Raw genomic sequence first — 112,987 nt, forward strand, 5'->3', positions numbered from 1 at the left:
CGTGCCCCACGGCGTCCACGACGTTCTGCACGCCGTCGAAGCCGATCTCGACGTAGTGGTCGATGGTCAGCCCGGTGAACTCCTCCACCGTCTCCACCAGCAGAGGCGCCCCGCCGAAGGCATAGGAGGCGTTGAGCTTGTACCTGCCGTGACCGGGGATCTCCACCAGCGTGTCGCGAGGCAGCGAGACCAGGTAGTCGGTGCCGTTGGGCGCCTTGTGCAGCAGCATGATGGTGTCGGTGCGCACCCCCTGGGTGCCGTCGTCCGCGACGGCGTCGCCTTCCCGGCGGTCCGAGCCGGCGATCAGGTAGGTGGTGCCCGGTGTGTCCGCGCGCCCGGACAGCGCATCCACGTGATCGATCCGGCTGTCGGCCCACAGCAGCAGGCCCGCGCCCCACCCCAGCACCGCCACCAGCAGCAGCGCCGTCAGCACTGCGCCGAGCCGCACGGGACGGGGGATGCGGGAGCGGCGTCGTCGCGGTCGGGGGCCGGAACGGTGCGGACCGGGCGGGACCGCCCCGGTGCGGCCGGGCGGGAACCCTCGCGGCGGGAGCCCGGGCTCGGGGCGGCCCGGGGTGGCCGTGGCAGTGCCAAAACCCGTGCTCGCGGCCCCGGGGTCGTGACCCTGGCGCGGGAGGGGCCGGGTGGCCTGCTCCTCGGGATGTCGCCGCGTCGCGGGGCCGGGCCGGCGGCTCGGGCTGCGCGGTCCGCGCGGAACACGGGGCACGGGGCGGGCGCTCCCCGCCCCTGGCCCGGTGCCGGGCGGCGCGGTGCGCCGTCCTCGGGAGTGCGCGCGGGCTGGTCCTCGGACATGGCCGTCGCCCCCCTTTTCGTGGTCCGGTTCCTCGTGCCGGGTATCGACCCGTCGCCGGGCCGGTGATGACGTCGCGGCGGCGGCCGCGGTGGACAGGGTAGCCCCTCCACCCGCCCGCACCGAGGAGCGAGCGAGGTGCCGACGAACCTTTCGCGAACCTTCACAGCTCGTCCTCGTGCGGGCCCCGGCGCACCAGCAGCGATCCGTAGACTGGTCCCGCGCCGCCCGGGCGGCCGCAACGATCGCAGGAGGCGCCGTGACCCATCCCCCCGCCGCAGGCAGCGAGACCGCGCATGCCGAGGCATCCGCCCAGCGCGTGGTGGCGGTGGTCGTCACCTACAACCGCGAGCAGCTGCTGGAGGCATGCCTGGACGCCCTGGCGGCGCAGGAGCGCCGCCCCGATGCCGTGGTGGTGATCGACAATGCCTCCACGGACGCCTCGGGGCGTGTCGCCGAGGAGCACCAGGTAGGGGCCGATGTCGTCCACCTGCGCCGCAACGTGGGCGGGGCCGGGGGCTTCGCCGCCGGAATAGCCCGGGCCCTGGTACGGCACGAGGCGGACTGGGTATGGGTCATGGACGACGACACGATCCCGCGACCCGGGGCGCTGGCCGCCCTGCTTCGCGCCCTCGAGCTCTCCCCGGTGCGGCTCAGCGTGCTCAGCTCGCGCGCCGTGTGGACGGATGGCCGGGACCACCCCATGAACAGGGCCCGCAACCGTCTGGGCGCGAGCGCTCAGGACAAGCGCGACGCCGCCCGCGCGGGAGGCCGACCCATCCGTACCGCCAGCTACGTCTCGGCCCTGCTGAACGCCGAGGACGTGCGCCGTCTGGGGCTTCCGTACGCCGACTACTTCATCTGGTCGGACGACTTCGAGCACACCGGCCGACTGCTTCGCCACGGCCGCGGGATCCACGTCCCCGACTCGGTTGTCGAGCACCGCACTGCCCGCTTCGGCGACGCGCAGGCCAATCCCGGATCCCGCTTCTACTTCGATGTGCGCAACCGGATCTGGGCGCTGCTGCGCACCTCTTCGTTCTCCCCGGTGGAGAAGGTGCTGTACGGCGGGCGCACCGCCCTGGGCTGGGTCATCCGCCTGCTGCGGCACCGCGGGGACCTGCTCGGGGTGGGATTGCGCGGGGCGCTCGCCGCCGCACGTCGCGGCCCCCGACCCTCGGCCGTGGTGCTCGAACTCGACGGCGAGGCCGCTGCCGATGTGCGCCGCATCGAGCGCGCCGCCGGCCGGTGAGCATGCCGCCATGACCATCGCCAGATCCCACGGCGCGCCGTTCAGCGTGCTGATGCCCCTGTGGGGCGGTGACGATCCCGCCTGGGCCGAACGGGCCATCACCTCGGCCACGCTCTCCCAGCAGCTGCGGCCCGATGTGCTGATTCTCAGCATCGACGGCCCCCTTCCCTCGCCACTGGAGGCACTCGTGGAGCGCGTGGAGGCGAAGGAGTTCGGCCCGGCCCGCGTGCTGCGCCATCAGACGCACCGCGGGATAGCGCCCACCCTGCAGGACGGGCTCGGCGCCCCCCCCACTGAGATCGTGGCGCGGGCGGACGCGGACGACATCTGCCGGCCCGAGCGTTTCGCCCTGCAGATCCCCCGCATGGTGCGGGACGAGCTGGACCTGCTGGGCGGTGCCATGCGGGAGTTCTCCGATCGTGTGCGCCCGGGCAGCGGGCCCCTCCGCGCTCGACCCTTGAGCCAGCACGAGATCGAGGCCTATCTCCCGCATCACTCGCCGTTCCACCACCCCACGGTGGTCCTTCGCCGATCCACGGCTCTTGCCGTGGGCGGGTACCGCGACCTGCCGCTGCTGGAGGACTACTGGCTGTGGGAGCGGATGATGCTGGGCGGGGCACGGATGGCGAACCTGCCGCAGGTGCTGGTGGACTATCGGGTCGACGACGCGCTGTTCGCGCGTCGCGGGGGGCTGAGGCTGCTGGCCAGCGATCTGCGGCTGCAGAGGATGATGCTGAAGGACGGCGTCACCGGCCCGGCCCTGTGCCTGCGCAATGTGGTGCTGCGCGCCGGGTACCGCCTCGCTCCGGGGTGGGCGCGCCGTCTGGGCTACCGTCGGTTCGTCGAGACAGGATCGGACGCGTCGAGCCGTTCGGGTGAGAGCACAGACGGATGACGGTGCGCACACCTCGCGGCGCGCCGAGCCCACCTGCGGTGCCCGCCCAGCCGCTCCGCTACTGTGAACGTAGCCTCCGTCGAGGCGCTGGACCATGCGAAAGGACCCTCTGTGGCGACCCCTGACCTGCTGATCGTCGGATCCGGACTGTTCGGACTGACCATCGCCGAGCGCGCAGCCAACGAGCACGGACTGAGCGTCACGATCATCGATCGTCGTGACCACCTCGGCGGCAACGCCTACTCCGAGCGGGACCCGGAGACGGGCATCGAGGTGCACAAGTACGGTGCCCACCTTTTCCACACCTCGAACCAGCGGGTGTGGGAGTACGTGAACAGGTTCACGAGCTTCACCGGCTACCAGCACAAGGTCTACACCACCCACCGGGGCGTGGTGTACCCGATGCCCATCAACCTGGGCACCATCAACCAGTTCTTCCAGGCCGCCCATACGCCGGACGAGGCCCGGGCGCTGATCGCCGAGCAGGCCGGGGAGTTGGCGGGCGCCGATCCGGAGAACCTCAACGACAAGGGCATCTCCCTGATCGGTCGGCCCCTGTACGAGGCATTCATCAAGCACTACACCGGCAAGCAGTGGCAGACGGACCCCAAGGACCTGCCGGCCTCGATCATCAGCCGCCTGCCCGTGCGCTACACCTATGACAACCGGTACTTCAACGACACCTACGAGGGGCTTCCCACCGACGGGTACACGGCCTGGCTGGAGCGGATGGCGGACCACCCGAGGATCGAGGTGCGGCTCTCGACCGACTTCTTCGACACCACCCAGGAGCTGAACCGCGACGCCGTGCGCGGTCAGATCCCTGTGGTGTACACCGGCCCGGTCGACCGCTACTTCGACTACTCCGAGGGAACCCTTGGCTGGCGCACCATCGACCTGGAGACCGAGCACCTCTCGACCGGTGACTTCCAGGGCACCTCGGTGATGAACTACGCGGATGCGGATGTCCCCTACACCCGCATCATCGAACCCCGCCACTTCCATCCCGAGCGCGACTACCCGACGGATCGCACCGTCATCCAGCGCGAGTACTCCCGCTTCGCCGAGTCCGGCGATGAGCCGTACTACCCGATCAACTCCGGCAAGGACCGCGAGACCCTGCTGAAGTACCGAGCGAAGGCCGAGAACGAGCCGCGCACCCTCTTCGGCGGTCGCCTGGGCACCTATCAGTACTTGGACATGCACATGGCGATCGGCTCGGCCCTCTCGATGGCTGACAACAAGCTCGCCGATCTGCTGCGCGGCTGAACCGCCGGAAGGACTCCACGATGACCTCCACCTCCGCTGCGAAGAGCGCTCCCGTCGAGCACCGTGTCATCCAGCGCCTGCTGATGCCGCTCGAGCCGACTCCGGACGTGCTTCCTCTCTACATCGAAGGCACGCCCTCGCGGGCCGCGACCTCGGCCAGCGCCGTCTACACCGACTCCTCCGGCGCCACCCGCTCGCATGAGGCCCAGAGTCAGACCTCCGTCTTCGACGACTCCACGCTCGGGGCGGAGGAGAGCTTCCCCCGCCACGGCGCCCGCATCCCGGCGGGCGAGATGCGATCCTTCGGCACCTACTTCAACGCGTTCCCGGCCGGGTACTGGAGGCGTTGGACGCCGGTGCGGAAGCTGCGCCTGACGATCGTGACCCGCGGCGCCGGACGCCTGATCGTGTTCCGCTCCAACGCGCGCGGTTCCTTCCAGCGGCAGGACTTCGCCCAGGTGCAGGAGGGCGACGAGACCACCAGCATCTTCGACCTCCCGCTGACCGCCTTCGGCGACGGCGGATGGTACTGGTTCGATGCCTACTCGGGAGCCGGTGGTCTGGAGATCATCAGCGCCGAGTGGAGCGCGGATGCCTCCCTGGCCCGCCAGGATGGCACCTTCTCCCTGGCCATGACCACGATGAACAAGGTCGAGTACGTCCTGGAGAATCTCAAGACGATCTGCGAGGCCACTGACCTGCGTGCCAAGCTGGACGCGCTCTACATCGTCGATCAGGGCAGCGACCGGCTGCGCGAGCACGCCGAGCAGATCGCCCCGTACGTCGAGGCGATGGGTGATCAGCTGCGGATCATCGAGCAGGGCAACATCGGCGGCTCCGGCGGATTCTCTCGCGGGCTGTACGAGGGCGCGACCAACGGCCGTTCTGCCTACGCCATCACCTGCGATGACGACGTGGCCATCGAACCCGAGTCGATCCTTCGCATGGCGACCTTCGCGGACTTCGCGACCAAGCCGACCCTGGTCGGCGCCCACATGTTCGACATCAACAATCGCTCGGTGCTGCACGCCTTCGGCGAGAAGGTCGACCGCTGGACCATCCAGCAGGGCACCCCTTCGGCTGAGGCGGTGATGGGACATGATCTGGCTGCGCATCCCCTGCGCGAGACCGCCTGGATGCACCGTCGCGCCGACGTCGACTACAACGGCTGGTGGATGTGTCTCATCCCCACCGAGGTGCTGCGCGAGATCGGCCTGGCACTGCCGGTGTTCATCAAGTGGGACGACACCGAGTACGGGCTGCGCGCCAAGAAGGCCGGCTATCCAACAGTGTCGCTGCCGGGCGCCGGTACCTGGCACGTCAGCTGGACCGACAAGAACGACGCCATCGACTGGCAGGCGTACTTCCATCAGCGCAATCGCCTGATCACGGCGTTGCTCCACTCGCCCTACACGCGCGGCGGCGGCGTGGTCCTGGACTCACAGGGCATCGACCTCAAGCACACCCTGTCGATGCAGTACTCGACCGAGCTGGTGCGCCTGCTCGCCCAGGAGGACCTCCTGCGCGGCCCAGAGGTCCTGCACGAGGAGATCGGCACGAAGCTCCCACAGGTGCGCGCCATCCTGGCCGAGCACACCGATGCCGCGGGCAAGGCCGATCCGGAGGACTTCCCAGAGGTCAATGAGGGCAGGCCGCCGAACAAGGGCCGTCCGATCACGGCCCCGCGCCGTGTGCTGCTGCCGCTGTGGATGGTCAAGTCCCTGGCGAAGCAGACGCTCAAGCCCGTGCGTGAGGAGTCCCGAAAGGGGCCGCAGGGCCTGATCCCGGCCCAGGACGCGCAGTGGTGGACACTGTCCGCATACGACAGCGCCCTGGTGTCCAACGCCGAGGGCTCGAAGATGTTCTGGTACAAGCGTGACCCCAAGCTGGTGCGCAGCCTCCTCGCCCGTGGTGCCGCGGCGCACATGGAGCTGACGCGTCGCTGGCCCGAGCTGCAGCGCCGGTACCGAGAGGCCGCTGCTGAGCTCGCCTCCTTCGAGGCCTGGGAGCGCACTTTCGCCGCGAACGCCGTCGAGCCGGCTGTGGACCCGGAGCAGGCCCCTGAGGAGGGGCGCACCGCGTGAACGACAGCGTCGACGTCGGCGGGGTCAGCCCGGCGCTGCGCGCGCCCTCCCGTGCCGAGCAAGCCGAGGGCTGGCGCGCGCCCGGGCAGGACGCCGGTTGGTTGAATCCCATCAAGGAGCGCTTCCTGCTGCGCCTGCTGGTCAAGAAGGAGCTGCGGGTCCGCTACCGAGGCAGTGTGCTGGGCATGGTGTGGAGCTACGTCAAGCCCGCCGTGCAGTTCATCGTGTTCTACATCGCGCTGGGCGTCTTCCTGCAGCTGCAGCGGGACACCCCCGCCTACGCGGTCTACCTGTTCAGCGGCATCGTGGTGGTCAACCTGTTCGGCGAGGTGTTCGGCAACGCCACGCGTTCGATCACCGGCAACGGGGCACTGGTGGCGAAGATCTATCTGCCCAGCCAGCTGTTCCCCTGGGCCAGCATGATCGTGGCTCTGGTGCACTTCCTGCCGCAGCTGCTGGTGCTGGTGGTGGGCGCCCTGCTGTTCGGCTGGCTGCCCTCCCCGACAGCTGCTGTCGCCTTCGTGCTGGGACTGGTGATCCTGGTGGTGTTCACCATGGGGCTCGGCATGCTCACCGCCGCACTGAACGCCGCCTTCCGCGACGTGGAGAACTTCGTGGACCTCATCGTCATGGTGGCGACCTGGCTGTCCCCCGTCCTGTACCGCATCTCCATGGTGGAGGAGGCGATCGGCGGGACGATCTGGTGGTGGCTCTACCAGCTGAACCCGCTCACCATCGTGGTGGAGCTGTTCCACGTCGCGTTCTGGCGCTACGGGCCGAGCGTCGTGGAGGCGACGGCCTCGGACCCCTCGCTGACCATGCCCGGCGAACCGTTCGGCCTGTGGTGGGCGGGGCTCCTCATCGCCGCGGTGACCTTCGCCCTGGGCACCATCGTCTTCGAGCGCTCCAAGCGGCGCTTCGCCCAGGAACTGTGAGACAGGAGCCGCGATGATGGACACCGACGCCCCGGGCACCCCTCCCGCATCCACCGTGGTCGAGCGCGAGATGGTGCGCATCGAGCACGTCACCAAGAACTTCTCCCTGCGCCACGACCACTCCCTCAAGGAGCTGGTGTTCTCCGCGCTGCAGAAGAAGAAGCTCGCCGACACCTTCCTGGCGCTGGACGACGTGGACCTCACCATCCGGGCGGGGGAGACGGTGGGCCTGATCGGCTTCAACGGCTCCGGCAAGTCCACGCTGCTGAAGACCATCTCCGGGGGTTGTTCCCGGATCAGGGCGGGTGCTGCTGCGGGGGCGTGGCCGGCCTGATCGAGGTGGGGGCGGGCTTCCACCCCGATCTCTCCGGCCGGGAGAACGTGTACCTCAACGGGGCGATCCTGGGGATGAGCCGCGAGCAGATCGAGGCGAAGTTCGACGAGATCGTCGCGTTCAGCGAGATCGAGGAGTTCATCGACACCGATGTGAAGTACTACAGCTCGGGCATGTTCCTGCGCCTGGCGTTCGCGGTCGCCGTGCACACCGATCCTGACATCTTCCTGGTGGACGAGATCCTCTCGGTGGGCGATGAGCCCTTCCAGCGCAAGTGCCTGGCCCGGATCCGGGAGCTGCAGGAGGCCGGCCGCACCATGGTGGTGGTCTCCCACGAGCTGGACATGCTCACCGAGCTGTGCAGCAGGATCGTCGTGCTCAGCAAGGGGGTCGTGGTGTTCGACGGCGACCCGGTCGAGGCCGTGCGGGTGCTGCGCGAGAGCTGATGGGACGGCAATGGACCCTCCCGGTGCGCGACTCTCTCAGCGCTGGGGACGAACTCAGCGCTGGGAGCTGCACGCGCGGCCGGTGACCTGCTCGTCCGCTGCCCGGCGCTCATCGACGCGAGAGGCGGGGCCGACGATGCCGCCGCCTGCCAGCAGTGCCCCGAGCACCTGCGGCACGGCGTCCAGACCGTCGTCCTCGACCAGCAGGCGCGCCGGTGGGCCAGGCGTCCCCCCGGCGAGGTCGCTCCCGTCCACCGGTTCAGCTGAGGGGCCCGACCAGGCCGGCAGCGCGATGGCCAGACGGTCCGAGCTCGCACGCACCTCCTGCGCCCAGTCGTGCACCAGCGGTGGCAGCTCTGCGCTGAACCGGGCGGCGAGGGAGATCGGATCCACCGCCAGCACCTCATCGGCGTCCTCGACCGGGCCGGAGCCGGGGCGGTCGCTGATCAGCACCTCGGGTACCGGTGAGGGGGCATGGGGGAGAAAGGCGGTCGCTCGGACGCCGTCGGCCGCGCGCGGCGTCCCTCCCAGCGACCACACGGCCAGTGCCAGCACCAGGCGCTTCCAGTGCGCCGGGAGGTCCAGGACGACCTCGGTGCCGGGTGCGAGGGCGATCTCGTCATGCAGGTGGCCGATGGACTTGATCACCCAGTTCGCCAGCACGTGGCCGGACAGCTCCACCCGGCCCTCTTCCTCGTACCAGGCCAGAGCGGGGCGGGGGCCGGTGCGTTCGAGGGCTGCCAGCAGTCCGGAGGCGGCATCGGAGGTGGAGGGGGTCGAGGGTGTCAAGGGTGTCGACGGTGTCGAGGAGGTCATGGTGCGGTCTCCGGGGTGATGTGGATCTGGACGTAGGGCAGGGGGGCGGCAATGGCCTCGGCCCCCAGGGCCGTGCGGATCCGCTCCGCGAGGGCGCCGGCGGCCAGCCAGTGCTGCGGCCCGTCCCCGGCCGGATGCACCTCGATGCGTCGTGGCCCCACCAGACGCGCACGGGCAGTGGGCGAGCCGGGCCCCTGCCCCTGGGGGGCCGGGGCGTCCTCGTCGGTAGGGGGTGCCTCGGTGCGGTCGATCAGCGCCACCGCGAGGGCCCTGGCGATGCGCTCGTCCGCGGGTTCGGGACTCATCCGGGCGATCGGCTCACGATCGGCGGGGACGCCCATGGCCTGCCACACGGACTCCAGGCTGGGGCGTCGGAACCAGTCCTCGCCCCCGGTGCGGGAGAGGGCAGCGGCCGGCACCTGCACGTCGCCGTCGACCACGTGCTCGGCCAGTCCCCGTACCAGCGCGAGCGGCACCCGCTCGGACTTGCCCTTGACCAGGTCGGCGGCCGCGGCGATCTCATCGGCGAGGGTGCGCACGGTCACCGACAGCGATCTCCCCGAGCCGTCGACGCTTCCGCGCAGGTCCTGCAGCGAGCGCAGGCCCGCCGCGCCCAGTGCGATGTCACCCACACCGACCCGCCACACGCGCGAGGAGGTATCGGTCAGCACCACGGCCAGTCGCAGCCCGAGGGCGTCCTGCAGTGCGGTCCGCAGCTCTGCAGCGCATGCGTCCGGGTCCGGGGGCAGCAGCAGGGGGCCGCCAGGTGCGTTCGAGGAGTCCACCCCGGCGGCGGCCATCACCGGACCGGAGGGGATCTGGGCGATGGTGGTGACCCGATGGGTGTGGAGCCGCCGTGCGACGATCCGGACGGAGGACTCCTCCACGGCACGCTCGCGCAGCTCCGGGGAGGTCACCAGCCCCAGGGACTTGGAGACGATCTTGGTGGAGATGCACAGCACGTCCCCGGTCTCGACCCCGGCGGCGCGCAGCGCGGGGAGCAGGGCCTGATCCAGCCGGTCACCGGGCTGGATCTCGCCGATCCCGGTCACGGGGACGGCATGGATCCGGGTGGGGGTCTCGATCACGGCTCCTCCCGCTTGACGCACACGAACCACACGGGTGTAGTTTAGGTGGGCAACAGGCCGGGCATGCATGATGACCCACCGCCAGTCACGAGCCACGGCATCCAGTCACGAGCCACGGCATAGGGAGGAGACGCACCGATGGACAAGGACGCCGTCACCGAGTCGCAGCGCACCGAGCTGTCTCTGCTGGACTTCGCCGTGGAGCAGGACGAGGCCGAGCTGTCGTGGCAGGAGCGCGCCCTGTGCGCGCAGACCGATCCCGAGGCCTTCTTCCCCGAGAAGGGCGGCTCCACCCGGGAGGCCAAGAAGGTGTGCGTCTCCTGCGAGGTGCGGGCCGAGTGCCTCGAGTACGCCCTCGAGAACGACGAGCGCTTCGGGATCTGGGGCGGGCTGTCCGAACGGGAACGACGCAAGCTCAAGCGCCGCGCAGTCTGACATCCTGAGCGGGTGAGCGAACGTCAGGTCACTGCCGTCGTCCTGCTGAGCAGGTCGACCACGCTCACGTCCCTGGAGACGACCGCCGCCGCGCTGGCGGCCCAGACCCGACCCCCGAACCGCACCCTGGTGATGGTGCCCGCAGGGCTGTCCGCCCAGGTGCAGGAGGCGGTGCGCCGATTCGCCGACGGATTCGGCCCCGACGCCGTCCACAGCCTCTCCGACACCGTCGGTCGGGCCGGTGCGGTGCGCGAGGCCCTCGAGGTGATCGGGAGCGCCGGCGACGCGGTCGAGACGGTGCACTCGCCGGTGACCACCGAGGGTGGGACGACGGCCCGCTCGTCCGGCTCCCAAGGCGGAAGACGCGCCCGCGACATCGACATGGAGGCCCTGGAGAGGGCCCGCACCCAGGAGGCCGAGAGGCTCGCCCGGGTGCCGGAGCGGCTGCGTCGCCGCCGGCGGGACCCGGGGCGCAGGGCGAGCGGGAGCGACTCATGGCTGTGGTTCCTGACCGAGCAGACGGCACCGGGGAACGACGCCCTGGCGGAGCTGCTGTCCACGGTGGCCGTCTCACCCACCACAGCGGCGGTGGGGCCGAAGCGGCTGCGCCTGCGCGAGGACCTTGAGGGTTCCCCGCCCCGGACCGCCGACGATGCCGACGTCCTGGTCGACGTCGGCCTCACCCTCACCCACAGCGGTCGGATCGTCACCGGCGTCGAACCCGGGGAGATCGACCAGGGACAGTCCGACTGGCGTCAGGACGTGCTCGCGGTGGGGCTGCCCGGGATGCTGGTGCGCGAGCGCACGCTGCGCGAGGTGGGCGGACTGGACCCCGATCTGCCTACCCCCTGGGCCGAGATCGACCTGTGCCACCGCATCTGGAGGGGCGGCGAGCGGGTGGCGGTGCAGTCGGCCGCGCGTGCGCTCGCACCGGTCTCGGACGCATCGCCCCAGCAGCGCCTGCTGGAGCGGCGCACCGGTCAGATGGCGCTGCTGCTCAAGCACCGGTCCTGGCTCCTGGGCCTGCTCACACTGCTGCTCACGCCCCTGGTGACCCTGCTGCGGACGGCCGGGGCGATCGCGGCCTCCGAACCGCGCCGGATCCCGGTGGAGCTGCGCGCCGCGGCACAGGTCATGCGCCGGGCCCCCCGGGTGATGGCCCGCGGTGCGCAGGAGCGCAGGCGCGCCCGGGTCCCCGGTCGTCGTCTCGCACCTCTGTACCTGCCGCCCGGGGAGGGCATCCGACAGAGCGCCGAGAGCGCACTGACCCATCTGTTCGCCGACGACGATCGCAGCCGTCGCGCCCGACTCACCTCCTGGGGCATCGCCGGCACCCGGCACGGGATCGACGATGCGGACTACGGCCGCCACATCGCCTGGACGGTCGCCGTGGCCGTGCTAGCCACCGTCCTGGGAATGATCACCCTGAGGGGACTGTTCGGCCGGGGAGAGCTGACCGGCCCCGCGCTCATCCCCCTACCGGCCTCCTGGGGCGCACTGCGGGAGGCCGCCTGGGCCAGCTGGATCCCGGGAGGACTGGGACAGCGGGGCCCGGCGGATCCCCTGGTCCGGGTGATGGGCCACCTCCCGGTGAGCGGGGCACTGCTGGTGGAGGTGATCGTCTTCTCCGCGGTCCCCGCCTCGGCGCTGCTGGCCTGGTGGGCCGCAGGCGCGATCACCCGCGCCGTCGGAGCGCGCCTCACCCTCACGGTCACCTGGGCGCTGGCCCCCCCGCTGCTGGCCGCGCTCTCCGACGGCGCCTGGCCGCTGCTACTCGTGCACGCACTGCTGCCCCTGCTCGCCCTCAGCATCGGTCGTGCCATCGGCCTGCCCCACAAGGCGGAACGGGCCAGTGTGCCCGCGGCCGCGGCGGGGGGCCTGCTGCTGCTGGTGCTCAGCGCCGTCGCCCCGCTGCTGCTGCTCCTGGCCGCTGTCGCCCTCGCACTGATCGCCCCCTCCGTCCCCGGTCGGCGGCTGCGGCTGCTGTGGGTGCTGGCCCCCTCCCTCGCCCTCCATCTGCCCTACCTCGCCGTGTACATCGGAGATCCACGCCTGCTGCTGGGAGTGGGCGGGGTGCGTCCCCGGCCGGTGACCGCCGAGGCCTGGGACCTGCTGGCGCTGTGGCCCACCGCACCTGCCCTGCGCGGGCACCTTGCGGGATCCCTCGGCCCGGTCGCGGCCCAGCTCCTGCTCATGCTCCCCGTGCTGCCCGTTGCGGTGGGAGCGCTGGTCGCGCCGTTCCTGGCGGGCAGCGCCGGCCGGGCCGGACGTTTCGCTGCCCTTCTCGCCGCACCGACCCTGCTGCTCGTGCTGCTGCTGCAGCACACCCCGATGTTCGTGACCGGTGAGGTGCTCGTGCCCGCCCCCGCGCATGCCCTTCTCAGCACGCTGCTGCTGGCGCTGTGCATCGGCGGCGCCGCCGTCTTCGATGCGCTGGCCCGCCGGGAGGGCGACATCTCCCGCACCCGTCGCGTGTTGACCGGCGGGGTCGGGGCCGTCGTCGCCGCGGTCTGCGCGGTCGCGGTGCTGGGATGGACGGTGGCGCTGCCCTCCTCACTCAGGATCGACCGTGTGGAGGGAGGCCAGGTGCCGGCGGCCGCTGCCGACCAGGGGCGCACCGATGCCCGCGCGCGCGTGCTGGTGCTGCGCCCCGGGGACGACGGTACGGTCCGCGCCGAGGTGGTGGTCCACGGCGGGGACTCCGTGATCCAGCACGCCACCATCGCCTCACTGCGCGGGGCCGATCGCGTGGAGGCCGGCGAGCCGGTGGACTCCGATCCCGGCAGCGAGGCGCTGCGCCGAGCCGTCACCGGCATCCTCGCCCCGGGCGGTGCCGCCGGGCCCACCGATCCGCTCGCCCTCGCCTACGTCATCGTGCCCGGCAGCGCCGAGGACAGCGCGGGCCTGGTGGACACCCTCGATTCCTCCTCCGCCGTGGAGAAGGTCACGCAGAACTCGAGCGGGGGCATGTGGCGCGTGATCGATGCGACGCCCCGTGCCTGGCTCGAGGGGCCGGGACAGCCCCAGCTGATCCCGAGCGGCGTGATCGGTGCTGCGGGGGAGATCACCGCGAGCGAGGAGCCCCGCACCCTCGTGCTGTCCGAGCGCCTCGACTCCCAATGGCGGGCCGACGTGGGCGGCACCGAGCTCGAGCCGGTTCCTGTGGACGACTGGGCACAGGGCTTCGTCGTTCCGGCCGGGGTCGAGGGCCACCTGGTCATCAGTCGAGAGCAGCCCTGGCTGCCGCTGTGGAAGGTGCTCCTGTACGGCGTGACGGGGATCACCGCGCTGATCGCGATCCCGTGGCGCGGGCGCAGTCGGCCAGGGGAGGATTTCCATGTCTGAGCACGATCATCACCCTGTCCCGCTCGACGATCACGTGCCCGGCCACCGGACCGGACGGCTCCGGCCGGTGCTCGCACTGGTGAGCCTGCTGCCGCTGGCAGCTGCCGTCGGGGCACTGGCCATCACCCCTCAGCCAGGGCCCACCACGGTGGAGCGATCCGTGACCAGTGCCGAGGCCGGGGGAGTCCAGCTGTGGTGCCCGGGCCCGCTGGATCCCCCGCAGGAGGCGCTCGGCGCCGGCACCGATGAGGACCTCGCGGTCATCCCGCCCTCACCCGCGGTCGACGTCCGCACCGTCGCACTCGAACCGGCCTCGTCCCTGCTGTTCGGCCGGGTCAGCGGATCCGAGACCCGACTGGAGGAGGACGGCTCCGTGCGCGCTCCCTCCATCACCGCCCTCGGCGCCGACGGGCAGGCCCTGACCGTCCCCACCGTCTCCCGGGACCTCGGGGCCGCCGTGCAGACCGTCACCGGCGCGGAGGACACGCTGCAGGTGCAGACCACGGGCTCCGAGGGCGGTCGCGCCGTCTCCGACACCGTCCAGACCACCGTCACCACCGAGGGTGACTACCGCTCGCTGGCGATGAGCCGCTGCCTGCCCACCGCCACCGATGCGGCGTTCCTGGGGGTGTCCACGCAGCGCGGCGCCAGCTCGCAGCTGGTGCTGAGCAATCCCGGCGACCGCCCCGCCACCGCAGCGGTGCAGGTGTGGACGGCGGACGGTCCTGCGACGATGGCGGGGCGCAGCCAGGTCGTGGTCGCACCTCGCACGGAGCAGCGCATCCTGCTGGAATCCATCGCCCCGGGCCACGACCACGTGGGCGTGCGCGCCGAGGTGATCGGTGCACCGCTGGTGATGCACATGCAGACCACGGAACGGGACGGCCTCACCCCCGGGGGTGCAGAGATCCTGGCGCCCACCAGCGCGCCCGCGCGCGAGCAGATCGTTCCCGGGGTGCGCGTGGAACAGGCCGCCCCCACCCTGGTGCTGGCCAACACCCAGGGCGAGGATGCCACCGCGACCGTCACCGTGATGGGCACCGGTGGGCCTCTGCCCGATGCCGAGCAGGAGGTCACCGTGCCGGCCGGCGCCGTGGTGCCGGTGGCTCTGGACGGCGTGCCCGAGGGGGATCATGCCGTGAGGGTCGACTCTTCGCAGCCGCTGCTGGCCGTGGTCCGATCCGAGACGAGCGGGGCGGACCTGCCCGGGGACACCATCGGTGCCCCCGTCGACTTCGCCCTGGCGGCGCCGGCACCGGAGCTGGGCTCCCATTCCGTCGTGGCCCTGCCCGCGGGGGGACAGGCCGGGCACCTGACCCTGACCGCCACCGAGGACACCGAGGTGACGGTGGCCCCGATCTCCGAGAACGGCGCTGCGGCCGAACCGATCGTGATGCAGATCGCGGCGGAGACCGTGGCCACCGTCCCGACTCAGGACCTCCAGGTCGACGGGGAGCCCGCTGCCGGCGTCACGGTGGTGCCGGAGAGGCCGGGAGTGCTGCACGCCAGCTGGGTGCAGCAGCACGACGACGGCGCCGGCGGCACCCTGCTGGCCACCCTCCCCGTCACGGTGCTGCAGAACACCGACGTCGAGGTCAGCGTGCGACTGTCCGAGTGAGGGCTCGCACGCTCATTGCCCCCACGCCTCCGGGTCCACGTCCTCCGGCGCGATGGCCAGCATCGACCCCACCTGCTCCGACAGCACCTGGCGCACCAGCAGATCGAGGTCCTGCTCGGTCGAGCAGCGGGTCTGGATCGGCAGCCGGTACAGGATGATGCGCGGCGGGTGCTCCCGGGTGGAGGGCAGGGCACGACCCAGCAGCACCGAGGCGTCCTCCCAGGGAGCTGGATCGGCGGGCGGCACCTCCTCGACCACGACGCGCAGATGGGCGAGTCGGCGCGGGAACCGCTCGATCAGGGAGGCGGCGGCGTCGGTGACGGTGTCGTCGAAGCGCTCGCGCCGCGTGCGATGGCCGGGCAGGTGCGGGGGGATCAGGTCCCAGCGCCTGCCGCGCCCCCGGCGATCACGCCGGCGCAGGCCGGGTCTCGGGGCGGGAGGCGGGGTGAGCCCGGACGCATCCATGCCCGCACTCTATCGGGGAGCGCACGGGGTGCTGTGCACCGGGCGCGCCGTCCACCAGGAGGCCTTCTGCCTGCGTACACTCCTTGCTGTGCCAGCCCGTGAATGCTCCCGCACCGCCTGCTCCCTGCCCGCGGTGAGCACATTGACCTTCGTGTACGAGGACGCCACGGCAGTGCTGGGGCCGCTCTCCCGCAGCAGCGAGCCGCACGCCTACGACCTGTGCCGCGAGCACGCCTCCCGGCTCACCGCCCCGCGGGGATGGGAACTGCTGCGGGTGGCCGGCGCATCGGAGGTCAGCGACGACCTGGTCGCCCTCGCCGATGCCGTGAAGCCGCCGCGCAGCACGCAGACACCCGCCGACGCCGGGACGGCGTCACGGACGCAGCCCGCCCCGGTGCGAGAACCAGCTCGCCATCTCCACGTCCTCAGGAGCCCCCATGACTGACAGCCGACCGGCGGACCTCTCACCGATCGTCAAGGCGTACGACGTGCGCGGTGAGGCCGGCACGCAGCTGACGGCCGAGGTGGCCCGCGCGCTCGGCGCCGCCTTCGCGGACTTCCTGCAGAGCTCTCCGGGCGGCGGCGACATGATCGTCGCCCACGACATGCGGGTCTCCTCCCCGGAGCTGGCGCGCGCCTTCGTGGACGGAGCCGTGCGTCGAGGAGCCACCGTGGGGGAGGCCGGGCTGTCCTCCACCGATCAGCTGTACTGCGCCTCGGGCCTGCATCGTGCCGCCGGGGCGATGATCCCCGCCAGCCACAACCCTGCCCAGGACAACGGGCTGAAGCTGTGCCTGCCCGGTGCCCGACCCATCAGCCGCGACACCGGCCTTGCGAGCATGCGGGCCGCAGCCGAGGCCTACCTCGATTCCGGAGAGATCCCGGAGATCCCGGGCGGGGTCTCACAGCCCCTGGACACCCTGGCCGACTACGTCGACACCGTGCTGGGGCTGGTCCCGATCCCCGAGGGCCGACGACTGCGCGTGGTGGTGGACGCCGCCAATGCCATGGCCGGGCTGACCGTTCCCGCAGTGGCGGAGCGGCTGGGCCGGATCGACCTGGTTCCGCTGCACTTCGAGCTCGACGGCACCTTCCCCCACCACCCGGCGGATCCGCTGGACCCCACCAACCTCGAGGACCTGCGGGAGGCCGTGCTGAGCGAGGGGGCCGATCTCGGCTTCGCCTTCGACGGCGATGCCGACCGGTGCGTGGTCCTGGACGAGACCGGTGCCCTGGTGTCCCCCTCGGCGATCACCGCCCTGATCGCCCAGCGCGAGATAGCCCGAGCGCGAGCCGCCGGGGAGGAGCACCCGGCCGTGGTCGCGAACCTGGTCTCCTCCCGGCACGTGGCCGAGACCATCCGGGCCGCCGGCGGCACGCACGTGCGCTCCCGGGTCGGCCATTCCCTGATCAAGGCGCTGATGGCCGAGCACTGCGCCGTCTTCGGCGGTGAGCACTCCGCGCACTACTACTTCCGGGACTTCTTCCACGCGGACTCCGGGATGCTCGCGGCCCTGCACGTGATCGCCGCCCTGGCGGAGAGCGAGTTCTCCCTGTCGACCCTGGTGGCGTCCCACGATCCCTATGCCAGCAGCGGGGAGATCAACTCCCGGGTGGACGATGCCGAGCAGTCGCGCGCGACCGTGCGCGCACACGCGGAGCGGATCCCGGGGGCCACGTGCGACGACCTGGACGGCCTGACAGTGGAGCACTGGGACGCCGAGGCCCCTGCGGAGGAGCGCTGGTGGTTCTCCCTGCGATCCTCCAACACCGAGCCGCTGCTGCGCCTGAACGTCGAGGCGGAGCTGGAGACCACGATGATCCGGGTGCGGGACGAGATCCTGGCGCTGGTGCGCCAGCAGCCGGTGGTGAGCCTGCAGCCCGTCGACGTTGAGCTGCCGCACCTGGCCCCGGCCGGGGCCAGCGGTGCCGATGTGCCTGCGTGGGTCCGCGAACGACTGCGCTGCCCCGACTGCACGGGCTCCCTGCGCGATGTCGATGCGGGCCTCCAGTGCGCGTCCTGTGGACGGATCCACCCGGTCGAGGGTGGGATCCCGGTGCTGATCGCCGGTCGCACCGAGGCACCGATCGCCTGAACGGCCGGTGCCGATCCGCCTCAGGCGGTGAACGGCGCCGTGCGCACCTCAGCGGACAGCTCGCGCTGCGCCGCGACAGCTCGCCGCAGCCTCTCCTCGTCGCGTCGGGACCTCTCCGACACCACCGCGGCCAGGAACGCCTCCGGATCGGTGCCCGGGGGAGGAGCCGGTGCCACGAACGGGAGCGTGCGCTGCAGCAGGTCGCGGGACAGCTGCTGACGCGACCGGGGATGGATGCGCTCGGCTCGGGGCAGGAACGAGCGGATGTCCTGCACCAGCGCCACCGGGAGCCGCCCCACATCGGCCCCCGCCGCCCAGGGACGCAGTTCCTCCGGCAGCTCGATGCGCTGCGAACGCGGAGCGGACATGCGCTCCTGGATCACCACGGTGCCCGCCAGCAGGTCCCCGATCCGACGCGACTTGCGATCGAGCACCGAGCAGGTCAGGGCCACCGCACCGGCCGTCCCCCAGATCTCGAACATGGCCGTCACGGCTCGCAGCACGCTCTGACGCACATGGACCGGCCCGCCGTCCTCCCGCACCACGCGGGTGCCCGTGACCAGTCGCCCCACGGAGCGGCCACGCAGCAGCATCTCGCACAGCACCGGGTAGCCCACGTACGCGGTCACGCTCATGACGAGCGTCCCGGCGGCGAAGAACCCCTCGTCGGCATCCAGGGCCGCCATCACCCACACCGCGCCGACGATCCCGCCCACCAGGATCGCCAGCTGGATGGCGCCGTCGATCGACGCCGACAGCATGCGCACGGCGAAGGAGGCGGTGCGCAGGTCCAGCAGCACCGCCTCACCGGTGACCAGGGACTCCCTGTCGTCCCGTGCCAGTGACGCGGAACCGGCATCGCTCGGTGCGGAGATCGTCGACATGCCTCCATCCTGGCAGGCCGTCGGCGCCTGCGAGAGTGTCCACGGTCTGCTTCCGGCAGGTCGGAGTTCGACTTTCGTCGGCGGCGCGGAAGCATGCTGCGTGCCTACCCTGGGGACGTGGACACCGATGCCTTCGTCTCCGTGCACAGCCCCCAGTGGGAGCGGCTGGCCGAGCTCACCCGCACCCGCCGGCTCGATGCCGAGGGGATCGACGAGCTGGTGTCCCTCTACCAGGCTGCGGCCACGCACCTGTCCACGGTGCGCTCCACGAACCCGGACCCGGCCCTGACCGCGCGCCTCTCGCTGCTGGTGCACCGGGCGCGCCTGCGGATCACCGGGGCCCGCACGCCGCTGTGGAAGCATGCCCGCACCTTCTTCTGGGAGGACCTGCCGGCCGCCCTGTTCCAGGCGCGGTGGGCGGTGGCACTGGCCGCTGCGATCTTCCTCGGGGCCACGGTGGTGTGCGGCCTCTACTTCGGGCTCGATCCGGTGGCCCGGGGACTGGTGCTGCCGGAGGCCGCGCAGCGCTCCCTCGCCCAGCGCGATTTCGTCGAGTACTACTTCCAGGGGGACGCCTCCGGGTTCGCCGCCAACGTGTGGACCAACAACGCGTGGATCACGGTCCAGGCCGTCGTGCTGGGGGTGACGGGCTTCTGGCCGGTGATGATGCTGCTGCAGAACGGCCTGAACGTGGGGCTGATGGCCGGGGTGATGGGGGCCTACGGGGGCCTGGGCACCTTCTTCGTGTACATCCTCCCGCACGGGCTGCTGGAGCTGACCTGCGTGGTGGTGGGTGCCGGTGCAGGACTGCGCACCTTCTGGGCGTGGATCCGCCCCGGGGAGCTGCCTCGGCTGTGGGCGCTGTCGCGGGCGGCACGCTCGCTGGTGACGGTCGCGATCGGGCTGGTGCCGGTGCTGCTGGTCTCCGGGTTCATCGAGGCGTTCGTGACCCCCAGCGGGCTGTCCCCGGTGGTGCGCATCGCGATCGGTGCCCTCGCCTGGCTGGCCTTCCTCGCCTTCATGCTGGTGCGCGGCAGGCAGGTGCACCGCTGCGGGATCACCGGGGGCCTCTCCGAGGAGATGGTGGGCGACCACGTCGCCACCGCGGGCTGAGCAGTCGACCGGATCGATGGGAGCGGATGCTCGCCGCCGATCCGGCCTTGTGGCAGGGTCACCCCGACCCGCCACGTCCCCGCTGCGGGGTGGCCGGGTCCCCATCGGGCGGGGTGCCGCCTACAGCCGCCCGGCCGCCTTCAGCGCGAGGTAGCAGTCGGCCAGAGCCCGTGGTGCCCTCTCCGGCGGCGCATCCACCACATGCGCCCCCACCCGCTCCAGGGCCCGCGCCACTCCGGAGCGGCGGATCCTGTCCTGCTCGGCGGCCGCCGCCCGGTACACGGTCTCCAGGTTCCCGCGCCCCGCGGCCAGGGCATCCAGGGCGGGATCGGCGACCGACAGCACCACCAGCGGGTGGTCGCGTCCGATGCGCGCGGCGACCGGCAGCAGTCCCGTGTCCACCACGGAGGCGTCCACCGGCGTCACCAGCACCACCAGTGCTCCCTTGCGGGCACGGTCCCGAATCGTGCTGGCTGCGAGCTCCCAGTCCGTCTCCACCAGGGCAGGGTGCACGGCGGCGGTGGAGCGCACCATGTCGTTGAGCACCGTGGTGCGGCTGGAGCCCACCACGGACACGTGGGGGATGCGGTCGATGCACAGCAGATCAACGCGGTCCCCGGCGTGCCCTGCCAGCGCGGTCAGCAGCAGAGCCGCATCGAAGGCGGCGTCCAGGCGGGGCGCGTCACCCAGGCGGCTGGCGGAGGTGCGGGAGGTGTCCACCACGATCAGCACGTGCCGGTCCCGCTCGGGGCGCCAGGTGCGCACCACCACGCTGCGGCGGCGCGCAGTGGCCCGCCAGTCGATCGAACGCACGTCGTCGCCGTCCACGAAGTCGCGCAGCGAGTCGAACTCGGTGCCCTGACCGCGCTGATGGATCGCGGCCAGCCCCTCGATCTCCCGCAGCCGTCGCACCCGGGAGGGGAGGTGGCGGCGGGAGGCGAAGGGATGCAGCGCCAGCAGTCGACCCGGCGCGTCCACGGCTGCGGTGCGGCGGGCCAGCCCGAGCGGACCGCGGGAGGCCAGCAGCAGCGTTCGCGAGGAGTGCTGGCCCCTGCGCGTGGGCCGGTACACCTGGGCGACGGCCCGCCTCTCTCGCGGCGGCACCCGCAGCGCGGAGCGCTGCTGCACCAGACCGGCCGTCGGGTTCCAGGCATCCCGGATCTCCAGGTCCGCGGGGCGGGAGGTCGGATTGGCAACCAGCACCCGCCCGCCGGCATCCCCGCCCAGCCTGACCTGCCCCGGTGCGTCCCTCTGCACGGTGAGCGCGCGGGGGGAAGGGGCCAGGAACGCATCGATCAGCACCACCAGCAGCCATGCCGCCGCCAGCAGCAGCACGGTCCACCAGGCGGGCCACAGCACCAGCACCGGCAGTCCCAACAGGGTCACCAGTGCGGCGCGCGGGGTGATGGAGATCCTCATTCCACTGCCTCTCAGCGCGGCACGGGCACCGAGGCCAGTGTCGCGGCCAGGACCGCCTCCACCTGGGAGCCCTCCAGCTCCGCCTCGGTGGTCAGGCGCACCCGGTGCGCGGGGGTGGACGGAGCCATGATCTTCACGTCGTCGGGGGTGATGAAGTCCCGGCCCGAGAGGTACGCCCAGGCACGGGATGTGCGCAGCAGGGCGATCGCACCGCGCGGCGAGACCCCCAGGGCCAGGCTCGGCGAGCGGCGGGTGGCGCGGCAGACGTCCACGATGTACTGCACCACCGGATCCTCTGCCGCCACCGTGGCCACATCCCGTTGGGCGCGTTCGAGTGCGGCCACGTCCACCACCGGGCGAAGCCCCATGGCGCCGAGGTCCGTGGTGTCGAAGCCGTCGGCGTGACGCCGCAGCACGTCCACCTCGACCTCGCGCTCCGGCAGCGGCATCACCGCCTTGAGCAGGAAGCGGTCCAGCTGGGCCTCCGGCAGCGTGTACGTGCCGTCGAACTCGATGGGGTTCTGGGTGGCGATCACCAGGAAGGGGTCCGGCAGCGGGTGCGGCATGCCGTCCACGGTGACCTGGCGCTCCTCCATGGCCTCCAGCAGTGCGGACTGGGTCTTGGGAGGGGTGCGGTTGATCTCGTCCGCCAGCAGCAGGTTGGTGAACACCGGGCCCTCCCGGAACACCAGGTCGCTGGTGGAGGCGTCGTAGACGAGGGAGCCGGTGATGTCGCCGGGCATCAGGTCCGGGGTGAACTGCACACGGCGCATGCGCACGTCCAGCGCTGCGGCCAGGGAGCGCACCAGCAGGGTCTTGGCCACACCGGGAACTCCTTCCAGCAGCACGTGGCCGCGGCACAGCAGGGCCACCACCAGGCTGGTGACCGCGGCGTCCTGGCCCACCACTCCCTTGTGGATCTCGTCAGCGAGTCCCTGGAGCTGCTCGCGGGTGCCGCGGTCGACATCGGGCCCGGTGGGCGCGGTGGGGCCCTCGGCCCCGGGCGGGACGGCGGCCTGGCTGGAACCGTTCATCGGTCGATCTCCTTCTCGAGTCGGTCGAGGTCGTGGGCGAGCTGCACCAGGGCCTGGTCACTGCTCACGGGCGTGGGTCCGAGCAGGGAGCGGATCTGCTCCGGGGACTGCTCCAGATGCGGGGTGAGGGCGGCGACCAGGGCGTCCAGCGACTCCTCGTGGCGGATGCCGAGCCGGTCGGCGAGGCGTCTCGCGGCAGCGGCGCGCAGGGAGGCCGCGGCCGCATCCCGGGACTGCGACTGCTGCAGCAGCCGTGCGCGCCCCAGCACCAGCTCCTAGGGCCGCACCGTCACCGGCAGCGGCTCCACCACCACCGGCCCGAAGCGTCGTCCCAGTGCCAGCAGGGCGACCAGCGCTGACAGCAGCAGCCACAGCGCCAGCGAGGTGGCCCAGTCGGGCAGATAGTCCAGCAGGTCCGGTCCGGTGCCGGCCATCGGATCAGCGGGGGAGGGGATGTACCAGGTCAGTTCGCCGGCGGAACCGAGAGCGTTGAGCACCAGGGCGGAGTTGTCCGCCTGCCCGATGCCGTCGTTGGTCAGCAGATCGGGGGAGCCCAGCACCACCAGCCGATCGTGCACGGCCACCAGCGACCCCGCCCCGGAGGCGAAGCAGCCGGCTGCCTGCCCGGAGGTGCGGTAGGTGGTGGCCGGTCCCACCAGCCCTTCATCGCCGGGCACGTGGACCTGGCGTGCACCGAAGGCGGCATCGCAGTCAGGGCCGGCATCGATCAGGGTGGGCGTGCGCACGGTCCCCGCCGGGGAGATCAGCGGGGTGAGGTATCCCAGGGTGACGAAGTCCGGCTGGACCAGCACCAGAGTGCCGGCCGACTCCTCCAGGGAGGTGGCCAGGGCCTCCAGCTGCGCGCCGGAGAGCAGGCCGGGGTCCGTGACCAGCACGGTGCGGCCCTCGGACAGATCCTCGACCGCATCGGCGGTGTGCCGATGGGTGTCGACCTGGACCCCCAGGTCCACGAGCACGCTGACCGCGGCCCGGGATCCCTGTCCCGTCGGCGCGTCGGGCTCGAGCGGGCCGTCCCGGTAGTAGCCGCGGGCCACGGCGGCCAGGACCGCCGCCACCACGGCGAGCACGATCAGCACCACCAGCCATCGGGGCCGACGATCGGCGGAGCTGTTCATCCGGCGGCCCTCGGGCTCTCGGTGAGGTCCGGGCTGGACTCCGCGATGTACTCGGTCAGCCGCACCAGGTCCTCGGCCTGCTTGGCGCTGACGGAGCGGTAGGAGTAGGCGGCGGTGTCGAAGGCCTGGGCACCGAGCTGGAGGCGTCCCCGCAGTTCGGGGAACGGTACGGAGGCTCCCTCGGCGGCCTCGTGCGCCGTCATCCCCGCGGTGACGTCCAGCAGGGTGCGGTCCTCGAGATCGCGCACCAGGGCGCGCATGGCCAGCACTGCTGCATCATCGAGCCGCCCCGCTGCGACGGCGTCCCGGGCCGCTGACCGCAGCTCGGAGGCGCTGAGCACCTCCGGGGTGTCCAGTGCCGTCTCCACCGTCAGCGTGGCGCTGCGCCGGATCAGTCCGGTGCGGCGCAGCACGAGCACCGTCACCCCGAGCGCCAGCGCGATCAGCAGGACGAACAGGCCGGCCTGGGCGGCGGAGGAGCCGTCGATGCCCTGCACGATCTCCGTCAGCCAGGACTCGATCGTCTCGAGCAGCCACTGTACGAAACCGGGGGAGTCGTCGTACTCGGCCTTCGACAGCTCCTCGAGCATCCGGCGGCGCGCCTCGTCGGGGTCGATCCCCGGTGGGGCCAGGGGGATCATGGGAGCGGCCCGGCGTTCCAGCTGTCACGGGCACGGCGGTTCAGTTCGATGTCCCAGGCCTCGTGCCGCATCCGGTTGTCGGCGTAGATCGCCGCGGTGCCGGCGGAGAGGTAGGGGGCCAGCAGGAAGGTCGCGACGTAGGCACCGATCATCGTCAGCACGGTCAGCACGATCACGCCCAGCACGATCGCCTCGAGGTTGGACAGCAGCAGGATCGCCACGTAGGCGACGAACCCCACCAGGCCGAAGACTCCGCTCAGCACCTGTACGGCGACGTAGTACAGCACCGTCAGCAGGACGCCCAGGCCCAGCACCCGCCACATGCGGCGCCCGGCGGTCAGCGCGAAGGAGCGACGCACAGCCCCGAGGATCCCGGTCCCTTCGCCCACCAGTGCGGGGATGGCGAGCAGGGTGCGAGCGTAGAGCCACACTGCCGCGACGAGGGCGATGACGAGGCCCAGCACCAGAGCGAGGATTGTGATCACATTGGCCTCCTGCCACACCAGCAGGGGCACCAGACCCAGGGTCGTGGGGACCACGGCCGCGACGGTGATCAGCAGCCCCACCAGGGCGGAGACCCCGACCGCGGGCAGCGCCAGTCGTCGCAGGGTGGGCCACAGCTCGGAGTCGGCCAGGGGCTCGCCCGTGGCCTCCCCGATGGCGACCCGCGTGAGGACGGCGGTGACCATGGCGGCGGCGATCATGGAGACCACGCCGGTCACCAGCGAGGCCCCCAGCGTGCTCAGCGCCTCGGACAGGGACATCACCGAGAACGCCCCGGGATCGCTCGCCTGCGGGTCCTCGAGCATGGTGCGGGTCTCGCCGATCAGCGGCATCATGCTGGCTCCGGTGAGCACCGTGATCAGCACGTACGCGATGCCGTGAACGGCCGCGGAGACCAGCAGCATGGCCTTGGCCCGACGACGGTAGATGCGCACCGCCGCTCCCAGCACCTCACCGACCGACAGCGGCCGCAGGGGGAACAGGGGCGCTTGCTGCACCAGTTCCCGGCGCAGCGGGCCAGCCGGGCCGTCTGCGGGCCCCTGAGTGCTCGTGGGGTCCGGGATCGGGGGCGCACCGAAGCCGTCCGGGTGCGTCCCCGGCTCCTGGCCCTGCGGGACGCTGCTGGTCCCGGGTGCGGTCCATCCTGTGCTCATCCCGACCTCCTTCGTCCTGGACCCCATCGGGTGCTGCCCGGGATGAAGCGGGGAGCCTGCCGTGGTGGTCCTGCTCGTGCTGATGCTGGTGGTGCTGTGTTGCTGTGGTGCTGTGATGCTGGGTGCCCACGCTACGCACTCCGCGTGCCCGGCCCGATCCGACGAACGTCGATGACCTCGTGTCGTGGGTCCATCCCGGTCCCGCTGCTGGGTGGCACAATGACCCCATGACGACGCCTTCACGGATCCTCGTGGTCGATGACGATCAGGCGATCGCCGAAATGGTCGGGATCGTTCTGCGCGGCAAGGGGTACGAGGTGATCACCTTCCCCGACGGCGCCTCCGCACTGGAGGCGTTCGCGCGCGTGCGGCCCGACGTGGTCCTGCTGGACCTGATGCTGCCGGGGATGGACGGCATCGAGGTGTGCCGCAGGCTGCGCGCCGGGAGCGGGGTGCCGATCATCATGCTCACCGCCCGCACCGACACCGCCGACGTGGTCGAGGGGCTCGAGGCCGGGGCGGACGACTACCTCACCAAGCCCTTCGAGCCGGAGGAGCTGGTGGCGAGGATCAAGGCGCGCGTGCGGCGCTCCGAGGTCCCCACCACGGAGAAGCTCACCATCGGTGACCTCGAGATCGACGTGGACGGGCACGAGGTGTTCCGCGGGGGTGAGCCCATCTCCCTCACCCCCCTCGAGTTCGACCTGCTCACCCAGCTGGCCCGCAAGCCTTGGCAGGTGTTCACCCGGGACGTGCTGCTGCGGGAGGTGTGGGGTTACCGGCACAGTGCCGACACCCGCCTGGTTAACGTCCACGTGCAGCGCCTGCGCTCCAAGATCGAGCACGATCCGGAGAACCCCCGGATCGTGGTGACCGTGCGCGGGGTGGGCTACCGGGCAGGTGGGCCGTCCTGAGCCGGCCCACGCAGCCGTGACCGCCCCGGGCCGCGGCGAGAGCGGGCCCGGCGCCGCCCTTCATCGCATCCTTCCGGGGCACTGGCCGCTCGCCCTGCGCGTGGTGGTGGTGACCACTCTGCTGGCGAGCGTGTCCATCCTGACGGTGGGCGCGTACCTGTCGTCCGTGATCGCCGACGGCCTGTACGAGCAGCGTCGGGACCGGGTGCTGGAGGAGTCCCAGGACATCCGTGATGCGCTGGTCTCGGACCTGGATCAGCTCACCGGTGCCACCGGAACTCAGCAGCAGGACGCGGCCACCGCCTTCGTGCAGGAAGTGCGGGGCCAGAACGGCGCATCCCGCCGGGAGGCGGCACTGGTCCCGGTGGAGACCACCGGCATGGTGTGGTCGGTGTACTCGGACCGTTCGCTGTCCGAGGTCGTGGATCCCGAGTTCGCGCGAGCAGTCGCCGCGCAGCCCGACTCGCTGGTGTGGACGTCCATCGCGCTGTCGGGCCCCACCGAGGAGGTCGAGCCCGCTCTGCTGGTGGGCACTCGCGTGGCGGTGGCCGGGAGCGGCTCCTACGACCTGTACCTGGTGTACTCCCTGCAGGACGAACAGCAGACCCTCGCCTTCGTGCAGCGCGTGGTGCTGGGCGGCGGCGCCGTGCTGCTCGCCCTCGTGGTGGGCATCGCCGTGGTGGTGGCACAGCTGGTCACCACCCCTTTGAAGAAAGCGGCACGGGCGGCCGAGCGCCTGGCCGCCGGAGACCTCACCAGCCGCGTCGAGGTCTCCGGGGCCGATGAGCTGGCCCGGGTGGGGGAGTCGTTCAACGACATGGCTCGGAGCCTGGAGCAGAAGGTCGAGGACCTCACCGAGCTCTCCCGGGTCCAGCAGCGCTTCGTGGCCGACGTCTCGCACGAGCTGCGCACCCCGCTGACCACGATCCGCATGGCGTCCTCCGTGCTCGACGACCAGCGGGAATCGCTGCCGGAGGGTCTGCACCGCACGGTCGAGCTGCTCTCGACGCAGGTCACCCGCTTCGAGCTGCTGCTCACCGAGCTGCTGGAGATCTCCCGGTTCGATGCCGGGGCGGCCGTGCTCGAGGCGAACCGCGAGGACCTGGACGAGCTGGTGATGCGCGCAGTGGACGACGTGCGTCCCCTCGCTGCAGCCCGCGGATGCCTGCTGGACGTGCGACCTGCCGGGCACGGGATGCGCGCCGTGGTCGATGCCCGGCGGGTGGACCGGATCCTGCGGAACCTGCTGACCAATGCGATCGAGCACGGGGCGGGGCATCCGGTGCTGGTGCAGACGGGATCGGACGAGGACTCGGTGGCCGTGGTGGTCCAGGACCACGGGCGGGGCATCTCCCCGGAGGATGCCCGCCGCGTCTTCGACAGGTTCTGGCGGGCCGACCCCTCCCGTGCCCGCACCCTGGGAGGGACCGGCCTGGGCCTGTCGATCTCGGTGGAGGACGCGCACCTGCACGACGGCTGGCTGCAGGCTTGGGGACAGCTGGGCGAGGGAGCCGTCTTCCGCCTCACGCTGCCGCGTCGACCCGGTGGCGCGATCACCCGCTCCCCACTGCGGCTTGAGCGCTCCTTCGACCGCGTGGGAGGGGACCCGCTGCCCGCCGCCACCGGTGAGATCCAGATCAGTCCGGACATGCTGCCGGACCTGGACTCGAGCTGGGAGGAGGAGGCGCGATGACCGCGAGCCGCCGGGAGCTGCTGCGCCTCGCCGGTGCCGCCGCGCTGCTCGGCACCGGGAGCGCCTGCGCGCGCATCCCCACCGAGTCCCCCATCGACAGTCGCCCCCTCTCGGGCCGTTCCCGGCCGGGCGCCCCCTACGTGAGGGCGCTGCCACCCCCCGAGGACGCCACTCCCCAGCAGGTCCTCACCGGGTTCGTGCAGGCCGGCGTGGGCACCGAGGACGACTACGCCGTGGCTAGGGAGTACCTCACCCCCGACGCCAGCGCCGCGTGGGATCCGGGAGCCGGCGTGACCGTCTACTCCAGCAGCGACGAGCTGCGGGTGGAGCAGCTGGACGAGGACACCGTCTCCCTCGCGCTGCAGGCCGTGATGCTGGTGGATGCGCAGGGCGTGCGCAGCGTCCTGGCCGGTCCCACCGCCCAGGAGATCACGGTCCACGTCGAGTCCGTTGACGGGCAGTGGCGGATCGCCGATCCGCCACCCGGCATCCACCTCTCGGGGGCCGCGTTCGAGGCGCTGTTCACCCCTGCACGGCTCTACTTCCTGGATCCCCGATCCCTGCACCTGGTCCCTGATCTGCGCTGGTACTCCTCCCACCGGGCTGTTCCGGCGGTTCTCGAAGGCCTCCGCGCCGGGCCCGTGGAGCCGCTGGAGTCGGCCGTGCGCACTCTGGTGCCGTCCGGCGCCGACATGGAGGCGGTGATGGTGACGACGGGAGCTGACGGCGTGGCCGAGGTGACCATACCCGAGGCCGTCCGGCGTCTGGCCAGCGTGCCGCGCGGGCACGCCCTCGCGCAGCTGGAGGCATCCCTGCGGTCCCTGCGGGCGCTGGCGGAGGTCCGTCTGCTCTGGGACGGCACCGATCTGACCGCGCAGGTGGACCGCTCCCTCTCCCGGCCTCTGCCGGGGCATCGCCCGATCGGGGCAGGACCCACCGGAGTGGTCTCGCTCGCCGACGCCGGGGGGAGCGATCAGATGTCCCAGCTGGTCCCGGACCTCGCCGAGACCGTCCTCTCCGCACCGGCGATCAGCCAGGACGGCGTGCTGGCCTGCGCACTGTCACAGGACCGCAGCAGCGTGCTGATGGCCTCGACCGATGGCTCGGTACCGGTGAGGCAGGCCGCTGCCGGTGCGGCCTACGCCGATCCGCGACCCGATGACGCCGGGTACGTCTGGGCCTCGGTCCAGTCCGGCACGGGAGTGCTGCTGGCGATGTCCGCCCAGGGGGCCGAGCACGACGTCAAGGTCGATGCCGCCTGGCTGCGAGGACGAGAGGTGCTGGGGCTGGACATCGCCGCCGACGCCACCCGCCTGGCCGTGCTCTCCGCCGATGAGGCAGGGACCCGACTGGATCTGTGCGCGGTGCAGCGCGACGAGGCCGGGGTTCCGGTCTCCGTGTCGGAGCCGGTGGTGGTGCGCACCGGGCTGGTCGACATGGTGCAGGTGGGCTGGTACGACGAGATCGCCCTGACCGTGCTCGGCACGGACCCCATCAGTGAGGAGCTCCGGGCTCAGGTCACCGACCTCGCGACAGGGCACGAGCTGCTCCCGCCGCCGCGACAGGGAACGGTGCGCCTGGCCGGCAGCGTGATCGCGGAGTCCGTGTGGGCCGCCACCGAGGACGGTGCGCTGATGCGCAGCACGGGGGACCGCTGGGCGAGCGTCGATCTGCCGGCCCGGGACCCCGCCTTCTACTGAGAGGTCCCTCCCCGGCGCACCACCGACGGCCGAGCTCAGGTGAGGTCCCTCCCCACGATGCCCTTGTCCCCAGCGTGGCTCGATCCCGCCCGTGAGCATCGCGATCGAGGTGGGATGGGGGCATGGGACACGCGCGGAGTCGGCACCGGGGGGCGGGGATCGCCGTGGCGCGGGCAGTGGGCGAGGTCGCCGCGCAGACGTGCTCACTGCTGGTGCCGCGCGTATGCCCCTGCGGCAGCGAGGGCAGCTGGCTGTGCCGGGACTGCCGCGCCCTGCTGCAGGGGCCACCGGTGCGGGTGGAGTCCTGCTGCGATGCGCTGCAGCACCTGAGCGCAGCCCGGGTCAGGGAGCGGTCCCGGCTGTTGCCCGCCGGGGTCGACCACCACCCCCTGCTGCCCGTGCTCGCGCTCGGCGAGTACACCGGGGATCTGCAGCGCCTGGTACTGGCTTGGAAGAACGGTGGCATGCTCCATCTGGGAGCCCCGATCGCGGCCGGTCTCGAACCAGCAGTGAGGCTGCTGGCGGGCACCGGGGAAGCAGCTGGCGGGTCGCGGGTCCCCTTCCTGGTCCCGGTCCCCTCCCGTCTGCGGGCGCGGCTGCGCCGCGGGGAGGACCACACCGCAGAACTGGTCCGCTCCCTGGCGCGCTCGGGGATCGGCAGGCCGCTGCTGCTGCGTGCCGCCCCTACCACCGGGCAGGAGGGCAAGGGGGCGCGGATGCGGCGCACTCGCCGCATCCGCCTGGCAGGCCCGCTCCCGGCGGCGGCACTTCGGGGAGGGCCCGGCTGCGTGATCGTCGATGACGTGGTCACCACCGGATCCACGCTGCGCGCCATGCACGAGACCCTCACCGCAGCGGGGATCCCCGTGATCGGCGCGGTCGTGGTGGCCTCGGCCCGCGTGCCCGGGGATCCGGTGCCGGTGGAGCTCCGGGTCACCCCGGTGGCGCGCCGGTCCACCGATCGTCCGGGCTGATCCATGCAGGACGATCGACCAGGAAAACCGAAGGGAAACATGGCATGCTTGGACCACTCGACATCGCAGCGAGTCCCCTTCGAGAGGAGGTGCGGAACCCAGCCGAGGAGCCATCGCGGCCGGGCTCAGAACGGCCGCACCACCGCTAGGAGGAGTACTTCATGGAGATCAACGTCGTAGGACGCCACATGGACGTCCCGGACCGATTCCGCCGTCATCTCACCGACAAGCTCGACAAGGTCACTCAGCTGGCGCCCACCGCGCTGCGGGTGGACGTCGAGATCTCGCAGGAGAAGAACCCCAGGCAGGCCGAGCTCAGCGATCGCGTGGAGCTCACCGTCCACGACAAGGGCGCTGTGATCAGGTCCGAGGCCCGGGCCGATGATCTCTACGGGGCCCTCGACGTGGCCTACGGGAAGCTCCTGGAGCGGCTGCGCCGCGCACGGGACCGGCGCAAGGACCGCCACCGCGGCCGCGACCGCGCCCACCAGGCCTCCGGGGAGTCCCTGCGCACGATGGTGCCGGACGCCGAGCTGCCCGCCGCTCTGCGGGAGGATGCCGCCCCCGCCGGCCAGGAGGCGCTGGCCTCCGAGGCGGCTGAGCTGGACGCGGACGGGGACAGCCCCATCGTGATCCGCGAGAAGAAGCCCCCCGCCGAGCCGATGTCCATCGACGATGCCCTGTACCGCATGGAGCTGGTGGGCCACGACTTCTTCCTGTTCATCGACGAGGAGTCCGGGAACCCGAAGGTGGTCTACCGCCGCAAGGGCTGGAGCTACGGCGTGATCGAGCTGGATCCGCAGCAGGAGGCGGTTGCCGGCTGATGGTCGGCAGCCGCTGAGGGGCGGGAGGGCGGCACCACCGCCCTCCCGCCTTCGCACGCACGCGGGCTCCTCCGCGTGGGAGGACACGACGGAACCAGGCGCAGAACCAGGGACGGGACCCGGAGACGATGACGAGCACGAGGATCACCTGGACGCAGGCGCGTCGCATCGCGCTTCGAGCCCAGGGGATCGGTCGAGCCCGTCATGAGTCCATGCCCTCGCGGCGTGCCAGCCGCGCAGCGCTGGCCCGTACCCTCGCCCACACCCACCTGCTGCAGATCGACTCGGTGAGCGTCTTCGCCCGGGCCCACCACATGCCCGTGTTCACCCGCGCCGGAGCATGGGACGAGCGCGTCCTGGACCGTGCCTCACGCCCGGGTCCCTCGCGCCTGGTCCACGAGGCGCTCGCGCACGAAGCAGCCTTCGTCACCGAGCAGGTGCACTCCCTGTTGGACTTCCGGCGCCGACGAGCGGCCGATCGCGACTGGGGTGCGGTGCGGCGCGCCGCCCAGGAGTCCCCTCACCTGCTGGAGAGCATCCTTGCGACCATCGAGGAGCACGGGCCGATCAGCGCTTCCGCCGTCTCCCGCCAGCTCGGTGACGAGCACCGCGGCGAGGGCTGGGGCTGGCGCCGCACCAGCAGCCAATGGGCCGTGGAATACCTGTTCCGCTCGGGCCGGCTGGACTGCGTGGGCCGCACGCCCCAGTTCGAGCGCCTCTACCTCCCCGCGCAGCGACCCCCGAGCACCGCCATCGACCCCGAGGGCGGGCGGGACGATGCCGACGACGTGCGCACCCTGGTCGCCCTGGCGGCCCGTTCGCTGGGCATCGCCGACACCGGTGCCCTCGCCGACTACTTCCGCCTCGGCGTGGGCGAGGTGCGCCCGGTCGTCGCCGAGCTGCTGCGCACCGGGGTGCTCACGGAGGTCGAGGTCTCCCATCCTGCGGGCGCGCTGCCGATGCTCCTGCACCGGGATGCGCCACGGCCGGTGCCGGTGCGCGCCGCAGCCCTGGTGAGCCCCTTCGATCCGGTCGTGTTCCACAGGCCGCGGCTGAAGGCGCTGTTCGACGTCGACTACCGCATCGGCATCTACACGCCCGCGGCCCGCCGCACCACCGGCTACTACTCCCTGCTGTTCCTGAAGGGCGACACGTTCCCCGCCCGCGTCGACCTCAAGGCCGATCGAGGACGGGGCGTGCTGGAGGTGCGCGGCACGTACCGGGAGCCGCTGCCGCTGCTGCCGGAGCGGAACCGGCCCGCGGACGAGGCGGTGATGAGCGCGCTGGTGCCCGAGCTGCACCGGGCCGCTCGCTGGCGGGGGCTGCGACGCATCGAGGTGCGCACCGGGGCGGGCACCGGGAAGCTGTCGGACGCGCTCTTGGCTGCGCTCGGAACGAGTTCGGTACCGGTTCCGGAGTGAGGATCCGCTCGCCCCGTCACGTGCCTTGCGGGGTGACGCTTACGATGGGGCAGGCACGACCGGTCCGCCAGGACGATTCCAGACATCTACGGGAGCACGAGTGGTCAACCTCTTCGACAAGATCCTGCGTGCGGGCGAAGGACGTGAGCTTCGACGGCTCGAGACCATCGCACGCAAGGTGGGGGAGGCGGGGGACGTCTTCGCCGACTTGACCGCCGAGGAGCTGCGGGAGGAGACGGAGCACTTCCGGGAGCGCCTCGAGGACGGCGAGACCCTCGACGACATCCTGGTGGAGGCTTTCGCGGCCGTGCGCGAGGCGGCCAGCCGCACTCTCGGCCAGCGCCCCTACGACGTTCAGATCATGGGCGGTGCGGCGCTGCACCGCGGCCGCATCGCTGAGATGAAGACCGGTGAGGGCAAGACCCTGGTTGCCACGCTGCCCGCGTACCTCAACGCGCTGGCCGGCAAGGGCGTGCACATCGTCACGGTCAACGACTACCTTGCCACCTACCAGTCCGACCTGATGGGTCGCGTGTTCCGCGCACTGGGCCTGACCACCGGGGTGATCAAGTCCGGGATGACCCCCGCCGAGCGCCGCGAGCAGTACGCCGCCGACATCACCTACGGCACCAACAACGAGTTCGGCTTCGACTACCTGCGCGACAACATGGCGCTCGCGCCCGAGGACCGGGTGCAGCGCGGCCACTCCTTCGCGATCGTGGACGAGGTCGACTCGATCCTGATCGACGAGGCCCGCACCCCGCTGATCATCTCCGGGCCCGCCTCCGGTGACGTCAACAAGTGGTACAGCGAGTTCGCGAAGGTGGCCACGGTGCTGCGCCGTGACCGCGACTACGAGGTCGATGAGAAGAAGCGCACCGTCGGTGTCCTCGAGTCTGGGATCGATGCGGTCGAGGACCATCTGGGCATCGAGAACCTCTACGAGTCGCTGAACACCCCGCTGATCGGGTTCCTCAACAACGCCATCAAGGCGAAGGAGCTGTTCAAGCGGGACAAGGACTACGTGATCCTCAACGGCGAGGTGCTGATCGTCGACGAGCACACCGGTCGCATCCTGGCCGGTCGTCGCTACAACGAGGGCATGCACCAGGCCATCGAGGCGAAGGAAGGGGTGAAGATCAAGGCCGAGAACCAGACCCTGGCCACCATCACCCTGCAGAACTACTTCAAGCTCTACGACAAGCTCTCCGGCATGACCGGCACGGCCGAGACCGAGGCCGCCGAGTTCATGAACACCTACAAGCTCGGGGTGGTGCCGATCCCCACCCACAAGCCGATGCTGCGCGAGGACCAGCCCGACCGGATCTACCGCACTGAGAAGGGCAAGTTCGACGCCGTCGTCGAGGACATCGTGGAACGGCACGACCGCGGTCAGCCGGTGCTGGTGGGCACCACCAGCGTGGAGAAGTCCGAGTACCTCTCCACCCTGCTGACCAAGCAGGGCGTCGCCCACGAGGTGCTCAACGCCAAGAACCACGCCAAGGAGGCCGCGATCATCGCGATGGCCGGCGCCAAGGGCGCGGTCACGGTGGCCACCAACATGGCAGGTCGCGGCACCGACATCATGCTGGGCGGGAACGTCGAGTTCATGGCCCACGCGGCACTGGCCGACCAGGGCCTGGACGCGGAGGAGGACCCGGAGGGCTACGAGGCCGCCTGGGATGACGCACTGGAGCGTGCCAAGGAGTCCGTGGCCGAGCAGCACGACGAGGTGGTCGAGCTCGGCGGCCTGTACGTACTGGGCACCGAGCGGCACGAGTCCCGTCGCATCGACAATCAGCTGCGCGGCCGCTCCGGCCGACAGGGCGACCCGGGCGAGTCCCGCTTCTACCTGTCGCTCCAGGACGATCTGATGCGCCTGTTCAACGCCGGTGCAGCGGAGTCGCTGCTGGCCAGGGGTGGGGTGGACGAGTCCGTGCCCATGTCGGGGCGCCTGGTCTCCGGGGCCATCGAGCGGGCACAGAACTCGATCGAGTCCCGCAACGCGGAGATCCGCAAGAACGTGCTGAAGTACGACGACGTGCTCACCAAGCAGCGCAAGAAGCTGTACGGCGAGCGGGCTCGGATCCTCGAGGGCGAGGACCTCGACGAGCACATCGAGCGGTTCATCCAGGAGGTGCTCGGCGGCATCGTGGATGCTCACACCAAGGGGCGCAACCCCGAGGACTTCGACCTGGATGAGCTGTGGGGCGCACTGCGGCCCGCCTACCCAGTGTCGATCACCGCCGAGGAGCTCATCGAGGATGTCGGCGGCAAGGAGAACCTCGGGGCCGATCTGCTCAAGGAGGAGATCCTGGCCGATGCGCGCCTGGCCTACGAGGCCCGTCGTGAGGAGCTGGGCGAGGCCGGCCTGCACCAGTTGCAGCGCCGCGTGCTGCTGTCGGTGATGGACCGTCGCTGGCGCGAGCACCTCTACGAGATGGACTACCTCAAGGAGGGCATCGGCCTGCGGGCGATGGCCCAGCGCGACCCGCTGGTGGAGTACGAGCGCGAGGGCCACCTGATGTTCAACGACATGGTCGCGGGCATCAAGGAGGACACGGTCGGCTACGTGTACAACCTGGAGGTCCAGGTCACCAAGGCCGAGCCGGTCGTGCCCAAGGCGGTCAGCGACCTGCTGAAGTCCACCTCGGCGATGAGCGGGGCTCTCGCAGCCACGTCCGGGGCTCCCACCGGGGCGAGCGCAGCAGAGCCCGGCGACGACAGCACGGACGAGGGAGCCAGGGGAGAGTCGGAGACCCCGGGCGCGGACGTGGATGCCGGGGAGCCCGGCGGGACCTCAGGAGTCCTCGACTCCCCGGAGGATGCGACCGAGGCACAGGAATCGAAGAGCTCCGCACCGAGTGGAGCCTCGTCCGAGGACGACGTCGAGGAGGCTTCCGTATCCGTGAAGGAGGAAGAGCGGGTCGTACTGCACGCCAAGGGCTTGGACGACGGCCCCAGCGCTCGCGAGCTGCGCTACACCTCGGCCGAGGGCACCGGTGTGCAGGACGAGTCCTCGCTCTCGCGCGCTCAGCGGCGCAAGCTTGCCCGCCAGCGCAAGCGAACGGTGGCCAAGGGTGAGCAGGACGGTGCTCGCAGGGACCGAGACAAGCCCGGCCGTGAGGACCGCGGTACGCGATCCTGACCAGCGCCGCTGCTGACGACCGGCTCCAGGCAGCAGCTCGCCCACGGGTGTGGGCTAAGGGTGCAGCTCGCCCACGGGTGCGGGCTAAGGGTGCAGCCTGCCCGGGGTGTGCGTCAGCCCACCTCGAGCACGGTCACCCGCCAGCCGCTGTGCCGCAGCTCCCACCGCATCGCGAGGAAGCGCGAACGGTCCGGGTCGCGCAGCACGCAGCTGGCCTCGACGGTGCGCTCGTTCACCACGCAGGTGCGCACCCCGCTGACTGCGATCCGCTGCGCGGGGACGTAGCCGGTGGTCGCGCGGAGCCGACGGGTCAGAGCGGCCCTGCGGGAGAGCATCGTTGCCACCTCAGGGGTGACGATCCGAGCCAACGCGTTCTCCGGCCGCATGTCACGGATGATCTCCACCGCACACCGTGCCACGGGAGCGACCATCCTCTCTGCCGTGCGCGGATCGCTCAGCGGGATCTGCTGCTCCGTGGCGACGGTGGCCGGACGCTGATCGGTGGTGGTCATGGCTTCTCCTGGACGGTGAGATGTGCGGGGATGAGGAGCTCCTGGCCGGGCACGAGATGGTCCGGGTCCGGGCCGATCCGGTCACGATTGGCGTCGTAGATCGCTGGCCAAGCGCCCGCGATCTCGACGGCCGGATCAGGGTCCGGTCCGAGCAGCTGATCGGTGATGCTCCACAGGGTGTCGCCCGGCTGGACGACAACGGTGATGACGGTGCCCGTGGGCGTCTTTGATGGTCGGCTCCCCTCGGCGGGGGCATCGTGCTGAGCCACGGGAGGCTGGGCACTCGGTGCATCGGCACCGGGGGAGCCGCCCCCCTGCGGGTCCTGCTGCCCCCAGCCCAGGGGCGGGAGCTCACCGGGATCCTCGGCCGCGGAATGCGGGGAGTGGTCCGGGGACTCCAGCGGAACCGGTGCTGCTGGGGCTGTGGAGCCGAGCGTCGCGAGGGCGGCTCCCCGCTCGCGTGATGAGTGCTCGGCAGCCGCGCGGTCCGTCTCGACCGATGCTGGGGCCGGGGGATCGATGCCCAGGGAGTGGGAGGTCGTACCGGAGAGCGAGGCATGGACAAACTGGTCGTCGAGGGAGACCGCTGTGGCTGGGCCCAGGATGAGCCCGGAGGTCGCGCCGGCGATCGCAGCGCCGATCGTGAGCCGCCGAGCGACACGTGGAGCGATCACACGCAGTGCGGCCACCAGTGCGCGGCCGGACCGGGAAGCAGGTCCGAGGACGAGGGCTGCTGCCACCAGGGTCCACACCACCACGAGGTAGGCGCACAGCACGACGCCCACGGAGGCGAGTGCGATCAGCACCCAGGCCAGCAGGGCGGCCTCGGCGTGGCCCTCGAGCGCCTGGGGGAGCAGACCGCGTGCGAGCACCGAGAGCACGGCGAGTCCGGCAGCCGACAGCACCACCGCAGTCACTGCCGAGGCCGGGCGGGGCATGGCCTCGGCTGTGTCCAGCGGCCGTTGTGAGGCCACCGGTACGGAACCGGTGCGCGGTGTCGGATCCGGCGGTCGGTGTCGAGGTGGTGCTGCGGTGCCCATGGTTCCCCTGTCCCCTTCCGATCCGCGGTGGAGGCGAACACCCCCGCCGCGAGTCGGAATCGATCGTGTCGTTTGATGCAGTTTGGTGTTGGTCGAGCCGATAGACAGCAAGATAAGGAGATGTGGGCCAGCGCACAATGGGCCATAGGTGCCATGTGGACAACGGATCGCATGCGCTTGTGGCACGAAGGTGCCGGTCTCACGTCGCCGGTGGTACGAAAGTGCCGTCAGGTGCGTCGCGGCGGGGACCCTACAGTGGGCAGTATGCGCTTCGAGCGAATCTTCGATGACCTGGAGGGGCAGTTCGCCCACCATGAGCGCCAGGAGATGCGCGCCGTCTCCGAGGACCTCACCCGGGCCGAGCGCGCTCAGCTGACGCTGTACGACCGCCTGCGCGGCTCCGACGGAGCTGTGCTCACCCTCCACCTGGGGACGAGCACGCTAGTGCGCGGTGCGGTGGAGCTGGTGGGGGATGGATGGGTCGTCCTGCGGGAGGCGTCAAGGGCCGGGATGCTGCTGGTGCCCGTGCGCCGGATCGCACTGGTGGAGGGACTGCCCGGCAGGGCGCGACCAGGAAGGACGGAAGCCGTCCGGGAACTGCCCCTGGGGGCGCTGCTGCGGCGCATCGCCCGCGACCGCGCCACGGTGAGAGCGGAGACGGCCGCGGGAACGCTGGTGGGAAGGATCTCCGCCGTGGGTGCAGATGCGTTCGACCTGCAGACGATCCCGACCGGAGAGTCCAGTGCGGTCCCGGGATCCGGACGTGTGACCGTGGTTATCGACGCACTCACGGTGATGCGAATCGGGTGAGGCGGGGGTCAGAGCTGGCTGTGTCGCTCCCTGGCCCGCTCCTCCTCCAGATGGTTCTCCGTGGCGGCGTAGCTGCGTTCGATGTACGACTCGAGCTCGGTCATCTCCACACGCCACTGCCCTCGGCCGCCCACCTTGATGGCGCGCAGCTCACCGGACCTCACCAGGGCGTACGCCTGGGAGGCGGAGATCGAGAGCATCTCGGCGACATCAGACAGCGGCACGAAGCGAGGCTGCATCGGTGATTCCTCCCGGTGGAGACGGCACGACAGGGGGAAGGCTGTCATATTCCTGGATCGGTTGTCTGCGCCGTTGTGGACAGTGGCGTTCAGCTGTGGATGAACAGGCCCTCCAGCCTACCCAGTGAACCTTTGTCCACAGTGGGAGCCGCCGCCTGCCGGTCGCCGTCATCGCTGACGTACTCTCCCCGCAGGTCCCGACCGTCCGCTCCACCGATGGGTCGGGCGCCGGTGAGGAGTCCGCTCCGATCGACAGGAGGATGCCATGGGGGTGACCGCCCCGGTCATGAGGCTGCGCCGACCGCGATGGAAGGACCCGCGCCTGATCATCGGGATCGTCCTGGTGGTGGCCAGCGTGCTGATGGGTGCGCTGCTGGTCTCGCGGCTCTCGGCGACCACACCGGTCCTGGTCGCACGCGGCACCATCGTCCCCGGGGAGGAGATCGACCCGGATCAGCTCACCACTGTGGAACTGAGGTTGGGCGAGCAGGAGGCGATGTACGTCGGCTCCGTCGATGCGGTCCCCGAGGGTGCGGTCGCCACCCGCACGATCCAGGCGGGGGAGCTGCTCCCCGTCTCGGCGCTCGGCCAGGGTGCCGATGTCCCGCTGCGTCCCGTGGTGATCCCCGTCGACGCCACCGTGGCCGAATCCGTGGTGCCCGGAGCTGAGGTCGAGCTCTGGCACACGCGCCCCTCGGACGTGCAGGACGCCTCCGGCCAGGGCGCCGAACTGCTGGTCTCCGATGCGGTGGTGCGCCGCGTCGACGAGGGCAGCTCCCTGGGGATGCGATCGATGGCGGTCGAGGTCCTGGTCCCCAAGGACCAGGTCGGGCCGCTGCTGGAGGTCCTCGCCCGGGGTGAGCGCCTGGACGTGATCGGTGTTCCGGGCACCCACGGGATCGCGCCGTGATCGACGTCGTCCTGTGCGCCTCGGGCAGCGATGAGGTGAGGATCGTGCACGACCTCGCTCACGACGCCGAGCACCGTGCTCGAGTGGTGCGTCGCGGCGCCGACCTGGCCGAGACCCTCGCGGTGGTCGCCGCCGGCGTCGGCGACGTGGTTCTCATCGATCTGTCCGTGCGGGGGCTGGGCAGGGACCCGCTGGCTGATCTGCTGCGCGGAGCCGCCGTGGTGGGTCTGCGCGGACCGGATGCGACTGACCGCACCGGGCTGGGCCTGCGCCATGTGATCGATGCCTCCGTGCCGGTGGAGCACATCCTGGCCATCATCGAGGAGGCGGTGAATGGCCCGGAGGACGGCGACCCGCAGCCGGACGAGCCCGCCGCGGCCGCGGACGCGGCAGCAGGTCGCCTGGTGGCGGTCTGGGGTCCCGGGGGCGCGCCAGGACGCTCAACGATGGCGGTCAACCTCGCCTCCGAGGCCGCCGCTGCAGGGCAGGAGGTGATCCTGGTGGATGCCGACACCTACGGGCCGAGCCTCTCCCAGCAGCTGGGAGTGCTCGACGAGACCCCCGGCATCGTCGCGGCGTGCCGCGCCCACGATCGCGACACCCTCGACGAGAGCACGCTCGAGTCCCTGCTGCCGTTGGTCCAGCCGCGGCTGCGGTTCCTCAGCGGCATCGGGGTGCCTGCCCGCTGGCCGGAGCTGAGCCGCGGTGGCCTGGACGGTGTGTGGGATGCGCTGCTGCGGCGCGGGAGCACGGTGGTGGTCGACGTGGCCGCTGTGCTCGAGGAGGACGAGGACCTCAGCTACGACACCGTGGCGCCCCAGCGCAACGCCGCCGCGATCTCCGCCCTGCAGCGGGCAGACGCGGTGGTCGCGGTGGTCACCGCGGATCCTGTGAGCATCACGAGACTTCTGCGCGACCACGAGAGGCTCCAGGAACTGGACGTCACCGAACTCCACGTGATCGTCAACCGGGTCGGGGCCCCCGTTCCCGGAGATCGGGTGCGGGATCTCATCGCCTCACGCATCCCCGTGGCGGCCCTCCACCTGCTGCCCGAGGAGACCACCACATGCCGCTCGGCATCCTGGGACGGGGCGCTGCTGGCCGAGGCCGCACCGCGCTCGGCGCTGCGCCGTGGCATCCGTGACATCGCCGTGCAGTCCGCACTGCTGCAGGCCCCGACGATCGAGTGATGGGAGAATCGCGCCATGCGCATCTACCTGCCTCTGGCGCCGGAGGACCGGCCCGCCCTGCTCGCCGCCCGCCGCGAGATCGACCTGCCCGCCGGGCGTGAGGCCTGGGCGGTCACCGCGGAGGCCCGCTCCGACCGCCCCGGCCAGGACATCGAGGACCTCGAGTACGACGCGATCCAGGACGCCGTCCACGTCGCGTTGCAGGCGTCGGCACCCGCCTCACGCGCACTGGTGATCGCGGCGGATGTCACCGATCAGGCCGTCGAGCCCCACACTGCGAGCGGGGGTGCCTACGGGGTGCGGCTGCGCACCGGTGCCCGCGCAATCATCGCGAGCTTCCACGTGACCGAGCAGGATGCCCGGACCGCGGAGCAGGACGACACCGATCCCGCACTGCTGTGGTTCGACTCCTCCGAGGGGCCCGGGGCGCTGGTGCACGTGGACCGCCCCGGGGCGTGACCTCTCAGACCCGCCGCTCCCGGTAGGTCGCTGCCGCCTTCTGCTCGACCTCCAGCATCGAGGAGATGTACGGCAGTGCCGCCTTCTCCAGCCGCCCGCCGATCAGCGGCACCTTGGCCGTCAGGTCCCCGTCGATGTCCAGGGTGCAGGAATCGTCCCCGGCAGGGATCAGCTTGACGGCCGCCTCGATGCCCGCAGGCATGCCGGCCACCTCGAGGCGGTTGCGGCCGGTGCGGGAGCCGTCCCCGGCCGGAGCCGACCAGCTCTGCTCTTCGTGCACGGTGAGGCGGGAGCCGACGAAACGACGCGCCACCTCCGGGACTCGATCCGTGGGCAGCACCAGCTCGGTGCGCACGGTGAACGCGCCGGCGGGATCGCCGTCCACGGAGGAGGTGGCGTCGTTGGCGCCGAGTGCGTCCCGGCGGATCTCCGCATAGGCCGGATCGGCATACATCGCGGCGGCCTCGTTAGCGGACAGGGGCAGGGTCAGCGTCTCGTGGACTCTCATCGTCTTCCTTCCGAGGGGATACCCGCTCAGCCTATGCCAGCCCGGACAGGGGCCCGGGCCTGCGCCCCTATCCTTGATCCATGGCCAGCCTCTCCAAGTACGTCGCCGACTCCGCCGGGTTCACCGAGAAGGGGGCTGAGTGGCTCCAGCACTTGGTCGGGGACTGGAACCTCGTCTCGGACCTGCTGCGGGCCGATCTGGTGCTGTGGGTCCAGCGCGAGGGGAAGCCGATGGCGGTGGCGCACTGCCGCCCGGCCACCGGTTCCACCGTCTACTACGAGGACCCCGTCGGCATCGTGCTGGAGAAGGGCGAGGCGCCGGAGATCTCGCAGCTGCTCGGGGGAGCAGAGCCAACCCGCACGGCGCACAGCATCCGCCGAGAGGGGCGCGAGGCCCGCGGTCTCGTGGTACCGGTGCGCAAGAACGGCATCACGCTGGCGGCGCTCGCCGTGGAGTCCCCGGCGCAGAACGGTGCCCCGTCGGACAGCGGGGTGAAGCAGGAGCAGCTGGGCATGCGCCTGCTGCGCATGCGCGAACAGGGCGCGTTCCCCATCGAGGGCGCACCGATCCCGCCGCGGCGCGGTGCACCGCGCGGGGGCGACGGCGTGGTGGAGCTCGACGACCAGGGAGTCGTGCAGTGGGCCTCGCCCAACGCCCTGTCGGCGTTCCACCGCTTCGGCATCGAGGGGGACATGGCCGGCACCACGCTGGCGGAGCTCTCCACCGGGGTGCTGCAGAGCCGTGTCCCGGTGGACGAGTCCTTGCCGCTGGTGCTGATGGGTCGGGCCGCCTGGCGCTCCGACATGCAGGCCAGGGGAGGCACCTTGTCGCTGCGGGCCGTGCCGTTGACCGAGAACGGCCGGCGGATCGGTGCGGTGATCCTGGTGCGGGACGTGACCGAGCTGAGGCGGCGGGAACGCGAGCTGATCACCAAGGACGCCACCATCCGTGAGGTGCACCATCGGGTGAAGAACAACCTGCAGACGGTCGCGGCCCTGCTGCGCCTGCAGTCCCGGCGGATGAAGAGCGATGAGGCCCGCGAGGCGCTCACCGAGGCGATGCGTCGCGTGTCCACCATCGCCCTGGTCCACGAGGCTCTGCTGCAGGGCTCCCAGGAGGCCGTGTACTTCGACGAGGTGATCGACCGCTGCCTGCGCCTGGCCGTGGACGCGGCCAGCGCCTCGGTGCATCGCGCGGGCACCCCGCGCCTGACCGATTCCCAGGTGGAGGTGCGCACGGAGAAGATCGGACGGGCAGGCTCCATCCGCGCGGAGGAGGCTACGCCCCTGGCCCTGGTGGTGACGGAGCTGGCGACCAACGCCGTCGAGCACGGGCTCTCGGAGACCGGCGGAACGCTCACCGTGCGCAGTGCCCGCACCGGTTCGCACCTGGTCATCGACATCGAGGACGACGGCGTCGGCATGGGATCGTCCAAGCCGAGCGGGCTGGGCACGAACATCGCCCAGACCCTGGTGCAGGGGCAGCTGGGCGGCACCCTCACCTGGCACGACCGCCCCGAGGGCGGCACCCGTGCATCGATCGAGGTGTACCTCGACCCGATCAGCACCTGATCCGGAGCGCAAAGGCTCCGCCCCCGTCAGTGCGCCAGACGAGCACGAGCGTGGCCGACGGGTACGCAGCACATCCGATGGGTGCTCCGGGCACCCATGCGCGGTCAGCCCGCGCGGTGCGGCACCCCTGCGCGATCAGCCCGCGCGACGGGCGCGAGCGTTGCGGCGCTTGAGGGAGCGGCGCTCATCCTCGGACAGACCGCCCCAGACACCCGAGTCCTGCCCCGTCTCGAGGGCGAACTTCAGGCACGCGGTCATGACGTCGCACTTCTGACACACCGCCTTGGCCTCCTGGATCTGCGTGATCGCCGGTCCGGTGTTCCCGATCGGGAAGAACAGCTCGGGATCATGGTTGAGGCACTCGGCACGGTGGCGCCAGTCCATCGTCACTCTCTCTTTCCTGAACGTCCCGCACCACCTCGGAGGGTGAGGCGCGACGGGGGTCGTCCTGGGCGGGACGGTCTCGGCCTCAGGGCCCCGCTCCCGCGGGGACGAGGCCCGGAGGGAGGCCCCGGGACCCTTCGCGGAAATGGGCCGTAACCCATTGTCTGGCGCGGCTGACCTGGCTACAAGGGTCTTCTCGCTCCAGCTGGGTGGCACTTCCCACACGGTAGGGACTTGATCCGGAACGCCCGATCGTCCAGCCCGGTGCGAGTGGGCCGCGCCTGCCCGTTGCCCGTTACAGTTCCTCCATGCCCTCCACCCCTCGCCCCGGGAGCCCGACCCCGGAGACCCAGGACGATCCGCGTCCCCAGATCCGCCCTGCAGCGGCTCTGGTGCTGGCGCTCGAGGCGCTGATGATCGCAGCGGCGGCCACCGCGTTCTTCTGGCTGTCCGGTACCGCAGGCGCGAGACCTGGGCTGATGATCGCCCTGGGGGTGTTCCTGCTGGTGTTCACCCTGGGGGCCGCGATCGCTGCTCGCTCCGTGCTGCTGCGGGGCCGGTTCGGGCTGGGCTACGGGATCACCTGGCAGCTGTTCCAGGCGCTGGTGGGTGCCAGCCTGCTGCGCGGCGGACTGTACTGGCAGGGAGCCCTCGCACTGGTGCTCGCGGTGGCGGGTTTCCTCCTGCTGCTGCAGCTGGTGCGCTCCACCCCGCTGCCGCGGCAGGACTGAGTCCCGTAGGACCGCTCCCGCTCCGCCGCTTATGACAGCCTGCGGGCCCGCCGGACGACGGTCGTCCGGCGGGCACCGCGGCGGTGGGAGCGTGCCCGCGCCGTCGACCGCCTTTGTCCTCAGCTCCTCACTCCGCGGAGGCGAGGGCGGCGGCCGGGGCGGTGCGCGCGGCGGCGCGGCCCGGCAGGACCGAGGCCAGCGCCCCGGCGGCGAGGGCCAGCACCAGCACGATCACGAGGCGGCCCCAGGGGATCGTGATCGAGACCGGATAGGTCGAGCCCAGCAGTGCGATGATCCCGAGCACGCCGTAGAGGGACCCGATCAGCAGCCCCAGCACGGCGCCGACCGCGGCAAGCAGCACTCCCTCCCAGCCGAGCATCGCCCGCATCTGCCGGCGCGTCGTGCCCAGGGCGCGCAGCAGCGCGTTCTCCCCGGTGCGCTCGACCACACCGAGGCTGAGCGTGTTGGCGACCCCGACCAGGGCGACGAGCACCGCGACCGCGAGCAGAGCCACGGTGATGCCCAGCAGGATGTCGAGGATCTGCGCGTAGGACTCGCGCTCGGCGCCGCCGGGAACGCTGCTCGCCCCTTCGAAGCCCTCGGAAGCGGAGAGCTCGTCGACCGAGGAGAGCAGCTCGAACACGTCGATCCCCTCGCGCTCGGCGGTGCCGGGATCGGCGAAGTCAGCGAGCACGACCGGGGTGGTCCCCTCCCCGAGGAGCTGCTCGAGCGTCGCCGGGGTCACCAGCGACCTCTGCAGGTTCGCATCCACCTGGACGCGCAGGTCGTGGCTCTGCCCGTCGGCCCCCTCGAGGGAGAGGACCTGGCCGTCGTGGACCCCGAAGCGCTCGGCCCGCTCCTGGCCGAGCAGCACCGTGCCGTCGGCGAGCTCGTCCGCCATCTCGGGACGGTGGGAGACCTCCCGCACCGTCTCGGGGGTCACGGAGTACAGGGTCATCGGCTCGCCGGCGCCGACCTCGACGTCCCCGCGCTCCCCGGCGTGGGCGGCATCCATGCCCTCGATCGCGGCGACCCGTTCGGCGGCATCCTCGGGCATCGCCTCCGCGGAGAGGACCAGGTCGATCGGCCGACGGGAGTCCAGCTCCGAGGTCAGGGTCGCCTCCGCAGTGCGGGCGCCGACAGTCATCATCGTCATGAGCGTGGTGCCGATCAGGAGGGCCGCGATCGTCGCCGCGCTGCGGCGCGGGTTGCGGGCCACGTTCGCCCCGGCGATCCGGGCGGGCAGCCCGCCCAGCAGCGCCCCGAGACGGGCGGCGAGGGCCGCGAGGGGCCGGGTGAGCGTGACGAGCACGAGCATCACGCCGGTGAAGCTCAGCACCCCGCCGCTGATCGCAGCGAGGATGCCGAGCGCGGCGACCCCGTTCAGGGCCAGCGCGGTGCCGCCGACGAGCGCGGCCACGCCGAGCACCACGGCCACCAGGCCCAGCACGCCGCGCACCCCGAGCCCGCGGGTGACGGCGGGCGGCTGCGGGCGCAGCGCCTGCAGCGGCGCGACCCGGGTGGCGGAGCGCATCGGGGCGAGGCTCGCGAGCACGGCGATCGCGACGCCCGCCAGCAGCGGAAGCAGCACCGACCACAGGCTCACCGGCACCGGGGCGACGCCGTTCAGCCAGCCGAGCCCGGCGGCGCCCGCGAGCGCGGCCTGGACCAGCAGGTGCCCGGCGACCACGCCGACCGCCGCGCCGAGCAGCCCGACCAGCAGCGACTCGCGCAGCACCACGGAGCGGACCTGGGCGCGGGTCGCGCCGAGGGTGCGCAGCAGCGCGAGGGAGCGGGTGCGCTGCGCGAGCGTGACGGCGAAGGTGTTCGCGATGACGACGGCGCTGGTGAACAGCGCGATCACCACGAACACGCCGAGGAACATCCCGAGCGCTCCGAAGCCCTGCATGAGGGCGCTGGCGGCTTCCTCCTCGGCCTCCTCGACGCCGCGCACGGTGATGCCCTCGGCGGCGGAGGCCGAGGCGGCCTCGGCCACCGCGGCGGGGTCCTCGCCGTCGGGGACCGTGGCGAGCCAGGTGTCGGTGGTCGTCCCGGCGGTCGGCCCGAGCAGGGCGGCGGCGTTGACGTCCTGGAGCATCAGGCGCGGGGTGCCGCCGAAGACTGCGCCGGCGGGGTCGACGGCGATGCCGGAGACGGTGAGCGTCCGCTCCGTCTCCTGCGCGGGGTCCTCGCCCCTGGCCGGGCCGGAGCCCTGCACGGTGATCGGGTCGCCGACCCCCACCTCGAGGGCGTCGGCGGCGGAGCGGGAGAGCACGATCTCGGACTCGGCACCGGCGGCGGAGCCCTCCTCGAGGGAGTCCTCCTGGCCGGGCGGGAGCATCGTGGCCTCGAAGAACCCGCTGCCGCTCGTCGAGCTCGCCTCGAGATAGCTGCGGGGCGCGGGCCACACGGCCTCGGCGCCCTCGACCTCGGGGGCCGGAAGCGGCTCCTCGGAGGCCCAGTCCTCATCGGACAGCTCGCGCTGGACCTCCAGGTCCGCGCCCTCGTACATCTGGGAGGCCTGGGAGCGCAGGGAGGCCTGCATCAGGTTCCCGGCCAGCACCATGATCGCGACGAAGGCGCAGGACAGGGCGATGGTGACGACCGCAGCGAGGTGACGGCGCACCGGGGTCAGCTTCACGGTGGAGCGAGCCATCAGCGCTGCTCCTGCCCCTGAGGCGCGGAGCGCGCGGTGCGGATCCCGCGCAGGTCCTCGTCGGAGGCGATCCGACCGTCGGCGAGGGTGAGGATCCGGTCGGCGCGCTCGGCGGCGTCCCGCTCGTGGGTGACCATCACGACGGTCTGGCCGAACTCGTCCACCGAGAGGCGCAGGAAGTCCAGCACCTCCTCGGTGGTGCGGGAGTCGAGGTTGCCGGTGGGCTCGTCGGCGAAGACCACGGCCGGGGAGGTGACCAGCGCGCGGGAGATCGCCACGCGCTGGATCTGTCCTCCGGAGAGCTGGGAGGGCAGGTGGTCGAGTCGGTCCGCGATCCCGAAGGCCGAGGTGAGCGTGTCCAGCCAGGCGCGGTCCACGCGGGTCCCGGCCAGCTCGAGGGGGAGCAGGATGTTCTGCTCCGCGCTCAGCATCGGCAGCAGGTTGAACGACTGGAACACGAAGCCGATCCGCTCGCGGCGAAGGCGGGTCAGGGCGTCGTCGTGCAGCGAGGTGATCTCTACGCCCTCGAGCTCGATCGAGCCGGAGGTGACCTCGTCGAGGCCGGCGAGGACGTGCAGCAGAGTCGACTTGCCCGAGCCGGAGGGGCCCATGATCGCGGTGAAGGCGCCGCGGGTGATGTCGAGGTCCACGGCGTCCAGCGCCGTGACGGTGCCGGCGCCGCTGCCGTAGGTGCGGGTCACGGCGCGGGCGCGCAGCGCGACGGGGTCGCCGGAGGCGTCGGTGGAGGGCGGGGGAGCGGCCTGGGCGGCAGTGGTCATCGGGCAGTCCTTCGCGAAGGGGTCATGATGTCGACCCCGATGCTTCCCGAGCGGGGGCCCCGCAGTCGTCAGCCCCCGGTCGCGGCCTTGCGGACCGGGCGAGACCGGGGGAGGGGAGACCGTCATACCCAGGGATGACGCGGCCTCGACCACCGACCGCGCGGCGCGCGAGAGCGGCAGCGCGGGCCGGAGCCCGGCGCCGCCTGCGGGTCATTGCTCGCCGGGGGTGACCAGCCCGGTCTCGAAGGCGATGATCACGGCCTGGACCCGGTCGCGAGCACCGAGCTTGGCGAGGACCCGTCCCACATGGGTCTTCACCGTCGCCTCGGCGACGAACAGCTGCGCGCCGATCTCCCGGTTCGAGCGGCCCCGTCCCATCAGGGTGAGCACCTCACGCTCGCGCTCAGTGAGCTCCGCGAGGACGGAGCTGTCCTGCTCGGCGGGCTCGGGGGTGGCGACCACCCGTTCCAGGAGCCGACGGGTCGCCGACGGGGCGATCACCGCATCGCCGCGGTGGACCGTGCGGATCGCGCCGAGGAGGTCCTCGGGCTGGGCGTCCTTGAGCAGGAAGCCGCTGGCCCCGGCGCGGATCGCGGCGAGCACGTACTCGTCGAGGTCGAAGGTGGTCAGCACGATGATCTTCGGGGCCCGCTCGACGGGCAGCCGCTCCAGGAGCGTCGAGGTCGCCTCGATCCCGTCCATCCGCGGCATCCGCACGTCCATCAGCACCACGTCGACGCTGCGGGCGGACAGCTCGCGCACGGCCTCGGCGCCGTCGGTGGCCTGCAGCACGACCTCCATGTCGTCCTGGGAGTCGATCACCATGGCGAAGCCGGTGCGCACCAGCGGCTGGTCGTCCACCAGCGCGACGCGCAGGGGATGGTCGGCGATCTCGGTCATGGGGTCTCTCCTCGAGGGTCGTCGGCCGCGGGGCCGGGGTCGGTGGTGGTGTAGGGGGAGGCGGGGCCGTCGGCCTCGGCGGCCGTGCCATGGATGGCGGGCAGCGGCACGGTCGCCCGCACACGGTAGCCGCGGGAGGGGAGCGGCCCGGCCTGCAGCGCCCCGCCGAGCACGCTCATCCGCTCCCGCATCCCGGTCAGGCCGTGGCCGAGTCCGTCGGAGGTCGGGTCGGTGCCCTGGCCGTCGTCGACGACCTCGATCACGAGGCCCTCGGCGCCTCGGACCAGGCGCACGGAGGCGCTCGCGCCGGGCCCGGCGTGCTTGAGCACGTTGGTCAGCGCCTCCTGCACCAGGCGGAACACGGACATGCCGACCGACGAGGGGAGCTGGCCGAGGGAGCCCTCGACCTCGAGGTCGACCTCGAGGCCCGCGGCGCGGACGCGCTCAAGCAGCTCGGGCAGCTGCTCGGGGCCCGGCTGCGGACCGAAGCTGGTCTCGTCCTCCTGACGCAGCACGCCCAGCAGGGAGCGCATGTCGGCGAGCGCGGCGCGGCCGGTCTCTCCGATCGTGCCGAGCACCTCCACGGCCTTCTCCGGCTTCTGGGAGGCGACGAAGCGACCGCCGTCGGCCTGCGCGATGATCACGGAGAGGGAGTGGGCCACGACGTCGTGCATCTCGCGGGCGATGCGGGCGCGCTCGTCGGCGACGGCGAGCGCGGTGCGCTGCTCCCGCTCGCGCACCGCCTGCTCGGCCCGGTCGCGGGTCAGGGCGAGCTGACGCACCCGGGCCCGCTGCAGGTTGGCGAGGGCCCAGATCGCGATGATCGTGATCGTGCCGATGATGCCCAGGCCCACGAAGGTGATCGCCGCCTGGCCGACGCCGCCGTACTCGCTAAGCAGCGCGGCGATCCCGAACCAGCTCGCCTGGACGAGCACCCCGAGCATCCCCGCGGCCACACCGATGAGGTGCACGGCGGTGGTGCCGTAGGCGACGGCGCAGAACATCGCGTAGAAGGTCATCGCGTCGCCCGCGACGACCGGGGTGCCGACCAGCACGTGGGAGACGGCGAGCACGCCGATCACGATCACTCCCAGCAGGGGGCGGGTGCGGCAGACCGCCCCCGCGAGCACCATCGGAACCGAGAACGGCACCCACCAGCCGATCACCCCGCCGCCGAGACCGAAGAGCAGCATGAGCGCAGCGGCCGTCCCGAAGCCGATCAGGTCGACGGTGCCGGGGTTCTCGATGATCCAGCGGAAGGGATCGCGGAATCCGCGACCGGTCCGGCCGGGCTGAGGGGCCGAACCGGCGCTGTGCGGCCCCGCGGGAGCGTCGGGGGAGCGGCCGGTGGTCATGTCCACGAGAGTACGGGCGCGGCGGCGCCGCGGCGTCAGACCGCAGTCGGACGGAAGGGCCGTGTGCCTGCGGGGCCCGTCACGCGTGCGGCTCTCGCCTCCGGACGGCCCGGACCGCGTGACGCTGCGGTCACAGCAGACGCTGGGGCGGCTCGAGCAGCTCGGGCCCTTCGTTTCCCACTCGTCCCACGGCCGGATCTACCTCGCGGGGAGCCAGCAGGGCGTCATCCAGCAGGTGCGCGTCATCGTTGATCCAGGCCGCGGCGGCTTCCTTGTGATCCATCGAGGTGTCCAGCCAAGTTTCGACCTGGTGGCGCGGGAGCATCACCGGGGTGCGGTCGTGGATCTGGGCGAGGTCACCGGTGGCCTCGCGCGTGATGATGGTGGCGCTCAGCAGGAAGGCGCCGTCGTCACTGGCCGCAGGGCCCTGGTGACCGCCGGGACCCTTCCACCAGGAGACCAGGGCTGCCATGTACAGGCGGGAGCCGTCGGCCGGGGCGATGAAGAACGGCTGCTTGCGCTTGCCGTCCTCGCCCCGCACCCACTCGTAGTACCCGTCCATGGGGACGATCGCCCGGTGCCGCGCCAGGCTGCCGCGGAAGCTGGGCTTCTCGGCGATGGTCTCCCGTCTCGCGTTGAACGTGCGCGAGGAGAAGGACTCGTCCTTCGCGAACGGGGGCAGCAACCCCCAGCGGGCCACCCGCAGGGCCCGCAGCACCTCACCGGTCTCCTTGTCGATCGACTCGGTGACCACGTGGATCGGTGCGGTGGGAGGGATGTTCCAGCGCTTGCGCAGGCCCGGATCGGTGAGGTCCACCGCGCCCAGGTCATCCAGCAGCGGCTCGATCTCCTGGTAGAAGGCGAAGCGGCCGCACATCTCAGACGCCCTTGGGGCCGTTCGGCTCGCTCGTGCCGTCTCCCTTGGTGCCGAGGGACCCGGTCTCGGGGTCGATCTCGCCCTCTGAGGGAACGGAGGAGCCGCCCTCGGTGCCCGCGCGGGGGGTGAGGCGGGCATCCTCGGAGACGTAGGAGTCAGAGTCGCGGTGCAGGTTCTGCAGGCGGATGTCGCGGCCGTCGTCCACGATTCCCTGGTACTTCTCCTCCTGCTTCTTGGCGCCCTCGTCGTCGCGCAGCGGGAGGGTGAGGGAATCCTCGGCGGGCTTGCCGGACTCGAGCTCCATCGCACGCTCGTACTCGGCATCCACCTCGGCACCCATGATGATCACGATGTTGATCACCCACAGAGCGAACAGCACCGCCATGATGCTGCCGATCGCACCGTAGCTGGAGTAGCTGGCCAGGGTGGCCATGTAGATCGACACCGCCACCGCCGCGATGATGATGCCCAGCACCGCGAACACACCGCCGGGGGAGACCAGGCGGAACGGCTTCTTGATGTTCGGGGCGGCCCAGTACAGCAGCGAGAGGATCACGAACAGGAACAGCAGGATCACGGGCCACTTCACCCAGGCCCAGATCGGCAGGAACGACTCGGTGAGGAAGGTGAGCAGTCCACCGGCGCCGATGGTGCTGGCGATCGGCCCCAGCAGGGCGTCCACCAGGGTCTGGTTCAGCAGGATCGAGATCGCGATGATCAGCAGGCTCAGGATCAGCCCCAGGGTGATCGCGAGCATGGTGCCGGTCTGCCTCACGAAGCCGCGGCCCTCGGGGATGTCGTAGATCTGGTTGGAGGTTCGCGAGTACGCCTTGACGTACGCGGAGGCGGACCACAGCGCGGTGGCGATACCGATGATCAGGGCGATGGTGCCGCCGGTCGCCGATCCCATCAGGGACTCGACGGTGGAGTCGACCAGGCTGCCCAGGCCCTGCTCGGAGGCCCCCGAGGAGGACGCGGCGGCCTGCTTGATCAGCTCCGCGATCTCATCTTTGAGGTCCGACAGCAGCAGGGTGGCCAGGGAGAACAGCGCCAGCAGGGTGGGAGCGATCGACAGCACCATGAAGTAGGTGAGCTTCGCGGCCTGGTCCGTCCCGCCGTCGCGCGAGAACTCGGTGAGCACCCGCTTGGCCATGTACTTGATGGACTGCCCGCTCAGGCGGGTGCCCTTCTTCTCGGTCGACTTATCGGTCGAGACGGCCATGAACACTCTCCTGGGGGATCGGGGTGCACTCGGGGACCGTGCGGCACGGGGTGCTGCACCTGGTGCGCCCTCATCCTGCCACGATCAGGGGAGGCTGGTCCGACTGCGGGTGGGAAGGACCGGGTGGTCCGTGGCCGCGCGAGGGGCGGATCGTCCGGGCCGGGGTTGTCCACACGGATCGGGCGCGCGCTCGCGGTTATCCACAATCCACGGCCGGGCAGTGCGCCGGGGAGCACAACTGCCTACCGTGGCCGGCGTGATGACCACATCACATCGGAGTCGCCGAGCTCGGAGCACAAGGGGGAGAAGACGTGGTGGATGCCGTCACGATCCTCGAGAGCGAATCGCGCGAACTGATCCGCCGCCGAGGTCTGGACGTGCGCGGGGACCAGTTGGAGCCGCTGATCCGGGAGGTCGCCGCTGACTACGACCGGCGGGCCTCCACCGGCACGGTGCCCTTGGTGCACGACATGGATCCGCTGATCGCGGAGGTGGCTGCCCGGATCGGCGGCTTCGGTCCCCTGCAGGAGATGCTGGACGATCCGTCCGTCGAGGAGATCTGGCTGAACTCGCCCAGCGAGGTCTTCGTCGCCCGCAACGGGCGCAGCGAGCTGACACCGCTCGTGCTCACCGACGCCGAGGTGCGCGGGATCGTCGAGCGGATGCTGGTCAGCTCCGGCCGGCGCCTGGACCTTTCCACCCCGTTCGTGGACGCGCTCCTGCCCGACGGCTCCCGGTTGCACTGTGTCATCCCTGCGGTCACCCGCACCCACTTCGCCGTCAACATCCGGAAGTTCGTGGCTCGAGCGCACGACCTGGAGGGCATGGTGGGGCTGGGCTCGCTCACACCCCAGGCCGCAGGTTTCCTCGATGCCGCGGTGGCCTCCGGGCTCAACGTGATCGTGTCCGGGGCAACCGGCGCCGGCAAGACGACCTTCCTGCGGTGCCTGGCCCAGTCGGTGGGTGCCCGGGAACGCGTCGTCACCATCGAGGAGGTCTTCGAGCTCGACCTGGGACTGCGCGATGTGGTTGCCATGCAGACCCGGCAGGCCAATCTGGAGGGGACCGGCGAGATCTCGATGCGCCGCCTGGTCAAGGAGGCCCTGCGCATGCGGCCCAGTCGGATCATCGTCGGGGAGGTGCGTGAGGCCGAGGCGCTGGACATGCTGATAGCGCTGAACAGCGGACTGCCGGGACTGGCCTCGATCCACGCCAACTCGGCGCGCGATGCGGTCACGAAGCTGTGCACGCTTCCCCTTCTTGCTGGTGAGAACGTGTCCAGCAGGTTCGTCGTGCCCACGGTCGCCGGGTCGATCGATCTGGTGGTCCACCTGGACATGCTGGCGGACGGCCGCCGGCGCGTGCGTGAGATCGCGGGCCTGACCGGCCGCGTCGAGAACGATGTCATCGAGGTCTCCGACATCTTCTCGCTGCGTGATGACAGGCTGGTGCGGGGGGACGGCCATCCGCCTCACCCCGAGCGCTTCGCCCGTGCCGGGCACGACCTCTCACGCCTGCTGGGCGGGCGGAGGGCGGCATGACAGACGGCGCCTTCCTGGGGCTCATGGCCGGCCTGGGCCTGCTGGCGATCTGGTGGTCGATGTGGGAGCAGGAGGAGAGCCAGAGCCGTCCCGGGCCGGTGGCCGGTCTGCTCGACCGGATGCGGGACGATCTGGTGAGGGTGGGCCTGGGAACGGTAACCCCGGCAGCGGTGCCCGCGCTGAGTGCCGGTCTCGGCCTGGTGGTGGCCGCCGCTGTATGGGCGCCATCCGGAGCTGTGGTCCCTGCCCTCGCACTCGGGCTGGTGGCGAGCCTCCTGCCCATGATGGTGCTGCGGGCCGCAGCCCGGCGCCGCACCACGGCCCTCCGAGAGGTGTGGCCCGAGGCAGTCGATCACATCGCCTCGGCGATCCGCGCGGGAATGTCGCTTCCCGAGGCTCTGGTGCAGCTCAGCAGGAAGGGGCCCGAGCAGCTGCAGCCCGCCTTCGTCGAGTTCAGCCGTGACTACCAGGCCAGTGGAGACTTCTCCAACAGCCTGGATCGGCTCAAGGTCCGGCTGGCCGATCCCGTCGGGGATCGGATCGTCGAGGCCCTGCGGATCACCCGCGATGTCGGCGGTACCGATCTCGGTATCCTGCTGCGTACCCTCTCCTCCTTCCTGCGGGAGGACGCCCGCACCCGGTCCGAGCTCGAGGCCCGGCAGTCGTGGACGATCAACGCCGCCCGATTGGCCCTGGCCGCACCGTGGATCGTCCTGGCATTGATGTCCACCCGTCCTCAGGCCGCCCAGGCCTACGATTCCACGGCCGGACTGGTGATGATCCTGATCGGCGGTGCCGTGTCGCTGGTGGCCTACCGGGTGATGCTGATGATCGCGCGGCTCCCGCAGGACGAGAGGGTGCTGCGATGAGCGCCCCGGGAACCGTGGTGGCCGGGGCTCTGCTGGGCCTGGTGCTCGGGACCGGCCTCGCTCTCATCGCCGGGCGCCTGCCGTGGCTGCGACAGCGGGATCTCGCGGCACGCATCGATCCCTACCTGCGAAGGAGCTCGGCGAGTGCGCTGCTGGACTCCGCGGGGCCGCGCGGACGATCCAGGGTGGTCCTCGAGGCCCTCCTGGGGCCGGTAGCGGTGCGTGCCATCGGTGTGCTGGAGCGCCTCACCGGCGGTGCGGATCAGTTGGAGCGGCGCCTGCGAATGGCCGGCCGACGCAGCAGCGCGGACTCCTTCCGGATCGAGCAGGTCGTGTTCGGAGCAGCGGGGCTCGTGCTCGGCCTGGCAGCGGGACTGGCAGCGGTCGGGATCCGCGGTGCCAGCCCGCTGGTGGGTCTGGTGATCGTCGTACTCGGCACGGTCTCGGGCATCCTGCTGCGCGACTACCTCCTGGGCGTCGAGATCAAGCGGCGAGCGGCGCGCATGGCCCGGGAGTTCCCCACGGTGGCCGATCTGCTGGCCCTGGCGGTGGCCGCCGGCGAGAGCCCGATCGCTGCCATGGAGCGGGTGGCACGATCATCCTCAGGTGCGCTGCCGGACGAGTTCGCCGCCACCGTCGCGGAGATCCGCGCGGGGTCGAGCGTGTCCCAGGCCCTGGCCGCAATGGGCTCCCGCACCCCGCTCGAATCGCTGGCGCGCTTCGGCGAAGGGGTCTCGATCGCCATCGAACGCGGCACCCCGCTGGCGGAGGTGCTCCGGGCCCAGGCCCAGGACGCACGGGAGGCGTCCAAGCGCCAGCTGATGGAGACCGCCGGCCAGCGGGAGGTGCTGATGCTGATCCCGGTCGTCTTCTTCGTTCTTCCCCTGGTGATCGTGTTCGCGATCTTCCCGGGTCTCGCAGTCCTGGAGATCAGCCTGTGAACGCGCCCATCACCCCCGAAAGCCCAGGATCCCCCCGTGAACGATCGACCTGACAACCCATCATTCGCCCGGGAACGGTTCCCGGGCCTCACCCCAGGAGGCTGAGATGACCATCCACCGCACCCGACTCACCCGATCCGCCGTCGCCCCACGCACCGTCCGATCCAGGCAGGAGAGCCCGTCGATCCCGTCCCAGCCCCGACGACGTGCGTCCCTGGGGGCGCGCCTTCTTGCTCGCCTCGCCGCTGACAGGGGCGATGTCCCGGGGTGGGTGATGATCACGCTCATGACCGCGGCGATCGTGGTCGCCCTGTGGGCGATCGCATCCGAGCAGTTCGTGGCGATCTTCAACAACGCCCTGCGCCCGTTCCTCGGTGAGGAGCTCTGAGACAGCCCATGGTGGGTGCGATGGCCCCGGCGCTCCCGCTCCGGCCGCGCCCTCTGGCGGGGCTGGCGCGTCGGCTGCGCGGTGAGGACGGATCGGCCGTGGCAGAGTTCCCGCTGGTGTCCGTGCTGATCATCATGATCGCGCTCGGGGTGATCCAGGCGGCGCTGATACTCCACACTCGCAACACCCTGATCGATGCGGCTGTCCAGGGCGCGCACCATGCGGCACTGGTCGGCTCGACACCCGAGGACGGTGCTGCCCGAGCCGAGTCCCTCATCAGCGGTCGCTTCGGTGACTCGCTCGATGCCGAGGCCACAGCGACCACGGACGGGAGCGGGACCATTCGCGTCCAGGTGAGCGCCACCTTGCCCCTGGTGGGGATGATCGGGCCCTCGGCCGGTCTGCAGGTGGAAGGGCGTGCGATCGACGAGAGCACCTGGTAGTCGGATACCGCTCCACGCTCGTCACGATGGAAGGAGGGATGTCGTGCGAACTCTGTACCGCCGATGGCGGGCCGAGGACGGCAATGCGCTGGTGGAGTTCGTGGTGCTGGCCGTCGCACTGCTGCTCCCTGCCCTGTACCTGGTGCTGACCCTGGGATCCGTGCAGTCCGCTGTCTTCGCCGCCGACATCATCGCCCGGGACACTGCCCGCATCCATGCCGTCGAGCAGGAACCCGTGCGTGCCCAGCAGCGCAGCAGCGATCACGCCGAGATGGTCCTGGAGGACTTCGGTCTGTCCGCTCGCGATGCGGTGGAGGTCTCCTGCACCCACGATCCCTGTGCCACCGCCGGCGGCACCGTGACTGCCACCGTCCGGATCCCGGTGCCGATTCCCGGGCTCGGGCCGGTCCTCGGCCAGAAGGGCCCGGTGGCCGTGAGCTCCGGACACGCGGTGCAGGTGGACCAGTACCGGGCAGGCAACGGATGATCCCGCGCGGGAACGGAGCAGGCGCGCTGATGACGCGGCTGCGCAGCACCGATGGATCGATGACGATCCTCACCACCGGCGTCCTGGTGGTGATCCTGATGGTGATCGCCGTGGGCACCTCGATCACCGGGGTGCACCTGGAGCGCAACCGGCTCCAGCACGCCGCCGACGGAGCCGCCCTGGCCGCCACCCAGGCGCTGGACCCTGCCGACCTGTACGGCCACGGATCCGGGGGCGTCCCCTCCGAGGCCGATGCGCGCTCCGCCGCGATCGAGCATCTGTCCACCTACCCGATCGACTCCACCCGAACCGAGGATCTCGACATCACCGGGGTACAGGTGGACACGGATGGCACGGTGCGCATCCAGCTCTCGGCCACCACCCACCCACCGCTGGCAGGATGGTTCACCCGGGGCACGGGCATCGCCGTCCCCCTCACGGTCGAAGGGCAGGCACGCTCACGATGAACACAGGCGCAGCAGTGAGCTCCCCGCACAGCCCGCTCCGGTCAGCAGCCGACACCGTGCTGCTGGCTCCCGACAAGTTCAAGGGTTCGGCCACCGCCGCCCAGGTGGCGAAGGCTCTCGCCCGCGGCATCTCGGCCACGGCCCCCGAGGTCCGCCTGATCCACTGCCCCATCGCCGACGGCGGCGACGGCACCGTTGACGCCGCCCTCACCGCCGGGTACACCGAGCACCCCGCCACCGTCACCGGGCCCACCGGGAAGAAGCGCGCCGCCCGTTGGGCCCAGGGGTCCGACGGCACCGCCGTGGTCGAACTGGCCGAGACCGTCGGCCTCCAAGCACTCCCCGGGGGCGATCTCGCCGGCCGCACCGCCTCCACCCGCGGTCTCGGGGAACTGATCCTCGCCGCCGTCACCGCGGGCGCTCGCAGTGTGATGGTGGGCCTGGGCGGCAGCGCTTCCACCGATCTCGGGGCAGGGCTGCTGCAGGGGCTGGGGGCGCGGCTGCTCGATGCGGACGGGGTCGGCATCGGGCCAGGGCTCGACGGTCTTGCGCGCCTGGTGACCGCGGACCTGGACCCTGCCCGAGAAGCCCTGGACGGGGTGCAGCTGATCATCGCCAGCGACGTCACCAGCCCCCTTCTGGGGCCCGAGGGCGCTGCTGGCGTGTTCGGCCCGCAGAAGGGGCTCGCCGCCACCGAGATCGACGAGGCCGAGGCGATCCTCGAGCGGGCCGCCGCCGTCCTCGACCCCAGCGGTGACCTCCGGGACCGGCCCGGTGCTGGGGCGGCCGGGGGAGCGGGCTTCGCCCTGCACCTGCTCGGTGCGCTCCCGCGCTCCGGGGCCGACGCCGTGCTCGAGCTCGCCGGCTTCGACCAGCACCTCGATAGCGCCCACCTGGTGATCACCGGGGAGGGAGCGCTCGATGAGCAGACCCTCCAGGGCAAGGGCCCCGCCGAAGTGGCGCGCCGCGCCGCCGCCCGGAGCCTGCCGGTGCTCGCCGTGGCCGGCGCGGTCCGGCTGGACCCGTCCCGCCTGCGTGAGGCCCGCATCGAGCGGGCCTGGGACCTGCTCTCCCGGGCCGGCGGCAGCGCCCAGGCCATGGCCCGCACCGAGGAGCTGCTCGAGGACGTCGGCCGCAAGATCGGTGCGCACCTGAGCGAGGCCCGGCTCGGCCAGGGCCGGGAACCCTCCTGACGGCTCCCCGGCAGCACTGCCGTAGACTCCCCCCTTGTGGCAGCCATCGACTTCTCCGCAGAGATCCCGCACCTCCGTTCGACCCTGAGCTCGATCGAGCAGGTGACGGACGTCAGCGCGCTCGAGGCGAAGATCGCCGAGCTCGAGAAGGAGGCATCGGACCAGAACCTCTGGGACGACGTCGACAACGCCCAGCGCGTCACCTCCGCCCTGTCCCACGCCCAGGCCGAGCTGCGCCGCGTCACCGAGCTCGGCCAGCGCATCGACGACCTCGAGATCATGGTCGAGCTCTCCGCCGAGGAGAACGACGCCGAGGCGCTCGCCGAGGCCGAGGCGGAGTTCGCCGCCATTCGCAAGTCCCTCGACGAGCTCGAGGTGCGCACCCTGCTCTCCGGCGAGTACGACGAGCGCAACGCGGTGATCACCATCCGCGCCGGCGCCGGCGGCGTGGACGCAGCGGACTTCGCCGAGATGCTGCTGCGCATGTACCTGCGGTGGGCGGAGCGCCACGGGTACTCCACCAAGGTGATGGACACCTCCTACGCCGAGGAGGCCGGACTGAAGTCCGTGACCTTCGAGGTCAGTGCCCCCTTCGCCTACGGCACCCTCTCCGTCGAAGGCGGTACCCACCGCCTGGTGCGCATCAGCCCCTTCGACAACCAGGGCCGGCGCCAGACCTCCTTCGCCGCCGTCGAGGTGATCCCGCTGATCGAGTCCACCGACTCCATCGAGATCCCCGAGAACGAGCTGAAGATCGACGTGTTCCGCTCCTCCGGCCCCGGTGGTCAGAGCGTGAACACCACCGACTCCGCCGTGCGCATGACCCACATCCCCACCGGGATCGTGGTGTCCATGCAGGACGAGAAGTCCCAGATCCAGAACCGTGCCGCCGCGCTGCGCGTGATGCAGTCCCGCCTGCTGCTGCTGAAGAAGGAGCAGGAGGCCGCCGAGCGCAAGGAGCTCGCCGGGGACGTGAAGGCCAGCTGGGGCGACCAGATGCGCTCCTACGTGCTGAACCCGTACCAGATGGTGAAGGACCTGCGCACCGAGTACCAGGAGGGCAATCCCTCCTCCGTGTTCGACGGCGAGATCGACGAGTTCATCGACGCCGGCATCCGCTGGCGCGCCGAGCAGGGCAAGGAATCCGACGCCTGATCCCGTCGAGTCCCGCTGCGCACCGAGGTTTGACCAGGACTTGACCGTCCCGGTGACGGTGGCAACGGCGCATCTGCTCCTGGGGCGCCTACCCTGGAAGCGCTCAGCTTCCCCGACCCCGACAGGCGCTCGTGATCCGTTTCGACGACGTCACCAAGACGTACATGCGTGGACAGAACCCCGCGGTGGAGAACCTCGATATCGAGTTCGCCCGCGGGGAGTTCGTGTTCCTGGTGGGGGCCTCCGGTTCCGGCAAGTCGACCCTGATGCGCATGGTGCTCAAGGAGACCGCGCCCACCAGTGGGACCGTGCACGTGGCCGGCAAGGACCTCTCCCGCATCCCCTCGTGGCGGGTGCCGGCGCTGCGGCGCGACATCGGCATGGTGTTCCAGGACTTCCGCCTGCTGCCCTCCAAGACCGCCTACCAGAACATCGAGTTCGCCCTGGCCGTGATCGGCACCCCCCGCAAGGTGGTGCGGCGCCTGGTGCCCGAGATGCTGGAGATGGTGGGACTGGAGGACAAGGGCCGCCGCCTGCCACACGAGCTCTCCGGCGGTGAGCAGCAGCGCGTGGCCATCGCCCGGGCCTACGTCAACCGCCCCTCGATCCTGCTGGCCGACGAGCCCACAGGCAACCTCGACCCCTCCACCGCGGAGGGAATCCTGGACCTGCTGGCCGAGATCAACGATCGCGGCACCACCGTGGTGATGGCCACTCACGACCGCACCGCCGTCGACCGCATGCGCCGCCGAGTGGTGGAGATGGTCGCGGGCAGGGTGGTGCGCGACGACGCCCACGGCACCTACGAGTCCGTCGCCCCGGAGAGCGTCATCTCCGGCAACCTCCCCGACGGGGCCGAGGACCTCGACGCACAGGCCCTCGCCGATCCGGAGACGGATCACCGGGACAGCACCGATGATGCCCAGCGCTCCCCCGACGACCGTCCCGGGAGACAGGCGGGCGGATCCCACCGCGTCCCCCATGACGGCGACGACCTGCTCGACGAGCGCGATGCCCACCTGCGCGAGGAGGACGAGGCCTTCGCCGAGGACCTGCACGATCCGGAGTCCGCACGATGAGGGCGCGGTACATCCTCAGCGAGATCCTCACCGGTCTGTGGCGCAACATCTCCATGGTGATCTCGGTGGTGATCGTCACCGCGGTCTCCCTGACCTTCGTGGGCACCGGCCTGCTGATGCAGAAGCAGATCCTGGAGATGAAGAACACCCTGGTGGAGCAGTCGCAGGTGACCATCTTCATGTGCTCGCCCCACTCGACGGCGGCCTCGTGCGCCGGGGGAGCGGCCACCGATGCGCAGATCGACTCCGCGCGCGAGGCCCTCGAGGGGGACGTGCTCTCCCCGTACATCGACAGGTTCTCCGAACGCAGTCAGGACGAGGCCCTGGAGATCTACCAGGAGCAGTTCGCGGGGGAGGGGTTCGTCTCGAACTTCACGGCCGCGGACATGCCCGTCTCCTTCCACATCACGCTGAAGAACGCGGAGGACTCCGACGCGGTGGTCGAGTTCTTCCAGGGACGCGACGGCGTGGACGAGGTCACCGACCTGCTCAGCGTGTTCGCCCCGTTCATCGACGTGCTCAACCAGTCCACGATGTTCGCCCTGGGACTGGCGGTGCTGATGCTGGTCGCCGCCGCTCTGCTGGTGGCCACCACGATCCGGATGGCGGTGGCCAACCGCCGCCGCGAGATCGCGATCATGCGCCTGGTGGGAGCCTCCAACGTGTTCATCCGGGCACCGTTCTTGCTCGAGGGCGCCGCGGCCGCCCTCATCGGAGGAGTGATCGCCTCAGCGATGCTGTGGGTGGGCCTGCGGTACATCGTCGAGGGCTGGCTGGTGGAGACCCTCGGCCCCCAGCTGATCACCGTGGGAACCGCCGACCTGGTGTGGGCGGCGCCGGTGATCATCGTGCTGGGCGCGGCGCTGTCCATCGTGTCCTGTGTGGTCTCCCTGAACCGCTACCTGAAGGTGTGAGCATGACCGATCGCCTCCTGCGCCGCCCGCTGTGCGTGCTCGCCTCCGCACTGATGGTGCTGTTCCCGCTGCTGGCGGTGCCGACCACGGCGCTCGCGGAGGGGTCCAAGGACGACAAGATCGCCGAGCGCGATTCGATCGAGCAGCAGCTCGAGGACCTCCGCCTGGAGCTGGACGGGGTCAACGACGACCTCGCCGACACCTACATGGAACTGGCCGAGACCGAGCTGCTGATCCCTCAGGCCCAGGACGCTCTCGACGACGCCCGGGAGGAGCTCGCGATCGCCGAGGAGGAGGACCGCGAGGTCGGCGAACGGCTGAGCAAGGCCCAGGACGAGGAGAAGGAGCTGGAGGACGAGGTCGCCGCCGGCCAGGACGAGGTCGACCGCACCGACGACGAGCTCGCCCAGGTGGCACTGTCGGCCTACAAGGGCGCGGGGATTCCCAACCCGGCCACCGTCTTCGTGGGCGGCAGCCCCCAGGACACGGTGGATCGCACCATGAACTACCGCCTCACCATGGCGTCCCAGGGGTCGCGCCTGGACACCCTGCGCACCGACCAGGCCGTGAGCGAGAACTCCGCCGACCGCCTCACCGCCGTGCGCGAGGAGATCGACGACCTCAAGGCCGAGGCCGAGGAGACCCTCGAGCGGAAGACCCAGGCCGAGCAGGACGCCGAGGACGCCAAGCAGGAGCTCGACGACCTGTATGCGCAGCAGACGCAGCAGCGCGACGACCTCGAGGACAAGAAGAAGCAGTACGAGGACGACGAGCAGAACCTGGAGTCGCGCAGCTCCTCCCTCGACGACGAGATCGCCGAGCTGGCCCGCAAGGAGCGCGAGCGGGAGGAGAGCAGCGGCAGCGGCGGGGCGCAGCCCGCAGTCACGCCCTCGGGCAGCGGATGGACCCGCCCCGTCGGTGAGCGCCTGAACTCCAACTTCGGCTGGCGCGTGCATCCGATCTACCGCACCCGCCGCCTCCACGCCGGGGTGGACTTCCCCTCCGCCTGCGGCGTCCCGGTGGGCGCCACCCAGTCCGGCCGCGTCATCCAGCGCACCTACAACCGCGGCGCCGGCAACAAGATCGTGCTCAGCCACGGCATCCACAACGGCAAGCTGATCACCAGCTCCTACCACCACCTGCAAGGCTTCGCACTTCCGGTGGGGGCGAGCGTCTCAGCCGGGCAGACCGTGGGCTACGTGGGCACCACCGGAAGCTCCACCGGCTGCCACCTCCACTTCGAGATCCACGAGGACGGCAACGCCGTCAACCCCGCGAAGTACATCTGAACCAGGACGCGCCGCCCGGGAGCGGTTTTGAGGCCGGCGCCCGGTGCCGTGCCCTCGCGCCCTGCGCATAATCGCTCGCACACGACCAGGAGCGGCGCGTAGGCTGGGACGCTGGCGCGGGGACCGCGTCGGCTCCGGTGAGGCCGAACGGTGGCGCTGGTGGATCACGAGGTGAGGAGGGACCATGGCCACGAAGGCCGAGAAGAAGGCGACCAAGGCCGCGAAGAGGCAGGGCGCTGCGGACGGACCCGTCAAGAAGCTCATCGCCTCCAACAAGAAGGCCCGTCACGACTACCACATCGATGACACCTGGGAGGCCGGCATCGTGCTGACCGGCACCGAGGTGAAGTCCCTCCGTGACCGCGGTGCCTCCCTCGTCGACGGCTACTGCTATCTCGATGGCGGCGAGGTGTGGATGGATGCCGTGCACATCGCCCCGTACGTGAAGGGCACCTGGACCAACCATGCCGCCCGCCGCAAGCGCAAGCTGCTGCTGCACAAGCACGAGATCGCCAAGCTCGCCGGGAAGACCCGTGAGAAGGGCTACACCCTGGTCCCGCTGGAGATGTACTTCCTCGGATCCCACGCGAAGGTGGTGATCGCCCTGGCCCGCGGCAAGAAGGAGTGGGACAAGCGGCACACCTTGCGCGAACAGCAGGATCTGCGTGAGGCCCAGCGCGCGATGCGCCGGCGAGAACTCGTCTGACCACACAGTTTTACTATCGCTTGAGCTGATGTTGGGTTCCCTTATACAGTTGGCGTGCGCCGGACCAGGCACACCGACGGAGCTGCGAGGAGCAGCTCGACCACGAAGGGGTACCGATGAGGGAATCGCGCACGACCAGGGCGGGCCGCACGGCTCGAGCGCTCATGACCGGAGTGGCGGCCGCCGTGCTGGCACTCGGCATGGTCGGATGCAGCAACGATGCAGAACCGGTCGATCAGCCGACAGCGGGCGAGGAGGCGACCGGGGGCGACCAGGGCCCGGCATCATCGGACGGCGGAGGCACCGCCACCGACTCCGATGAGGCCACCGACGACCAGTCGGAGGTCGGAGCGAGCGACGGGGGAGGGGCGGATGCCCCGGAGGCCCGGGGCAGTGCAGGCAGGCCGCCGGCCGTGCTCTACATCGTCGACGGGGTGGAGGAGGCCGTGGACACCTCGCAGACCCCGTGGACGCTCACCGGTGACGGCTTGGCAGGCGTGCTTGCCGGGCACGAGGTGATCAGCGACCGTACCGCCCCCTCCTGCGACGGCGAGCTCGCCTACACCGATAGGTCCTCCGTGAACTGCACGGCATCCTTCGACATGGAGGGCCTCGACGGGGAGCAGGAGCTGACCGTGATGGCGGTACGCGCGCCGGTGGGGTTCGACCCGGCCGGTTCCCCGGCACTGCTGGTGAGCATCGGTGCCCCGCCATCGGCGCAGGCACTGGAGACCTTCACCGATCAGGACAACCATCTCGTCGGAGTGGGGCAGGGCTCCATGTTCGGCACGGATGAGCTGAGTGCCGCGGAGCTCGGCGAGGCTGTCCAGGCCACTGCGAACAGCGATGCCGGGTACGCCCCCCTCGACTCCCCGATCGCGGTGACCGAGTGCGAGGGTGCGCTCCCGGCCGGCTCCCCGGATCCCGTCGGGTGCGACGTCGTCTGGGAGCACTCGACCGACGCCGGCTTCGATGCCGAGGCGATGGCTGTGTGGTTCGTGGACTCCGACCCCGGGCTGCTGGTGGCCCTGGAGATCGGCGACCAGTCCACCGAGGGCGAATCGGGCTGATCCGCCCGTCCGCAGGCCCACCGGACCCGGTATTCCCCGGATCCCGGTGGGCCTGCCCACGTAGAAAAGACCTTGGGCGAACGCGCGCCACCGGCTACACTGGTATGACCGTGGACGAGGGTCCACCAGCCGTACGGCTGAGGATTCCTCTGATTGACAAGTGAACATCGAGTGCACCGGCAGCCCATCAGCTGCCGCTCCATGCCACTGCTCCACGCTCGGGGACGATCGGTTTCGACGGTAGTTGTCCAGCGAGGGGAAGCGGGCCGAGAATCCAGAGTCAACTCGTTAATGTCCTCTGGAAACCAATAAGTGCCGAACCCAAGCGCACTGACTTCGCTCTCGCTGCCTGATCAGCGACAGCAGTCTGGAACCCCGGGCGTGCTCCTGACCCGGATCGTTCCATCATCAAAGGAGCCACTGCTTCCGTCCCTCGTCATCGGGGCCGGGTGAACACCTCAGAGTGACTGAGTCCGTCGACGACGTGTCCGTGCGAGCGTCGGGACTGAGAAAGCGCCTTTCACGGACTGCGCCCGGAGAAGCCCTGGCTTCGCACTATCGGACGCGGGTTCGATTCCCGCCGTCTCCACTCGATGAGAAGTACCAGAAGGCCCTCTCCCCTGCGCTGATGCGCGGGGGAGGGGGCCTTCTGCATGCGTCGTCATCACGCGGTGAGCATTTCTCGCACGCGCCTGGCTGCACCCGGCGCCGGCGCTCCCGCCCCATCGGTACCATCTCCGGTATGGACATGACGCGTGTGCGGGATCGGTTCTGATGGCCGGGGTCCATTCGCACGGCCACACCCACGGTCACGCCCACAGCAGCGCCCGCACCGCCCGTGGGCGCCTGGCCTTCGCCTTCGGGATCACCCTGGTGATCGTGCTCGTCCAGGCCGTGGGCAGCGTGATCACCGGCTCCCTGGCACTGCTGACGGACACCGTCCACGCCCTCGCGGACGCCTCGGGACTCGCCGTGGCGCTGATCGCCGCCACCATGATGCTGCGTCCGCCCAGCAGCGCGCGCACGTGGGGCTTCGCGCGCATCGAGGTCATCGCCGCCCTCGGGCAGGCGGTGCTGCTGCTGGTGGTGGGGCTGTACACGGCGGTCGAAGGGCTCTCGCGGCTCGCCGCGCCGCCGGAGGTGCCCTCCCGGGAGCTGCTGATCTTCGGCGTCGTCGGCCTGGCGGCCAACATCGTCTCCATCCTGATCCTCTCGGGCAGCGGATCGGCCAACCTGAACCTGCGGGCCGCCACCCTCGAGGTGGTCAACGACGCCCTGGGGTCCCTGGGCGTCATCGTGGCAGCCGTGGTCATCGCCACCACGGGGTTCCAGCGGGCCGATGCACTGGCGGGACTGTTCATCGCCGCCCTGATCGTCCCCCGGGCGTTCCGGATCCTCCACGAGACCCTGCGGATCCTCATGGAGTACACCCCGCGCGGTGTCGATCTGGACGAGGTCCGCGAGCACATCCTGGCGCTGGACCACGTGGTAGACCTGCACGACCTGCACGCCTCCGCAATCGGCAGCGACCTGCCGGTGATCTCGGCGCACGTGGTGATCGCGGACGGCTGCTTCGAATCCGGTCATGCCCCGCAGATCCTCGCCGACGTGCAGTCCTGCCTGCGCAGCCACTTCCCGATCGCGTTCGAGCACTCGACGATCCAGTTGGAGACGGAGGAGATCCGCCGCCAGGAGGCCTGGGCCGCCCTGCACGAGTGACCACAGCCAGCCCATGGCGCGCGCACATCGGGCCGCCAGGGCGCGGACAGCGCCGACTGTCGGCTCAGCCGTCGATCAGTGCCCCGTACCCCAGCTCCACCAGGTGCGCCCTGCTCATCGCCAGCGACTCGAAGATGTCGCGCCCGTAGGTGAGGTCCTGCTCCACCAGCAGGTGCTCCGCACCGGAGGCGATGCCCTGCTCGATCACCGGTGCCCAGTCCAGGGTTCCCTGTCCCACCTCGGCGAACTGCACGATGGAGCCCTGCCAGTAGGTGGGGAAGGCGGTGGTGTCCCCTGCATCCATCGCCGCCAGCACCTCGGCCGGGGGAAGGGTGATCCGGTAGTCCTTCAGATGCACCATGTCCAGCACGCCGTCGAACTGCTGCAGGGTGCGCTCCGGGTCGCGGCCGCCGCGCTGCACCCAGTGGCAGTCGATCTCGAAGCGCAGGCTCGGGGCCTTCTCGCGCAGGTGCTCCAGCAGCGTGCGCCCGTCGATCCGGGCGAACTCCACGTGGTGGTTGTGGTAGCTCAGCGAGATGCCCGCCTCCTGCATCCGGGCCGCGTACTGCTCGGTCTCATCGCAGAACGCGAAGAACGCCTCCGGGGAGCGCATGGCCTCCATCGGCATCATGCCGATCCGGATCATGGAGGTGCCGAGCGTCTGCGCCTCCTTCACCAGCAGATCGAAGTGCTCGGCCAGAGTCTGGCCCTGGGAGGAGGGCGGCGCGGTGGTCTTCGCGGAGATCGCGGCGTACTCGATGCCCAGTTCCGTGCGAGCCCGCTCCATGTCGGCCACGTTCTGCGCGGTCATCGGGATCTGGGAGACCTCCACGACGCTGTAGCCGGTCTCGCGCACCCGCTCCAGGACCGGCAGCACCCCCTGCTCGGCGATGTGGTCCCTCAGCATCATCAGCTGGATTCCGATGCGCGCCATGGCACTCTCCTCGAGGCAGTAGGGTGCGCACCAGCCTATCCAGCGCGACCCGTCCCGCTGCGGCAGGTTGCCGCCCGTTGTCGTGACGGGGGCACGGCACCGGGCAGGATCGGCGCCCAGCCGAGCGGGGCCGGCCACCACCCGCGGCTCAGCCGAAGCAGAGCCCGTGCCCGCGCTGGCAGCGGTTGCCGTCGCGCGCAGCGGTGGCTGACCGGGGCTCAGCTCGCCTGCACCCGGTCCCGAGCGCGCACGAACGCCTGCACGCAGGCCTCGATGTCCTCCTCGGTGTGCGCGGCGGAGAGCTGCACGCGGATGCGAGCCCTTCCGCGCGGCACCACCGGGTAGGAGAACGCGGTGACGTACACGCCCTCCTCGAGCATCGCATCGGCGATCCGACCGGCCAGCGCGGCGTCCCCGAACATCACCGGGACGATCGCGTGCTCGCCGTCCAGCAGCTCGAAGCCCTCCTCGCCCATGCGTCGGCGGAACCGGGCTGCATTGTCGAACAGCGTGCCGCGCAGCTCGTGCGAGGCGGCCACCAGCTCGAGGGCCTTGATCGAGGCGGCCACGATCGCCGGTGCCAGGGAGTTGGAGAACAGGTAGGGACGGCCCTTCTGCCGCAGCATGGCGATGATCTCGGCGCGACCGGAGACATAGCCGCCGCTCGCGCCGCCCAGCGCCTTGCCGAAGGTACCGGTGTAGATGTCCACCCGATCCGAGACCCCGAAGTGCTCCGGTGTGCCGGCCCCGGTGGCGCCCATGAAGCCCACCGCATGGGAGTCGTCCACCATCACCAGCGCGCCGAACTCCTCGGCGAGGTCGCAGATCTCCTCCAGCGGTGCCAGGTACCCGTCCATGGAGAACACCCCGTCGGTGACGATCACGGTGCGGCGAGCGCCCTTGCCGTCGTGCAGCTGCGCGGCTGCCTCCAGCTGGGTGCGCAGATCCGCCATGTCGGCGTTGCGGTAGCGGAAGCGCGCCGCCTTGGAAAGGCGGATGCCGTCGATCAAGGAGGCGTGGTTCAGCTCGTCGGAGATGATGGCGTCCTCCTTGCCGAACAGGGGCTCGAACACGGCCCCGTTGGCGTCGAAGCAGGAGGAGAACAGGATGGTGGCCTCGGTCCCCAGGAACTCGCTCATGGCGTCCTCGAGCCGGAGGTGCAGGTCCTGGGTGCCGCAGATGAAGCGCACCGAGGCCATGCCGAAACCTCGCTCATCGAGGGCATCGTGGGCGGCGGCGACCAGGTCGGGGTGATCGGCCAGGCCCAGGTAGTTGTTGGCGCAGAAGTTCAGCACCTCAGAGCCGTCACGGCCGATGGGGCCCGCGGTGATGCGGCCCGACTGAGCGGTGGTGATCACCCGCTCGTGCTTGAAGGTCCCGGCCTCCTCGATCTGTGCGAGCTCGGCGGTCAGCTGATCCTTGAGGTCCGTGTACACGGGGTTCCTTCCTGCGGGTGGGGGTGAGTGGTCAATCGATGCTCTCCCAGTCCAGCAGCACCTTGCCGCCGCTGCCGGAGCGGGCGATCTCGTAGCCCTCCTCGAACCGGGAGGCGGGCAGCACGTCGGTGACGGTGCGGGTGACCAGTTCTCGCAGCTTCTGCGAACTGGTGAGCATCGCGGCCATCGCGTTCCAGGTCTCGAACATCTCGCGGCCGTAGATGCCCTGCAGGGTGAGCATGCGCGTGACCACGACCGTCCAGTCGATCTCGAACTGCCTGGGCGGGAGCCCCAGCAGCGCTATCTTGCCGCCGTGGTTCATGTTCTCGATCATCTCCTGCAGGGCGGAGGCCTGCCCGGAGATCTCCAGACCCACGTCGAAGCCCTCTCGCATGCCCAGCTCCTGCTGGGCCTCGCGCACACGGGTGGTGGAGACGTCCACCGTGACGTCCGCCCCGCTCTCGACGGCCATCTGCAGCCGGTGCGGCGCCACGTCGGTGGCGGTGATGTAGCGGGCACCGGCATGGCGCGCCACGGCCACGCACATCTGGCCGATCGGGCCCGCGCCCGTGACCAGGACGTCCTCACCCACCACGGGGAACTTCACGGTGGTGTGCACGGCATTGCCCAGCGGATCGAACAGCGCGCCCAGCTCGGGGGAGATCAGCTCGGTGCCACCGCCCGACTCGTGCACCCACACGTTCAGGTGCGGGATCACCACGTACTCGGCGAAGGCGCCGTCCCTCTGCACGCCCACGGAGCGGGTGCGGATGCACATCTGCCGGCGTCCGGCCCGACAGTTGCGGCAGGTCCCGCACACCACGTGCCCCTCACCGGAGACGCGGTCGCCGATGCGCACATCGGGAACCTGGTCGCCCACCTCGACCACCTCGCCGTAGAACTCGTGGCCGGGGGTGAACGGGACGGTGTCGCACATGGCCTGGGCGGAGGCGTCCCAGGCCAGGATGTGCAGGTCGGTCCCGCAGATCCCGGCGCGCATCACCCGGATCTTCACGTCCCAAGGGCCGCACTTCGGCTCCGGCACCTCGGTGAGCATCAGGCCTGGCCCGGGCTCGGTCTTGCGCAGCGCACGCATCGCAGCGGTCGTCTCCTCGGTCACACCACGGGCCCGGCCAGGACAGCCGGCAGCCCGTGTCCGATCAGTGACCTTCATCCTAGTGCGGGCGCACCGCCTGCTCCTTCGGTACGGGCCGTAGAGTTGGCCCGTCATGACCGAGAACGCCCCCGCCGACCGCCCCAGGACTGACCTGCGGATCACCTACCCCACGGACCTGCCCGTCTCCCAGCGCCGCGAGGACATCCAGGCGGCCATCCGCGAGAACCAGGTGGTGGTGATCGCCGGCGAGACCGGATCCGGCAAGACCACCCAGATCCCCAAGATGCTGCTCGAGCTGGGGTACGGGGCCAAGGGCCGCCTGATCGGCCACACGCAGCCGCGACGCATCGCCGCCCGCTCGGTGGCGCAGCGGATCGCCGCGGAGCTGGGGGAGAAGCTGGGCGAGGGCACCGTCGGTTACCAGGTGCGGTTCACCAAGGAGACCAGCCGCGGGGCCCGCCTCAAGCTGATGACCGACGGCATCCTGCTGGCGGAGATCGGCCGGGACCGGCTGCTGAAGCGCTACGACGCGATCATCATCGACGAGGCCCACGAGCGCTCCCTCACCATCGACGTGATCCTGGGCTACCTGCGGCAGATCCTGCCCGAGCGACCCGATCTCAAGGTCATCATCACCTCCGCCACCATCGACCCCGAGCGCTTCGCGGCCCACTTCTCTTGCCGCCTCCCCTCCGGCGACCAGGAGCCGGCGCCGATCCTCGAGGTCTCCGGCCGCACCTACCCCGTGGAGATCCGCTATCGCCCCCTGGTGCTCGAGCCCGACCTCGAGGGGGACGCGGGCGAGGACGACGACCTGGACGACATCCACTCCGTCGAGCGTGACCTCACCCAGGCCATCACCGACGCTGTGGACGAACTGGCTGCTGAGGGCCCCGGCGACATGCTGGTGTTCCTGCCCGGTGAGCGGGAGATCCGGGAGATCGCCGATGCCCTCAGCTCCCACCTGGGGCGCGGCACCCGGGGCCGGGCCGCCCTGCCGGTGGAGGTGCTGCCCCTGTTCGGCCGGCTCTCCGCCGCCGACCAGCAGAAGATCTTCACCCCGCCCCCCGCCGGCACCTTCCGCCGCATCATCCTGTCCACGAACGTCGCCGAGACCTCCCTGACCGTCCCGGGCATCACGTACGTGATCGACTCGGGCCTGGCCCGGATCTCGAGGTACTCCCAGCGCACCAAGGTGCAGCGCCTGCCGATCGAGGCGATCTCCCAGGCCAGCGCGAACCAGCGCTCGGGACGCTCCGGCCGTACCGCCCCCGGCATCGCCATCCGCCTGTACTCCCAGGAGGACTACGAGGCCCGGCCCGAGTACACCGAGCCGGAGATCCTGCGCACCTCTCTGGCCTCCGTGGTGCTGTTGATGACCTCGCTGGGCCTGGGCGACGTGGAGTCCTTCCCCTTCGTCGAGCCCCCCGCCACGCGCGCCATCACCGACGGTGTGCGTCTGCTGGAGGAGCTGGGTGCCATCGAGGACGCCCCTGGTCAGCCCGGCGGGCGCCGACTGACGAAGGTGGGCCGCACCCTGGCCCGCTTCCCCCTGGATCCCCGCATGGCGCGCATGCTGATCGAGGCGCACCGCCTCGGGGCGCTGCGGGAGGTGCTGATCATCGTGGCGGCCCTGGAGATCCAGGATCCCCGCGAGCGGCCCCTGGGCCAGGAGCAGCAGGCCAAGGAGAAGCACCGCCGCTTCGAGGACGAGACCAGCGACTTCCTGGCCTATCTGAAGCTGTGGGAGCACCTGCAGCAGCGCCGCGATGCGCTGTCCGGCTCCGCCTTCCGCCGCGAGGTGCGCTCGGAGTTCCTGCACTACCTGCGGATCCGTGAATGGTGGGACCTGCACTCCCAGCTGCGGGACATGGCCAAGGACGTGGGGCTCTCCCGCAACGACACCCCCGCAAGCCCTCAGGCCATCCACCAGGCGCTGCTGGCGGGCCTGCTCAGCCATGTAGGCCTGTACGAGGAGCGCTCCCGCGAGTACACCGGGGCCCGCGGCGCCCGCTTCGCGATCTGGCCCGGCTCGGCCCTGGCCAAGAAGCGCCCCGACTACGTGATGGTCGCCGAGCTGGTGGAGACCTCCCGGCTGTGGGGCCGCACCGCCGCGCGCATCGACCCCGCCTGGGCCGAGGAGGTGGGCGCCCACGTGGTGCGGCGCTCACATTCCGCACCGCACTGGTCCTCCAAGCAGGCCGGCGCGATGGCCCACGAGAAGGTCACCCTGTACGGGGTTCCCATCGTGGCCGACCGCGTGGTGGGCTACGGACGCATCGACCCCGAGGCCGCTCGCGACATCTTCATCCAGCACGCCCTGATCGAGGGGGACTGGCGCACCCGCCACCACTTCTTCCGCGACAACCGTGCCCTCATCGCCCGACTCGAGGAACTGGAGGCCAAGACCCGTCGGCGCGACCTGCTGGTCTCCGACGAGCAGCTGTTCCGCTTCTACGACGAGCGGATCCCCGCCGAGGTGGTCTCCGGCGCCCACTTCGACTCCTGGTGGAAGAAGCAACGGCACGAGACGCCGGACCTGCTCACCCTCACCGAGGACGACCTGCTGGACCCGGACGCCGACGTCGCCCACCTGGCACGGGACTACCCGGACACCTGGGTGCAGGGCGACATCACCCTGCCGCTGAGCTACTCGTTCGGCGAGGTGGGGGCCAAGGGGGCCGATGGCGTGACCGCCACCGTGCCGCTGGCCGTGCTGAACCGTCTCGAGCCGCGCGGCTTCGACTGGTTGGTGCCCGGCATGCGCCACGAGCTGATCACCGAGCTGATCCGCTCCCTGCCCAAACCGATCCGCCGCCACCTGGTGCCGGCCCCCGAGCGGGCCAAAGCCGTGGCCGCAACCCTCCACGACGACGACCCCGATGCGGGCGAGCCCTTCGTGGAGGCCGTGGCCGATGAGCTGGTGGCCCTGCCCGGGGTGCCCCAGGACCTCCCCCTGTATGGGGCCGAGTTCGACCTGGCGAAGCTGCCCGCCCACCTGCGCATGCACTTCCGGGTGGTGGACGCCAAGGGCCGCCAGATCGGCAGCGGCGACTCCCTGGCCGATCTCAAGGCCCGCCTCAAACAGCGCATGGAGGCCTCGGTCTCCTCCCGCGGTGACGACCTGGACCGCACCGACCTGCGCAGCTTCCCCGAGGACGGGGTGCCGCGCGTCCACGAGTCCACCGTGGGCGGGCTGAAGGTCACCGGCTACCCCGCACTGGTGGCCCGTCGCGACAAGGACGGCACCGTCACCCGCATCGACCTGGCCGTCCTCGCCACCGAGGACGAGCAGTCCCTGGCTCACCGCGCCGGTCTGATCGCCCTGATCGACCGGGAGGTGGGGACGGACCTGTCCGGGGTGCTGAACTCCCTTCCCAACCCCACCAAGCTGGCCGTGGCCGGTTCGGACTACCCCTCCACCGCGGCCCTGCTGGCCGATGCTTCCCGCGCCGCCACCGCCCACCTGGTGGGGGAGGGCACCGCGCGCACCCGTGCCGAGTACGACGCACTGCAGGAGCAGGTGCGCGCACGCCACGACGTGCTCGCCGCCCAGGCCGTCAAGGACGCCGCCGGTGCGCTCGCCGTCCACGGCCGGCTGCAGAAGGAGGTCTCCCGCGCCTCCTCGCTGGCGATCCTGAACACACTCACCGCGATCCGCGAGCACGCCGCCTCCCTGCTGGGCGACGGCTTCATCTCCCGCACGGGACTGGACCACCTGGGGGACCTGCGCCGGTATCTCGAGACCGATCTGGTTCGCCTGGACAAGCTGCAGCAGAATCCCCGTCGTGATGACCAGCTCGCCTGGCAGATCGACGACATCACCCGGTACTGGGAGGGAGTCCGGGCGAAGCTCTCCGCCCGTCGCCTGGCCGAACCGGACGCCGGTGAGATCCCCTGGATGCTCGAGGAGCTCCGCGTGAGCCTGTTCGCCCAGACCCTGGGCACGAAGTACACCGTCTCGGACAAGCGGATCCGCAAGGCCATCGCAGAACTGGGGTGAGCGCCCCAGCCAGATGGTGCCCACCGCTCAGGCGATCTGGGTGCGCCACGCGCACGACGTGGCACCGTTCGTCGGCTGAATGACTACGGTCCGGCGGGCCGACGGATACTCTGTGTCCCATGTCACCGATGCCCTCCGTGAGCTACTCCATCACCATCCGTCTCGAGTTCGCGGCACGCTCCGCCGCCGTCAGCGACATCACCGGCAGCATCGAGCGCCACGGGGGCTCGGTCACCGCCCTGGACGTCTCCGCCTCCGGGCCGGAGCGGATGCGGGCCGACATCACCGTCCTCACCGGCGGCCACGATCACGCGATGGAGATCGTCGAGGAGCTGCGCGTGCTGGACGGCGTGGAGCTGGGCAAGGTCTCCGACCGCACCTTCCTGGCCCACCTGGGCGGCAAGCTCACCGTCGAGTCGAAGGTTCCGATCCGCCACCGTGACGATCTCTCCATGGTCTACACCCCGGGCGTGGCCCGGGTGGTCAAGGCCATCGCGGAGAACCCCGAGGACGCCCGCCGCCTGACCATCAAGCGCAACACCGTCGCGGTGGTCTCCGACGGCTCCGCCATCCTGGGCCTGGGGGACCTGGGGCCGCTGGCGGCCATGCCGGTGATGGAGGGCAAGGCGGCCCTGTTCAAGCGCTTCGCCAACATCGACGCCTTCCCGATATGCCTGGACGCCCACTCGGTCGACGACATCGTCGCCCATGTCAAGGCGATCGCCCCCGTGTTCGCCGGCATCAACCTCGAGGACATCTCCGCCCCCCGCTGCTTCGAGATCGAGGACCGCCTCCGGGCTGAGCTGGACATCCCCGTGTTCCATGACGACCAGCACGGCACCGCCATCGTCGTGGTGGCCGCGCTGCGCAACGCCCTGCGGGTGGTCGACAAGAAGATCGAGACCGCCCGCATCGTGCTGTCCGGCGCAGGCGCGGCCGGCACCGCGATCCTCAGCCTGCTGCGCGCCGCCGGGGCGCGGGACGTCGTGGTCACCGACGTCGACGGCGTCGTCCACGAGGGCCGCGAGCAGCTCGCCGGTCGCCTGCCGTGGATCGCCGAGGTCACAAATCCGCGCGGCATCACCGGCACCCTGCGCGACGCCGTCGCCGGGGCCGACGTGTTCATCGGCGTCAGTGCCGGCAACATCCTCACCGCCGAGGACGTGGCCACCATGGCAGATCGCTCCGTGGTGTTCGCGATGGCCAATCCCACCCCGGAGATCGATCCCTCCGAGGCCGCCAAGCACGCGGAGGTCGTGGCCACCGGACGCAGCGACTTCTCCAACCAGATCAACAACGTGCTGGCCTTCCCCGGCGTTTTCCGCGGCCTGCTCGATGCTCGTGCCACCCGGGTCACCGACCGCATGCTGCTGGCCGCGGCGAAGGCCCTGGCCGACGTGGTCACGCCCGAGGAGCTCAACCCCACCTACATCGTGCCCAGCGTGTTCCACGAAGGTGTCACCAAGGCCGTGGCCAGTGCCGTGGAGCAGGTGGCACGGGAGGACGCCGGCACGGTGGACACCATCACCGGCGCCATCCAGGCCGTGTACGCCGACGAGATCAGCCTGGAGGGCTGAGCACGCCCGGCGTCGGCGCTTCCACCCCGGCACCACGGCCGCCGGCCCGATGGCGGCTTGCCCCGGTCGTCCTGCGGCTCAGCGCTGGGCCAGCGGCGCGGGCTCGAGCTCGTCGATCGTCTCCAGCAGTCGCCGGCGGCGCTGGCGTTCGCCGATCCACAGCCCCAGGCCCAGGGCGATGCCGACCATGTCGGCGATCAGATCGCCCGCCGTCCCCGCACGTTCGGGGAGAGCCACGAGCTGCACGAGCTCGGACAGGACGGCATGCACCAGGGCCGCTATCACCACCCATCCCATCGGGAACCGCTTCACCGGTGCCAGCACGCGCCCGGCCGCCCACACGGTCAGGGCGAACACCAGCACGTGGGCCACCTTGTCGAGGCCCGGCACTGCGAGCCCCGGGATGCTCGAGGGGACGGTCGGCAGGTAGAAGCCGATGTTGAGCAGCAGAGCGAGGCCCAGCAGGCCCAGCCTCCACGGCACCGAGCCCCCGGCGCGGCGGATCTCGGTGGGCGTGCGGGCGATCAGGTCCGAGGCGATGCTCATGGCGGGCATGGTGGCACGGATCCCCCCGTGCCTCAGGGAGGCAGGGCCGCTAGGCTCGGGGCATTCGCGCAACGACCGAGGGAGTCGCCATGACCATCCGCACCACTGCTGCCCGTACCATCGCCGTCGGCTCTGCCCTTGGGGCTCGCATGACCTCGGACCCCTCGCACACCGATCCGTACCGGGAGGACCCGGGCGCCTCGCCCACCTCCACCGCGGTGCTGGACAGGCAGGTGCAGGAGAAGGAGCAGACCACCGACGACGGTGACCACGACCGCTTCGCCCACTACGTGCGCAAGGACAAGGTCACCCAGGCCGCCCTGGACGGCTCGCCCGTGATCGCTCTGTGCGGGAAGGTGTGGGTGCCGGGCCGTGACCCGAAGAAGTACCCGGTCTGCCCGGCGTGCAAGGAGATCTACGACGGCATCCGCGGCCCGCAGGACGGCGACGGCGAGGGTGGCAAGGGCTCCGGCCGCGGAGGGTTCCGGGGCTTCTTCGGCGGGCGCCGCTGACAGCGCGTCCCTCGATCGACCCTCGGGGACCGGCCGGCCAGATCGGTCGATCGGGGACTGCCGGCGGGTCGATCGGGGACTGCTGGGTGGTCGATCTCCTCACAGCGACACGGCGCCGGTTCGTCGGTGCGCGGCGGTACGGTGGGGCACGCTGTGACTGCGCTGAACCATCCCCCCTCCAGTGACCCGCGCCGCCCCTCCGAGGCGGCAGCCCGGTCGCTCCCGCCTGCCTACCCCGAACGCGCCGCCTGGGGCACCGCCCCCAAGCTGCGAGCCTGGCAGCAGGCCGCGCTGGACCAGTACCGCGAGGCCCAGCCGAAGGACTTCCTGGCCGTGGCGACCCCGGGTGCAGGCAAGACCACCTTCGCGCTGCAGGTCGCGGCCCGGCTGCTCGCGGCCGGCACGGTGCGTCGGGTGACCGTGGTGGCCCCCACCGAGCACCTCAAGGCGCAGTGGGCCGATTCCGCCGCCCGCGTGGGCATCTCCCTGGATCCGAACTTCACCAACGCCCAGGGCCGCCATGGCGCCCAGTACCAGGGCGTGGCCATCACCTACGCACAGGTGGGAATGAACCCGGGACTGCACCGCGCCCGCACCGAGGCCGATCGCACGCTGGTGATCCTGGACGAGATCCACCACGCCGGCGACGCCCTCACCTGGGGCGACGGCGTGCGTGAGGCCTTCGACCCCGCCACCCGGCGGCTCGCGCTGACCGGCACCCCGTTCCGCTCCGACGACTCCCAGATCCCCTTCGTCACCTACGAGGAGGACGGCGAGGGCTTCCTGCGCTCCAAGGCCGACTACACCTACGGCTACCGCGACGCCCTGCAGGACCACGTGGTGCGGCCGGTGCTGTTCATGACCTACTCCGGGCGGATGCACTGGCGCACCAAGACGGGTGACGAGGTCTCCGCGCAGCTCGGCGCGCTGGAGACCAAGGACATCACCCAGCAGGCCTGGCGCACCGCCCTGGACCCCAAGGGCGAGTGGATCCAGGCCGTGCTCTCGGCCGCGGACCGTCGCCTCACCGAGGTGCGCCGCCACGTGCCCGACGCCGGGGGACTGGTGATCGCCACCGATCAGAAGTCCGCCCGCGCCTACGCGGCCACCCTCGCCGACCTCACCGGCGAGCAGCCCACCGTGGTGCTCTCCGACGATGCCGGCGCCGGCAAGCGCATCGAGGCGTTCTCCGAATCCGAGGACCGCTGGATGGTCGCGGTGCGCATGGTCTCCGAGGGCGTGGACGTGCCCCGCCTGGCGGTCGGCGTGTACGCGACCTCCACCGCCACCCCCATGTTCTTCGCGCAGGCCGTGGGCCGCTTCGTGCGCTCCCGCACCCGTGGGGAGACCGCCAGCGTGTTCATCCCCTCGGTGCCGATCCTGATGGCGCACGCAGCCGCGATGGAGGCCGAGCGGGACCATGTGCTGGACCGCAGGCCCGATGCGGGCGATGCGCTCACGGGGCTGGACGAGGCCCTTATCGAGGAGGCCAACCGCTCCGAGCGGGCCTCCGAGCAGCTGGAGATGCGCTTCGAGGCCCTCGAGTCCGAGGCGTCCTTCGACCGGGTGCTGTTCGACGGCGGCGAGTACGGCGCCGGGGGAGTGGTGGGCAGCGAGGACGAACAGGAGTTCCTGGGGATCCCCGGCCTGCTGGACACCGAGCAGATGCGCACCGTGCTGCAGCAGCACCAGGCCCAGCAGCAGTCCCGTCGTCAGAACGGCGCCTCCCGCACCCCGCAGCCCGGCGTGGTGGACCACCGCCGTCTCATGGACCTGCGCAAGGAGCTCAGCTCCCTGGTCTCGGCGTGGTCGCGCAAGTCCGGCACCCCGCACGGCTCGGTGCACACCACCCTGCGCAACCGTTGCGGCGGCCCCGCCGTTCCCCAGGCCAGCGCCGATCAGCTGCAGGAGCGGATCGACACCCTGCGCGGCTGGTTCGTGGGAAGGCGCTGAGGGGTACGGCGAACGCTGCCCGGAATCACGAGCGCTGGTGTTCAGTCTCTCGACGAGGTCGCGGGCTTGTCGGCACACCGCGAAGCTCTCTGGCCAGGCCCACTGTTGTCGAGGTCGGCGTGGTAGTCGGTCTCGTTGTTCGCTTGAGTAGGTGAGTGCCTAGAGGCATCAGCGGAGCGCCCGGCCCGCAGAATCGGCCCTAGTGCGGGAAGGAGCAGAGTGGTGAGCCGCGGCCCGGTGATTGACGGAAAGCGTCGCTCATGCGACGATTTCTGCATGGAGTTGACCGTCGCGGACGCAGCGCAGATTGCCGGCGTGAGCCTGCGAACGGTGCAACGGGCGCTGGGGGATGGACGGCTTGGTATGGCCCGGGTGCTCGGGCGACAGGTCACGACGGACGACCTAGCCGTGCAGGCGTGGGTCCGGACGACATCACGTGGACGGAAGTGGTCCAGCAGGACACTCGAGGCAGCCATTGATCTGCTGTCCGGCGGGCAAGGCGATTCGGTCTCATCATCTGAGCGATCAAGACTGCGGGCGGCACTGCGCGAAATGACCGCCCGGCAGATCGCCTCCTCGTCGTGGATCGGCACATGGTCGAGGTATCGAACCCTCGGCGAGGTGGATGCTCACCTGATCGGCCCCAGTATTGCAGATCTATCCGCCCTGGGGATCGTGGCGGGTGAGTCGTGGATGCGGTTCGCCGAGGTGGTCGACCTCGACCAGTTCGAGGCGAGCCAGCCGGTTGCAGCAGATCCCGATGGCGACCTCGTCGTCATCGAGCGGCCCCACGACAATCGCGGAGCCAGATGGCTGGTGGACACGTATGTGCTCGGTGATGCGCGGGAGTCCGCTGCTGCAGCCTCCGAGCTGGAGTCGGTTGCCCATGCGCTCTGATCCGCACGCCTTGCTGACTGAGGTGGCCATGTCGTTCGAGCTGGACAGCTGGCTCCTTGTGGGTGGGCTCATGGTGAAGCGCCCTGGGTTCCGTTCCGAGTCTCAGCAAGGAGAATCGGAGCATGCCCAAGAAGTTCCGTCCAGAGCTGCGTGACCGTGCCGTGCGTATGGTCTACGACCGTCAGGCCCGCGAGGGTGGTCCCCGTGCAGCATCGATCCGTGCGGTCGCCCCGCAGCTCGGTGTCGGGGAGGAGACCCTGCGGATCTGGTGCAACCGCTACGGCCCCACCGAACCAGCCGGCCCGGGAGAGCCGCTCGAGGAGGAGAACCGCCGGCTCCGGCGAGAACTCGCCGAGGCACGGCGCGCGAACGAGATCCTGAAAGCCGCCTCGGCGTTTTTTGCAGCGGAACTCGACCGCCCCACGACGAAATGATCGCGTTCATCGACATGCATCGCGATCAGTTCGGGGCCTGGGCCATCTGCCGCATCCTCGGTGCGACAGAATGTGGGTTCATCACCTCCCGCGGATACCGCGCCTCCAAGAACAGGAATGCTTCCGCGCGCAGCGTTCGGGACGAGATCCTCATAGAGGAGGTGCAGCGGATTCACCAGGAAAACTACAGCGTCTACGGGGTCCGGAAGATGTGGCACGCCATGCAGCACGCGGGATGGGACGTCGGCCGAGACCAGGTCGCGAGGCTGATGAAGATCGCAGGCCTCCAGGGCGTTCGCCGAGGCCGCAAGCCCGTCACCACCCACCCCGAAGCCGGACCGGATGAGCGCCCCGACCTTGTGGAACGGAAGTTTGCCGCGGACCGTCCGCGGCAGCTCTGGGTCGCTGACATCACCTACGTCCGGATCCTCGCCGGATTCTGCTACGTCGCATTCATCACCGATGTCTTCAGTCGGAGAATTGTCGGCTGGGCGGTCGCACCCACACTCCACACACAGTCTCTACCTTTGCTCGCACTGGAGCACGCACTTCTTTCCACTGGTGCAAGCAGGAATAATAGCGGATTGGTTCACCACTCCGACAGGGGCAGTCAGTATGTCTCACTGGCCTATTCGGACGCTCTCATCGCAGCGGGGGTGAAAGCATCAGTCGGCACCGTTGGCGATAGCTACGATAACGCCCTGGCCGAGACCGTGAACGGTCTCTACAAGACGGAACTGATCTACTCGAAGCGGATCTGGGATTCGGTCAGCGAAGTCGAGTTGGCGACGATGGGCTGGGTCCACTGGTGGAACACGACCCGGCTCCACGAGGCGCTCGACTACCGCACTCCAGCGGCAGTCGAAGCGGCCTACACTCACACCACGACGACCGCGCCCGCGACCGTCTAACCACGGAACGAAACCCAGGGCGCTTCAACCCCGCCAAGGCTGCGTTGCCGGTCCGAGCGAGCCTCAGCGCAGCACGCGTGCCGCCTCGATGCCGTCGGTGACGGTCGGGATCGCGACGGGGCCGTCGGGACCCTCGTCCGGGTCCAGTTGCAGTTCGGCCAGGGACTCCTGGTGGCGCTGCCGTGCCCGCTGCGCCAGCTCGGGCTGGGAGAGGGGTTCCACCGGCTCCCCGCCCAGGATGAGAGGTACCTGCAGGGGCCGCAGGTCCGTGCGGCTCCACTCGGGGGCGGCGCCGGCGGAGTTCAGCTCCGCGTGCAGCTCCCGCTCGAACTCGGCCACCTCGGCCTCGCCCGGCAGCACCAGCTCGGCGTGGGCCTTCCCGCCCACCAGCATGCGGTAGGCGTGCTTGCCGGCACCCAGGGTGGCCTTGGACTCGGACATCTTGCCGACGGGATGCATGAGGCCATCGGCACCCTCGCGCTCCACCAGCTTGTACACGAAACCGGGGGCGGGGTGACCGGAGCCGGTGACCAGCTTGGTGCCGATCCCGTAGCCGTCCACCGGGTCGTCCTTGAGATCCTCCACCCGGTATTCGTCCAGATCACCGGTGGCGGTGATGCGGGTGCCGGTGGCCCCCAGGGAGTCCAGCAGCTCACGCAGGGAGGCGGCCTGCTTCTCGAGGTCACCGGAGTCCAGGCGCACGGCGCCCAGCTCCGGACCGGCCAGCTCCACGGCGGTGCGCACCGCCTGCTCCACGTCGTAGGTGTCCACCAGCAGGGCGGTGTCGGTGCCCTGGGCGGCCAGCTGCGCGCGGAACGCCTCCTCCTCCGTGTCGAACAGCAGGGTGAAGGCGTGGGCGGCGGTCCCGGCCACCGGGATCCGGTAGTGGGCACCCGCTGCCAGGTTGGAGGTGGAGTCGAAGCCCACCACATACGCGGCGCGGGCCGCGTGGATCGCAGCGTCCTCGTGGACCCGCCGGCCTCCCATCTCGATGCAGGGTCTGCCGCGGGCCGCGGTGACCATGCGCGAGCCGGCCGAGGCCACACCGCTGTCATGGTTGATGATCGAGAGGATCACCGTCTCCAGCAGCACCGCATTGCCGAAGGTGCCCTCCACCCGCAGCACCGGCGAGTTCGGGAAGTACAGCTCGCCCTCCTCGTAGCCGTGCACGTCCCCGGTGAAGCGGTACTCCGCCAGATGCTGCAGGGTGTCCTCGTCCAGGGTGCCCGTACTGTGCAGGTACCGCAGATCAGCGTCGTCGAAGCGGAACTCGGCGATCGCCTCCAGTACCCGGCCGGTGCCGGCCAGCGCGCCGTAGCGCCTGCCCTCGGGAAGGGAGCGGGTGAACACCTCGAACACGCAGCGACGATCCGCGACGCCCGCCTGACGGGCGGCGCGCAGCATGGTCAGCTCGTAGAGGTCGGTGAGCAGAGAGGTGGTCACCGCTCCACCGTAGTGCGTCGCACGGCTCCTCCGTCGCACCCGGCACGTAGAATCTTGCGGACCGCTCGGAGATCCTGTGCGGCCCCAGCGAGGAGGAGATCGATGCCGGTCCAGGCACCGCGGGCCACGTCCGCACCCGGCGGCCTCACCGACACCTCCCGGTCGCCCCAGGATCTGGCCGAGACCACCGGGCCCTGGTGCACTGGGGTGTGGAACGACCCGGTGAACCTGATGAGCTATGTGGTGTTCGTGTTCCGCCGCTACTTCGGCTACTCCCGCCCCATTGCCGAGCAGCTGATGATGCAGGTGCACCAGGAGGGCCGCGCGATCGTCTCCCGCGGCTCCCGCGAGCGGGTCGAGACCGATGTGCAGGCCATGCACTCCTACGGCCTGCACGCCACCCTGGAGAGGGCGGGGGAGGACTGAATGGCCCACGCATTCCGCCGTCGACCCGACGGCTCCCTGGTGTGCCGCCTGGACGCCGAGGAGAAGGCGATCATCGCGCAGGTGGCGCAGGAGACGGCCGATCTGATCCGGGCGGATCTGGGCATCGGTGCTGATTCCAGCGCCATCCAGCAGGCCGCCGACAGCGAGGACCCGCTGCAGCGCCTGGAGGCCGAGTTCGCCTCCCGTGACGCCCGCGAACCGGCGGATACCGCCGTGAAGCGCCTGTTCCCCGACGCCTCCCGCGACCCGGCCCTGGCGGCCGAGTACCGGCGCCTGGGCCAGCTGGACCTCGCCGAGGGCAAGATCGCCGATCTGCGCAGCGTGATGACGGTGATGGACGCCTCCGGGCCCGGCCGCGGCGAGGTCGCACTGGACCAGGAGGGGGCCGTCTCGTTCCTGCGTGCCGTCAACGACGTGCGGATCGTGCTGGCGGATCGCCTGGGGCTGGAGCGGGACGGCGACTTCGACACCGTGCGCATGCTGCAGCAGATCGGGGAGCGGGTGGAGGACGCCACCCCTGCCGATGCCGGGCAGGTGGGAGGCGATGTGGTGATCGCCGTGTACGAGCTGCTCAGCTGGCTTCAGGAGAGCCTGCTGCGCGCCATGGACTGACCGCACCCGGGTCACGGGCCCGCCGCGCATCCCGTCCGCCCGCCCCGCTGAGCCCCGTCGGCTGCTCCTGCTGTGACCCTGCACCCAGTGAGTGCGCCGTCACTGCAGGCAGGCCCCCCGGAGCCTACGCTGGCCGGGATGAACAACGCGCCGATCGGGATCTTCGACTCCGGCGTCGGGGGCCTCACCGTCGCCCGGGCCGTGCTGGACCAGCTGCCACAGGAGGAGCTGGTCTACATCGGCGACACCGCGCACACCCCGTACGGGCCCCGCCCGATCGCCGAGGTGCGCGCCCTGGCTCTGGACATCATGGACTCCCTGGTGGACCGCGGCGTGAAGATGCTGGTGATCGCCTGCAACACCGCCTCGGCTGCTGTGCTGCGCGATGCCCGCGAGCGCTACCGGGTGCCCGTGGTCGAGGTGATCCAGCCGGCCGTGCGCCGTGCCGTGGCCGCCACCCGCAACCACCGCGTGGGCGTGATCGGCACGCAGGCCACCATCACCTCCCGCGCCTACGAGGACGCTTTCGCCGCCGCGCCCGCCCTGGACATCGTCACTGCCGCCTGTCCGCGGTTCGTGGAGTTCGTCGAGCGCGGCGAGATCACCGGGGACGAGGTGGTCGAGGTCGCCGAGGAGTACCTGGCCCCCGTGCGCGAGGCCGGGGTGGACACCCTGGTGCTGGGCTGCACCCACTACCCGATGCTCGCCGGGCCCATCAGCTACGTGATGGGCCCGGACGTCACCCTGGTCTCCTCCGCGGAGGAGACCGCACTGGACATCTACCGTCAGCTGCGCGGCAGCGACCTGCTGCGCACCGACCGCGAGCCGCCCCGCCACGTGTTCGCTCAGACCGCCACCGGTCGCGGGCACGACAGCGACTTCGCGCGGCTCTCCCGACGGTTCCTGGGCCCCATGGTCACCATGACCGCAACCCTGCCGGCGGTGACACCATGAGGATCCACGTGATCGGCTGCTCCGGCAGCTTCGCCGGGCCGCGCAGCGCCGCCTCCAGCTACCTGCTCGAGCACGAGGACGAGGCCGGCCGCATCTGGCGGGTGCTGATCGACCTGGGCTCGGGTGCGTTCGGCCCCCTGCAGCGGGTGATCGACCCCGCCCAGTTGGACGCCGTGGTCTTCTCCCACCTGCACCCCGACCACTTCCTGGACCTCACGGGCCTGGAGGTGTCCTGGGCGTACCACGAGCGCACCGACCTTCCCCAGCTGCCGATCCATGCCCCGGCCTCCCTGCCGCAGCGCCTGGCCGCGGTGATGTGCCGGGAGGGCGATGTGCCCGACGGCGTGGACACCGTCCCCTTCGCGTACCACTCGATCAGCGACCGCCACGTGTTCGAGGTGGGGCCGCTGCGGTTCGAGACCCGCCTGGTGCTGCATCCGGTCGAGGCGTACGGGTTCCGTGTCACTTGCGGTGACGAGGTGTTCGTGTACTCCGGGGACACCGATTCCTGCCAGGCGCTGGATGAGCTCGCCGCCGGCGCGGACCTGTTCCTGTGCGAGGCCGGGTATCTCGAGGGCCGCGACGACCGCTTCACCGGGGTCCACCTGACCGGCCGCCGGGCGGGGGAGTGCGCCGCCAGGGCCGGGGTGAAGGTGCTGGCCCTGACCCACATCCCCGCGTGGACCGAGCCCCAGCAGGCACTGGAGGAGGCGCGCGCGGTCCACGACGGAGAGATCCGCGTGGTGTGCCCGATGGATATCCTCGACGTGTCCCCCTGACACCCACCGAGGAGGTCGCGCCCGTGAGCGCCGACACCAGCAGCACCAGCACCGACATCCCCACCCGTGGGACCGACGCCGGCGATCGCGTCGACGGTCGCACCCCCGAGCAGCTGCGCGAGGTGCGCATCACCCGCGGCTGGCTCGCCCACGCCGAGGGAAGCGCCCTGATCGAGTTCGGCCGCACCCGCGTGCTGTGCGTCGCCACCTTCACCGAGGGAGTGCCGCGCTGGAAGAAGGGCTCCGGCTCCGGTTGGGTCACCGCCGAGTACGCCATGCTGCCGCGCTCGACCAACACCCGCTCCAGCCGCGAGAGCGTCAAGGGGAAGATCGGGGGCCGCACCCACGAGATCTCCCGCCTCATCGGCCGCTCCCTGCGCGCCGTCATCGACCTCGAGGCTCTCGGGGAGAACACCATCCAGCTCGACTGCGACGTGCTGCAGGCCGACGGCGGCACCCGCACCGCCGCCATCACCGGCGCCTACGTGGCCCTGGCCGACGCTGTCGCCTGGGGCAAGAAGCACACCGCGATCCCTTCGGCCCGCACCGTGCTGACCGACACCGTCAGCGCCGTCAGCGTGGGCATCATCGACGGTCGCCCCCTGCTGGACCTCGAGTACCGCGAGGACGTGACCGCCGGGACCGACATGAACGTGGTGGTCACCGGTGGTGGGGACTTCGTCGAGGTGCAGGGCACCGCCGAGGGTGCGCCCTTCGACCGCGACGAGCTCAACGCCCTGCTGGACCTGGCCGTGCGCGGCTGCGGCGAGCTCGCCGAGATCCAGCGCAGCGTGCTCGAGCAGGAACCGGGCCGTCCGGCCGAGGGCCGATGAGCACGGGCATCCCCGCCGCGGCGCGGGTGATCCTGGCCTCCCACAATACGAAGAAGCTGCGGGAGCTGCAGCGGATCCTCACCGCAGCCGTCCCCGGGCTGCCCGAGGAGGCCGTGATCTCCTCCGCCGGCATCGACCTGCCCGACGTGGTGGAAGTTGCCGTCACCTTCGAGGACAACGCCCTGCTGAAGGCACGATCCGCCGCAGCGGCCACCGGGCTGCTCGCGGTGGCCGACGACTCCGGCCTGGCCGTCGACGTGCTCGGTGGGGCCCCCGGCATGTTCTCTGCCCGCTGGAGCGGGCGCCATGGCGATGACGACGCCAACAACGACCTGCTGCTGGCCCAGCTCGCCGACGTACCTGCCGAGCACCGCACCGCCCGCTTCGTGTGCGCGGCGGCCCTGGTGGCGTCGGACGGCAGCGAGACCGTCGGGCGCGGGGAGATGACCGGTGTGCTGCTGACCGAGCGGCACGGGGAGGGCGGCTTCGGCTACGACCCGCTGTTCCGCCCCGACGGGGAGCAGCGCTCCGCTGCCGAGCTCAGCCCCGAGGAGAAGGACGCCATCTCCCACCGCGGGAAGGCGTTCCGGGCCCTCGCCGTGCACGTGGCCCGGCTCCTGGAGAGCTGAGCGGGGCGTGAGCGGGGCCTGAACCGAGGGGGCGCCACCGCTGCTGTGCGGCGGTGCTCGCTGCGGTCAGATCAGCCCGCCGTGGGCGAGGGCGCGGCGCACGATGATGTCGTGCCCGCCCTCCATCTCGTCCAGCATCCCGGAGTCCAGCAGCTCGGAGACCGAGCACCAGGCCAGGTCCAGGGCGTCCTCCTGCGGGCCGGTCTCGCCGTCCACGGGCACGATGTAGGCCAGGGAGATCGCGTGCTGCCGCGCATCGGTGAACAGGGACTGGCCGGGGGTGGGGAAGTATTCGGCCACCGTGAACGGCTGGGGCGCCACCGGGATGCGGGGCAGGGCCATCGGCCCCAGGTCCTTCTCCACGTGGCGGGCGATGGCCTCGCGCAGCGTCTCGTGCACCAGCACGCGACCCGAGACGATCGCCCGCACGATGCGCCCGGTGCCGGAGGCGCGCAGCAGCAGGCCCACCTCGGAGATGGTGCCGTCGGTGTCGGTGCGTACCGGCACGATGTCCACGTAGGGGATGGGCAGGCGGCGTCGAAGCTCCCGGATGCGCTCGGGCTCGAACCAGGCGCCCTCGGTGTCCACGGCGGTGTCGTTCATCGGGCCTCCTCGGCTCAGCGGTCGATCAGTGCTCAGTGCTCAGTGCTCAGTGCTCAGTGTTCGGATCGGTGGCGTCCATGGCGGGATCCGCCCCGGGGTCAGGTTCCGGTGCTCGACGACGAAGCGCGGGGTCTGATCGCGCGACGCGGTGCGCACGGTGTTCTGGACGCGCTCGTTGGCGATCATCTCCACCGTCCACTCGGTACCCTCCAGGCGCACCAGGGACAGGGTGCCATTGGGGATCGAGTCCAGGGCGCGCTCGGCGATGCCCGAGAGGATGAAGCGGATGATCGTCCCGTGGGCCACCACCAGCACGTTCTTGCCCCGGTACTGCTCCTCGAGCTTCTCCAGGGAGTCGTAGCCGCGGTCGGCCACCTCCTGGTGGTCCTCACGCCCGGGGAAGGAGCGCTGCGGCCAGCGAGCCTCCGCCTCGTCGACGTCCATCCCCTCGGCCTGGCCCCAGTCGATCTCCCGCAGGTCAGCAACAACCTGGCCGAAGGGGATCCCGTGGTCCTCCGCGATGATGCGCCCGGTCTGCTCGGCCCGCTGCAAGGGGGAGGTGATCACCACGTCCCAGTCCACGTCCGGGATGTGGTCGAGCGCCCGATGGGCCTGCTCGATGCCGTCGTCGTTGAGCGGGATGTCCGAGGAGCCCTGGAACAGGCTCCGGCGGTTGTACTCCGTCTGCCCGTGGCGGACGAGACCGAACAGGGTCACGAGTGCTCACCTCTCATATGGCCTGGGTGCCATGGGGCCGGGTGCCGAACGGGGCTCGGCGCCTCGGGATCGTGCGCGAGAAGGGACTCGAACCCTCACGCCCTCGGGCACTGGAACCTAAATCCAGCGCGTCTGCCAATTCCGCCACTCGCGCGCCTGATCAGGGTAGCGGGTCACGGCACCCGGACCGCACTGCCGCTGGGGCGGGCCCTCCCGGTAGGCTCGGACCCAGCCCGGACGCTCGCCTGTCCGTCGCTGCATCGACCACATCCCCCGATCGGACCAGGAGTTCACATGGCCGTCCTCTCAGGCAAGACCGCTGTCGTCACCGGATCCTCCCGCGGCGTGGGAGCCTCCACCGCGAAGCAGCTGGCCGAGCTGGGTGCGAACGTGGTGATCAACTACCGGCAGAAGGCGCCCCGGGCGAACAAGGTGGTCGCCGAGATCGAGGCCGCCGGTGGCCGGGCCGTGGCCGTCGGCGCCGATCTGACCAGCCCCGAGGACGTGCGCACCCTGATGCGCACAGCCGTCGACGAGTTCGGCGCACTGGACCTGCTGGTCCTCAATGCCTCCGGCGGCATGGAGAAGGACCTCGGGGAGGACTACGCCACCCGCCTGAACCGCGACGCCCAGCTGGATGCGCTCGAGGCCGGCCTGGAGCACCTCGGTGCCGGTGGCCGCGTGGTGTTCGTGACCAGTCACCAGGCCCACTTCATCAAGGACGTCGAGACGATGCCGGAGTACGAGGCGGTCGCCCGCTCCAAGCGCGCCGGCGAGGACGCCCTGAGCGAGCAGATCCCGGTGATGTCCGAGAAGGGCGTCTCCTTCGTGGTTGTCAGCGCCGACATGATCGAGGGAACCGTCACCGCCACCCTGCTGGACCGGGCACGCCCCGGTGCTCTGGAGGCGCGGCGTGAGGCCGCCGGTCGCCTCTACTCCGTGGACGAGTTCGCTGCAGAGATCGTGCGCATGGCCACGGCCGACGTGCCCACCGGTCACATCGAGCTGGTGGGCGGCGCCGACGACTTCCTGGCCCGCGCCGGAGCCGACGGCGCCTCGATCGAACAGAGCAGTGATGAGCAGGAGGAGCAGCAATGACCCAGCCGACGGACCGCACCGGAGTGGACCATCCCCTCGACGGCCCGGGCCTGGCCTCGCAGGAGACACCCGATCCCAGGCAGGCCGATCACGAGGTCGACGAGTCCGAGCAGAGCTCCCTCGAGGAGCCGCCGGAGGAGGAGCCCTCCCCATTGCAGCAGAGCCGACGGGCAGAACCCTCGGACGCGGGACGCCCCGTGTTCGACGCGGCCGACAACTCCCCGACACGGCAGCGGGGAGTTGTCGGCGATCCGAGTGCCCCGACCGAGCCGGCGGATCTCACTGGCGGCGGATCGGGCACGTTCATCGTCGGGGGCTGACCCCGCGCACGCGATGTGAGCCGTGAGCACCGGTCACGGTACGATCGGTGCGTTCGTAACCTGATGACCCTGGAGGCAGTGGTGGCAAAGGATCCCAGCCTGGACGAGATGCGTGACGAGGCCTACCGGCGTCAGGACAATCTCGCCGCCGACATCGATGAGCTGATCGACCGCGTCAACCCCAAGAACGCGGTGCAGCGCTGGAAGAACGAGATCGTCGGGTCGGTGAAGTCTTTCTCCGAGGCCGGTGACGGGAAGACCCCTTCGAACGGTGCGCTCGCCGTCGCAGGCGGCGTCATCGGCCTGGTCGTGCTGACCACGGGCATCGCCATCGCCGTCGCCCTCTCGGGTGATGACGAGAAGAAGGCCCACAAGGAGGCCGAGAAGGCCCGTGAGCAGGCCGCCAAGGATGCCGAGAAGGCCCGCGAGGACGCCCGCAAGGCCCGCGCCGCGTTCTTCGAGGACGTCCAGACGAAAGCCCGCAACGCCGAGAAGCAGGTGCGCGGGGGGATCGAGCAGGCACGCAAGGACGCCACGAAGTCCCGGAAGAAGGCCCGCAAGAACGCCGCGAAGGCCCGCAGGAGCACGTCCTCGGACATCGAGAAGGCGCTGAAGCGCGCTCACAAGGCCGTCGCCAAGGCCACCAGGTAGGAGCTCAGTGCCGGGTGGCGGCGAGATCCCCGCGCACGTACAGCCAAGACCCGTCCACGCGCGTGAAGTGCGAGATCTCGTGCAGTTCCCGGCGGCCCTGTTCGGTGCGGGCGATCGCCACGAACTCCACGGTGCCCTCGTCGTCGAAGGGACCGCCCCCAGTGGTGCCGCGCACGTCGAGCCGCAGCCACCGGGTGTCGGCGAGGCTGCGGGCAAGGTCGGCCCGGTCCGGGCGGGTGTCCGGGTGCCAGGAGGCCAGGGCGTGCTCGAGGTCCTGCGTGGTGAACGCGGTGTAGCGCGAGCGCATCAGTGCTTCCGCGGTGGCCGCCCTCCGCTTGCCGGTCAGGACCGGACCGCAGCAGGAACCGAAGGTGTCACCGCTGCCGCAGGGGCAGCGCTCGTCGTTCGCAGGATGACGGGTCGAGGAGCTCATTCCCCGATTATCGCCGACTCTTCCCCCGTGGCCCGAGCGGGCGCTCCCGAGGCGGCCAGGGCGGGTGCCCCGGGTGCGGGGCGCAGCGGGGCCTGGCAGGGTCGACCCCATGGCTGCTGATCAGGATCCACCCTCGCGAGACGCCACCCTTCCGAGCGGGTACCGGCTGCGACGCGAGGCGCCCACCCTCGAGGAGTACGTGCGGATGCGCACCGTCGCCGGTCTCAGCCCCATCACGGCGGCCCAGGCGGCAGGGCCGCTGGAGACCAGCTGGGCGTGGTGCACCGTCCGCGACGGCGATGGGTGCCTGGCGGCGATGGGACGGGTGCTGGGTGACGGCGGCTGGTACTTCCACATCGCTGATGTGGCCACCGACCCCGCCCACCAGCGGCGCGGACTGGGGCGCGCGGTGATGGAGGATCTGATCTCCCGGATCGACGACGAGGCGCCCCCGAAGCCCTACATCACCCTGCTGGGCGACCCGCCGGGCCGTTCTCTCTACCGGTCCCTGGGATTCGTGGACTCCGAGCCCAGCCTGGGGATGCGCCTGCCGCGGTGAGCGCGCGTCCGGGCTGATGCCCGCGCCTGCACTCAGCTGCACATCGGCGCCGGCTCCGTGGTCACCAAGGACGTGCCCGCCGCAGCGGTGGTGGACGGGAACCCTGTCCGCATGATCCGTGAGCCCCAAGAGCCGAGTGCGAGCAGTGCCTCGGGGAGTGGCGGAGGAGTCCCCGGCCGGTGCGGAGCAGGCCGCCTGCGCAACGGACCTGCGGTACGTGGCCGGAGCCGATGTGCGCTGCACCGTGACCGCAGGGCACGGTCGTCCTCTCCGGTCCGGCGACGGGACCGATGGACGGATCAGCGGCGCGACCAGCCGGGGGTGGAGGGGCCGATCGTCGGCCACCAGCCGGTCTCAGACATGAACCGCACCGAGGAGATCCGCTGGGAGCGGCGCTGCACCTCGAGTCGGGTGCCCACCAGGGCCTGGGTGATCTCCGGGTAGAACTTCGCCGGCCCCTCGGCCTTCGCCTCGATCCCGAGGTCCTTCGCCCAGCGACCCCGCGTGATGGGCTCACCCCCCACGTTGTAGAAACCGCTGCTGGCGCGCAGGGCCGCGACGAACGCCCGCCCCGCATCGGTGTGGTGCAGCAGGGTGATGTACCCGTCGGGGCGGCCCAGCAGGATCGGGTCGCCCGCGCGGGTGGCCTTCAGAGCGTGGGTGGTGTGGGGGTCGCGGCCGAACAGCTGCGCAAGGCGCAGGATCACGGCGCTGCGACCGGAGGTCGCGAAGTCCACGGCGGCGCGCATCTCCCGCACGCGCGGGCGGAACGCCTGGTTGCGCACCGCGAGGGCGAGATCCTCCCCGATCCAGTCCGAGCCGTTGTCCGGGTACAGGTAGGCGGAGGATTCCTGGATCAGGCGGCGCACCCCGGAACGCGCGGCGGCCTCTGCGATCGCGACGGAGGCCTCCATGTGCAGGCGGTCGTCCTCCCGCCAGGCCAGAGGCCGCATGGCGGCCATGCCCACGGGCACCTTGGCGAGGGTGTTGATGACGACGTCGTGGCCGCGGAAGGCGCGGGAGAGGTCGTTGCTGTCGAACACATCAGCGATGACGGCGGTGCCGCCGCGGCCCTCAATCACGGGGACCCCGCGGTCGCGGCGGGTGACGCCGGTGACCTCATGCCCCGCGGCCACGAGGGCTTCGACGGCCTCCTGGCCCAGTACGCCCGTGGCGCCGGTGACGGCGATCCTCACGCTGTCCTCCTCTGCCGACGGGTCCGGGCCGCCTGGGTCGATGACGCTGCGATGACCGATTCTAGGGGATGGAGCAGGTCCCGCCGTGCGATGACAGCCCTGCTCGCCCGGGTGGATCGTCGGCAGAGACGCCGTGGGGGCGGCCGGGCGGGATCCTGTCGGCTCGCTCACAGAGTGCCCCGTCGCGTTGGATGACGGCGATCCGAGGTGTAGTGTCTACTCCTGTTCGCGCCATTAGCTCAGTTGGTTAGAGCAGCTGACTCTTAATCAGCGGGTCCGGGGTTCGAGTCCCTGATGGCGCACCCGCGAGAGAGGCCCCACCGGATCGGTGGGGCCTCTTCGCGTCTCGGAACAGTCCGAGACCGTCGAACAGGTCGGCCACCGGTACGTCGAAGTAGCTGGCGGCGTACTCGATCTCCTTCGCTTTCCATGGCGCTCCCTTTGATCTCGGCAAAGATGATTGCGCGGCTCCACCCAGTGGCCCGAACGGCTGGAGCGAGCCCACACCGCCACGCTGCGGCTGCGGCTCGACTCGATACCTCGTGGGATGGGCCGCGTGCCTGTGCGGCGGGGGACCGATGACGCTCGGGCATCGGACCTGGCACTGCCAAGAGTGCGGGCAGCGCACGGTCATCGGCTGCGTGGATGCCGCCCGTGAGGTCCGGCCCCGTGATCCGCTCGCGATACGGAACTACTGACGTACTGCAATACGGAACTACTGCACTACTGCAATGCCTGGTCCGGCGGGACGGTCAGCGGAGAACGGGCTGGATCTCCTGTTGCTGGCGGTACGTCTCGTGGCCGGGGGTGTCTCCTCGGCAGATGCGAGCAACGGTGCTGGCGGATAGTCCGGTTGCGGAGGCAATGGCTCGGTACGGCCGGCCCTGGCCGCGCAGGAGCAAGACGGTCTCGTACTGCTCGGGCTTGACGGCGATCGGTCGGCCGGGGCGGTGGCCGCGGTTCCGAGCGGCTTCGAGCCCTGCCGTGGTGCGCTCCCTGATGCGGTCTCGCTCGCGCTGCGCGAGGGCTCCGAGCAGCGTCACCGAGAACATGCCGTCTGCTGTGGAGGTGTCCACGCGCTCGTGCAGCGACTCCACCGTGATCCCGCGGGTCGTCAGCTCGTCCAAGGTAAGAATGAGCCGGCTCGTGCGCCGGGAGAGGCGATCGAGGTCGGTCACCACCAGGGTGTCGCCCTCGGCCAGTACGCCCGACATGAGCCGGTCTAGGTGTAGTTGGTCATGACGTTGTCGACGCCGGTGCGGAGGCGTGAGGCCGGGGGCTGATCGCCGCAGGCGGTGTGGGGCCGATGGACTCTTCTATGTCTGTCAAGCCGTGGTCGGCGCCGCGTGGAGCGCCTCGAGAGTTCGGTAGATCCGCCGGGCGAGGTAGCGCTTGAGGCAGCGTCGGATCTCTTTTGTCGTGCGCCCCTCAGCTCGCCGTCTGTCAACGTAAGCGCGTGTCTCGGGGTCGTGAACCATTCGGGTGACCGTGGCCATGTGGAGCGCGCGATTGAGCCTTCGATCGCCTCCGCGATTCAGCCTGTGGCGAGTCGTGTTTCCCGACGATGCAGGGATGGGACTCACGCCGGCCAACGCCGCGAAGGCAGCTTCGTCACGCAAGCGCCCACGGTGTGACCATGCTGAATAGGCGACTGCGGCGGTCACGGGTCCGACGCCGATCACGTCCAGCAATGGGGCAGCTTTGCTCTGACGCAGAAGCTCCTCGAGCTGCGAGCGGTTGTCGGCGAGCTCAATGTCGAGAGCACGAACTCGCTTGGCCAGCCGGTGAGCCTCGGCTCGTGCAGCCGCGAGCTCGAGGTCTTCAACTCGAGTGCGCCAAGACGCCACCTCGGTGATCTGCCCGTTTGTCAGCGGCTTCCGCGCATCGAGGCCAAGATCTGCGGTGCGCAACAGGGCGGTGAGAGCGTTGACGCTGGCCGTGCGCTCCGAGCTCATGTTCTCCCGCGCGCTCGTCAGGACGCGTAACGCGGGACGCAAGCCGGCGTCGGAGCGGGGATGGCGTAGCCGGTCGTCTTCCAGCGGCAGTACCGAGGCGCCGATGCGGTGCGCATCGAGGAGATCCGACTTACCAACGCGATGATGTGTCCGAGCATCCATCCTGGCTGCCTCGGCGACTTCGTAGCCAGCGTCGGTCACGACTCGTGCGAGCCGTGCGCCATAGGTAGCGGCGCCTTCGATCACCCATAGAGCGGTCAGGTTCCCGCCAATGAGACGAGAGACCCAGGCTACGGCGCGATTCATGCCCGCGGACGTCGTCGGGAACTGCTTGGCAGCGATTTGCTCGCCGGTGGCTGCAGTCAGGACCGCGAAACTGTGGTTGCGGGCATGGGTATCCACTCCGATGACGAACGGGCGAGTATGCGCGACGATGGCCATGGCGGTTCGTATTTCCTTCCAGGTCAGGACTGATGACGTGGCCGCTACGGGCCGGCGCAAGCCTGGATGGAAGTCACTTCGGGGCAATACTGTGATGAGTCACGACCTCGCCGAGAGGACGAGGGCGGACAGTCTTCTGATCAAGCCATCGGAGTGGGCCGGGCGAGCGCCGGCCACCCCACGCCGGAGCCGGACATGTCCATCGAAACGCACCCGATGGGGGCGAATAGTTGTAAGAGCCACGGCCTCGGCGCGGAAGCAGCACGACGCTCACCCTGCCAGCCAGTTCCAGACCAGCCGCTCAAAGACTCACAGTAGTTGTAGTGGTGGTTCCAGACTCTGATCGCTTCGCGGCGCTGGTTCTCCGATTCGTAGCGGCGGGCGTAGAGGCACTCGTCGCTCATCAGCCGCTGGTAGCGCTCGATCTTCCCGTTGTGCCGGGGCGTGTAGGCCCGGGTGCGCTGGTGCCGGCCGATGAACGCGCTGGTCGAACGGTTGAACGCCTTCCCGGTGTAGTTCGCGCCGTTGTCCGTGACCAGGCGCGTGATCCGGGTGATGCCGTGAGCTGCGAAGAACACTCGGGCGCGGTGGAAGAACCCGATGGTCGTCGCGGCTTTCTCGTCCTCCAGGGCCTCGGTATAGGCCAGGCGGGAGAACCCGTCCTGCATGGAGTGGAGGTAGGTGTAGCCGACCTTCTGCTTGTGGGCACGCTTGCTGGCCAGGGCCTTCTCGCTGCCGCGGCCATGGGCCCACCAGCCGCCGCCCTCGGGGATCTTCCCGACCTTCTTCACGTCCATGTGGACCATGTGACCCGGGTAGCGGGCGATGATCTTTCCGGGCTTGCGGAGGTCCGCCCCGTCGGGAGTGATGTCGCGGATCTGGTTCAGGCCCAGGCGGTCCAGCCAGCGCGTCACCGTGCGCACGCAGCACCGGAAACCCCGGCCATCGGCGAGCTCCCGGGCGATTCTGTGCGCGGACCACTTATTGGTCCGTCGCCAGTGCTCGATCAACTCCACCACCCACGCAGGCAGCCGGGAGGGGCGGTTGGCCGGAGCACTGGAGTGGTCCACGAGGCCGGCGCTGCCGCGGTCACGGTAGCGGGCTACCCACTTCGACAAAGTGGCCCGAGCGATGTGGAACTCGGCCGCGACGTGAGCGATCGGGCGTCCGCGCTCGAGCACCTCGGTGACAGCTCGCTGTCTTCCAAGGACGGTCAGCGGGGCATTACGGTGGGTCATGGAACGGGTCTCCTCCCAGCAGATGAATGGCTTCAGCCCCACCCATCGTGCCGGTCAGGGACCCGTTCCTTCATCCCCGCACGGTGACTACAACGTCACGACCCGCAACAGCTAGCGCCCGTTGGGGCCGGGACCTTAATAGCTCAAAAGCGGCTGCCCGGGCCGCGGGCGTGATTTCGGGGGTTCCTGCTAATGGCGGCGCCGCACGCAACTGCGAGCAGCAGGACGGGCAGGCTCGGCCGTTCTTCGATCGCGGACGAGAGCGTGTCCGACGAGAGCCGCGCAGCCGGCACCGAGCGACCGGTCGACCGGTCGACCCCATGCTCCCGCAGTGAATCACTTGCCAAATACCCCCGGGGGGTATAAAACTGAGGGGAGCAACGACAGTTTCCGCCGCTGCTGCACCCTCTGATGCGAGGAGTACCTCATGAGCCCCGAGACACTTCGACCCCTGCCGATGGCTTCCACCGGTTGTTCCTGCTGCGCCACCGCCCCGGTGGAGGACCGCGCCGCTGCTGAGGCGACTGCGACGTCCGCGGCCGAGACCACGACGTATCCGGTGCGGGGCATGACCTGTGGTCACTGCGCCGACAGCGTGACCACGGCAATCACCGTTCTCGAGGGCGTGGAGGAAGTACGGATCGACCTGGCGCCCGGTGGGATCTCCACCGTGACCGTGGCCGGAGCTGCCGCACCGGCCGCCGTCCGCGCCGCCGTCGCGGAGGCCGGCTACACCGTGGCCGACGCCTGACCCACCCCGGCAACACCCAGCCCCGTCCGGGGCCTTGCGGAAGGGACACCATGAGCACCCCCCACCACCACCGCCACGACCACCCGGTTACCCCCGAACCCGACCACGCCGGGCACGACATGGCCCAGCACTGGCATCACCGCGGCACGGGCCTACACGGCCCGGCGGACGCTCCGCCGGGCGGGGACCGTCATGGCGGCTACGATGCCGAGCAGAGGGCGCACGAGGGGCATGCCCTGCCGACCGCCACGCACACCGGCCATGACATGACCGGGCACGGTGAGCACGACATGGCGGGCCACGAGCACCACGACCCGCACGCGGGGCACGACATGTCGGGTCACGGGGGCCATGCGGGTCATGGTGATCACGTGGGGATGTTCCGTCGGCTGTTCTGGATCATGCTCGTCCTTGCTATCCCGACGGTGCTGCTGAACGGGATGTTCGCTGACCTGCTCGGCTATGCGCTGCCGGACGCGGCCTGGGTGCGGTGGGTCTCGCCGGTCCTGGGCACGGTCATGTACCTGTGGGGCGGGAAACCGTTCCTGACCGGAGCGATCGAGGAGATCCGGGACCGCAAGCCCGGCATGATGCTCCTGATCGGGATGGCGATCACGGTCGCCTTCGTCTCCTCGCTCGGCGCCAGCCTCGGACTGCTCTCCCACGAGCTCGATTTCTGGTGGGAGCTCGCCCTCCTGATCGTGATCATGCTGCTGGGCCACTGGCTCGAGATGCGCTCCCTCGCGCAGACCTCCTCCGCGCTGGATTCCCTGGCCGCGCTCCTGCCCGACCAGGCCGAGAAGATCGAGGGCGAGGACATCGTCGCGGTTTCCCCGGCCGAGCTGCAGCTCGGAGACGTCGTGATCGTGCGACCCGGTGGCCGGGTCCCGGCCGACGGGGAAGTCATCGATGGTGGCGCCGACGTCGACGAGTCGATGATCACCGGCGAGTCCAGCCCCGTGCGTCGCGAGATCGGTGATCAGGTCGTCGCCGGCACGGTGGCCACGGACAACGCGCTGCGCGTGCGCGTCACCGCGATCGGTGAGGACACCGCCCTGTCCGGCATCCAGCGCCTGGTCGCCAACGCCCAATCCTCCACGACCCGGGCCCAGCTGCTCGCGGACAGAGCCGCCGGCTGGCTGTTCTGGTACGCGCTGATCGCGGCGATCGTCACCGCGATCGTGTGGACAGTCGTCGGGGTGCCCGAGAGTGCACTGGTCCGCGCGATCACCGTTCTGGTCATCGCCTGCCCTCACGCGCTGGGTCTGGCGATCCCGCTGGTGGTGTCCATCTCGACCGAGCGGGCCGCGAAGGGCGGCGTCCTGGTCAAGGAGCGCGCCGCCCTGGAGCGGATGCGCACCATCGACACCGTCCTGTTCGACAAGACGGGCACGCTGACCAAGGGCGAGCCCGCCCTGAACCACGTCACCACCGTCGGCACCCTGGGCGAGGACGAGCTGCTCGCGCTGGCCGCCGCGGCCGAAGCCGACAGCGAGCACCCCCTCGCCCGGGCGATCGCCGCCGCCGCCGACGACCGCCGGCTCGACGTGCCGCGCGCCACCGAGTTCCAGTCCACCACCGCGGTCGGCGTCAGCGCGACCGTGGACGGGCGCACCGTCCAGGTCGGCGGACCCAACCTGCTGGCCGAGCACGGTCACCAGCCGCTGCCGGCGACCGGGCCGTGGTCCGCGGACGGAGCGATCGTCCTCCATGTCCTCCTCGACGGGCAGGTCACGGGAGCGATCGGCCTGGCCGACGAAGTGCGCCAGGAATCTCGCGAGGCCGTCGACGCCCTGCATGAGCTGGGAATCCGCGTCGTCATGATCACGGGCGATGCCCAGCCCGTTGCCCGCGCCGTGGCCGGCGAGCTCGGTATCGACCAGGTCTTCGCCCAGGTGCGCCCGGAGCACAAGAGCGAGAAGGTCCTCGAGCTCCAGCGCGACGGACGAGCCGTGGCGATGGTCGGCGACGGCGTCAACGATGCCCCCGCCCTCGCGCAGGCCGACGTCGGCATCGCGATCGGTGCCGGCACCGACGTCGCGATCGCCTCCGCCGGCGTGATCCTGGCCTCCGACGATCCCCGCTCGGTACTCTCGGTGATCCAGCTCTCCCGTGCCAGTTACCGCAAGATGAAGCAGAACCTGTGGTGGGCTGCCGGGTACAACATCGCCGCCGTTCCGCTGGCCGCCGGTGTCCTGGCGCCGATCGGATTCGTACTGCCCATGTCGGTCGGCGCGATCCTGATGTCGTTGTCCACTGTCGTTGTGGCCTTGAATGCGCAGATGCTGCGCCGACTGGATCTGACCCCTGCCAAGAGCGCGGCGCGCCTGGCCGGCCGCGAGAGCTCGACCTCGGTGTCGACGACCCAGTCTTCGAGCCGCGCGGGCTCGGCCAGCTCCCGGTCGGACTCGAGCAGGACCTCCACGGCGCCCAGGAACGGAGATCAGACTGGAGCCCATGAGGAGTGAATCGGCTCGAGCTGCAGCGACGGTTCTCGTTGTCGAAGACGAAGTCGCGCTCTCGGACGTCGTGCAGGCATACCTCGTGAAGGCCGGCTACGCCACGGGGAGCGCGCGAAGCGGTCCGGAGGCGGTGGAGGTAGCCCGCGCCTTGTCACCGGACGTGATCATCCTCGATCTCGGCCTGCCTGGCCTCGATGGCTTGGAGGTGATGCGGAGGATCCGCGCCTTCTCCGACTGCTACGTGCTGATCACGACGGCGCGATCAGAGGAGGTTGATCGCCTGGTGGGCCTGTCGGTGGGTGCGGATGACTACCTCACCAAACCGTTCAGCGTGCGTGAACTTGTCGCCCGGGTCCACGCCGTGCTGCGGCGGCCCCGCGGCGAGCCCGGGGCCGCTCCTTCGGGGACCGTGCGCGCATTCGGAGAGCTTGAGCTCGATACGGCCGCCCAGGAGGTGCGGCTCGCTGGCCAACCAGTCCCGCTGACCCCCACCGAAAGGGGACTGCTTATGACCCTGGCCCGTCGGCCGGGCCAGGTCTTCAGCCGCCACCAGCTGATGGAAGCCGTCTGGGGTGATACCTGGATCGGAGATGACCATCTCGTCGATGTGCATATTGCCAACCTGCGACGAAAATTGGACGAGACAGCGGGTTCGGCACGGTATGTCACCACGGTCCGCGGTATCGGGTACCGGATGGGGAAGGGGTGAGGGCGTGACTGATCCCCGCTCATCGGCCAGAACGATCCGCCCCGGCACGAGCCTCGCCTCACGTTTGATGATCGGCCAGCTCATCGTGCTGTGTGCCGGCGCCGTCAGCATCACCGCTCTGACGGTGATGATCGGACCCGCCGTCTTCCACTATCACCTGCTCCAGACTGCTCTTCCGGTGGGCAGCGCTGAGATTCTGCATATCGAGCGCGCCTACCGTGACGCCCTCGCCCTCGCCCTGGGGGCCGGACTGGTGGTCTCCCTCCTAGCGGCAGGCCTGGTCACCTGGAGACTGGCGCGACGACTCCGGCAGACACTCCACCGCCTCACCCTGGCCGTGGACGAACTCTCCCGAGGCCACTACTCCACTCGGGTGCCCGCCCTCGGTGCGGGAACCGAGCTGGACTCTCTGGCCGCCACGCTCAACGACATGGCTGCACGCCTAGATGCCGTCGAAGAGAATCGCCGCCGGCTGCTCTCTGACCTCGCCCACGAGCTACGTACTCCCATTGCTACTCTCTCGGCACATCACGAGGCGATGGCTGATGGTGTCATCGAGCCGGAGGCGGCCATGCCCATCCTTGCCGGTCAGACCATACGCCTGTCCCGGCTGGCCGACGACATCAGCGAGGTGTCCCGTGCCGAAGAGGGACAGCTCCCGGTGGAGCTGCGGCCCACGTCGGTCCGCGACCTGCTGGACTCAACACTCCAGGAATGGGAGGAGAGGTTCGAGGCAGCGGGTGTGGCATTGCGACGAGATTTCGTTATGCGCCGCTCCCCGATCATTCACGCCGACCCGGACCGCCTCGCCCAGGTACTCGGAAACCTCCTGAGCAATGCCCTGCGGCACACCTCGCCCGGGGGCGCCGTCACTCTCTCAGCGCTCACCACCGGCGACGTGGTGGAGATCGCGGTGTCCGACGACGGTGAGGGTTTCACCGCGCGTGACCAGGCGCGGCTGTTCGAACGCTTCTTCCGCGCCGACAGCGCTCGCACCCGCGAAAACTCCGGCTCGGGAATCGGCTTGACGATCAGTCGCGCCCTCGTGGATGCGCACGGCGGGACCATGGCTGCCGCCAGTGAGGGGCCCGGGCGGGGAGCCGTCTTCACCATCCGGCTTCCTCGAGCGACCGTTGAACGCTGATCCTCGAGAGCAGCACCCTTAGACGATCGTGGTGAAGGTGCCGATCTGGACCTGCAGGAGCGCCATCCACTGCTCCCACACCCCGGAGACCAGCAGCAGCCCGATGGTGATCAGGACGGACCCGCCGACGATCTGGAGCGTGCGGCGATGCCGGGACAGCACTCTGGAGATTCCTAGGGCGCGCCGGAACACGAGGGCGAAGAGGATGAACGGGATCCCGAGCCCGATCGCGTAGCCGAAGGCGAGGAGGGCGCCGCGGCTGGCGGATGCCTCCCCGAGGCTGAGTGCGGCGACTGCGGCGAACGTCGGGCCGATGCACGGGGTCCAGGAGAAGCCGAACGTGATCCCGAGCAGCGGGGCGCCGGCGAGTCCGGCATCGGGGCGCTTCCGGATCCGTTTCTCACCGGAGAGGCGGGGGAAGATTCCCACGAACACCAGGCCCATGAGGATCACCAGCACTCCGGAGATCCGATTGATCGCGCTGGTGTACTGGATCACCAATGACCCGAGTGCACCGACGAATCCGCCGATGATCAGGAATACCGCAGTGAACCCGGCGACGAACAGCACAGCGCCGGTGACCAGGCGCCATGGCCGTTCCCCGGGATCGCCGGTGCGGGGCGGCCCGGCGCTTCCTCCGGTGAGCCCGGTGATGTATCCGAGGTAGCCGGGGACCACCGGAAGCACGCACGGCGAGAGGAACGCGACCAGACCGGCCACCATCGACAGCAGCAGGGCTGCGGCCAGGGGTCCGCTCAGCACGGTGGTGGCGAACAGTTCACCCATCAGGCGGCCTCCGCTAGTACGGCATCCAAGAGGCTCTCTAGGGTGCTCTGATCGGCTGCGCCCGCGATCCGGGCGGCTACTCGTCCTTCAGCATCGAGGATCAAAGTCGTGGGGACGGCGTTGGGCGAGACGCTGCCGTCCATGGACGCGATCACCGCCCCGTCGGTGTCGGGGATCGAGGGGTAGGTGATGCCGAAGGTCTCCTCGAACGCGGCGGCTGGCCCGGCCTTGTCGCGCGTGTTCACGCCCACGAATTCCACTCCCAGGGCGCTGTACTCGGAGTGCACGGCCTTCAGCGCCGGTGCTTCGACCCGGCACGGCGGACACGACGCATACCAGACGTTGATCAGCAAGGGTGCACCGCGCAGCGCCGTGGAGTCGAAGTCGTCGCCGTCGTAGGTGGTTCCCCGAATCTCCAGAGGATCGGCGCGTCCCTCCGGGGGGATCTCGACGACGACACCATCGCCGGAGACGTACCCGGCGTTCGCCTCACTCGCCGCATCCGAAGAACCGCTGCACGCCGCAAGAAGGGGCGCGAGGACGAGCAGGCTCCCGCCCAGTCGGAGCGTGGTCCGACGACTCAGGCGTGGTGTCACGCTCCGCCCAGTTGGGCCGACCACCGAATGCCAGAAGGCGGACCGGGTGCTTCGCCTGCTCACGTCAGCTGGAGACTGGTCAGACAGGTCAGATCATCCTCCGCCTGGGTCGAGATGGACGCGGTCCCTGTGACGTCCTCGAGGGCGCACGTGAGCTCCGCGGTGATCCCGCGCGGCAACCAGAAACCGACGAACCCGTTGTCGTGCGTGGTGCGAGTGCCCTCCTCAAGGACCTCGCCCGAGCTGCTGTCGACCACGCTCACGGTGAGCTCGCGGCTGCGCAGTTCTCCGCGGCACGTGGTCAGGCTGTGGAAGGCGCACTCGTGGGTGGTCTCGACGAACGGGGCCACCGACAAGTAGAACTGGTCCTCGGGAAGGGGCAGCTCGGCCTCGCGCCCTGCATCGTCTTGGAGCTGCAGAGACGTCGCGGTGACGCTGGCGATCAGATCCTGCGGTCGCTCAGCCACCGGGAGCGCCTCGAGCCGGTCGATGATCTCGTGCGCGTCCGCGTCGGCGAAGCCATGTTCCTGAAGCAACTCCTGATCACCCGTGATGGATGCGGGCTCGGCCCCGCCGGCCCCGCAGCCGGCGACCACGAGCGGGAACAGGCCGGCACCGAGCACGAGCGATCGGCGCGGCAACCGGCCGGTGCGACGACGGGGCCTACCCCCGGAGGAGGCGAGCGCACCTCGAGGGCTCGACGGGGAGTTCATCACGCAGGCTCGATCTCGCTCTCGACGACCCACTTGTGGTTCGTCATCATCATCCCGTCGGCTTCGTAATCGACCATGTACACGGTCTCCTCGGTGGCACTGTCGATGGTGGCCTCAGCACCCTCCATCCCGGTCATGTGATCGGCGGTGATGACCACTTCGGTGCCCTCTGCCAGCGGTGCCTCGCCCGGGTTCTCGAGCTCCTCGTGAACGACCCACTTGTGGTCAGTGACCGGCTCACCGCCATCGGTCGGCGTGAAGCTGACCGAGTAGGTCGTGGTGTCGAAGGCGCCCGAGATCGTCGCCGTCGCCCCCTCCATGCCCTCCATGTGGTCCGCCGTGAGCGTCACCTCCGTGCCGACCGGGAACTCGGGATCCTCCGCAGACGCCATACCTTCGGGCGCAGGGCCGCCATCCATCGGGTGCTCCATGCCGCCGTGGCTGCCTCCATCGGACGCCTCCGACGCTTCTGACTCGCCCGGCGTCTGACCCTCCTCAGACCCGCTGTCGGTGCAGCCGGCAAACACAATCGCACCGGTGACGACGACGGCCGCGAGACGGCCGAGAGAGCGACGAGAACGCATGATTTCTCCTAGTCAGAGGACACTTGGCACCAGCCTATGACCCCTAGCCTCGAGATTTCACGGGGGTGTGGTCTCGCCCGACGGACGGCATAAAGAAAGGTGCTCCTGGCCTGGGATGATGCGGGGTGTTGAGTCTCGTAATCCCTGGCCGGAAGGAGCACCTTTCAGGTGTCCCACCCTACCTTGTTCTTCTACCCCCGTCCGCGCGTGGACATCGCTGAGGTCCCGGCGGCCGCGCATGCGGGCGCGGTGCTGCTGACCGGCACGATCCACGCCACCGGCCTCGCCCCTTCGCTGCGTGAAGCTCTGGATCCGTGGACGAAGCCACTGGCCGAGCATCACGCCTCGAAGGTCCTGCTGGACCTCGCGATGACTCTCGCGATCGGCGGCGAGCACGCTTCGGATACTGATCTGCTGCGATGCGAACCGGGACTGTTCGGAGACGTCGCCTCGGCCCCAACGATCTCCAGGAACCTGACCACGCTGGCCGAGGACGCCCCCGCCGTGGTCGAGGCGATCCCCCAGGCCCGCCGCATCGCGCGGGAACGGGCCTGGGCACTGGCCGGCGACCACTCCCCGGTCCGCAGGGTCAGTGCGCAGAATCCGCTGGTCATCGACCTCGACGCCACCCTGATCAACGTCCACAGCGAGAAGGAGCAGGCTGCACCGACGTTCAAACGCGGCTTCGGTTACCACCCACTGTGCGCTTTCCTGGACCACGGCAGCGAAGGAACCGGGGAACCGCTGGCGATCCACCTGCGCCCCGGCAACGCCGGTTTCAACACAGCCGCCGATCACATCACCATCACCAGGCAGGCCCTTGCGCAGCTCCCGGCTGGTCTGCTCTCCTCCGGCGGAAGGGGGTCGAAGAAGGTCCTGATCCGCACCGACGGAGCCGGTGGCACCAAGGACTTCGTCAAGTGGCTGACCGGGCAGCGTCTGGCCTAATCAGTCGGGATCACCCTCCCCGCGAACACTCACGACCTGCTGGAACGTATCGATGAGGCGAAGACGTGGACTCCTGCCTACGAAACCGACACCGACGGGATCCGCGACGGAGCATGGGTCGCGGAACTGACCGGGCTGCTGGATCTTCACGGTTGGCCGCCCGGGATGCGGGTGATCGTGCGGAAGGAACGTCCTCATCCTGGGGCGCAGCTGCGGATCACCGATCACGAGGGGAGGCGCATCACCGCGTTCGCGACCAACACCCCGCGCGGCCAACTTCCCGTGCTCGAGCTGCGACACCGCCGCCGCGCACGATGCGAAGACCGGATCCGCAACGCCAAGGACATGGGCTTGATGAAGTTCCCGCTGCAGGGCTTCGCGCAGAACCAGGTCTGGTGCCAGATCATCCAGCTCGCTAGCGAGCTCGTCGCCTGGATGCAGACCATCGCGCTGACCGGCCATGATGCGCGGAAGTGGGAGCCCAAACGGCTCCGCGCACGGCTGTTCGAGATCCCCGCGACCCTCGTGCGCCGCAGCCGGCACAACCTCCTCCACCTCGCCCAGCACGCTCCCGAAGCCCGCACCGTCCTAACCGGCGTCAACCGGCTCCGCATTGCCGTCGCGCAGACCTGATCCGGCAAGGCCGCCCGTCCCTACGACCAGCAGCATCTCTTCTCGGGAGTGGAACCCGACCGCCCGCAACGGACACTGCGACGATCTGTCATACCCGAATGCCAGAATCAGCAGCTGAACACCGGCAACGACGCCGACCGCGACCGCTCACCAGCCCGATGAAAGATCGAGGCTAGATCAAGGTCTCCTCAAGGTCAGATCTTGACTTCTTGAGCACAACGTTGGCCAGTCATTCCGCATTGCCTCCAAACGAGTGGTCTATCCGCTTCCGTCCTTCGGGGGGCGATGGCTAGGGTCGTCAGGACGGGCCGGCATCCGCCGGTCCGTCCGGAACGAGAAGGAGCAGGATCATGACCCATCACGTCGCATCAATGCTTCAGACCTACCCGAAGGACCTCGGCACCATCGACCAGCAGAAGCTCGCCGAATGCATCGAGGCCTGCTTCGAGTGCGCCCAGACCTGCACCGCCTGCGCGGACGCCTGCCTGGCCGAAGACATGGTGGCGGAGCTGACCCAGTGCATCCGCCTGAACCAGGACTGCGCCGACGTCTGCGAGACGACCGGCCGGGTCCTGTCCCGTCAGACGGGCAATAACGTCGCCCTCAACCGTGCACTGCTCGAGGCATGTCAGGCGGCGTGCCGCTCCTGCGCCGAGGAGTGCGAGAAGCACGCCGGCATGCACGAGCACTGCAAGGTCTGCGCCGACGCCTGCCGACGCTGCGAGCAGGCCTGTGCAGAGCTGTTGGCCTCGATCAGCTGATACCGCTGCCTCTGCACGTAGAGGGAGCCCCGACCGTTGGTCGAGGCTCCCTCTGCGCGGGCGTTGCGACCTGCGGTCAGCGGAAGGTGACGAAGGTCGGCGAACCCCAGATGGTGCGCTCGCTGACGGAGCCCTTGCTGTTGCCGGCGTCGATCACCGTGTTGCCGCCCGCGTAGATCCCGAGGTGGCCGGGCCACACCACGAGGTCGCCGGGCTGGGCCTCGGACTTCGAGATCGTGGTGCCGGCCGCGACCTGCTGCGACGAGGTGCGGGGCAGGTCGATGCCGGCCTGCGCGTACGCGTACGAGGTCAGCCCCGAGCAGTCGAAGCTGACACCCGGCTTGGAGGTCCCCCACGAGTACGAGACCCCGACCTGGCTGCGCGCGGCGTCGACGATCGTCTGCTGAGAATTCGTCGCAGAGTGCGCCGGAGCCGGAGCAGACGTTCCGCCGGTAGAGATCGAAGCGCCCCCGCCGTTCAGTGCACCGCGGGTCTGCGGGCCCACGACCCCGTCGATCTTCAGGTCGTGCGAGCGCTGGAAGTCCTTCACGGCCCCATGGGTGAGCCGACCGAACTTGCCGTCCACGGACAGTGAGGCACCGTGCTCGTTCAGTGCCGTCTGGAGCTGCTCCACGGCAGAACCATGGGAACCCCACCGCAGCTTCTCGGCCCCCAACGCAGACGTCGCATGTGCAGGGGCCGGCGTCGCCGGCGCGGCAGCCTGTGCAGTAACGGCAGGTGCAGCGGGCAACGCGGCAGGGGCGGCCTGTGCGGGGCCCGCGAGCAGCGCGGATCCGAGGACGACCGTGCCGAGCACAGCGGCACCGCCCGTGCCCCGCAGAGCCCGACCAGCGATCCCTACGGGCGTGACTGCTCGGCCGACGGCCCGATGGGTGTTGTTCTGGGACATGGTTCTGCTCCTTAAGTTCCCCTCCTCGAGACGGGAGGGAGTCGATGACTTCGTCAGTGCCACAGCGACAGCGGAGCGAGCAACGAGGCGACGGCTCATGTCGTGGGCGGCGAGATCAACCTACGGCCCTGACCAGCCCCACAGAACAACGATGGGAGGGTCCACCGAAGGATTTAGCCGATCCTTGACTCCACAGCCGTGCATACCCCCGGGGGGTAGGGATCGCCTTTGCCTTCGTTGGGCAGACTGTGGCTTAGGTGGAGCACGACGCCTCACGGGTCGGCGATCCCGACGTCAGCGCGCCAAGGCGTAGCTTTCCTCCTGGCGGGCTGCGGAGATCACCGGCACGGGCGTCTCGTGCTGGCCCTCACCCCTGTAGGGAGCGGTGCGCTGCCCTCGGCGACTTCGGCGACTTCGGCGGCGAGGACCGGGCCGACTAGGTCCAGACATCGAAGAGCACGCGAGGAAGCAGCGCGATGAGAATCGCGAGCGCCACGGCGGTGTTTCAGATCATGCTCCGGCGGCCGGCGGCCGCGGCGGGTAAGGGCGAGTGCGTCGAGGGTCGACCGCATGCCATGATTCGGCTCATGGCAGTTGCTTCGTTGGGGTGAAGCGCCCTGGGTTCCGTTCCGAGTCTCAGCAAGGAGAATCGGAGCATGCCCAAGAAGTTCCGTCCAGAGCTGCGTGACCGTGCCGTGCGTATGGTCTACGACCGTCAGGTACGCGAGGGCGGTCCCCGTGCAGCATCGATCCGTGCGGTCGCCCCGCAGCTCGGTGTCGGCGAGGAGACCCTGCGGATCTGGTGCAACCGCTACGGCCCCACCGAACCAGCCGGCCCGGGAGAGCCGCTCGAGGAGGAGAACCGCCGGCTCCGGCGAGAACTCGCCGAGGCGAGACGCGCGAACGAGATCCTGAAAGCCGCCTCAGCGTTTTTCGCAGCGGAACTCGACCGCCCCACGACGAAATGATCGCGTTCATCGACATGCATCGCGAACAGTTCGGGGCCTGGGCCATCTGCCGCATCCTCGGTGCGACAGAATGTGGGTTCATCACCTCCCGCGGATACCGCGCCTCCAAGAACAGGAATGCTTCCGCGCGCAGCGTTCGGGACGAGATCCTCATAGAGGAGGTGCAGCGGATTCACCAGGAGAACTACAGCGTCTACGGGGTCCGAAAGATGTGGCACGCCATGCAGCACGCGGGATGGGACGTCGGCCGAGACCAGGTCGCGAGGCTGATGAAGATCGCAGGCCTCCAGGGCGTTCGCCGAGGCCGTAAGCCCGTCACCACCCGCCCCGAAGCCGGAGACGATCAGCGTCCCGACCTCGTGGAACGGAGGTTCGTTGCGGACCGGCCGCAGCAGCTCTGGGTTGCCGATATTACCTATGTCCGGATACTCACCGGATTCTGCTACGTCGCGTTCATCACCGATGTCTTCAGTCGGAGAATCGTCGGTTGGGCGGTCGCACCCACCCTCCACACGGAGCAGCTGCCATTGCTCGCACTGGAACACGCGCTCCTCGCCACCGGGGTGAGCCGGAATGTGAGCGGATTGATTCACCACTCCGATCGGGGCAGTCAATACGTCTCTCTCGCCTACTCAGACGCTCTTCTCGCCGCAGGTGTGAAAGCGTCTGTCGGCACCGTCGGCGATAGCTACGATAATGCTCTGGCAGAGACGGTGAATGGCCTCTACAAGGCGGAGCTGATCTACTCCAAGCGGATCTGGGAGTCGGTCAGCGAGGTCGAGCTTGCCACGATGGGATGGGTCCACTGGTGGAACACGGCCCGGCTCCACGAAGCTCTCGACTACCGCACCCCAGCGAGCGTCGAAGCGTCCTACACTCACCCCACGACGACCGCGCCCGCGACCGTCTAACCACGGAACGAAACCCAGGACGCTTCACGCTTGCGGTGCACTACTGTGTGGCTCTCAAAAGACCCCCGTCCCCGAGGAGCGAGATGACCGCCTCTAGCCCTGCCGCCCATGCTGTTCCGCTGCCTGCCCGCCGCCCGGTGCTGGCCGACGCGATCCTGCCCCGCGCCACCGTGCTCACCGACCTGGCGCTCGTGCTCGCCGGCGCGGTGCTGGTCGCGCTGCTCGCGCAGGTCACGATCCCGCTGCCGATCGTGCCGATCACGGGGCAGACCCTCGGGGTTCTCGTCGTCGGGGCCGCGCTCGGAGCACGCCGGGGCGCCGCGGCACTGACGACCTACATGGGTGCGGGACTCGCCGGGCTGCCGGTGTTCGCCGGGTTCACCGGCACCATTGCTGCGGTGGCCACGCCCAGCTTCGGCTTCATCCTCGGGTTCATCCCCGCCGCGTTCATCGCGGGCTGGTTCGCCGAGCGGGCCTGGGACCGCCGCCCCTGGCTGGCGATGATCGGCTTCGTCGCCGCCAGCATCGTCCCGTTCCTGGTGGGGGTTCCCTACATGGCCTACGTCCTCAACGTCGTGATGGGCGCCGGCTACGACCTCGCCGGGATCCTCGCGGTCGGTGTCACCCCGTTCATCGCCGGGGGACTGGTCAAGGCCGCGATCGCCGCACTGGTGATCCCTGCCGCCTGGCGTGGGGTGCGTGCCCTGGACTCGCGCCGCTGAGGCAGACTGGGGGGATGGCAGAGACCTCAGATCCCCGCGTCGCCGTCTACCTCGACTTCGACAACATCGTCATGTCCTGGTACGACCGGGTGCACGGGCGCAACGCTTACAGCCGTGACCGCCAGCGGATCGCGCAGGACATCACCGATCCCGAGATCGCGGAGAAACTGGCCGCGGCCACGGTGGACGTGGGCGCGATCATCGACTACGCCGCCTCGTTCGGCTCCCTGATGCTCACCCGCGCCTATGCGGACTGGTCCTCGCCGCTGAACGCCGACTACCGCACCCAGCTGGTGGCGCGTGCGGTGGACCTGGTGCAGCTGTTCCCTGCCGCGGCGTACGCCAAGAACGGTGCCGACATCCGCCTCGCGGTGGACACCGTGGAGGACATGTTCCGCATCCCCGACCTCACCCACGTGGTGATCGTGGGCGGCGATTCCGACTACGTGCCCCTCGCGCAGCGCTGCCGCCGCCTGGGCCGGTACGTGATCGGGATGGGCGTCACCGGCTCCACCGCCAAGTCCCTGGCCGCCGCCTGCGACGAGTTCGAGGCCTACGACCAGCTGCCCGGTGTCACCCGGCCCGACAGTGCTGACAGCAGCCGCTCGCGCGGCGGCCGCGGCTCCGGGAAGGGCAAGGGCAGGAGCACCAAGAACTCCTCGGGCACCAGCGACGAGCACACCGATCCGGTCGATGAGCCCAGCGGAGCCGTGGTGGACCCGGAGGAGACCGCGGAGGATCCGCAGGAGACGGCCTCCCGTCTGCTGCAGCGGGCCCTCCAGCTGGGCGATCGCGGGGACGGGGACTGGCTGCACAGCTCCGCGGTGAAGACCCACATGCGCCGCATGGATCCCTCCTTCAGCGAGAAGGCCCTGGGCTACAAGTCCTTCAGCGACTTCCTGAAGGCGAACTCCGACATCGCCCAGCTGGAGGAGACCGGACACGAACGGCTGGTCCGCTCCACCGAGTGACTGCGAACATGTGCCCGGCCTGCGGGTACATGTGCAGCTGCGCGCTGGGGGTTGGCCTCCTGGATCTGCTGGCCCGCTCATTCTTCGACCATAGGAAACAGGCCGGCCCGATGCCCGTGAGAGCAGTCGTGACCTGCCCCCGACGGCGCTCAGCGGACGGCGTCACTCCTTCCAGGTGCCGATGACCTCCTCCAGCGGGACCAGCTCGGCCTGGCGGTCCTCCACCAGCTGGTCCAGCACCATTTCGCGGTGGTCGGGTCGCTCATCGCCGATCGCGTCGGGCACGATCGCGGCCCGGATGTTGTTGGCGTAGGCGTCCCGGGCGGTCTGGGCGATGCACGCGTGGGTGGACACCCCCGCGATCACCACCCGGTCCACGCCGAGATTGTGCACTCGCAGCAGCAGATCCGTGCCGAACCAAGCGCTGTCTCGCGTCTTCTCCAGCCGCGTGGTGCGCTCGGTGTCCAGCTCGTGGATCACCTCCGTGCCCGGGTCGCCTGAGAACAGGTAGCCCTGCTCGTCCTCCAGCATGGACAGGGTCCAAGTGGAGCGGTCCCGGCTGTGCACGGTGGTGATGACGAACACGGGCACGCCTGCCCCATCCGCGGCCTGGCGCAGCCGGTTGGCGGCCTCGGCCACCACGGCCCGGCGCTCCTTCAGCTCCGGGGTCTCGAAGAACGATTCCTGCAGGTCCACCAGCAGCAGTGCGTCCCGGTGCTCGGTGGGGGATGCGGTCACCAGGAATCAGCCCTTCTTCGGCTCCAGAACCACCTTGATGCAGCCGTCCTGCTTCTTCTGGAACATCTCGTAGGCCGCCGGTGCCTGCGACAGCGGCAGCCGGTGGGTGACCAGATCGCCGGTTCCCAGCGGATCGGCCGAATCCTCCACCAGGTGCAGGAGCTCGTCGGTCCAGGAGCGCACGTTGCACTGGCCCATCCGCAGCTGCAGCTGCTTGTCGAACATGGTCAGCAATGGCATGGGGCTGGCCGCGCCCCCGTACACGCCGCTGAGGGACACCGTGCCCCCGCGGCGCACCAGCTCGATGGCGGTGTGCAGAGCCTGCAGGCGATCCAGTCCGGCGTGCTGCATCATCGGCCGCGCCACCGCGTCCGGAAGCAGCGCGGTGGCGCGATGGGCGAGGCCGGCCACGGGGCTGCCGTGCGCCTCCATCCCCACCGCATCGACCACGGCGTCGGGCCCCCGACCGGACGTGGACTCCCGGATGGCCTCGATGCCGTCCTTGCCCATGTCGAACACCTCCACCCCATGGCGGGAGGCCATCTCGCGGCGCTCGGGCACGGGATCGATGGCGACCACTCGTGAGCCCAGGTGCAGGCCGATGCGCGCGCAGAACTGGCCCACCGGCCCCAGGCCCAGCACCGCGAGGGTGCCGCCAGCGGGGACGTCGGCGTACTTCACGGCCTGCCAGGCGGTGGGAAGGATGTCGCTGAGGAACAGGTAGCGCTCGTCGGGCAGCTCGGTGCCCACCTTCACCAGCCCGTAGTCCGCGTGGGGGACGCGCAGGAACTGGGCCTGCCCACCGGGCACCTGCCCGTACAGCTTGGAGTAGCCCAGCAGGGCCGCCCCGGAGCCGTACTCGGTGACCTGGGTGGTCTCGCACTGGGACTGCAGGCCCGCGGTGCACATCGCGCAGTGCCCGCAGGAGATGGTGAAGGGGACCACCACCCGGTCGCCGGCCCGCACGTGGGTGACCTCGGATCCGGTCTCCACCACGATCCCCATGGGTTCGTGGCCGATCACGTCTCCCTCGCTCATGAAGGGACCCAGCACCTCGTACAGGTGCAGATCAGAGCCGCAGATGGCGGTGGAGGTCACCTCGATCACCGCATCGGTGGGCTGCTGGATGCCGGGATCCGGCACCTCCTCGACACTGACCTTCCGAGTTCCCTGCCAGGTGACTGCCTTCATGATCCGGCCTCCGTTTTGGTGTGCGGGTGCCGATCCGATTCCGGATCCGGCTGCCCGAGCGTGCCCTCCACCTTAACGAGGGGGGATGCTCAGTCCCTGAGCGTCGACCGAAAGGTCTGGGAGGACGGCAGTTCTCTGCAGGGCACCACCACCACGTCGTCCACCTTCCAGTCCAGCTCGCACACCCGGCGGTGCAGCGCCTCCAGCTGCTCCAGCTGCGGAGCAATACCCGCGTGCGGCGCCACGAACAGCTCGACGTGCAACACGTGGCCCAGGTCCCTCACGCGAGCCGACGCATCGGCGACCCAGGGCTCTGCGAGCGCCCGCTGCTCCACCTCCAGGGTCAGCGGGTGCGGCTCGGAGCCATCGACCGTGCGGGCCTCGGTGTCGGTGAGCCCCGCGATGGCGGACCACAGGTTGTGCACGCCGTCCTTGATGATCGAGACCGACACGATGATCGCAGCCACGGCGTCGGCCCACCACCAGCCGATGCCGATCCCCAGCACGCCCACCACGGTGGCGATCGCGGTGCGCCAGTCGGCGCTGCCCATGTCGCCGTCGGCGCTGAGCACCTTGTCGTGCAGGTCCTCGGCGAGCCTCTTCTTCAGACGCCCCAGCACCACGGGCCCGGGGCTGGTGACCACCATGACCGCGATCATCAGCCACCCCGTCCAGATCGGCTGTCCGAAGATCACCATCAGCCCCACCGGAGGCCGCTCCACCCGGATCAGACCCATCGCGGAACTGATCGCGAGATAGCTGCCCATGCCCAGCAGGGCCAGAGCCGCCACCAGGTGCGCCACGCCGATCGCCCGATGGTGGCCGTATGGGTGCGATCGGCTCGAGGGGCGGCGGATGAACCGGGTGGCGACCAGGAAGGCGACCGGCGGCAGCAGGGACAGGGCATCCT

General features: G+C 70.3%; 103 protein-coding genes, 2 tRNA genes, 1 other RNA gene, 3 pseudogenes and 2 other annotated features (2 of these 111 cut by a window edge). Of the genes and pseudogenes, 66 read left to right on the forward strand and 43 right to left on the reverse strand.

Annotated elements, in window-relative coordinates:
• Positions 1 to 448 carry the 5' end (the start) of an LCP family protein gene (locus tag IOE58_RS01555; RefSeq protein ID WP_193864675.1) on the reverse strand. It extends 470 nt beyond the left edge of the window, so only the first 448 of its 918 coding nucleotides appear in the window; its start codon is at positions 446 to 448; its stop codon lies beyond the left edge, outside the window.
• 622 nt (positions 449 to 1,070) lie between these two features.
• Here IOE58_RS01555 and IOE58_RS14580 point away from each other — a divergent pair.
• The 6 genes and pseudogenes from IOE58_RS14580 to IOE58_RS01585 all read left to right on the forward strand — a co-directional run bounded on the left by IOE58_RS14580 (position 1,071) and on the right by IOE58_RS01585 (position 8,026).
• Complete coding sequence (locus tag IOE58_RS14580; RefSeq protein ID WP_193864676.1) at positions 1,071 to 2,063, forward strand: glycosyltransferase; 993 nt, start codon at positions 1,071 to 1,073, stop codon at positions 2,061 to 2,063.
• A gap of 10 nt (positions 2,064 to 2,073) precedes the next feature.
• The gene (locus IOE58_RS01565) at positions 2,074 to 2,958 is read left to right on the forward strand and encodes a glycosyltransferase (RefSeq protein WP_193864677.1); all 885 of its coding nucleotides are present in this window, start codon (positions 2,074 to 2,076) and stop codon (positions 2,956 to 2,958) included.
• A gap of 111 nt (positions 2,959 to 3,069) precedes the next feature.
• Positions 3,070 to 4,227 (forward strand): UDP-galactopyranose mutase, encoded by a 1,158-nt coding sequence (gene glf / locus IOE58_RS01570; protein WP_193864678.1) that lies wholly within the window; start codon positions 3,070 to 3,072, stop codon positions 4,225 to 4,227.
• Positions 4,228 to 4,247: 20 nt separating this feature from the next.
• A complete protein-coding gene (locus IOE58_RS01575) occupies positions 4,248 to 6,311 on the forward strand; it encodes a glycosyltransferase (RefSeq protein WP_193864679.1) in 2,064 nt (687 codons plus the stop codon).
• On the forward strand, positions 6,308 to 7,246 hold the full coding sequence (locus IOE58_RS01580; protein ID WP_259890903.1) for an ABC transporter permease: 939 nt from the start codon (positions 6,308 to 6,310) through the stop codon (positions 7,244 to 7,246). The genes IOE58_RS01575 and IOE58_RS01580 overlap by 4 nt, the downstream gene beginning before the upstream one ends.
• 70 nt (positions 7,247 to 7,316) lie before the next feature.
• Positions 7,317 to 8,026: pseudogene (locus tag IOE58_RS01585) on the forward strand (ABC transporter ATP-binding protein).
• 54 nt (positions 8,027 to 8,080) lie between these two features.
• Here IOE58_RS01585 and IOE58_RS01590 read toward each other — a convergent pair.
• Both IOE58_RS01590 and IOE58_RS01595 read right to left on the reverse strand, forming a co-directional pair.
• The gene (locus IOE58_RS01590; RefSeq protein WP_193864680.1) at positions 8,081 to 8,815 is read right to left on the reverse strand and encodes a TIGR03089 family protein; all 735 of its coding nucleotides are present in this window, start codon (positions 8,813 to 8,815) and stop codon (positions 8,081 to 8,083) included.
• 23 nt (positions 8,816 to 8,838) lie between these two features.
• On the reverse strand, positions 8,839 to 9,930 hold the full coding sequence (locus IOE58_RS01595; RefSeq protein ID WP_348981833.1) for a coenzyme F420-0:L-glutamate ligase: 1,092 nt from the start codon (positions 9,928 to 9,930) through the stop codon (positions 8,839 to 8,841).
• A gap of 138 nt (positions 9,931 to 10,068) precedes the next feature.
• Here IOE58_RS01595 and IOE58_RS01600 point away from each other — a divergent pair, with 138 nt between their 5' ends.
• From IOE58_RS01600 to IOE58_RS01610, 3 genes are read left to right on the forward strand one after another with little or no spacing between them, the layout of a single operon-like run.
• Positions 10,069 to 10,365 (forward strand): WhiB family transcriptional regulator, encoded by a 297-nt coding sequence (locus tag IOE58_RS01600; protein ID WP_284690620.1) that lies wholly within the window; start codon positions 10,069 to 10,071, stop codon positions 10,363 to 10,365.
• Between the two features lie 12 nt (positions 10,366 to 10,377).
• Complete coding sequence (locus IOE58_RS01605) at positions 10,378 to 13,710, forward strand: glycosyltransferase family 2 protein (RefSeq protein ID WP_193864682.1); 3,333 nt, start codon at positions 10,378 to 10,380, stop codon at positions 13,708 to 13,710.
• Positions 13,703 to 15,328 (forward strand): DUF5719 family protein, encoded by a 1,626-nt coding sequence (locus tag IOE58_RS01610; RefSeq protein WP_193864683.1) that lies wholly within the window; start codon positions 13,703 to 13,705, stop codon positions 15,326 to 15,328. Before IOE58_RS01605 ends, IOE58_RS01610 begins: the two co-directional genes overlap by 8 nt.
• Before the next feature lie 12 nt (positions 15,329 to 15,340).
• Here the strand turns inward: IOE58_RS01610 and IOE58_RS01615 are convergent, their stop codons facing one another.
• The gene (locus IOE58_RS01615; protein ID WP_193864684.1) at positions 15,341 to 15,793 is read right to left on the reverse strand and encodes a metallopeptidase family protein; all 453 of its coding nucleotides are present in this window, start codon (positions 15,791 to 15,793) and stop codon (positions 15,341 to 15,343) included.
• Between the two features lie 133 nt (positions 15,794 to 15,926).
• Here IOE58_RS01615 and IOE58_RS01620 point away from each other — a divergent pair, with 133 nt between their 5' ends.
• Together IOE58_RS01620 and IOE58_RS01625 are read left to right on the forward strand one after the other, a co-directional pair.
• A complete protein-coding gene (locus IOE58_RS01620) occupies positions 15,927 to 16,238 on the forward strand; it encodes a DUF3499 family protein (protein WP_396121480.1) in 312 nt (103 codons plus the stop codon).
• Positions 16,231 to 17,889, forward strand: a complete 1,659-nt coding sequence (locus IOE58_RS01625; protein WP_193864686.1) for a phosphomannomutase/phosphoglucomutase — start codon at positions 16,231 to 16,233, stop codon at positions 17,887 to 17,889. The genes IOE58_RS01620 and IOE58_RS01625 overlap by 8 nt, the downstream gene beginning before the upstream one ends.
• Positions 17,890 to 17,909: 20 nt before the next feature.
• Here IOE58_RS01625 and IOE58_RS01630 read toward each other — a convergent pair whose 3' ends face one another.
• Positions 17,910 to 18,773 (reverse strand): RDD family protein, encoded by an 864-nt coding sequence (locus tag IOE58_RS01630; protein WP_193864687.1) that lies wholly within the window; start codon positions 18,771 to 18,773, stop codon positions 17,910 to 17,912.
• A 117-nt stretch (positions 18,774 to 18,890) separates the two neighbouring features.
• On the opposite strand from IOE58_RS01630, the gene IOE58_RS01635 reads away from it, so the two are divergent.
• Positions 18,891 to 19,886: a stage II sporulation protein M gene (locus IOE58_RS01635; RefSeq protein ID WP_193864688.1), complete on the forward strand. Its 996-nt coding sequence runs from the start codon at positions 18,891 to 18,893 to the stop codon at positions 19,884 to 19,886.
• Positions 19,887 to 20,006: 120 nt separating this feature from the next.
• Here IOE58_RS01635 and IOE58_RS01640 read toward each other — a convergent pair whose 3' ends face one another.
• The 6 genes from IOE58_RS01640 to IOE58_RS01660 are packed head-to-tail and all read right to left on the reverse strand — an operon-like array spanning position 20,007 to position 25,273.
• Positions 20,007 to 21,305, reverse strand: a complete 1,299-nt coding sequence (locus tag IOE58_RS01640; protein ID WP_193864689.1) for a DUF58 domain-containing protein — start codon at positions 21,303 to 21,305, stop codon at positions 20,007 to 20,009.
• A gap of 11 nt (positions 21,306 to 21,316) precedes the next feature.
• A complete protein-coding gene (locus tag IOE58_RS01645) occupies positions 21,317 to 22,339 on the reverse strand; it encodes an AAA family ATPase (RefSeq protein ID WP_193864690.1) in 1,023 nt (340 codons plus the stop codon).
• A complete protein-coding gene (locus tag IOE58_RS14095; protein ID WP_228018466.1) occupies positions 22,336 to 22,608 on the reverse strand; it encodes a hypothetical protein in 273 nt (90 codons plus the stop codon). Before IOE58_RS14095 ends, IOE58_RS01645 begins: the two co-directional genes overlap by 4 nt.
• A 6-nt stretch (positions 22,609 to 22,614) precedes the next feature.
• Positions 22,615 to 23,475, reverse strand: a complete 861-nt coding sequence (locus IOE58_RS01650) for a DUF4350 domain-containing protein (protein WP_228018467.1) — start codon at positions 23,473 to 23,475, stop codon at positions 22,615 to 22,617.
• Entirely contained in the window at positions 23,472 to 24,116 is a 645-nt protein-coding gene (locus IOE58_RS01655; RefSeq protein WP_193864691.1) for a DUF4129 domain-containing protein, read from the reverse strand. The genes IOE58_RS01650 and IOE58_RS01655 overlap by 4 nt, the downstream gene beginning before the upstream one ends.
• A complete protein-coding gene (locus tag IOE58_RS01660; RefSeq protein WP_228018469.1) occupies positions 24,113 to 25,273 on the reverse strand; it encodes a glycerophosphodiester phosphodiesterase in 1,161 nt (386 codons plus the stop codon). The genes IOE58_RS01655 and IOE58_RS01660 overlap by 4 nt, the downstream gene beginning before the upstream one ends.
• A gap of 227 nt (positions 25,274 to 25,500) precedes the next feature.
• On the opposite strand from IOE58_RS01660, the gene mtrA reads away from it, so the two are divergent.
• The 7 genes from mtrA (at position 25,501) to secA (ending at position 35,947) form a co-directional block, all read left to right on the forward strand.
• Entirely contained in the window at positions 25,501 to 26,187 is a 687-nt protein-coding gene (gene mtrA, locus IOE58_RS01665; RefSeq protein WP_193864692.1) for an MtrAB system response regulator MtrA, read from the forward strand.
• 16 nt (positions 26,188 to 26,203) lie between these two features.
• The gene (gene mtrB / locus IOE58_RS01670; RefSeq protein WP_193864693.1) at positions 26,204 to 27,880 is read left to right on the forward strand and encodes an MtrAB system histidine kinase MtrB; all 1,677 of its coding nucleotides are present in this window, start codon (positions 26,204 to 26,206) and stop codon (positions 27,878 to 27,880) included.
• Positions 27,877 to 29,580 (forward strand): LpqB family beta-propeller domain-containing protein, encoded by a 1,704-nt coding sequence (locus tag IOE58_RS01675; protein ID WP_193864694.1) that lies wholly within the window; start codon positions 27,877 to 27,879, stop codon positions 29,578 to 29,580. Before mtrB ends, IOE58_RS01675 begins: the two co-directional genes overlap by 4 nt.
• A gap of 122 nt (positions 29,581 to 29,702) precedes the next feature.
• Positions 29,703 to 30,554, forward strand: coding sequence for a ComF family protein (locus tag IOE58_RS01680; protein WP_193864695.1), 852 nt, complete (start codon positions 29,703 to 29,705; stop codon positions 30,552 to 30,554).
• Between the two features lie 161 nt (positions 30,555 to 30,715).
• Positions 30,716 to 31,378 carry a ribosome hibernation-promoting factor, HPF/YfiA family gene (gene hpf, locus IOE58_RS01685; RefSeq protein WP_193864696.1) on the forward strand — a complete coding sequence of 221 codons (663 nt, stop codon included), beginning with the start codon at positions 30,716 to 30,718 and terminating at the stop codon, positions 31,376 to 31,378.
• A 128-nt stretch (positions 31,379 to 31,506) separates the two neighbouring features.
• Positions 31,507 to 32,799, forward strand: coding sequence for a winged helix-turn-helix domain-containing protein (locus tag IOE58_RS01690; protein WP_193864697.1), 1,293 nt, complete (start codon positions 31,507 to 31,509; stop codon positions 32,797 to 32,799).
• A 100-nt stretch (positions 32,800 to 32,899) separates the two neighbouring features.
• Complete coding sequence (secA, locus tag IOE58_RS01695) at positions 32,900 to 35,947, forward strand: preprotein translocase subunit SecA (protein ID WP_193864698.1); 3,048 nt, start codon at positions 32,900 to 32,902, stop codon at positions 35,945 to 35,947.
• Between the two features lie 113 nt (positions 35,948 to 36,060).
• Here secA and IOE58_RS01700 read toward each other — a convergent pair whose 3' ends face one another.
• Together IOE58_RS01700 and IOE58_RS01705 are read right to left on the reverse strand one after the other, a co-directional pair.
• The gene (locus IOE58_RS01700) at positions 36,061 to 36,459 is read right to left on the reverse strand and encodes an Rv3235 family protein (protein ID WP_193864699.1); all 399 of its coding nucleotides are present in this window, start codon (positions 36,457 to 36,459) and stop codon (positions 36,061 to 36,063) included.
• On the reverse strand, positions 36,456 to 37,397 hold the full coding sequence (locus IOE58_RS01705) for a LysM peptidoglycan-binding domain-containing protein (protein ID WP_193864700.1): 942 nt from the start codon (positions 37,395 to 37,397) through the stop codon (positions 36,456 to 36,458). Before IOE58_RS01705 ends, IOE58_RS01700 begins: the two co-directional genes overlap by 4 nt.
• Before the next feature lie 366 nt (positions 37,398 to 37,763).
• Here IOE58_RS01705 and IOE58_RS01710 point away from each other — a divergent pair, with 366 nt between their 5' ends.
• Entirely contained in the window at positions 37,764 to 38,309 is a 546-nt protein-coding gene (locus IOE58_RS01710) for a hypothetical protein (protein ID WP_193864701.1), read from the forward strand.
• An 8-nt stretch (positions 38,310 to 38,317) separates the two neighbouring features.
• Here the strand turns inward: IOE58_RS01710 and IOE58_RS01715 are convergent, their stop codons facing one another.
• A complete protein-coding gene (locus IOE58_RS01715; protein WP_193864702.1) occupies positions 38,318 to 38,548 on the reverse strand; it encodes a helix-turn-helix domain-containing protein in 231 nt (76 codons plus the stop codon).
• Positions 38,549 to 38,813: 265 nt separating this feature from the next.
• On the opposite strand from IOE58_RS01715, the gene IOE58_RS01720 reads away from it, so the two are divergent.
• From IOE58_RS01720 to IOE58_RS01730, 3 genes are read left to right on the forward strand one after another with little or no spacing between them, the layout of a single operon-like run.
• On the forward strand, positions 38,814 to 39,458 hold the full coding sequence (locus IOE58_RS01720) for an SAF domain-containing protein (protein ID WP_193864703.1): 645 nt from the start codon (positions 38,814 to 38,816) through the stop codon (positions 39,456 to 39,458).
• Positions 39,455 to 40,648: a P-loop NTPase gene (locus IOE58_RS01725; RefSeq protein ID WP_193864704.1), complete on the forward strand. Its 1,194-nt coding sequence runs from the start codon at positions 39,455 to 39,457 to the stop codon at positions 40,646 to 40,648. The genes IOE58_RS01720 and IOE58_RS01725 overlap by 4 nt, the downstream gene beginning before the upstream one ends.
• Before the next feature lie 15 nt (positions 40,649 to 40,663).
• On the forward strand, positions 40,664 to 41,107 hold the full coding sequence (locus IOE58_RS01730; protein ID WP_193864705.1) for a DUF6912 family protein: 444 nt from the start codon (positions 40,664 to 40,666) through the stop codon (positions 41,105 to 41,107).
• Positions 41,108 to 41,111: 4 nt separating this feature from the next.
• On the opposite strand, the gene IOE58_RS01735 is transcribed toward IOE58_RS01730, so the two are convergent.
• Positions 41,112 to 41,615, reverse strand: coding sequence for a DUF2505 domain-containing protein (locus IOE58_RS01735; protein ID WP_193864706.1), 504 nt, complete (start codon positions 41,613 to 41,615; stop codon positions 41,112 to 41,114).
• 80 nt (positions 41,616 to 41,695) lie between these two features.
• On the opposite strand from IOE58_RS01735, the gene IOE58_RS01740 reads away from it, so the two are divergent.
• Positions 41,696 to 43,186: a sensor histidine kinase gene (locus tag IOE58_RS01740; RefSeq protein ID WP_193864707.1), complete on the forward strand. Its 1,491-nt coding sequence runs from the start codon at positions 41,696 to 41,698 to the stop codon at positions 43,184 to 43,186.
• Between the two features lie 135 nt (positions 43,187 to 43,321).
• On the opposite strand, the gene IOE58_RS01745 is transcribed toward IOE58_RS01740, so the two are convergent.
• Positions 43,322 to 43,570: a WhiB family transcriptional regulator gene (locus tag IOE58_RS01745; protein WP_031307255.1), complete on the reverse strand. Its 249-nt coding sequence runs from the start codon at positions 43,568 to 43,570 to the stop codon at positions 43,322 to 43,324.
• A gap of 308 nt (positions 43,571 to 43,878) precedes the next feature.
• Between IOE58_RS01745 and IOE58_RS01750 the strand changes: the two genes are divergently transcribed.
• The gene (locus tag IOE58_RS01750; protein WP_193864708.1) at positions 43,879 to 44,301 is read left to right on the forward strand and encodes a hypothetical protein; all 423 of its coding nucleotides are present in this window, start codon (positions 43,879 to 43,881) and stop codon (positions 44,299 to 44,301) included.
• 127 nt (positions 44,302 to 44,428) lie between these two features.
• Here IOE58_RS01750 and IOE58_RS01755 read toward each other — a convergent pair whose 3' ends face one another.
• The 6 genes from IOE58_RS01755 to IOE58_RS01780 form a co-directional block, all read right to left on the reverse strand.
• Complete coding sequence (locus IOE58_RS01755; RefSeq protein WP_193864709.1) at positions 44,429 to 46,957, reverse strand: ABC transporter permease; 2,529 nt, start codon at positions 46,955 to 46,957, stop codon at positions 44,429 to 44,431.
• Positions 46,957 to 47,736, reverse strand: a complete 780-nt coding sequence (locus IOE58_RS01760; protein ID WP_193864710.1) for an ABC transporter ATP-binding protein — start codon at positions 47,734 to 47,736, stop codon at positions 46,957 to 46,959. The genes IOE58_RS01755 and IOE58_RS01760 overlap by 1 nt, the downstream gene beginning before the upstream one ends.
• Positions 47,737 to 47,946: 210 nt before the next feature.
• Complete coding sequence (locus IOE58_RS01765; RefSeq protein ID WP_193864711.1) at positions 47,947 to 48,636, reverse strand: response regulator; 690 nt, start codon at positions 48,634 to 48,636, stop codon at positions 47,947 to 47,949.
• Complete coding sequence (locus IOE58_RS01770) at positions 48,633 to 49,991, reverse strand: sensor histidine kinase (protein ID WP_228018472.1); 1,359 nt, start codon at positions 49,989 to 49,991, stop codon at positions 48,633 to 48,635. Before IOE58_RS01770 ends, IOE58_RS01765 begins: the two co-directional genes overlap by 4 nt.
• A gap of 130 nt (positions 49,992 to 50,121) precedes the next feature.
• The gene (locus IOE58_RS01775; protein WP_193864712.1) at positions 50,122 to 50,868 is read right to left on the reverse strand and encodes an SOS response-associated peptidase; all 747 of its coding nucleotides are present in this window, start codon (positions 50,866 to 50,868) and stop codon (positions 50,122 to 50,124) included.
• Between the two features lies 1 nt (position 50,869).
• Positions 50,870 to 52,090, reverse strand: a complete 1,221-nt coding sequence (locus IOE58_RS01780; RefSeq protein WP_193864713.1) for a YihY/virulence factor BrkB family protein — start codon at positions 52,088 to 52,090, stop codon at positions 50,870 to 50,872.
• A gap of 314 nt (positions 52,091 to 52,404) precedes the next feature.
• Between IOE58_RS01780 and IOE58_RS01785 the strand changes: the two genes are divergently transcribed.
• The 15 genes from IOE58_RS01785 to IOE58_RS01855 all read left to right on the forward strand — a co-directional run bounded on the left by IOE58_RS01785 (position 52,405) and on the right by IOE58_RS01855 (position 66,351).
• The gene (locus IOE58_RS01785) at positions 52,405 to 53,631 is read left to right on the forward strand and encodes a TadA family conjugal transfer-associated ATPase (RefSeq protein WP_193864714.1); all 1,227 of its coding nucleotides are present in this window, start codon (positions 52,405 to 52,407) and stop codon (positions 53,629 to 53,631) included.
• Entirely contained in the window at positions 53,628 to 54,500 is an 873-nt protein-coding gene (locus IOE58_RS01790) for a type II secretion system F family protein (protein WP_193864715.1), read from the forward strand. The genes IOE58_RS01785 and IOE58_RS01790 overlap by 4 nt, the downstream gene beginning before the upstream one ends.
• A complete protein-coding gene (locus tag IOE58_RS01795) occupies positions 54,497 to 55,441 on the forward strand; it encodes a type II secretion system F family protein (RefSeq protein ID WP_193864716.1) in 945 nt (314 codons plus the stop codon). The genes IOE58_RS01790 and IOE58_RS01795 overlap by 4 nt, the downstream gene beginning before the upstream one ends.
• Positions 55,442 to 55,927: 486 nt before the next feature.
• A complete protein-coding gene (locus IOE58_RS01800) occupies positions 55,928 to 56,272 on the forward strand; it encodes a TadE family protein (RefSeq protein ID WP_259789216.1) in 345 nt (114 codons plus the stop codon).
• Positions 56,273 to 56,315: 43 nt separating this feature from the next.
• On the forward strand, positions 56,316 to 56,759 hold the full coding sequence (locus tag IOE58_RS01805) for a hypothetical protein (protein WP_259789215.1): 444 nt from the start codon (positions 56,316 to 56,318) through the stop codon (positions 56,757 to 56,759).
• Between the two features lie 59 nt (positions 56,760 to 56,818).
• Complete coding sequence (locus IOE58_RS01810; protein ID WP_228018477.1) at positions 56,819 to 57,226, forward strand: pilus assembly protein TadG-related protein; 408 nt, start codon at positions 56,819 to 56,821, stop codon at positions 57,224 to 57,226.
• 56 nt (positions 57,227 to 57,282) lie between these two features.
• Positions 57,283 to 58,419: a glycerate kinase gene (locus IOE58_RS01815; RefSeq protein ID WP_348981835.1), complete on the forward strand. Its 1,137-nt coding sequence runs from the start codon at positions 57,283 to 57,285 to the stop codon at positions 58,417 to 58,419.
• A 36-nt stretch (positions 58,420 to 58,455) separates the two neighbouring features.
• A complete protein-coding gene (prfB, locus tag IOE58_RS01820; protein ID WP_193864720.1) occupies positions 58,456 to 59,574 on the forward strand; it encodes a peptide chain release factor 2 in 1,119 nt (372 codons plus the stop codon).
• 131 nt (positions 59,575 to 59,705) lie between these two features.
• A complete protein-coding gene (gene ftsE / locus IOE58_RS01825) occupies positions 59,706 to 60,653 on the forward strand; it encodes a cell division ATP-binding protein FtsE (protein ID WP_193864721.1) in 948 nt (315 codons plus the stop codon).
• On the forward strand, positions 60,650 to 61,567 hold the full coding sequence (gene ftsX / locus IOE58_RS01830; protein WP_193864722.1) for a permease-like cell division protein FtsX: 918 nt from the start codon (positions 60,650 to 60,652) through the stop codon (positions 61,565 to 61,567). Before ftsE ends, ftsX begins: the two co-directional genes overlap by 4 nt.
• Positions 61,568 to 61,569: 2 nt before the next feature.
• Complete coding sequence (locus IOE58_RS01835) at positions 61,570 to 62,856, forward strand: murein hydrolase activator EnvC family protein (protein ID WP_193864723.1); 1,287 nt, start codon at positions 61,570 to 61,572, stop codon at positions 62,854 to 62,856.
• Between the two features lie 184 nt (positions 62,857 to 63,040).
• Complete coding sequence (gene smpB / locus IOE58_RS01840; RefSeq protein WP_228018478.1) at positions 63,041 to 63,562, forward strand: SsrA-binding protein SmpB; 522 nt, start codon at positions 63,041 to 63,043, stop codon at positions 63,560 to 63,562.
• Between the two features lie 164 nt (positions 63,563 to 63,726).
• Complete coding sequence (locus tag IOE58_RS01845) at positions 63,727 to 64,632, forward strand: hypothetical protein (RefSeq protein ID WP_193864724.1); 906 nt, start codon at positions 63,727 to 63,729, stop codon at positions 64,630 to 64,632.
• Between the two features lie 220 nt (positions 64,633 to 64,852).
• Positions 64,853 to 65,224, forward strand: a transfer-messenger RNA (tmRNA) gene (gene ssrA, locus IOE58_RS01850).
• Between the two features lie 182 nt (positions 65,225 to 65,406).
• Positions 65,407 to 66,351, forward strand: coding sequence for a cation diffusion facilitator family transporter (locus IOE58_RS01855; protein WP_193864725.1), 945 nt, complete (start codon positions 65,407 to 65,409; stop codon positions 66,349 to 66,351).
• A 64-nt stretch (positions 66,352 to 66,415) separates the two neighbouring features.
• Here IOE58_RS01855 and IOE58_RS01860 read toward each other — a convergent pair whose 3' ends face one another.
• From IOE58_RS01860 to tdh, 3 genes are all read right to left on the reverse strand, one after another.
• Positions 66,416 to 67,285 (reverse strand): sugar phosphate isomerase/epimerase family protein, encoded by an 870-nt coding sequence (locus IOE58_RS01860; protein ID WP_193864726.1) that lies wholly within the window; start codon positions 67,283 to 67,285, stop codon positions 66,416 to 66,418.
• Between the two features lie 218 nt (positions 67,286 to 67,503).
• Positions 67,504 to 68,721, reverse strand: a complete 1,218-nt coding sequence (locus tag IOE58_RS01865; RefSeq protein ID WP_193864727.1) for a glycine C-acetyltransferase — start codon at positions 68,719 to 68,721, stop codon at positions 67,504 to 67,506.
• A gap of 31 nt (positions 68,722 to 68,752) precedes the next feature.
• Positions 68,753 to 69,817 carry an L-threonine 3-dehydrogenase gene (tdh, locus tag IOE58_RS01870; RefSeq protein ID WP_193864728.1) on the reverse strand — a complete coding sequence of 355 codons (1,065 nt, stop codon included), beginning with the start codon at positions 69,815 to 69,817 and terminating at the stop codon, positions 68,753 to 68,755.
• Positions 69,818 to 69,950: 133 nt separating this feature from the next.
• Here tdh and hrpA point away from each other — a divergent pair, with 133 nt between their 5' ends.
• Both hrpA and IOE58_RS01880 read left to right on the forward strand, forming a co-directional pair.
• Positions 69,951 to 73,841: an ATP-dependent RNA helicase HrpA gene (gene hrpA / locus IOE58_RS01875; RefSeq protein WP_193864729.1), complete on the forward strand. Its 3,891-nt coding sequence runs from the start codon at positions 69,951 to 69,953 to the stop codon at positions 73,839 to 73,841.
• Between the two features lie 119 nt (positions 73,842 to 73,960).
• On the forward strand, positions 73,961 to 75,418 hold the full coding sequence (locus IOE58_RS01880) for an NAD-dependent malic enzyme (RefSeq protein ID WP_193864730.1): 1,458 nt from the start codon (positions 73,961 to 73,963) through the stop codon (positions 75,416 to 75,418).
• Between the two features lie 78 nt (positions 75,419 to 75,496).
• Here IOE58_RS01880 and IOE58_RS01885 read toward each other — a convergent pair whose 3' ends face one another.
• Complete coding sequence (locus IOE58_RS01885; protein ID WP_193864731.1) at positions 75,497 to 75,964, reverse strand: VanZ family protein; 468 nt, start codon at positions 75,962 to 75,964, stop codon at positions 75,497 to 75,499.
• An 89-nt stretch (positions 75,965 to 76,053) separates the two neighbouring features.
• Here IOE58_RS01885 and IOE58_RS01890 point away from each other — a divergent pair, with 89 nt between their 5' ends.
• The 4 genes from IOE58_RS01890 (at position 76,054) to IOE58_RS01905 (ending at position 80,671) form a co-directional block, all read left to right on the forward strand.
• Complete coding sequence (locus IOE58_RS01890) at positions 76,054 to 76,476, forward strand: DUF3039 domain-containing protein (protein ID WP_396121478.1); 423 nt, start codon at positions 76,054 to 76,056, stop codon at positions 76,474 to 76,476.
• 153 nt (positions 76,477 to 76,629) lie between these two features.
• On the forward strand, positions 76,630 to 78,429 hold the full coding sequence (locus IOE58_RS01895) for a DEAD/DEAH box helicase (protein WP_193864732.1): 1,800 nt from the start codon (positions 76,630 to 76,632) through the stop codon (positions 78,427 to 78,429).
• Between the two features lie 222 nt (positions 78,430 to 78,651).
• A complete protein-coding gene (locus IOE58_RS01900) occupies positions 78,652 to 79,326 on the forward strand; it encodes a MerR family transcriptional regulator (protein ID WP_193864733.1) in 675 nt (224 codons plus the stop codon).
• Between the two features lie 122 nt (positions 79,327 to 79,448).
• A protein-coding gene (locus tag IOE58_RS01905) for an IS3 family transposase (protein WP_193864734.1) occupies positions 79,449 to 80,671 on the forward strand; the annotation gives its coding sequence in 2 pieces (ribosomal slippage) (positions 79,449 to 79,728 and positions 79,728 to 80,671; 1,224 coding nt in all).
• Positions 79,718 to 79,820, forward strand: a sequence feature (AL1L pseudoknot). Its footprint overlaps the gene before it by 103 nt.
• A gap of 63 nt (positions 80,672 to 80,734) precedes the next feature.
• Here IOE58_RS01905 and IOE58_RS01910 read toward each other — a convergent pair.
• Positions 80,735 to 82,114: a nicotinate phosphoribosyltransferase gene (locus IOE58_RS01910; RefSeq protein ID WP_193864735.1), complete on the reverse strand. Its 1,380-nt coding sequence runs from the start codon at positions 82,112 to 82,114 to the stop codon at positions 80,735 to 80,737.
• Between the two features lie 102 nt (positions 82,115 to 82,216).
• On the opposite strand from IOE58_RS01910, the gene clpS reads away from it, so the two are divergent.
• From clpS to rdgB, 6 genes are all read left to right on the forward strand, one after another.
• The gene (clpS, locus tag IOE58_RS01915; RefSeq protein WP_193864736.1) at positions 82,217 to 82,540 is read left to right on the forward strand and encodes an ATP-dependent Clp protease adapter ClpS; all 324 of its coding nucleotides are present in this window, start codon (positions 82,217 to 82,219) and stop codon (positions 82,538 to 82,540) included.
• On the forward strand, positions 82,541 to 83,173 hold the full coding sequence (locus tag IOE58_RS01920) for a DUF2017 family protein (RefSeq protein ID WP_193864737.1): 633 nt from the start codon (positions 82,541 to 82,543) through the stop codon (positions 83,171 to 83,173).
• A 138-nt stretch (positions 83,174 to 83,311) separates the two neighbouring features.
• Positions 83,312 to 84,127: a glutamate racemase gene (murI, locus tag IOE58_RS01925; RefSeq protein ID WP_193864738.1), complete on the forward strand. Its 816-nt coding sequence runs from the start codon at positions 83,312 to 83,314 to the stop codon at positions 84,125 to 84,127.
• Positions 84,124 to 84,906, forward strand: coding sequence for an MBL fold metallo-hydrolase (locus tag IOE58_RS01930; protein WP_193864739.1), 783 nt, complete (start codon positions 84,124 to 84,126; stop codon positions 84,904 to 84,906). Before murI ends, IOE58_RS01930 begins: the two co-directional genes overlap by 4 nt.
• Positions 84,907 to 84,929: 23 nt before the next feature.
• Positions 84,930 to 85,739 carry a ribonuclease PH gene (gene rph, locus IOE58_RS01935; RefSeq protein ID WP_431831684.1) on the forward strand — a complete coding sequence of 270 codons (810 nt, stop codon included), beginning with the start codon at positions 84,930 to 84,932 and terminating at the stop codon, positions 85,737 to 85,739.
• The gene (gene rdgB / locus IOE58_RS01940) at positions 85,736 to 86,368 is read left to right on the forward strand and encodes an RdgB/HAM1 family non-canonical purine NTP pyrophosphatase (RefSeq protein WP_193864740.1); all 633 of its coding nucleotides are present in this window, start codon (positions 85,736 to 85,738) and stop codon (positions 86,366 to 86,368) included. The genes rph and rdgB overlap by 4 nt, the downstream gene beginning before the upstream one ends.
• A 66-nt stretch (positions 86,369 to 86,434) precedes the next feature.
• Here rdgB and IOE58_RS01945 read toward each other — a convergent pair whose 3' ends face one another.
• The 3 genes from IOE58_RS01945 to IOE58_RS01955 form a co-directional block, all read right to left on the reverse strand.
• A complete protein-coding gene (locus tag IOE58_RS01945) occupies positions 86,435 to 86,971 on the reverse strand; it encodes a DUF4916 domain-containing protein (RefSeq protein ID WP_193864741.1) in 537 nt (178 codons plus the stop codon).
• Positions 86,972 to 87,010: 39 nt separating this feature from the next.
• Positions 87,011 to 87,688: a histidine phosphatase family protein gene (locus IOE58_RS01950; RefSeq protein ID WP_193864742.1), complete on the reverse strand. Its 678-nt coding sequence runs from the start codon at positions 87,686 to 87,688 to the stop codon at positions 87,011 to 87,013.
• Between the two features lie 72 nt (positions 87,689 to 87,760).
• Positions 87,761 to 87,842 (reverse strand) — tRNA-Leu (locus tag IOE58_RS01955).
• 140 nt (positions 87,843 to 87,982) lie between these two features.
• Between IOE58_RS01955 and IOE58_RS01960 the strand changes: the two genes are divergently transcribed.
• The 3 genes from IOE58_RS01960 to IOE58_RS01970 all read left to right on the forward strand — a co-directional run bounded on the left by IOE58_RS01960 (position 87,983) and on the right by IOE58_RS01970 (position 89,757).
• A complete protein-coding gene (locus IOE58_RS01960) occupies positions 87,983 to 88,786 on the forward strand; it encodes an SDR family oxidoreductase (protein ID WP_193864743.1) in 804 nt (267 codons plus the stop codon).
• A complete protein-coding gene (locus tag IOE58_RS01965; protein WP_193864744.1) occupies positions 88,783 to 89,106 on the forward strand; it encodes a hypothetical protein in 324 nt (107 codons plus the stop codon). Before IOE58_RS01960 ends, IOE58_RS01965 begins: the two co-directional genes overlap by 4 nt.
• A gap of 81 nt (positions 89,107 to 89,187) precedes the next feature.
• Positions 89,188 to 89,757: a hypothetical protein gene (locus tag IOE58_RS01970; protein ID WP_259890664.1), complete on the forward strand. Its 570-nt coding sequence runs from the start codon at positions 89,188 to 89,190 to the stop codon at positions 89,755 to 89,757.
• A 4-nt stretch (positions 89,758 to 89,761) separates the two neighbouring features.
• Here the strand turns inward: IOE58_RS01970 and IOE58_RS01975 are convergent, their stop codons facing one another.
• The gene (locus tag IOE58_RS01975; RefSeq protein ID WP_193864745.1) at positions 89,762 to 90,190 is read right to left on the reverse strand and encodes a YchJ family protein; all 429 of its coding nucleotides are present in this window, start codon (positions 90,188 to 90,190) and stop codon (positions 89,762 to 89,764) included.
• Positions 90,191 to 90,299: 109 nt separating this feature from the next.
• On the opposite strand from IOE58_RS01975, the gene IOE58_RS01980 reads away from it, so the two are divergent.
• Positions 90,300 to 90,749 carry a GNAT family N-acetyltransferase gene (locus IOE58_RS01980; RefSeq protein WP_193864746.1) on the forward strand — a complete coding sequence of 150 codons (450 nt, stop codon included), beginning with the start codon at positions 90,300 to 90,302 and terminating at the stop codon, positions 90,747 to 90,749.
• Positions 90,750 to 91,048: 299 nt separating this feature from the next.
• Here IOE58_RS01980 and IOE58_RS01985 read toward each other — a convergent pair whose 3' ends face one another.
• Complete coding sequence (locus tag IOE58_RS01985) at positions 91,049 to 91,945, reverse strand: NAD-dependent epimerase/dehydratase family protein (protein ID WP_193864747.1); 897 nt, start codon at positions 91,943 to 91,945, stop codon at positions 91,049 to 91,051.
• 228 nt (positions 91,946 to 92,173) lie between these two features.
• On the opposite strand from IOE58_RS01985, the gene IOE58_RS01990 reads away from it, so the two are divergent.
• Positions 92,174 to 92,247, forward strand: a tRNA-Lys gene (locus IOE58_RS01990).
• Between the two features lie 450 nt (positions 92,248 to 92,697).
• Here the strand turns inward: IOE58_RS01990 and IOE58_RS01995 are convergent.
• The 3 genes and pseudogenes from IOE58_RS01995 to IOE58_RS02005 all read right to left on the reverse strand — a co-directional run.
• Complete coding sequence (locus IOE58_RS01995; RefSeq protein ID WP_193864748.1) at positions 92,698 to 93,159, reverse strand: recombinase family protein; 462 nt, start codon at positions 93,157 to 93,159, stop codon at positions 92,698 to 92,700.
• Positions 93,160 to 93,270: 111 nt separating this feature from the next.
• On the reverse strand, positions 93,271 to 94,341 hold the full coding sequence (locus IOE58_RS02000) for an IS110 family RNA-guided transposase (RefSeq protein ID WP_193864749.1): 1,071 nt from the start codon (positions 94,339 to 94,341) through the stop codon (positions 93,271 to 93,273).
• A 296-nt stretch (positions 94,342 to 94,637) separates the two neighbouring features.
• A pseudogene (locus tag IOE58_RS02005) lies at positions 94,638 to 95,579 on the reverse strand (IS481 family transposase); the annotation flags it as partial.
• A gap of 427 nt (positions 95,580 to 96,006) precedes the next feature.
• On the opposite strand from IOE58_RS02005, the gene IOE58_RS02010 reads away from it, so the two are divergent.
• The 4 genes from IOE58_RS02010 (at position 96,007) to IOE58_RS02025 (ending at position 100,645) form a co-directional block, all read left to right on the forward strand.
• Complete coding sequence (locus tag IOE58_RS02010; RefSeq protein ID WP_017824292.1) at positions 96,007 to 96,330, forward strand: cation transporter; 324 nt, start codon at positions 96,007 to 96,009, stop codon at positions 96,328 to 96,330.
• A gap of 50 nt (positions 96,331 to 96,380) precedes the next feature.
• Entirely contained in the window at positions 96,381 to 98,798 is a 2,418-nt protein-coding gene (locus IOE58_RS02015; RefSeq protein ID WP_193864751.1) for a heavy metal translocating P-type ATPase, read from the forward strand.
• Positions 98,788 to 99,501 carry a response regulator transcription factor gene (locus tag IOE58_RS02020; RefSeq protein WP_193864752.1) on the forward strand — a complete coding sequence of 238 codons (714 nt, stop codon included), beginning with the start codon at positions 98,788 to 98,790 and terminating at the stop codon, positions 99,499 to 99,501. The genes IOE58_RS02015 and IOE58_RS02020 overlap by 11 nt, the downstream gene beginning before the upstream one ends.
• Before the next feature lie 67 nt (positions 99,502 to 99,568).
• A complete protein-coding gene (locus IOE58_RS02025) occupies positions 99,569 to 100,645 on the forward strand; it encodes a sensor histidine kinase (protein WP_193864753.1) in 1,077 nt (358 codons plus the stop codon).
• A gap of 18 nt (positions 100,646 to 100,663) precedes the next feature.
• Here IOE58_RS02025 and IOE58_RS02030 read toward each other — a convergent pair whose 3' ends face one another.
• Genes IOE58_RS02030 through IOE58_RS02045 form a run of 4 tightly spaced genes read right to left on the reverse strand, consistent with a single transcriptional unit; the run spans position 100,664 to position 103,324 of the window.
• A complete protein-coding gene (locus IOE58_RS02030) occupies positions 100,664 to 101,431 on the reverse strand; it encodes a cytochrome c biogenesis CcdA family protein (protein ID WP_193864754.1) in 768 nt (255 codons plus the stop codon).
• Entirely contained in the window at positions 101,431 to 102,027 is a 597-nt protein-coding gene (locus IOE58_RS02035; RefSeq protein WP_348981838.1) for a TlpA family protein disulfide reductase, read from the reverse strand. The genes IOE58_RS02030 and IOE58_RS02035 overlap by 1 nt, the downstream gene beginning before the upstream one ends.
• 59 nt (positions 102,028 to 102,086) lie before the next feature.
• The gene (locus IOE58_RS02040) at positions 102,087 to 102,740 is read right to left on the reverse strand and encodes a CueP family metal-binding protein (protein ID WP_228018479.1); all 654 of its coding nucleotides are present in this window, start codon (positions 102,738 to 102,740) and stop codon (positions 102,087 to 102,089) included.
• Positions 102,740 to 103,324 carry a YdhK family protein gene (locus tag IOE58_RS02045; RefSeq protein ID WP_126988720.1) on the reverse strand — a complete coding sequence of 195 codons (585 nt, stop codon included), beginning with the start codon at positions 103,322 to 103,324 and terminating at the stop codon, positions 102,740 to 102,742. Before IOE58_RS02045 ends, IOE58_RS02040 begins: the two co-directional genes overlap by 1 nt.
• 168 nt (positions 103,325 to 103,492) lie before the next feature.
• On the opposite strand from IOE58_RS02045, the pseudogene IOE58_RS02050 reads away from it, so the two are divergent.
• A pseudogene (locus IOE58_RS02050) lies at positions 103,493 to 104,905 on the forward strand (IS1380 family transposase).
• 350 nt (positions 104,906 to 105,255) lie between these two features.
• Positions 105,256 to 105,666 carry a four-helix bundle copper-binding protein gene (locus tag IOE58_RS02055; RefSeq protein WP_193864755.1) on the forward strand — a complete coding sequence of 137 codons (411 nt, stop codon included), beginning with the start codon at positions 105,256 to 105,258 and terminating at the stop codon, positions 105,664 to 105,666.
• A 76-nt stretch (positions 105,667 to 105,742) separates the two neighbouring features.
• Here the strand turns inward: IOE58_RS02055 and IOE58_RS02060 are convergent, their stop codons facing one another.
• Positions 105,743 to 106,300: a C40 family peptidase gene (locus tag IOE58_RS02060; protein WP_311199655.1), complete on the reverse strand. Its 558-nt coding sequence runs from the start codon at positions 106,298 to 106,300 to the stop codon at positions 105,743 to 105,745.
• 932 nt (positions 106,301 to 107,232) lie between these two features.
• Here IOE58_RS02060 and IOE58_RS02065 point away from each other — a divergent pair.
• The 3 genes from IOE58_RS02065 (at position 107,233) to IOE58_RS02075 (ending at position 110,148) form a co-directional block, all read left to right on the forward strand.
• Positions 107,233 to 108,455, forward strand: a protein-coding gene (locus IOE58_RS02065) for an IS3 family transposase (RefSeq protein ID WP_193864757.1) whose coding sequence is annotated in 2 segments (ribosomal slippage) — positions 107,233 to 107,512 and positions 107,512 to 108,455 — 1,224 coding nt in all. Because the reading frame shifts where the segments join, the coding sequence is not laid out codon by codon here.
• Positions 107,502 to 107,604: a sequence feature (AL1L pseudoknot), on the forward strand. It overlaps the preceding gene by 103 nt.
• 83 nt (positions 108,456 to 108,538) lie before the next feature.
• The gene (locus IOE58_RS02070; protein ID WP_193864758.1) at positions 108,539 to 109,177 is read left to right on the forward strand and encodes a biotin transporter BioY; all 639 of its coding nucleotides are present in this window, start codon (positions 108,539 to 108,541) and stop codon (positions 109,175 to 109,177) included.
• 14 nt (positions 109,178 to 109,191) lie between these two features.
• The gene (locus IOE58_RS02075) at positions 109,192 to 110,148 is read left to right on the forward strand and encodes an NYN domain-containing protein (RefSeq protein ID WP_193864759.1); all 957 of its coding nucleotides are present in this window, start codon (positions 109,192 to 109,194) and stop codon (positions 110,146 to 110,148) included.
• A 162-nt stretch (positions 110,149 to 110,310) separates the two neighbouring features.
• Here the strand turns inward: IOE58_RS02075 and IOE58_RS02080 are convergent, their stop codons facing one another.
• The 3 genes from IOE58_RS02080 to IOE58_RS02090 form a co-directional block, all read right to left on the reverse strand.
• Positions 110,311 to 110,886, reverse strand: a complete 576-nt coding sequence (locus IOE58_RS02080) for a cysteine hydrolase family protein (protein ID WP_193864760.1) — start codon at positions 110,884 to 110,886, stop codon at positions 110,311 to 110,313.
• A gap of 6 nt (positions 110,887 to 110,892) precedes the next feature.
• Positions 110,893 to 112,077 (reverse strand): zinc-dependent alcohol dehydrogenase, encoded by a 1,185-nt coding sequence (locus tag IOE58_RS02085; RefSeq protein ID WP_193864761.1) that lies wholly within the window; start codon positions 112,075 to 112,077, stop codon positions 110,893 to 110,895.
• 89 nt (positions 112,078 to 112,166) lie between these two features.
• On the reverse strand, positions 112,167 to 112,987 hold the 3' portion of the coding sequence (locus IOE58_RS02090) for a cation efflux transmembrane domain-containing protein (RefSeq protein WP_193864762.1). Its footprint extends 199 nt past the window's final position; the window shows 821 of its 1,020 coding nt (coding positions 200-1,020); its start codon lies beyond the right edge, outside the window; the stop codon is at positions 112,167 to 112,169.

Source organism: Brachybacterium epidermidis, assembly GCF_015209585.1.
In the GTDB taxonomy this organism is placed as follows: domain Bacteria; phylum Actinomycetota; class Actinomycetes; order Actinomycetales; family Dermabacteraceae; genus Brachybacterium; species Brachybacterium epidermidis.

Excerpts from the sequence above, each read along its gene's own strand:
- IOE58_RS01565 (WP_193864677.1), top strand. The coding sequence starts at position 2,074 with ATGACCATCGCCAGATCCCACGGCGCGCCGTTCAGCGTGCTGATGCCC.
- IOE58_RS01575 (WP_193864679.1), top strand. The coding sequence starts at position 4,248 with ATGACCTCCACCTCCGCTGCGAAGAGCGCTCCCGTCGAGCACCGTGTC.
- IOE58_RS01600 (WP_284690620.1), top strand. The coding sequence starts at position 10,069 with ATGGACAAGGACGCCGTCACCGAGTCGCAGCGCACCGAGCTGTCTCTG.
- IOE58_RS01610 (WP_193864683.1), top strand. The coding sequence starts at position 13,703 with ATGTCTGAGCACGATCATCACCCTGTCCCGCTCGACGATCACGTGCCC.
- IOE58_RS01615 (WP_193864684.1), bottom strand. The coding sequence starts at position 15,793 with ATGGATGCGTCCGGGCTCACCCCGCCTCCCGCCCCGAGACCCGGCCTG.
- IOE58_RS01625 (WP_193864686.1), top strand. The coding sequence starts at position 16,231 with ATGACTGACAGCCGACCGGCGGACCTCTCACCGATCGTCAAGGCGTAC.
- IOE58_RS01630 (WP_193864687.1), bottom strand. The coding sequence starts at position 18,773 with ATGTCGACGATCTCCGCACCGAGCGATGCCGGTTCCGCGTCACTGGCA.
- IOE58_RS01640 (WP_193864689.1), bottom strand. The coding sequence starts at position 21,305 with ATGAGGATCTCCATCACCCCGCGCGCCGCACTGGTGACCCTGTTGGGA.
- IOE58_RS01645 (WP_193864690.1), bottom strand. The coding sequence starts at position 22,339 with ATGAACGGTTCCAGCCAGGCCGCCGTCCCGCCCGGGGCCGAGGGCCCC.
- IOE58_RS01650 (WP_228018467.1), bottom strand. The coding sequence starts at position 23,475 with ATGAACAGCTCCGCCGATCGTCGGCCCCGATGGCTGGTGGTGCTGATC.
- IOE58_RS01655 (WP_193864691.1), bottom strand. The coding sequence starts at position 24,116 with ATGATCCCCCTGGCCCCACCGGGGATCGACCCCGACGAGGCGCGCCGC.
- IOE58_RS01660 (WP_228018469.1), bottom strand. The coding sequence starts at position 25,273 with ATGAGCACAGGATGGACCGCACCCGGGACCAGCAGCGTCCCGCAGGGC.
- mtrA (WP_193864692.1), top strand. The coding sequence starts at position 25,501 with ATGACGACGCCTTCACGGATCCTCGTGGTCGATGACGATCAGGCGATC.
- IOE58_RS01675 (WP_193864694.1), top strand. The coding sequence starts at position 27,877 with ATGACCGCGAGCCGCCGGGAGCTGCTGCGCCTCGCCGGTGCCGCCGCG.
- IOE58_RS01680 (WP_193864695.1), top strand. The coding sequence starts at position 29,703 with ATGGGACACGCGCGGAGTCGGCACCGGGGGGCGGGGATCGCCGTGGCG.
- hpf (WP_193864696.1), top strand. The coding sequence starts at position 30,716 with ATGGAGATCAACGTCGTAGGACGCCACATGGACGTCCCGGACCGATTC.
- IOE58_RS01690 (WP_193864697.1), top strand. The coding sequence starts at position 31,507 with ATGACGAGCACGAGGATCACCTGGACGCAGGCGCGTCGCATCGCGCTT.
- IOE58_RS01700 (WP_193864699.1), bottom strand. The coding sequence starts at position 36,459 with ATGACCACCACCGATCAGCGTCCGGCCACCGTCGCCACGGAGCAGCAG.
- IOE58_RS01705 (WP_193864700.1), bottom strand. The coding sequence starts at position 37,397 with ATGCCCCGCCCGGCCTCGGCAGTGACTGCGGTGGTGCTGTCGGCTGCC.
- IOE58_RS01710 (WP_193864701.1), top strand. The coding sequence starts at position 37,764 with ATGCGCTTCGAGCGAATCTTCGATGACCTGGAGGGGCAGTTCGCCCAC.
- IOE58_RS01715 (WP_193864702.1), bottom strand. The coding sequence starts at position 38,548 with ATGCAGCCTCGCTTCGTGCCGCTGTCTGATGTCGCCGAGATGCTCTCG.
- IOE58_RS01720 (WP_193864703.1), top strand. The coding sequence starts at position 38,814 with ATGGGGGTGACCGCCCCGGTCATGAGGCTGCGCCGACCGCGATGGAAG.
- IOE58_RS01730 (WP_193864705.1), top strand. The coding sequence starts at position 40,664 with ATGCGCATCTACCTGCCTCTGGCGCCGGAGGACCGGCCCGCCCTGCTC.
- IOE58_RS01735 (WP_193864706.1), bottom strand. The coding sequence starts at position 41,615 with ATGAGAGTCCACGAGACGCTGACCCTGCCCCTGTCCGCTAACGAGGCC.
- IOE58_RS01740 (WP_193864707.1), top strand. The coding sequence starts at position 41,696 with ATGGCCAGCCTCTCCAAGTACGTCGCCGACTCCGCCGGGTTCACCGAG.
- IOE58_RS01745 (WP_031307255.1), bottom strand. The coding sequence starts at position 43,570 with ATGGACTGGCGCCACCGTGCCGAGTGCCTCAACCATGATCCCGAGCTG.
- IOE58_RS01750 (WP_193864708.1), top strand. The coding sequence starts at position 43,879 with ATGCCCTCCACCCCTCGCCCCGGGAGCCCGACCCCGGAGACCCAGGAC.
- IOE58_RS01755 (WP_193864709.1), bottom strand. The coding sequence starts at position 46,957 with ATGGCTCGCTCCACCGTGAAGCTGACCCCGGTGCGCCGTCACCTCGCT.
- IOE58_RS01760 (WP_193864710.1), bottom strand. The coding sequence starts at position 47,736 with ATGACCACTGCCGCCCAGGCCGCTCCCCCGCCCTCCACCGACGCCTCC.
- IOE58_RS01765 (WP_193864711.1), bottom strand. The coding sequence starts at position 48,636 with ATGACCGAGATCGCCGACCATCCCCTGCGCGTCGCGCTGGTGGACGAC.
- IOE58_RS01770 (WP_228018472.1), bottom strand. The coding sequence starts at position 49,991 with ATGACCACCGGCCGCTCCCCCGACGCTCCCGCGGGGCCGCACAGCGCC.
- IOE58_RS01775 (WP_193864712.1), bottom strand. The coding sequence starts at position 50,868 with ATGTGCGGCCGCTTCGCCTTCTACCAGGAGATCGAGCCGCTGCTGGAT.
- IOE58_RS01780 (WP_193864713.1), bottom strand. The coding sequence starts at position 52,090 with ATGGCCGTCTCGACCGATAAGTCGACCGAGAAGAAGGGCACCCGCCTG.
- IOE58_RS01790 (WP_193864715.1), top strand. The coding sequence starts at position 53,628 with ATGACAGACGGCGCCTTCCTGGGGCTCATGGCCGGCCTGGGCCTGCTG.
- IOE58_RS01795 (WP_193864716.1), top strand. The coding sequence starts at position 54,497 with ATGAGCGCCCCGGGAACCGTGGTGGCCGGGGCTCTGCTGGGCCTGGTG.
- IOE58_RS01810 (WP_228018477.1), top strand. The coding sequence starts at position 56,819 with ATGACGATCCTCACCACCGGCGTCCTGGTGGTGATCCTGATGGTGATC.
- ftsX (WP_193864722.1), top strand. The coding sequence starts at position 60,650 with ATGAGGGCGCGGTACATCCTCAGCGAGATCCTCACCGGTCTGTGGCGC.
- IOE58_RS01835 (WP_193864723.1), top strand. The coding sequence starts at position 61,570 with ATGACCGATCGCCTCCTGCGCCGCCCGCTGTGCGTGCTCGCCTCCGCA.
- smpB (WP_228018478.1), top strand. The coding sequence starts at position 63,041 with ATGGCCACGAAGGCCGAGAAGAAGGCGACCAAGGCCGCGAAGAGGCAG.
- IOE58_RS01845 (WP_193864724.1), top strand. The coding sequence starts at position 63,727 with ATGACCGGAGTGGCGGCCGCCGTGCTGGCACTCGGCATGGTCGGATGC.
- IOE58_RS01855 (WP_193864725.1), top strand. The coding sequence starts at position 65,407 with ATGGCCGGGGTCCATTCGCACGGCCACACCCACGGTCACGCCCACAGC.
- IOE58_RS01860 (WP_193864726.1), bottom strand. The coding sequence starts at position 67,285 with ATGGCGCGCATCGGAATCCAGCTGATGATGCTGAGGGACCACATCGCC.
- tdh (WP_193864728.1), bottom strand. The coding sequence starts at position 69,817 with ATGCGTGCGCTGCGCAAGACCGAGCCCGGGCCAGGCCTGATGCTCACC.
- hrpA (WP_193864729.1), top strand. The coding sequence starts at position 69,951 with ATGACCGAGAACGCCCCCGCCGACCGCCCCAGGACTGACCTGCGGATC.
- IOE58_RS01880 (WP_193864730.1), top strand. The coding sequence starts at position 73,961 with ATGTCACCGATGCCCTCCGTGAGCTACTCCATCACCATCCGTCTCGAG.
- IOE58_RS01885 (WP_193864731.1), bottom strand. The coding sequence starts at position 75,964 with ATGAGCATCGCCTCGGACCTGATCGCCCGCACGCCCACCGAGATCCGC.
- IOE58_RS01890 (WP_396121478.1), top strand. The coding sequence starts at position 76,054 with ATGACCATCCGCACCACTGCTGCCCGTACCATCGCCGTCGGCTCTGCC.
- clpS (WP_193864736.1), top strand. The coding sequence starts at position 82,217 with ATGCCGGTCCAGGCACCGCGGGCCACGTCCGCACCCGGCGGCCTCACC.
- IOE58_RS01920 (WP_193864737.1), top strand. The coding sequence starts at position 82,541 with ATGGCCCACGCATTCCGCCGTCGACCCGACGGCTCCCTGGTGTGCCGC.
- murI (WP_193864738.1), top strand. The coding sequence starts at position 83,312 with ATGAACAACGCGCCGATCGGGATCTTCGACTCCGGCGTCGGGGGCCTC.
- IOE58_RS01930 (WP_193864739.1), top strand. The coding sequence starts at position 84,124 with ATGAGGATCCACGTGATCGGCTGCTCCGGCAGCTTCGCCGGGCCGCGC.
- rdgB (WP_193864740.1), top strand. The coding sequence starts at position 85,736 with ATGAGCACGGGCATCCCCGCCGCGGCGCGGGTGATCCTGGCCTCCCAC.
- IOE58_RS01945 (WP_193864741.1), bottom strand. The coding sequence starts at position 86,971 with ATGAACGACACCGCCGTGGACACCGAGGGCGCCTGGTTCGAGCCCGAG.
- IOE58_RS01960 (WP_193864743.1), top strand. The coding sequence starts at position 87,983 with ATGGCCGTCCTCTCAGGCAAGACCGCTGTCGTCACCGGATCCTCCCGC.
- IOE58_RS01965 (WP_193864744.1), top strand. The coding sequence starts at position 88,783 with ATGACCCAGCCGACGGACCGCACCGGAGTGGACCATCCCCTCGACGGC.
- IOE58_RS01975 (WP_193864745.1), bottom strand. The coding sequence starts at position 90,190 with ATGAGCTCCTCGACCCGTCATCCTGCGAACGACGAGCGCTGCCCCTGC.
- IOE58_RS01980 (WP_193864746.1), top strand. The coding sequence starts at position 90,300 with ATGGCTGCTGATCAGGATCCACCCTCGCGAGACGCCACCCTTCCGAGC.
- IOE58_RS01995 (WP_193864748.1), bottom strand. The coding sequence starts at position 93,159 with ATGTCGGGCGTACTGGCCGAGGGCGACACCCTGGTGGTGACCGACCTC.
- IOE58_RS02000 (WP_193864749.1), bottom strand. The coding sequence starts at position 94,341 with ATGGCCATCGTCGCGCATACTCGCCCGTTCGTCATCGGAGTGGATACC.
- IOE58_RS02010 (WP_017824292.1), top strand. The coding sequence starts at position 96,007 with ATGAGCCCCGAGACACTTCGACCCCTGCCGATGGCTTCCACCGGTTGT.
- IOE58_RS02015 (WP_193864751.1), top strand. The coding sequence starts at position 96,381 with ATGAGCACCCCCCACCACCACCGCCACGACCACCCGGTTACCCCCGAA.
- IOE58_RS02020 (WP_193864752.1), top strand. The coding sequence starts at position 98,788 with ATGAGGAGTGAATCGGCTCGAGCTGCAGCGACGGTTCTCGTTGTCGAA.
- IOE58_RS02025 (WP_193864753.1), top strand. The coding sequence starts at position 99,569 with ATGATCGGCCAGCTCATCGTGCTGTGTGCCGGCGCCGTCAGCATCACC.
- IOE58_RS02030 (WP_193864754.1), bottom strand. The coding sequence starts at position 101,431 with ATGGGTGAACTGTTCGCCACCACCGTGCTGAGCGGACCCCTGGCCGCA.
- IOE58_RS02040 (WP_228018479.1), bottom strand. The coding sequence starts at position 102,740 with ATGAACTCCCCGTCGAGCCCTCGAGGTGCGCTCGCCTCCTCCGGGGGT.
- IOE58_RS02045 (WP_126988720.1), bottom strand. The coding sequence starts at position 103,324 with ATGCGTTCTCGTCGCTCTCTCGGCCGTCTCGCGGCCGTCGTCGTCACC.
- IOE58_RS02055 (WP_193864755.1), top strand. The coding sequence starts at position 105,256 with ATGACCCATCACGTCGCATCAATGCTTCAGACCTACCCGAAGGACCTC.
- IOE58_RS02070 (WP_193864758.1), top strand. The coding sequence starts at position 108,539 with ATGACCGCCTCTAGCCCTGCCGCCCATGCTGTTCCGCTGCCTGCCCGC.
- IOE58_RS02075 (WP_193864759.1), top strand. The coding sequence starts at position 109,192 with ATGGCAGAGACCTCAGATCCCCGCGTCGCCGTCTACCTCGACTTCGAC.
- IOE58_RS02085 (WP_193864761.1), bottom strand. The coding sequence starts at position 112,077 with ATGAAGGCAGTCACCTGGCAGGGAACTCGGAAGGTCAGTGTCGAGGAG.